This is a genomic window from Streptococcus pacificus, from assembly GCF_016481305.1.
GTDB classification, from domain to species: Bacteria; Bacillota; Bacilli; order Lactobacillales; family Streptococcaceae; genus Streptococcus; species Streptococcus pacificus.
The window spans coordinates 1-115,343 of sequence record NZ_JAENBO010000004.1; the positions used below are offsets into that span (position 1 = coordinate 1).

The 115,343-nt window shown below is 36.4% G+C and carries 123 protein-coding genes, 1 tRNA gene, 1 other RNA gene and 1 riboswitch (1 of these 126 running past the window's edge); of the genes, 101 read left to right on the forward strand and 24 right to left on the reverse strand.

The window, feature by feature from the left end; translation table 11 throughout:
• Window positions 1-17 precede the first annotated feature (17 nt).
• Together JHK62_RS08000 and JHK62_RS05475 are read left to right on the forward strand one after the other, a co-directional pair.
• A complete protein-coding gene (locus JHK62_RS08000; protein WP_425507450.1) occupies window positions 18-170 on the forward strand; it encodes an LPXTG cell wall anchor domain-containing protein in 153 nt (50 codons plus the stop codon).
• 254 nt (window positions 171-424) lie between these two features.
• On the forward strand, window positions 425-1,489 hold the full coding sequence (locus JHK62_RS05475) for an FUSC family protein (protein WP_199575767.1): 1,065 nt from the start codon (window positions 425-427) through the stop codon (window positions 1,487-1,489).
• Window positions 1,490-1,563: 74 nt separating this feature from the next.
• Here the strand turns inward: JHK62_RS05475 and JHK62_RS05480 are convergent, their stop codons facing one another.
• The 6 genes from JHK62_RS05480 to tgt all read right to left on the reverse strand — a co-directional run bounded on the left by JHK62_RS05480 (window position 1,564) and on the right by tgt (window position 5,796).
• Entirely contained in the window at window positions 1,564-2,244 is a 681-nt protein-coding gene (locus JHK62_RS05480; protein ID WP_199575768.1) for a TipC family immunity protein, read from the reverse strand.
• 12 nt (window positions 2,245-2,256) lie between these two features.
• Entirely contained in the window at window positions 2,257-3,138 is an 882-nt protein-coding gene (locus tag JHK62_RS05485; RefSeq protein WP_199575769.1) for a hypothetical protein, read from the reverse strand.
• A 33-nt stretch (window positions 3,139-3,171) separates the two neighbouring features.
• Window positions 3,172-3,852: a T7SS effector LXG polymorphic toxin gene (locus JHK62_RS05490; protein WP_199575770.1), complete on the reverse strand. Its 681-nt coding sequence runs from the start codon at window positions 3,850-3,852 to the stop codon at window positions 3,172-3,174.
• Window positions 3,842-4,201, reverse strand: coding sequence for a hypothetical protein (locus JHK62_RS05495; RefSeq protein ID WP_199575771.1), 360 nt, complete (start codon window positions 4,199-4,201; stop codon window positions 3,842-3,844). The genes JHK62_RS05490 and JHK62_RS05495 overlap by 11 nt, the downstream gene beginning before the upstream one ends.
• On the reverse strand, window positions 4,201-4,476 hold the full coding sequence (locus tag JHK62_RS05500; RefSeq protein ID WP_199575772.1) for a TIGR04197 family type VII secretion effector: 276 nt from the start codon (window positions 4,474-4,476) through the stop codon (window positions 4,201-4,203). The genes JHK62_RS05495 and JHK62_RS05500 overlap by 1 nt, the downstream gene beginning before the upstream one ends.
• Before the next feature lie 177 nt (window positions 4,477-4,653).
• Window positions 4,654-5,796: a tRNA guanosine(34) transglycosylase Tgt gene (gene tgt / locus JHK62_RS05505; RefSeq protein ID WP_199575773.1), complete on the reverse strand. Its 1,143-nt coding sequence runs from the start codon at window positions 5,794-5,796 to the stop codon at window positions 4,654-4,656.
• Window positions 5,797-5,972: 176 nt separating this feature from the next.
• Here tgt and JHK62_RS05510 point away from each other — a divergent pair, with 176 nt between their 5' ends.
• Entirely contained in the window at window positions 5,973-6,728 is a 756-nt protein-coding gene (locus JHK62_RS05510) for a DUF975 family protein (protein ID WP_199575774.1), read from the forward strand.
• A 47-nt stretch (window positions 6,729-6,775) separates the two neighbouring features.
• On the opposite strand, the gene JHK62_RS05515 is transcribed toward JHK62_RS05510, so the two are convergent.
• The gene (locus tag JHK62_RS05515; RefSeq protein ID WP_199575775.1) at window positions 6,776-7,201 is read right to left on the reverse strand and encodes a CoA-binding protein; all 426 of its coding nucleotides are present in this window, start codon (window positions 7,199-7,201) and stop codon (window positions 6,776-6,778) included.
• A gap of 10 nt (window positions 7,202-7,211) precedes the next feature.
• The gene (gene polA, locus JHK62_RS05520; RefSeq protein WP_199575776.1) at window positions 7,212-9,848 is read right to left on the reverse strand and encodes a DNA polymerase I; all 2,637 of its coding nucleotides are present in this window, start codon (window positions 9,846-9,848) and stop codon (window positions 7,212-7,214) included.
• Between the two features lie 138 nt (window positions 9,849-9,986).
• On the opposite strand from polA, the gene JHK62_RS05525 reads away from it, so the two are divergent.
• From JHK62_RS05525 to JHK62_RS05540, 4 genes are all read left to right on the forward strand, one after another.
• Window positions 9,987-10,763, forward strand: coding sequence for an MBL fold metallo-hydrolase (locus tag JHK62_RS05525; RefSeq protein WP_199575777.1), 777 nt, complete (start codon window positions 9,987-9,989; stop codon window positions 10,761-10,763).
• Entirely contained in the window at window positions 10,763-11,260 is a 498-nt protein-coding gene (gene tadA, locus JHK62_RS05530; protein ID WP_199575778.1) for a tRNA adenosine(34) deaminase TadA, read from the forward strand. The genes JHK62_RS05525 and tadA overlap by 1 nt, the downstream gene beginning before the upstream one ends.
• A 25-nt stretch (window positions 11,261-11,285) precedes the next feature.
• Window positions 11,286-11,384, forward strand: an RNA gene (gene ffs, locus JHK62_RS05535) — signal recognition particle sRNA small type.
• A 231-nt stretch (window positions 11,385-11,615) separates the two neighbouring features.
• Complete coding sequence (locus JHK62_RS05540; protein WP_199575779.1) at window positions 11,616-13,598, forward strand: Ig-like domain-containing protein; 1,983 nt, start codon at window positions 11,616-11,618, stop codon at window positions 13,596-13,598.
• An 86-nt stretch (window positions 13,599-13,684) separates the two neighbouring features.
• Here JHK62_RS05540 and JHK62_RS05545 read toward each other — a convergent pair whose 3' ends face one another.
• Entirely contained in the window at window positions 13,685-13,885 is a 201-nt protein-coding gene (locus JHK62_RS05545) for a cold-shock protein (protein ID WP_018370365.1), read from the reverse strand.
• A 304-nt stretch (window positions 13,886-14,189) separates the two neighbouring features.
• Between JHK62_RS05545 and ccdA2 the strand changes: the two genes are divergently transcribed.
• The 8 genes from ccdA2 (at window position 14,190) to JHK62_RS05585 (ending at window position 21,402) form a co-directional block, all read left to right on the forward strand.
• The gene (ccdA2, locus tag JHK62_RS05550; protein WP_199575780.1) at window positions 14,190-14,906 is read left to right on the forward strand and encodes a thiol-disulfide oxidoreductase-associated membrane protein CcdA2; all 717 of its coding nucleotides are present in this window, start codon (window positions 14,190-14,192) and stop codon (window positions 14,904-14,906) included.
• Between the two features lie 13 nt (window positions 14,907-14,919).
• Complete coding sequence (locus JHK62_RS05555; RefSeq protein WP_199575781.1) at window positions 14,920-15,546, forward strand: TlpA disulfide reductase family protein; 627 nt, start codon at window positions 14,920-14,922, stop codon at window positions 15,544-15,546.
• A gap of 24 nt (window positions 15,547-15,570) precedes the next feature.
• Window positions 15,571-16,698 (forward strand): peptide-methionine (R)-S-oxide reductase MsrB, encoded by a 1,128-nt coding sequence (gene msrB, locus JHK62_RS05560; RefSeq protein ID WP_199575782.1) that lies wholly within the window; start codon window positions 15,571-15,573, stop codon window positions 16,696-16,698.
• Window positions 16,699-16,715: 17 nt separating this feature from the next.
• On the forward strand, window positions 16,716-17,447 hold the full coding sequence (locus JHK62_RS05565; RefSeq protein ID WP_199575783.1) for a response regulator: 732 nt from the start codon (window positions 16,716-16,718) through the stop codon (window positions 17,445-17,447).
• Window positions 17,447-19,171, forward strand: a complete 1,725-nt coding sequence (locus tag JHK62_RS05570; protein ID WP_199575784.1) for a cache domain-containing sensor histidine kinase — start codon at window positions 17,447-17,449, stop codon at window positions 19,169-19,171. Before JHK62_RS05565 ends, JHK62_RS05570 begins: the two co-directional genes overlap by 1 nt.
• Before the next feature lie 247 nt (window positions 19,172-19,418).
• Window positions 19,419-19,595: a hypothetical protein gene (locus JHK62_RS05575; RefSeq protein WP_199575785.1), complete on the forward strand. Its 177-nt coding sequence runs from the start codon at window positions 19,419-19,421 to the stop codon at window positions 19,593-19,595.
• Window positions 19,596-19,768: 173 nt separating this feature from the next.
• A complete protein-coding gene (locus JHK62_RS05580; RefSeq protein WP_199575786.1) occupies window positions 19,769-20,521 on the forward strand; it encodes a CYTH domain-containing protein in 753 nt (250 codons plus the stop codon).
• An 8-nt stretch (window positions 20,522-20,529) separates the two neighbouring features.
• Window positions 20,530-21,402, forward strand: coding sequence for a helix-turn-helix domain-containing protein (locus JHK62_RS05585; RefSeq protein ID WP_199575787.1), 873 nt, complete (start codon window positions 20,530-20,532; stop codon window positions 21,400-21,402).
• A 78-nt stretch (window positions 21,403-21,480) separates the two neighbouring features.
• Here the strand turns inward: JHK62_RS05585 and JHK62_RS05590 are convergent, their stop codons facing one another.
• Window positions 21,481-22,095: a TVP38/TMEM64 family protein gene (locus JHK62_RS05590; protein WP_199575788.1), complete on the reverse strand. Its 615-nt coding sequence runs from the start codon at window positions 22,093-22,095 to the stop codon at window positions 21,481-21,483.
• Between the two features lie 283 nt (window positions 22,096-22,378).
• On the opposite strand from JHK62_RS05590, the gene JHK62_RS05595 reads away from it, so the two are divergent.
• The 12 genes from JHK62_RS05595 (at window position 22,379) to JHK62_RS05650 (ending at window position 32,399) form a co-directional block, all read left to right on the forward strand.
• The gene (locus JHK62_RS05595; RefSeq protein ID WP_199575789.1) at window positions 22,379-22,603 is read left to right on the forward strand and encodes a CsbD family protein; all 225 of its coding nucleotides are present in this window, start codon (window positions 22,379-22,381) and stop codon (window positions 22,601-22,603) included.
• Window positions 22,604-22,750: 147 nt separating this feature from the next.
• Window positions 22,751-23,461, forward strand: coding sequence for a histidine phosphatase family protein (locus tag JHK62_RS05600; RefSeq protein WP_199575790.1), 711 nt, complete (start codon window positions 22,751-22,753; stop codon window positions 23,459-23,461).
• Window positions 23,442-24,230 carry a M15 family metallopeptidase gene (locus tag JHK62_RS05605; protein ID WP_199575791.1) on the forward strand — a complete coding sequence of 263 codons (789 nt, stop codon included), beginning with the start codon at window positions 23,442-23,444 and terminating at the stop codon, window positions 24,228-24,230. The genes JHK62_RS05600 and JHK62_RS05605 overlap by 20 nt, the downstream gene beginning before the upstream one ends.
• Window positions 24,230-24,820: a glycoside hydrolase family 73 protein gene (locus JHK62_RS05610; RefSeq protein ID WP_199575792.1), complete on the forward strand. Its 591-nt coding sequence runs from the start codon at window positions 24,230-24,232 to the stop codon at window positions 24,818-24,820. The genes JHK62_RS05605 and JHK62_RS05610 overlap by 1 nt, the downstream gene beginning before the upstream one ends.
• A gap of 170 nt (window positions 24,821-24,990) precedes the next feature.
• Window positions 24,991-26,025: a heat-inducible transcriptional repressor HrcA gene (gene hrcA, locus JHK62_RS05615; RefSeq protein WP_199575793.1), complete on the forward strand. Its 1,035-nt coding sequence runs from the start codon at window positions 24,991-24,993 to the stop codon at window positions 26,023-26,025.
• A gap of 12 nt (window positions 26,026-26,037) precedes the next feature.
• The gene (grpE, locus tag JHK62_RS05620; RefSeq protein WP_199575794.1) at window positions 26,038-26,583 is read left to right on the forward strand and encodes a nucleotide exchange factor GrpE; all 546 of its coding nucleotides are present in this window, start codon (window positions 26,038-26,040) and stop codon (window positions 26,581-26,583) included.
• An 83-nt stretch (window positions 26,584-26,666) separates the two neighbouring features.
• A complete protein-coding gene (gene dnaK / locus JHK62_RS05625) occupies window positions 26,667-28,496 on the forward strand; it encodes a molecular chaperone DnaK (RefSeq protein WP_199575795.1) in 1,830 nt (609 codons plus the stop codon).
• Window positions 28,497-28,561: 65 nt separating this feature from the next.
• Window positions 28,562-29,701 carry a molecular chaperone DnaJ gene (gene dnaJ / locus JHK62_RS05630; RefSeq protein ID WP_199575796.1) on the forward strand — a complete coding sequence of 380 codons (1,140 nt, stop codon included), beginning with the start codon at window positions 28,562-28,564 and terminating at the stop codon, window positions 29,699-29,701.
• 130 nt (window positions 29,702-29,831) lie between these two features.
• Entirely contained in the window at window positions 29,832-30,581 is a 750-nt protein-coding gene (truA, locus tag JHK62_RS05635; RefSeq protein WP_199575797.1) for a tRNA pseudouridine(38-40) synthase TruA, read from the forward strand.
• A complete protein-coding gene (locus JHK62_RS05640; RefSeq protein WP_199575798.1) occupies window positions 30,571-31,338 on the forward strand; it encodes a bifunctional hydroxymethylpyrimidine kinase/phosphomethylpyrimidine kinase in 768 nt (255 codons plus the stop codon). The genes truA and JHK62_RS05640 overlap by 11 nt, the downstream gene beginning before the upstream one ends.
• Window positions 31,325-31,789 (forward strand): ECF transporter S component, encoded by a 465-nt coding sequence (locus JHK62_RS05645; protein WP_199575799.1) that lies wholly within the window; start codon window positions 31,325-31,327, stop codon window positions 31,787-31,789. The genes JHK62_RS05640 and JHK62_RS05645 overlap by 14 nt, the downstream gene beginning before the upstream one ends.
• A gap of 46 nt (window positions 31,790-31,835) precedes the next feature.
• The gene (locus JHK62_RS05650) at window positions 31,836-32,399 is read left to right on the forward strand and encodes a TIGR01440 family protein (RefSeq protein ID WP_199575800.1); all 564 of its coding nucleotides are present in this window, start codon (window positions 31,836-31,838) and stop codon (window positions 32,397-32,399) included.
• A gap of 114 nt (window positions 32,400-32,513) precedes the next feature.
• Here JHK62_RS05650 and JHK62_RS05655 read toward each other — a convergent pair whose 3' ends face one another.
• Complete coding sequence (locus JHK62_RS05655) at window positions 32,514-33,353, reverse strand: mechanosensitive ion channel family protein (RefSeq protein ID WP_199575801.1); 840 nt, start codon at window positions 33,351-33,353, stop codon at window positions 32,514-32,516.
• 212 nt (window positions 33,354-33,565) lie between these two features.
• Between JHK62_RS05655 and tig the strand changes: the two genes are divergently transcribed.
• The 33 genes from tig to JHK62_RS05820 all read left to right on the forward strand — a co-directional run bounded on the left by tig (window position 33,566) and on the right by JHK62_RS05820 (window position 63,032).
• Entirely contained in the window at window positions 33,566-34,849 is a 1,284-nt protein-coding gene (tig, locus tag JHK62_RS05660; protein ID WP_199575802.1) for a trigger factor, read from the forward strand.
• Window positions 34,850-35,047: 198 nt separating this feature from the next.
• Window positions 35,048-35,644 carry a DNA-directed RNA polymerase subunit delta gene (rpoE, locus tag JHK62_RS05665; RefSeq protein WP_199575803.1) on the forward strand — a complete coding sequence of 199 codons (597 nt, stop codon included), beginning with the start codon at window positions 35,048-35,050 and terminating at the stop codon, window positions 35,642-35,644.
• Between the two features lie 133 nt (window positions 35,645-35,777).
• Entirely contained in the window at window positions 35,778-37,382 is a 1,605-nt protein-coding gene (pyrG, locus tag JHK62_RS05670) for a CTP synthase (RefSeq protein ID WP_199575804.1), read from the forward strand.
• A gap of 70 nt (window positions 37,383-37,452) precedes the next feature.
• Complete coding sequence (locus JHK62_RS05675) at window positions 37,453-38,382, forward strand: alpha/beta hydrolase (protein WP_199575805.1); 930 nt, start codon at window positions 37,453-37,455, stop codon at window positions 38,380-38,382.
• Between the two features lie 48 nt (window positions 38,383-38,430).
• Window positions 38,431-38,516, forward strand: a tRNA-Leu gene (locus tag JHK62_RS05680).
• A 147-nt stretch (window positions 38,517-38,663) separates the two neighbouring features.
• The gene (locus JHK62_RS05685; RefSeq protein WP_199575806.1) at window positions 38,664-39,545 is read left to right on the forward strand and encodes a class II fructose-bisphosphate aldolase; all 882 of its coding nucleotides are present in this window, start codon (window positions 38,664-38,666) and stop codon (window positions 39,543-39,545) included.
• A gap of 191 nt (window positions 39,546-39,736) precedes the next feature.
• The gene (gene rpmB / locus JHK62_RS05690; protein WP_018370332.1) at window positions 39,737-39,925 is read left to right on the forward strand and encodes a 50S ribosomal protein L28; all 189 of its coding nucleotides are present in this window, start codon (window positions 39,737-39,739) and stop codon (window positions 39,923-39,925) included.
• Between the two features lie 136 nt (window positions 39,926-40,061).
• Window positions 40,062-40,427 carry an Asp23/Gls24 family envelope stress response protein gene (locus JHK62_RS05695; RefSeq protein WP_199575807.1) on the forward strand — a complete coding sequence of 122 codons (366 nt, stop codon included), beginning with the start codon at window positions 40,062-40,064 and terminating at the stop codon, window positions 40,425-40,427.
• Window positions 40,427-42,088 carry a DAK2 domain-containing protein gene (locus JHK62_RS05700; RefSeq protein ID WP_199575808.1) on the forward strand — a complete coding sequence of 554 codons (1,662 nt, stop codon included), beginning with the start codon at window positions 40,427-40,429 and terminating at the stop codon, window positions 42,086-42,088. The genes JHK62_RS05695 and JHK62_RS05700 overlap by 1 nt, the downstream gene beginning before the upstream one ends.
• Window positions 42,089-42,278: 190 nt before the next feature.
• On the forward strand, window positions 42,279-43,127 hold the full coding sequence (locus JHK62_RS05705; RefSeq protein WP_199575809.1) for an ABC transporter ATP-binding protein: 849 nt from the start codon (window positions 42,279-42,281) through the stop codon (window positions 43,125-43,127).
• Complete coding sequence (locus JHK62_RS05710) at window positions 43,124-43,981, forward strand: ABC transporter permease (RefSeq protein WP_199575810.1); 858 nt, start codon at window positions 43,124-43,126, stop codon at window positions 43,979-43,981. The genes JHK62_RS05705 and JHK62_RS05710 overlap by 4 nt, the downstream gene beginning before the upstream one ends.
• Window positions 43,965-44,414, forward strand: coding sequence for a LytTR family DNA-binding domain-containing protein (locus tag JHK62_RS05715; RefSeq protein WP_199575811.1), 450 nt, complete (start codon window positions 43,965-43,967; stop codon window positions 44,412-44,414). The genes JHK62_RS05710 and JHK62_RS05715 overlap by 17 nt, the downstream gene beginning before the upstream one ends.
• An 11-nt stretch (window positions 44,415-44,425) precedes the next feature.
• Window positions 44,426-44,824, forward strand: coding sequence for a DUF3021 domain-containing protein (locus JHK62_RS05720; protein WP_199575812.1), 399 nt, complete (start codon window positions 44,426-44,428; stop codon window positions 44,822-44,824).
• A gap of 107 nt (window positions 44,825-44,931) precedes the next feature.
• Window positions 44,932-45,066 carry a 50S ribosomal protein L34 gene (gene rpmH / locus JHK62_RS05725; protein WP_018370325.1) on the forward strand — a complete coding sequence of 45 codons (135 nt, stop codon included), beginning with the start codon at window positions 44,932-44,934 and terminating at the stop codon, window positions 45,064-45,066.
• A gap of 206 nt (window positions 45,067-45,272) precedes the next feature.
• A complete protein-coding gene (locus tag JHK62_RS05730; RefSeq protein WP_199575813.1) occupies window positions 45,273-46,046 on the forward strand; it encodes a TatD family hydrolase in 774 nt (257 codons plus the stop codon).
• Window positions 46,018-46,632 (forward strand): ribonuclease M5, encoded by a 615-nt coding sequence (gene rnmV, locus JHK62_RS05735; RefSeq protein ID WP_199575814.1) that lies wholly within the window; start codon window positions 46,018-46,020, stop codon window positions 46,630-46,632. The genes JHK62_RS05730 and rnmV overlap by 29 nt, the downstream gene beginning before the upstream one ends.
• Entirely contained in the window at window positions 46,613-47,485 is an 873-nt protein-coding gene (rsmA, locus tag JHK62_RS05740) for a 16S rRNA (adenine(1518)-N(6)/adenine(1519)-N(6))-dimethyltransferase RsmA (protein ID WP_199575815.1), read from the forward strand. The genes rnmV and rsmA overlap by 20 nt, the downstream gene beginning before the upstream one ends.
• Window positions 47,486-47,676: 191 nt before the next feature.
• Window positions 47,677-48,549, forward strand: a complete 873-nt coding sequence (rsgA, locus tag JHK62_RS05745) for a ribosome small subunit-dependent GTPase A (protein WP_199575816.1) — start codon at window positions 47,677-47,679, stop codon at window positions 48,547-48,549.
• Window positions 48,550-48,556: 7 nt separating this feature from the next.
• Window positions 48,557-49,216, forward strand: coding sequence for a ribulose-phosphate 3-epimerase (gene rpe / locus JHK62_RS05750; protein WP_199575912.1), 660 nt, complete (start codon window positions 48,557-48,559; stop codon window positions 49,214-49,216).
• On the forward strand, window positions 49,209-49,841 hold the full coding sequence (locus tag JHK62_RS05755) for a thiamine diphosphokinase (protein ID WP_199575817.1): 633 nt from the start codon (window positions 49,209-49,211) through the stop codon (window positions 49,839-49,841). Before rpe ends, JHK62_RS05755 begins: the two co-directional genes overlap by 8 nt.
• A gap of 1 nt (window position 49,842) precedes the next feature.
• Entirely contained in the window at window positions 49,843-51,117 is a 1,275-nt protein-coding gene (locus tag JHK62_RS05760; RefSeq protein ID WP_199575818.1) for a DNA recombination protein RmuC, read from the forward strand.
• Window positions 51,107-52,051 (forward strand): 3'-5' exoribonuclease YhaM family protein, encoded by a 945-nt coding sequence (locus JHK62_RS05765; RefSeq protein ID WP_199575819.1) that lies wholly within the window; start codon window positions 51,107-51,109, stop codon window positions 52,049-52,051. Before JHK62_RS05760 ends, JHK62_RS05765 begins: the two co-directional genes overlap by 11 nt.
• A gap of 92 nt (window positions 52,052-52,143) precedes the next feature.
• Window positions 52,144-52,959 (forward strand): pur operon repressor, encoded by an 816-nt coding sequence (purR, locus tag JHK62_RS05770; RefSeq protein ID WP_199575820.1) that lies wholly within the window; start codon window positions 52,144-52,146, stop codon window positions 52,957-52,959.
• A 206-nt stretch (window positions 52,960-53,165) separates the two neighbouring features.
• Window positions 53,166-53,579: a 30S ribosomal protein S12 gene (gene rpsL, locus JHK62_RS05775; RefSeq protein WP_199575821.1), complete on the forward strand. Its 414-nt coding sequence runs from the start codon at window positions 53,166-53,168 to the stop codon at window positions 53,577-53,579.
• A 16-nt stretch (window positions 53,580-53,595) separates the two neighbouring features.
• Window positions 53,596-54,066: a 30S ribosomal protein S7 gene (rpsG, locus tag JHK62_RS05780; protein WP_199567889.1), complete on the forward strand. Its 471-nt coding sequence runs from the start codon at window positions 53,596-53,598 to the stop codon at window positions 54,064-54,066.
• 120 nt (window positions 54,067-54,186) lie between these two features.
• Window positions 54,187-56,268: an elongation factor G gene (fusA, locus tag JHK62_RS05785; RefSeq protein ID WP_199575822.1), complete on the forward strand. Its 2,082-nt coding sequence runs from the start codon at window positions 54,187-54,189 to the stop codon at window positions 56,266-56,268.
• Between the two features lie 174 nt (window positions 56,269-56,442).
• The gene (locus tag JHK62_RS05790; protein WP_199575823.1) at window positions 56,443-57,102 is read left to right on the forward strand and encodes an NAD(P)H-binding protein; all 660 of its coding nucleotides are present in this window, start codon (window positions 56,443-56,445) and stop codon (window positions 57,100-57,102) included.
• Between the two features lie 355 nt (window positions 57,103-57,457).
• A complete protein-coding gene (gap, locus tag JHK62_RS05795; RefSeq protein WP_199575824.1) occupies window positions 57,458-58,471 on the forward strand; it encodes a type I glyceraldehyde-3-phosphate dehydrogenase in 1,014 nt (337 codons plus the stop codon).
• 138 nt (window positions 58,472-58,609) lie between these two features.
• Window positions 58,610-59,806, forward strand: a complete 1,197-nt coding sequence (locus JHK62_RS05800) for a phosphoglycerate kinase (RefSeq protein WP_199575825.1) — start codon at window positions 58,610-58,612, stop codon at window positions 59,804-59,806.
• Between the two features lie 129 nt (window positions 59,807-59,935).
• Window positions 59,936-60,445: an FUSC family protein gene (locus tag JHK62_RS05805; RefSeq protein WP_199575826.1), complete on the forward strand. Its 510-nt coding sequence runs from the start codon at window positions 59,936-59,938 to the stop codon at window positions 60,443-60,445.
• Window positions 60,446-60,538: 93 nt separating this feature from the next.
• On the forward strand, window positions 60,539-60,913 hold the full coding sequence (locus JHK62_RS05810; protein WP_199575827.1) for a MerR family transcriptional regulator: 375 nt from the start codon (window positions 60,539-60,541) through the stop codon (window positions 60,911-60,913).
• 16 nt (window positions 60,914-60,929) lie between these two features.
• A complete protein-coding gene (glnA, locus tag JHK62_RS05815; RefSeq protein WP_199575828.1) occupies window positions 60,930-62,273 on the forward strand; it encodes a type I glutamate--ammonia ligase in 1,344 nt (447 codons plus the stop codon).
• A 183-nt stretch (window positions 62,274-62,456) separates the two neighbouring features.
• On the forward strand, window positions 62,457-63,032 hold the full coding sequence (locus JHK62_RS05820) for a CHAP domain-containing protein (protein ID WP_425507451.1): 576 nt from the start codon (window positions 62,457-62,459) through the stop codon (window positions 63,030-63,032).
• Between the two features lie 103 nt (window positions 63,033-63,135).
• Here the strand turns inward: JHK62_RS05820 and rnjA are convergent, their stop codons facing one another.
• Together rnjA and JHK62_RS05830 are read right to left on the reverse strand one after the other, a co-directional pair.
• Window positions 63,136-64,815 carry a ribonuclease J1 gene (gene rnjA, locus JHK62_RS05825; protein WP_199575830.1) on the reverse strand — a complete coding sequence of 560 codons (1,680 nt, stop codon included), beginning with the start codon at window positions 64,813-64,815 and terminating at the stop codon, window positions 63,136-63,138.
• 3 nt (window positions 64,816-64,818) lie between these two features.
• On the reverse strand, window positions 64,819-65,049 hold the full coding sequence (locus JHK62_RS05830) for a DNA-directed RNA polymerase subunit epsilon (protein WP_199575831.1): 231 nt from the start codon (window positions 65,047-65,049) through the stop codon (window positions 64,819-64,821).
• Between the two features lie 182 nt (window positions 65,050-65,231).
• Here JHK62_RS05830 and tsaB point away from each other — a divergent pair, with 182 nt between their 5' ends.
• The 4 genes from tsaB to JHK62_RS05850 are packed head-to-tail and all read left to right on the forward strand — an operon-like array spanning window position 65,232 to window position 67,818.
• Window positions 65,232-65,921, forward strand: coding sequence for a tRNA (adenosine(37)-N6)-threonylcarbamoyltransferase complex dimerization subunit type 1 TsaB (gene tsaB, locus JHK62_RS05835; RefSeq protein WP_199575832.1), 690 nt, complete (start codon window positions 65,232-65,234; stop codon window positions 65,919-65,921).
• Window position 65,922: 1 nt separating this feature from the next.
• Entirely contained in the window at window positions 65,923-66,348 is a 426-nt protein-coding gene (gene rimI, locus JHK62_RS05840; RefSeq protein ID WP_199575833.1) for a ribosomal protein S18-alanine N-acetyltransferase, read from the forward strand.
• On the forward strand, window positions 66,338-67,348 hold the full coding sequence (gene tsaD / locus JHK62_RS05845; protein ID WP_199575834.1) for a tRNA (adenosine(37)-N6)-threonylcarbamoyltransferase complex transferase subunit TsaD: 1,011 nt from the start codon (window positions 66,338-66,340) through the stop codon (window positions 67,346-67,348). The genes rimI and tsaD overlap by 11 nt, the downstream gene beginning before the upstream one ends.
• A gap of 32 nt (window positions 67,349-67,380) precedes the next feature.
• Window positions 67,381-67,818: a GNAT family N-acetyltransferase gene (locus JHK62_RS05850; RefSeq protein ID WP_199575835.1), complete on the forward strand. Its 438-nt coding sequence runs from the start codon at window positions 67,381-67,383 to the stop codon at window positions 67,816-67,818.
• A 52-nt stretch (window positions 67,819-67,870) separates the two neighbouring features.
• Here JHK62_RS05850 and aao read toward each other — a convergent pair whose 3' ends face one another.
• The gene (gene aao / locus JHK62_RS05855) at window positions 67,871-69,046 is read right to left on the reverse strand and encodes an aminoacetone oxidase (RefSeq protein WP_199575836.1); all 1,176 of its coding nucleotides are present in this window, start codon (window positions 69,044-69,046) and stop codon (window positions 67,871-67,873) included.
• A 204-nt stretch (window positions 69,047-69,250) separates the two neighbouring features.
• Between aao and JHK62_RS05860 the strand changes: the two genes are divergently transcribed.
• Together JHK62_RS05860 and JHK62_RS05865 are read left to right on the forward strand one after the other, a co-directional pair.
• Window positions 69,251-69,784, forward strand: a complete 534-nt coding sequence (locus JHK62_RS05860) for a DUF536 domain-containing protein (RefSeq protein WP_199575837.1) — start codon at window positions 69,251-69,253, stop codon at window positions 69,782-69,784.
• Window positions 69,785-69,830: 46 nt separating this feature from the next.
• Window positions 69,831-70,424: a 3'-5' exonuclease gene (locus JHK62_RS05865; RefSeq protein ID WP_199575838.1), complete on the forward strand. Its 594-nt coding sequence runs from the start codon at window positions 69,831-69,833 to the stop codon at window positions 70,422-70,424.
• Between the two features lie 30 nt (window positions 70,425-70,454).
• Here JHK62_RS05865 and JHK62_RS05870 read toward each other — a convergent pair whose 3' ends face one another.
• A complete protein-coding gene (locus tag JHK62_RS05870) occupies window positions 70,455-70,754 on the reverse strand; it encodes a YbaB/EbfC family nucleoid-associated protein (protein WP_199567907.1) in 300 nt (99 codons plus the stop codon).
• A gap of 355 nt (window positions 70,755-71,109) precedes the next feature.
• Here JHK62_RS05870 and JHK62_RS05875 point away from each other — a divergent pair, with 355 nt between their 5' ends.
• From JHK62_RS05875 to JHK62_RS05935, 13 genes are all read left to right on the forward strand, one after another.
• Window positions 71,110-71,652 (forward strand): ClbS/DfsB family four-helix bundle protein, encoded by a 543-nt coding sequence (locus tag JHK62_RS05875; protein ID WP_199575839.1) that lies wholly within the window; start codon window positions 71,110-71,112, stop codon window positions 71,650-71,652.
• A 300-nt stretch (window positions 71,653-71,952) separates the two neighbouring features.
• A complete protein-coding gene (locus JHK62_RS05880) occupies window positions 71,953-72,276 on the forward strand; it encodes a PadR family transcriptional regulator (protein ID WP_199575840.1) in 324 nt (107 codons plus the stop codon).
• 10 nt (window positions 72,277-72,286) lie between these two features.
• On the forward strand, window positions 72,287-72,961 hold the full coding sequence (locus JHK62_RS05885) for a permease prefix domain 1-containing protein (protein ID WP_199575841.1): 675 nt from the start codon (window positions 72,287-72,289) through the stop codon (window positions 72,959-72,961).
• A complete protein-coding gene (locus JHK62_RS05890) occupies window positions 72,954-73,847 on the forward strand; it encodes a DUF4097 family beta strand repeat-containing protein (RefSeq protein WP_199575842.1) in 894 nt (297 codons plus the stop codon). Before JHK62_RS05885 ends, JHK62_RS05890 begins: the two co-directional genes overlap by 8 nt.
• A gap of 468 nt (window positions 73,848-74,315) precedes the next feature.
• A complete protein-coding gene (locus JHK62_RS05895) occupies window positions 74,316-75,017 on the forward strand; it encodes a lantibiotic protection ABC transporter ATP-binding protein (RefSeq protein ID WP_199575843.1) in 702 nt (233 codons plus the stop codon).
• Window positions 75,018-75,019: 2 nt separating this feature from the next.
• Window positions 75,020-75,763, forward strand: a complete 744-nt coding sequence (locus tag JHK62_RS05900) for a lantibiotic immunity ABC transporter MutE/EpiE family permease subunit (protein ID WP_199575913.1) — start codon at window positions 75,020-75,022, stop codon at window positions 75,761-75,763.
• Window positions 75,760-76,500, forward strand: a complete 741-nt coding sequence (locus tag JHK62_RS05905; protein WP_199575844.1) for a lantibiotic immunity ABC transporter MutG family permease subunit — start codon at window positions 75,760-75,762, stop codon at window positions 76,498-76,500. The genes JHK62_RS05900 and JHK62_RS05905 overlap by 4 nt, the downstream gene beginning before the upstream one ends.
• Window positions 76,501-76,560: 60 nt before the next feature.
• Window positions 76,561-77,220 carry a response regulator transcription factor gene (locus tag JHK62_RS05910; protein WP_199575845.1) on the forward strand — a complete coding sequence of 220 codons (660 nt, stop codon included), beginning with the start codon at window positions 76,561-76,563 and terminating at the stop codon, window positions 77,218-77,220.
• The gene (locus tag JHK62_RS05915; protein ID WP_199575846.1) at window positions 77,211-78,581 is read left to right on the forward strand and encodes a sensor histidine kinase; all 1,371 of its coding nucleotides are present in this window, start codon (window positions 77,211-77,213) and stop codon (window positions 78,579-78,581) included. The genes JHK62_RS05910 and JHK62_RS05915 overlap by 10 nt, the downstream gene beginning before the upstream one ends.
• Before the next feature lie 156 nt (window positions 78,582-78,737).
• Window positions 78,738-79,415 carry a L,D-transpeptidase gene (locus JHK62_RS05920; RefSeq protein ID WP_343044350.1) on the forward strand — a complete coding sequence of 226 codons (678 nt, stop codon included), beginning with the start codon at window positions 78,738-78,740 and terminating at the stop codon, window positions 79,413-79,415.
• 215 nt (window positions 79,416-79,630) lie between these two features.
• The gene (locus JHK62_RS05925; RefSeq protein WP_199575847.1) at window positions 79,631-80,899 is read left to right on the forward strand and encodes an MFS transporter; all 1,269 of its coding nucleotides are present in this window, start codon (window positions 79,631-79,633) and stop codon (window positions 80,897-80,899) included.
• 87 nt (window positions 80,900-80,986) lie between these two features.
• Window positions 80,987-82,948, forward strand: a complete 1,962-nt coding sequence (locus tag JHK62_RS05930; protein ID WP_246447914.1) for an McrB family protein — start codon at window positions 80,987-80,989, stop codon at window positions 82,946-82,948.
• A 3-nt stretch (window positions 82,949-82,951) separates the two neighbouring features.
• Window positions 82,952-84,223: a 5-methylcytosine restriction system specificity protein McrC gene (locus JHK62_RS05935; protein WP_199575848.1), complete on the forward strand. Its 1,272-nt coding sequence runs from the start codon at window positions 82,952-82,954 to the stop codon at window positions 84,221-84,223.
• Window positions 84,224-85,056: 833 nt separating this feature from the next.
• On the opposite strand, the gene JHK62_RS05940 is transcribed toward JHK62_RS05935, so the two are convergent.
• Window positions 85,057-85,446 carry a nuclear transport factor 2 family protein gene (locus JHK62_RS05940; RefSeq protein ID WP_199575849.1) on the reverse strand — a complete coding sequence of 130 codons (390 nt, stop codon included), beginning with the start codon at window positions 85,444-85,446 and terminating at the stop codon, window positions 85,057-85,059.
• A 176-nt stretch (window positions 85,447-85,622) separates the two neighbouring features.
• On the reverse strand, window positions 85,623-86,363 hold the full coding sequence (locus tag JHK62_RS05945) for a FadR/GntR family transcriptional regulator (RefSeq protein ID WP_199575850.1): 741 nt from the start codon (window positions 86,361-86,363) through the stop codon (window positions 85,623-85,625).
• 415 nt (window positions 86,364-86,778) lie between these two features.
• Here JHK62_RS05945 and JHK62_RS05950 point away from each other — a divergent pair, with 415 nt between their 5' ends.
• The 3 genes from JHK62_RS05950 (at window position 86,779) to JHK62_RS05960 (ending at window position 90,578) form a co-directional block, all read left to right on the forward strand.
• The gene (locus JHK62_RS05950; protein ID WP_199575851.1) at window positions 86,779-87,966 is read left to right on the forward strand and encodes a mandelate racemase/muconate lactonizing enzyme family protein; all 1,188 of its coding nucleotides are present in this window, start codon (window positions 86,779-86,781) and stop codon (window positions 87,964-87,966) included.
• Window positions 87,967-88,487: 521 nt separating this feature from the next.
• The gene (locus tag JHK62_RS05955; RefSeq protein ID WP_246447916.1) at window positions 88,488-89,558 is read left to right on the forward strand and encodes a PTS sugar transporter subunit IIC; all 1,071 of its coding nucleotides are present in this window, start codon (window positions 88,488-88,490) and stop codon (window positions 89,556-89,558) included.
• Between the two features lie 12 nt (window positions 89,559-89,570).
• Window positions 89,571-90,578 carry a D-2-hydroxyacid dehydrogenase gene (locus JHK62_RS05960; protein ID WP_199575852.1) on the forward strand — a complete coding sequence of 336 codons (1,008 nt, stop codon included), beginning with the start codon at window positions 89,571-89,573 and terminating at the stop codon, window positions 90,576-90,578.
• 27 nt (window positions 90,579-90,605) lie between these two features.
• Here the strand turns inward: JHK62_RS05960 and JHK62_RS05965 are convergent, their stop codons facing one another.
• From JHK62_RS05965 to JHK62_RS05980, 4 genes are read right to left on the reverse strand one after another with little or no spacing between them, the layout of a single operon-like run.
• A complete protein-coding gene (locus JHK62_RS05965; protein ID WP_199575917.1) occupies window positions 90,606-90,899 on the reverse strand; it encodes a DUF5960 family protein in 294 nt (97 codons plus the stop codon).
• Complete coding sequence (locus JHK62_RS05970) at window positions 90,886-91,254, reverse strand: hypothetical protein (RefSeq protein ID WP_199575853.1); 369 nt, start codon at window positions 91,252-91,254, stop codon at window positions 90,886-90,888. Before JHK62_RS05970 ends, JHK62_RS05965 begins: the two co-directional genes overlap by 14 nt.
• A complete protein-coding gene (locus tag JHK62_RS05975; RefSeq protein ID WP_199575854.1) occupies window positions 91,251-92,666 on the reverse strand; it encodes a Y-family DNA polymerase in 1,416 nt (471 codons plus the stop codon). Before JHK62_RS05975 ends, JHK62_RS05970 begins: the two co-directional genes overlap by 4 nt.
• Window positions 92,667-92,706: 40 nt before the next feature.
• The gene (locus tag JHK62_RS05980; protein ID WP_199575855.1) at window positions 92,707-93,408 is read right to left on the reverse strand and encodes an XRE family transcriptional regulator; all 702 of its coding nucleotides are present in this window, start codon (window positions 93,406-93,408) and stop codon (window positions 92,707-92,709) included.
• A gap of 226 nt (window positions 93,409-93,634) precedes the next feature.
• Here JHK62_RS05980 and JHK62_RS05985 point away from each other — a divergent pair, with 226 nt between their 5' ends.
• The 19 genes from JHK62_RS05985 (at window position 93,635) to JHK62_RS07940 (ending at window position 112,744) form a co-directional block, all read left to right on the forward strand.
• Window positions 93,635-94,288 (forward strand): HAD family hydrolase, encoded by a 654-nt coding sequence (locus JHK62_RS05985; protein WP_199575856.1) that lies wholly within the window; start codon window positions 93,635-93,637, stop codon window positions 94,286-94,288.
• 57 nt (window positions 94,289-94,345) lie between these two features.
• A riboswitch (TPP riboswitch) is annotated at window positions 94,346-94,435 on the forward strand.
• A gap of 160 nt (window positions 94,436-94,595) precedes the next feature.
• A complete protein-coding gene (gene thiW / locus JHK62_RS05990) occupies window positions 94,596-95,150 on the forward strand; it encodes an energy coupling factor transporter S component ThiW (RefSeq protein ID WP_199575857.1) in 555 nt (184 codons plus the stop codon).
• A gap of 13 nt (window positions 95,151-95,163) precedes the next feature.
• Window positions 95,164-95,721 carry an ECF transporter S component gene (locus JHK62_RS05995; RefSeq protein WP_199575858.1) on the forward strand — a complete coding sequence of 186 codons (558 nt, stop codon included), beginning with the start codon at window positions 95,164-95,166 and terminating at the stop codon, window positions 95,719-95,721.
• 3 nt (window positions 95,722-95,724) lie between these two features.
• Window positions 95,725-97,011 (forward strand): ATP-binding cassette domain-containing protein, encoded by a 1,287-nt coding sequence (locus JHK62_RS06000; RefSeq protein WP_199575859.1) that lies wholly within the window; start codon window positions 95,725-95,727, stop codon window positions 97,009-97,011.
• Complete coding sequence (locus JHK62_RS06005) at window positions 96,998-97,666, forward strand: energy-coupling factor transporter transmembrane component T (protein WP_199575860.1); 669 nt, start codon at window positions 96,998-97,000, stop codon at window positions 97,664-97,666. Before JHK62_RS06000 ends, JHK62_RS06005 begins: the two co-directional genes overlap by 14 nt.
• 66 nt (window positions 97,667-97,732) lie before the next feature.
• The gene (tenA, locus tag JHK62_RS06010; protein ID WP_199575861.1) at window positions 97,733-98,413 is read left to right on the forward strand and encodes a thiaminase II; all 681 of its coding nucleotides are present in this window, start codon (window positions 97,733-97,735) and stop codon (window positions 98,411-98,413) included.
• 1 nt (window position 98,414) lies between these two features.
• Window positions 98,415-99,209, forward strand: a complete 795-nt coding sequence (thiD, locus tag JHK62_RS06015; RefSeq protein WP_199575862.1) for a bifunctional hydroxymethylpyrimidine kinase/phosphomethylpyrimidine kinase — start codon at window positions 98,415-98,417, stop codon at window positions 99,207-99,209.
• Between the two features lie 3 nt (window positions 99,210-99,212).
• Window positions 99,213-100,001, forward strand: a complete 789-nt coding sequence (gene thiM, locus JHK62_RS06020) for a hydroxyethylthiazole kinase (RefSeq protein ID WP_199575863.1) — start codon at window positions 99,213-99,215, stop codon at window positions 99,999-100,001.
• Window positions 99,997-100,641: a thiamine phosphate synthase gene (gene thiE / locus JHK62_RS06025; RefSeq protein ID WP_199575918.1), complete on the forward strand. Its 645-nt coding sequence runs from the start codon at window positions 99,997-99,999 to the stop codon at window positions 100,639-100,641. Before thiM ends, thiE begins: the two co-directional genes overlap by 5 nt.
• A gap of 298 nt (window positions 100,642-100,939) precedes the next feature.
• Complete coding sequence (locus JHK62_RS06030) at window positions 100,940-102,376, forward strand: PTS sugar transporter subunit IIC (protein ID WP_199575864.1); 1,437 nt, start codon at window positions 100,940-100,942, stop codon at window positions 102,374-102,376.
• A gap of 75 nt (window positions 102,377-102,451) precedes the next feature.
• Window positions 102,452-102,730, forward strand: a complete 279-nt coding sequence (locus JHK62_RS06035) for a PTS sugar transporter subunit IIB (protein WP_199575865.1) — start codon at window positions 102,452-102,454, stop codon at window positions 102,728-102,730.
• 135 nt (window positions 102,731-102,865) lie between these two features.
• Window positions 102,866-103,351, forward strand: coding sequence for a PTS sugar transporter subunit IIA (locus tag JHK62_RS06040; RefSeq protein WP_199575866.1), 486 nt, complete (start codon window positions 102,866-102,868; stop codon window positions 103,349-103,351).
• Between the two features lie 68 nt (window positions 103,352-103,419).
• Window positions 103,420-104,085, forward strand: a complete 666-nt coding sequence (locus tag JHK62_RS06045) for a 3-keto-L-gulonate-6-phosphate decarboxylase UlaD (protein WP_199575867.1) — start codon at window positions 103,420-103,422, stop codon at window positions 104,083-104,085.
• Between the two features lie 4 nt (window positions 104,086-104,089).
• Window positions 104,090-104,959, forward strand: a complete 870-nt coding sequence (locus tag JHK62_RS06050) for an L-ribulose-5-phosphate 3-epimerase (RefSeq protein WP_199575868.1) — start codon at window positions 104,090-104,092, stop codon at window positions 104,957-104,959.
• Window positions 104,953-105,660 carry an L-ribulose-5-phosphate 4-epimerase gene (locus JHK62_RS06055; protein ID WP_199575869.1) on the forward strand — a complete coding sequence of 236 codons (708 nt, stop codon included), beginning with the start codon at window positions 104,953-104,955 and terminating at the stop codon, window positions 105,658-105,660. Before JHK62_RS06050 ends, JHK62_RS06055 begins: the two co-directional genes overlap by 7 nt.
• A gap of 228 nt (window positions 105,661-105,888) precedes the next feature.
• Window positions 105,889-107,559: a BglG family transcription antiterminator gene (locus tag JHK62_RS06060; protein ID WP_199575870.1), complete on the forward strand. Its 1,671-nt coding sequence runs from the start codon at window positions 105,889-105,891 to the stop codon at window positions 107,557-107,559.
• A gap of 169 nt (window positions 107,560-107,728) precedes the next feature.
• Window positions 107,729-108,820: an L-ascorbate 6-phosphate lactonase gene (ulaG, locus tag JHK62_RS06065; RefSeq protein ID WP_199575871.1), complete on the forward strand. Its 1,092-nt coding sequence runs from the start codon at window positions 107,729-107,731 to the stop codon at window positions 108,818-108,820.
• A gap of 388 nt (window positions 108,821-109,208) precedes the next feature.
• Window positions 109,209-109,892: a hypothetical protein gene (locus JHK62_RS06070; RefSeq protein WP_199575872.1), complete on the forward strand. Its 684-nt coding sequence runs from the start codon at window positions 109,209-109,211 to the stop codon at window positions 109,890-109,892.
• Window positions 109,893-110,026: 134 nt separating this feature from the next.
• Window positions 110,027-112,744, forward strand: coding sequence for a pneumococcal-type histidine triad protein (locus tag JHK62_RS07940; protein WP_199575873.1), 2,718 nt, complete (start codon window positions 110,027-110,029; stop codon window positions 112,742-112,744).
• A 261-nt stretch (window positions 112,745-113,005) separates the two neighbouring features.
• On the opposite strand, the gene JHK62_RS06080 is transcribed toward JHK62_RS07940, so the two are convergent.
• From JHK62_RS06080 to JHK62_RS06090, 3 genes are all read right to left on the reverse strand, one after another.
• Window positions 113,006-113,461, reverse strand: a complete 456-nt coding sequence (locus tag JHK62_RS06080; protein ID WP_199575874.1) for a DIP1984 family protein — start codon at window positions 113,459-113,461, stop codon at window positions 113,006-113,008.
• 61 nt (window positions 113,462-113,522) lie between these two features.
• On the reverse strand, window positions 113,523-114,536 hold the full coding sequence (locus tag JHK62_RS06085; RefSeq protein WP_199575875.1) for an ABC transporter permease: 1,014 nt from the start codon (window positions 114,534-114,536) through the stop codon (window positions 113,523-113,525).
• A 14-nt stretch (window positions 114,537-114,550) separates the two neighbouring features.
• A protein-coding gene (locus tag JHK62_RS06090) for an ABC transporter permease (protein ID WP_199575876.1) crosses the window boundary here: on the reverse strand, window positions 114,551-115,343 show its 3' portion. 428 nt of this gene lie beyond the right edge of the window; 793 of the gene's 1,221 nt are visible here — the last part of the coding sequence; its start codon lies beyond the right edge, outside the window; its stop codon occupies window positions 114,551-114,553.

Here is a 115,343-nt window from a genome sequence, read left to right on the forward strand (position 1 = left end):
TTAAAGGTTATACCACAGTGATTAAGGGTTATGACATTACAAATGTTCATCATCCAGAAAAACCACTTCCAAAAACTGGGGAGTCATCAACTCTACTCTTTAGTTTAGTAGGTTTAGTGGTAACCGGCTTAGCAGGTATCTTTGCTTACAAACGCTACGCTAACAACTAAACATTTTTCTAAATATCAATATTATCAATAATCAAAAAGTTAAGTGATTTGATAGTTGTTTTAATCAGAAAGACTCCTTTACTCTATTTTTAAGTAAAGGAGTCTTTTAAGTAAGAAAATTTCAGACCAGATCGCGACCAAACTAATATCCTTGAAAGTGTTTGGGGTAGTATTTAAAGTGACTTTATGAAACCATCTCTGCTAGTGGAGATGGTTTTTATTGAGCTGTCAAAAATAAGTGTTATAATATAACCATGACAATGTTTAAACAATTTAAATCTCTTTTTGCACTAAAGCCTATGGTTGATAATCCTTACCGTGTTTTAATGATTGGTTTTGCGATTTTTATCGTTTTGATGGTCGGTTATTGGAGAAATGATTTTTTGATTTCTAACTTTGCCTCATTAGGATTATTTACCCTTTTTTACTATCAAAACCTTCCCATGCCCTATTTGCTTAGGAATCTTGGCATTATCGGTGGGTCTTTGTTACTGGTCTTTCTCTTGGGGTTTTTATCATCCTATTCTCCTTGGTTTTCACCACTAGTAGTTGGGGTTATTGCATTTATTAGTCGCTTATTGACTAGATTGTTTAATGTACATAAACCTGGAGGCATCTTTTTTGTTATGGTTGCAGCCATGGGAACGACCATAGCAATTCCTGAGAAAAAATTAGTGGAAGTTATTTTATTTTTCCTTTTGGGGATTGTGATTAGCCTAATAGGTGCTGTTATCATCAAAAAAACAGAGACTCGAGTAGAAGTAGCTGTACCTCACAATACTTTTAAAGAAAGATTTTTTAAAGATCCTTTGGCACTTGTTGATGCTATCTTTTATAGTAGTGCCTTGTTCATGTCCGTTTACTTGAGTCACGGTTTACATCTGGGTAATCCTTATTGGGTGACTCTTGCCTGTGCGGCTATTTTACTGGCTGAAAACTTAGAAGCATTGAAACACCGACATTTACAATACCTAGCAGGTACTTTTGTTGGCCTAGTTGTTGCCAGCTTGTTGTTGGTCTTGCCTTTGTCTCGAGTACTTTTGATTCTTTTGATTACCATCCTTTACGCTTTGGCGCAATACTATGTTCCAAGAAACTACGCGGTTGCTAATATTTTTATCACTCCGATGGTTATCTTGTTGTCTGTTACCAATAATAGTGATTTATCGCTTCACTTGTTTCAATCTCGCTTTATTGGCGTTTTATTAGGTAGTTTTATCGGTTTTGGAACAGCCTGGCTAATGTGGTTGATGCTTAATCATTACCTAGCGGTTACTAAAAATATTAGTGAAGTCAGCGACGAAGAGAATCATCAGTAATAAAAAGTGCCATAAGTGTGGCACTTTTTATTGTTTATTTAAACGTGTCAAAAGATAGGTGAAGAGCTAAACTCCTACCAATTTTCCCACTGGGTAACCACTTTGACATTGCCATAATCACTAGGAGAATACTGACTGTCATAGAGTGTTGTCCAGTCAGTTAAAATCTTGTCATTCATCAACTCATCGTAGATCCTGTCTAGCTCTTTTGCACTAATGTCATGTTCTTTGAGATAGGCTTTAATCGCAGATTCTTCTCTAAGATGAGTATTATCCTGTCCTTGTTCAAGAATGATGATAACATCTTTTTTAAAAATAGTTGTCTTTTTGTTATATTCAGCATAGATAGAAATGATTGTTCCATCAGTCAGTTCTTTTCTAAATGAAAACCCAACGCCTTTATTTGTTTTATCAAAAAAATGAAAATAAATTCTAGCATAAGTGTACTGATGAGGTAAAATTTCTTGATAATAAGTGACATAGGGTTTGGTTTCTCTAGTATCATTCATTTCTACATTTAAAACATTTTTATAGTTAACCGTTACATCATTAAATTGTCCAAAGACATAGCTTCCCTCTTCATAACGCTTCCCAAATAAGTCATAACTGATTTCTCCAGCGCCACCGGTATCATAATACATTTCATCAAAAATATTTTGAATACGATTATTGTAATAATAAAGACCAGTAACGGTTAAAGCAATAGTTGCCAAAAGGCTGATAAGGATAATGACTATGCGATTTGTTTTTGGCAATATTTTTCCCCTTTAATTTTGACTAGCTGCCTCTAATTGTTCGATAAAGAATTTAACACCTGAATCTTTATAGTTAGTAGCAATATAGTCAAGTTTTTTATCCTTAGAAACTATTCCTGGCACCAAACTATTGAAAATGGTGTTTTTCACCTCATCTAAATCTTTATGTTTTAAAAATTCTTTTTCTCTGAAGTAAGCTGAAGGCGAGTGTTGGTTAAGTTCTTGATAATAACTAGTCATAGCTTGTCGGTATGAAATACCATTATTCATCCGTTCAATAATATTAACTGCATCTATATCAGCTTGGTAATCATCAATCCCCATACTTGGTTTAACATCGGCATCATCTGTTGCATCACCTCGCCATCCGGATAACTCTTCAACCGTTTCACGGCCCAAAAGATGTGGTATCCCAAAAATAGTATTTAAATGAGTAGCCATAGTGATAGATTGGTGGGTAAAGTCGGAATGATTGAAAAAGGCTTTCACCCTGTCATCCCAGAACTGGTCGAAGTTCGCATCGCTACCATAGGTATCTTGATACCTTTGTTTATAAATATCATGGTCGGAATCTGAGTCAGAAGATAATCTTTTTTCATCTACTAAGTCATTTTGTAGTCTTAGATTATAACGAAGCTTTTTAGCTTGGTCAGGTGAAAGTCCGAGTTTTTCAAACAAACCAATCGTTGATATGTCATTGTTTCCAGATAGTAACTGTTCTCGACTATAGAAGAACTGATCTAAAGGATCAGCGGTCTCCCTCCATTTCCAGTCGTCATAGGTAGCATTTCCCATTAATCTGAGAAAAATGTAGTCTTTTTTCTCCTGGCTAAAGTTGGGGAATTTTTCAGCGATATTATTTTTAACTGTAACAATTTGTTTTGCCGTTTCCACATCAAATCCATATTGGACTATCAGTTGTTGTAACTAGAATTTATCTTTTTTGGTCATGGCCAATGCTCTAGTCTCAAAACGACTGGTGAGTTCTCTTGCCCAGGTGTTGTCAGTTAATGATTGGAAGTGACTGTTTTTATCGCTTGAGGTACTTAGTGCTTTTAAGCCTTTGGTCATTAGTGTTTCAATGTCAGCCAATTCATCAAATAAACCAGCTGAGTATTGATGATAGGAACGAAGATCGTTTAAAATCGTTTCATAGGTTCTTTTGTTAGCTTGATGTCCACGTAGGAGTTCCAAATTGTTGTAACGCAAGTCTTGTTTAATAGCATTTGGGAGCGTGGCGTTTATCAACAAGGTGTTACTCATTTCAATTTGAGCTATTTGTCTATTTTCTTGTTCAATCGCTCGAAGAAGTTCATCTTCAGTCCAGCTCTTACTGTCAACGCGTTCGATGTACTCATTGGGAAGTTTGAAGATTATTTGAGAGAGTACTTGGGCGTAAAGTTCTCCCCCTTGTGATAGAGGCAATAAGACATTAGCAAAGTAGTTCCTTGCTGCAGTGTAAGCCTCCCCTTTTAAACTTGATGTGTCTTGAACAAATCCTTCAATGGCTTTTTGGATGGCCTGATAGGCAGTCAACTGATTTTGACAGAGGTCATTGACACTGGTTGCCTGCTGGTGGGACTGTTCTAAAAACATGTTAATACTCATGATTGTCCTCTTTTAGTTTATTGGTTTCTTTTAAAGTGAGGTATCGTAATTCTTCTTGCTTTAATTCCAACTGATGACCTAATCGTCTTAGGCGGATGGTCTCGTTAAAAAGTTTGTCCATGGTTTGTCGGCTTTGTTTTCTAAGGAAATGAGCTGTATCTTTTAATTGATGTGCATAACGGCTACGGTAACTGATTTCCCCAACAGCCTGTTCTAATCCATAGGTCATATCGTCATAGGTTTCATAACTAGCAAATATTTTTTTGAGGGACTGTTGGTGGTCATCATTTTCTGCCATCTGAGCAAGAACTTGTTTTTCTTCTTGTTTTAGCTTTTCTAGGTTTTCCATTAGTTTTCTCCAAACCGTCTTGCATTTTTATCGTCGTTTTCTTTAAACTGATTAGCAATAAATTGCAACTGGTCAGTAGCACCAATAATCGCTGACTGCACTTCCTTGGCTAGATTTTGTGCTTTGTCTATGACAACGTGTGCTTTTTCATTTCCCTTGACGGTAGAGAGAGTATCTTTAACAGGTGAACTCGTCGTAGATAATTGAGAAAGAGCATTACCAATCGTATGCTGGTGTTCTTCCACTCTTTCTTGATTACTAATGATTTGCGTCATCTTATATTCTCCAATGGTAATATTATTATTTTTATTATAACATAAGAACTTTTAAATTGTACCTATTAAGCCGATGAGTAATGTTCTTATCGTACCAATAGTAGTGACTCTGGATATTAATATCTATGAAAAAATTATCAACACAAAAGCCCAAATTCTTGGGCTTTTTGCATCTGTTTAAAAATTACGTTTTGATCGATTGTAACCATAGCGTTCGATGAAATCTTCTCTAAATTCTAGAAGGTTGTCATTAACGATGGCCTCTCTGACTTGTTTCATCAAGTTGATGAGGAAGTAGAGGTTATGGTAGCTGGTGAGTCTAATGCCAAAGGTTTCATCTGCTTTTAAGAGATGGCGCAAATAGGCGCGTGTATAGTTTTGACAGGTGTAGCAGTCACAGTTGTGATCAAGTGGAGTAAAATCTTCAGCATACTGCGCATTTTTAATCACGACGCGACCTTCACTCGTCATACAAGTTCCGTTTCTAGCAATACGAGTTGGAAGAACACAGTCAAACATATCAACCCCACGGATAACCCCGTCAATTAAACTATCAGGTGCTCCCACACCCATCAAGTAGCGTGGTTTATTTTCAGGAAGTAGAGGTGTTGTAAAGTCAAGAACGGCATTCATTTCTTCATGTGTTTCCCCAACCGCTAATCCGCCAATTGAGTAGCCTGGGAAATCCATGCTAACCAAATCGCTTGCTGATTGACGGCGAAGATCTTCAAAGCCAGCCCCTTGAACAATTCCAAACAATCCTTGATCATGCGAGCGACGGTGGGCTTTTAGTCCGCGTTCTGCCCAACGACTGGTTCTTTCAATACTCTTTTTAACATAGTCATAGGGTTGATAAAATTGTGGGCACTCATCGAAACTCATCATGATATCGCTCCCTAGATTGTTCTGAATACTAATCGCTTTTTCCGGTGATAAAAACATTTTTGAGCCGTTGAGATGATTTTTAAAGGTAACGCCTTCTTCGGTGATATCGCGACTATCAGCTAAAGAATAAACTTGAAAGCCACCGCTATCGGTTAGAATCGGTTGATCCCAGTTCATGAATTGATGAAGACCTCCTGCTTTAGCAATCAATTCATCACCCGGACGTAACCAAAGATGGTAGGTGTTTGATAAGATGATACCAGATCCCATTTCTTTTAGTTCTTCAGGGGACTGCGTTTTAACAGTGGCCTGTGTCCCAACCGGCATAAACATTGGTGTCGGAAAAGTACCATGTGGGGTGATGATTTCACCAAGTCTTGCTCCCGTGTGTTTTTCCTTTTTAATGAGACGGTATTTGATTGGTTGTGTTGTCATATTTTCTCCTTTGCTTCTAGGAAGAACAGTCCTAGGCAGTTTAACCTATTCATTTTATCAAAATAAGTCAGATTTGTCATTTTTTGTTTGATAACTCCAATCATTAGCGTTGTCCAAAAAAGCATTCTTATGCTAACTGTGTTATAATAAGTTTATCTTTTTGAGAAGGGGTAAAAATGAAACCATCAATCATTAAAAAAGAAGCCAGAACAACTCTCAAACGCTTGTCCGGCAAGTATCAATTTTTCTTACTACCAGTCTTGTTAACCCTATTTTATATGGGTGTTTCTATGTTTGAGCAACTCTCAGTAAGTGTTCAAACGACAACAAGTTGGGGAAAAAATCTATTTACACTAGCTCTTAGCACCCTAGTGACTTTTTTTGTGATTTCTACACTTTTAACCATGCTAGATGTGATTCGTGGGGAACGCCAAAGCGTCCATTTTTCTGATAGTCAACGGGCTTTTGAAACCAAATTATTTATCCCCCTATTTATTCTCATGGTAATGAAAAACCTTCTTTTATTTGTCTGGTTTTTTGCCTTTTCTTTTGGCTATATTATGATTTTAACAAGTGGCATTAATCCAACAGGCATTGGTTTGGCCATTTTATCGCTTGTGATGTTCTTGATTACCCTTTACCGTTATTTCTTTGTTGAACTCTTGTTTTATGAGTATTATCAAAAAAACATAAGGGTTAATCCGCTTGTATTACTCGCCACCAGCCGACAATTTATGAAAGGCTATAAACGCCAACTGTTTTTCCTTCATCTGAGTTTTATCGGTTGGTATGTTTTGGTGGGAGTAACGTTTGGGCTAGCCAGTTTTTATGTGCTTCCTTATCTGATCACTAGTAATGCGATTTTTTATGAGAAAATGTTAAAGGAAAAAAGACAATTACAAAAAATGTCTCTTCCAATTAAATGGATGTAAGAAAAAAGGCTGTAGTCTTCTCACTAAGAGAAAAACTACAGTCTTTTTTACATCTTGAAATATTCAATTTTAATACAACGGTTCATGACGATGTCATCGCGGTGATTGTTTCTTAAAAGTTGTTCTGCCTCTTCGTTTTCAAGACCTAGTTGTGCCCAAAAGATGCGAGCATCAGTAGTGATAAAGTCTTTAGCCACTTCAGGTAAAAACTCACTACGACGAAAGACATTAACGATGTCTATTGAGTCAGGAATGTCTTGTAAGGAAGCATAGGTTAATTCACCTAAGATAGTTTTTCCAGCCTGCCTTGGATTAACTGGAATAATTTTATAGCCAGCTTTTTGCATTATCTCAGAAACGCGATAGGCAGGGCTTTCTTGTCGGTTAGACAAACCAACGACTGCGATAGTTTTACTGTCCTTTAGATAGTTAAAAATGGTTTCTTGATCAGGATTTTGAAAGTGATAAGTCATTATAATCTCCTTATTTGGCTTCATACCACGTTTTTCCAGCATTGTCGTCAACGATAAGCGGTACTTTTAGTGTAAAAGCAGACTCCATCGTCTCTTTGACCAAATGCTTGATGGTCTCTAATTCGTCTTTAGGGACTTCTAAGACAATTTCGTCATGGACTTGTAAGAGCATCTTGGCTTTGAAGTTTCCATTTTCAAGGGCTTTGTCAAGGTTAATCATAGCAACCTTTAAGATATCTGCTGCAGATCCTTGAATGGGTGAATTGATAGCTGTTCGTTCGGCAAAATTTCTAACATTAAAGTTGCGCGAGTGGATATCGGGGAGTTCCCGTCTACGATGAAAGAGTGTTTCAACATAACCCTTGTCACGCGCGTCTTTAACAATATTATCCATGTAGGCTTTAATGCCAGGATAGCGCTCAAAATAGGTATCGATATACTGCTTGGCTGCTTTTCTTGTGATGCCAAGATTGTTTGACAGGCCAAAATCAGAAATTCCATAAACAACGCCGAAGTTAACAGCCTTAGCATTTCTGCGGTCGTTTGCGCTCACCTCTTCTGGTTTTTCAATACCAAAAACCCGCATGGCAGTAGCTGTATGAATATCTGCCCCGTGATTGAAGGCATCAATCAGGTGTTCATCATTAGAAATGTGGGCAAGAACCCTTAGTTCAATTTGTGAGTAGTCAGAACTTAAGAGCACACTGTCTTCTTGATTAGCAGTAAAGGCTTTTCGAATTAATCGTCCTTGTTCTAAACGAACAGGGATGTTTTGAAGGTTGGGATCGACACTTGATAGGCGACCTGTCTGTGTTAGGTCTTGAAGATAGGAAGTGTGAATTTTTCCGTCAGACAAGATATAATCTTGTAAGCCAACAACATAAGTGTTTTGGAGCTTGGTAATCTGACGATAGTCTAAGATTTTAGCAACAATTGGCGCAGTAGGTGCTAATTTTTCCAAGACATCAACGGCAGTAGAATAACCTGTTTTGGTTTTCTTGGTGGCCCAAAGCGGTAATTGCATTCTCTCAAACAAGATATGGCCCAGCTGTTTTGGCGAATTGATATTGAATTCTTCGCCTGCCATTTCATAGATTTCTCGTGTTAGGCGCTGAATGGTCAATTCGTTTTCGACCTGCATTTCTTGCAAGGTTGCTTTGTCAACAGAAATACCTTCGATTTCCATTTTCGCTAGGACATTGGAAAGAGGAATTTCCATCTCAAAGAGTAAGTCGAGTTGTTGGTTTTTTTCCAACGCTTTTGTCATTACCGGTTCTGTTTCCACCAGAGTGCGGATTTTTTTGGCAAGATGGGTAAGGAGTAGTTCTTTCTCTGGGATGGCACGTTTTGCCCCTTTACCATAGACATCATTATCATCAGCTAGTGGTGTTTGACCATAGAGGTGAGCAATGGTTGCTAGCTCATTATCATCAACCGTTGATAAGAGATATTTGGCAAGTCGACTATCAAAGGCACAAGCAGCTAAAGGCACATCAAGATGGTTAAGCAAGACCTTGCTTCGCTTGAAATCATAGGTTTTTATCGGTTGAGACAAGGCTTGTTTAAAAAGATCTGATTGAAGGAGCTTGATATCAGAGCTAGCATAAATTTTATCCTTATTCCCCCAAGCAAAACCAATGATGCTTTCTGTATGGTAGTTAGGACGCAGAAGCTCAAAATAATAAAACTGATCATCCTTAAACATCTCAGGTTGAAGTTCTGTTACTTCTGTGAAGGTCACATCTACTTCTTTTTGACCAGCACCAGATAGGCTAGCTTTTAATTGCTTAAAGCCCATGTCATCATAAAATTGTGAGAGTTTTTCCACCTCAGGACCATGGTAAGCCAAATCATCAAGACCAATCGTGATAGGTGCAGTGGTATCAATGGTTGCCAGTGTTTTTGAAAGAAAGGCTTGCTCTTTATCATGGATAAGATTTTCTTTCATCTTAGAGGCTTTCATACTGTCAATATTAGCATAAATGCCTTCAAGACTGCCATGCTCCAAGAGTAATTTTAGGCCAGTCTTCTCACCGATTTTGGTGACTCCTGGGATATTATCGGATTTATCACCCATGAGAGCTTTCAAATCGATAAATTGTGTTGGAGTAATCCCCATTTTTGTCATCAGGTAGTCTGGTGTGAATTCTTCAAATTCTGAGACCCCTTTTTTAGAAATTTCAACCACGGTATTATCATCAGTTAGTTGAATCAGGTCCTTATCACCACTGACAATCGTGACATCATAAAAAACCTCTCCATTTTCAGCGAGTTTATCGAGAGTTCCAATGATATCGTCTGCTTCGTAGCGATCAAGTTCATAGTACTTGATGCCAAGTGCTGTCAGCATCTCTTTGATGAAGGGGAATTGTTCTCTAAACTCATCCGGTGTTTTTGCACGGCCAGCTTTATAGTCTGAAAACATCTCGGTTCTAAAAGTCGTTTTACCTGCATCAAAAGCCACTAAAACATGAGTAGGATTGACCCTTTTCATCATGTGATCAAGCATCAAATGAAAGCCATAAATAGCATTGGTATGAAGACCATTAGCATTTTTAAAGCGATCAATTTGATTGTACAAGGCAAAAAAAGCACGAAAGGCGATGGATGACCCATCAATTAATAGTAATTTATTCTTATTTTTCATAGGTTTATTATACCACAAGTAGTACTTTTAAAGGGCGCGTGAGATGTCCTTGTAAAGAAAACTCTGTCAAAATTTTTTTGTGAGCTATCAATTGCTGATAAGTTTGATATAATAAAGATATTACAGGAGGGAAATGGTATGAAAGTAACAACTCTAGGCTGTTGGGGAGCCTATCCTTATAAAGATGCTGGTACAACGAGTTATCTCGTCACTGGTTCAGACGGTTTTCAACTCTTGATGGATGTGGGGAGTCGCGCTATCAACGAACTGGAAAAAGAGCTGAGTCCACTAGCAGTGGATGCTGTCATTATTAGCCACTACCATCCAGATCACATCGCCGATTTGGGCGTTTTATTTCACTACCGTCTTCTTTATCCTAAAACACTTTGGGAGCCTAAACTGCTACCTGTTTATGGTCATGATGAGGATAAAAACGCATTTGCAAAACTGAGCCTTCCTAATGTGGCACAAGGTATTGCTTATAATGTTTCTGGTGTTGAGACCATTGGTCCTTTTGAAATCAGTTTTATCAAAACCGTTCATCCGGTGCCTTGTTATGCGATGAGAATTACAGAAAAAGCTACCAATCAAGTTCTTGTTTTCACAGGAGACACTGGCTATTTTGATGATTTAGCAGCTTTCACTAAGGATGCTGATTTGTTTTTAGCAGATGTTTATCTATTTGAGGGCAATGAAAATCATCCAGCCCACTTGACCAGTAAAGAAGCAGGTGAAATTGCTAAAGAAGCAGCAGTGAAGAAACTCGTTTTGACGCACCTGCCACAATTTTCAAAAGACGGAAAACACGATGATGATTATTTGGAAATCTTAAGACAAGAGTCTACTAATTATACAAACGGTATTCCGGTTGAATTGGCCCATCCTCATAAATCTTGGGATTTAGGAGAACTGTAATGTATAGTCAAGCCGAAAAAGAATACTTTATGTCAGAAGCCCTAAAAGAAGCCCATCGCTCGCTTGAAAAAGATGAGATTCCAATCGGTTGCGTCATTGTTAAAGAGGGTCAGATTATAGGACGAGGTCATAACGCCAGAGAAGAACTTAATCAAGCGATTATGCATGCAGAAATCATGGCCATCAATGAAGCCAACCAGTCAGAAGGCGATTGGCGCTTACTGGACACTACTTTATTTGTTACGATTGAACCTTGTGTCATGTGTAGTGGTGCTATTGGCTTAGCAAGAATAACAGCAGTTGTTTATGGTGCTAAAAATAGTAAGTTTGGTGCAGCAGGCAGCCTCTATGATATTTTAAGTGATCAACGTCTTAACCACCGAGTGGCTGTGGAAACAGGAGTCCTTGAAGCTGAATGTGCCCAAATCATGCAAGATTTTTTCCGAAAACGGCGAGAGAAAAATGTGACACTTAAAAATGAGACGACAGAAGACTAGTTGCAGAAATTTTAAATTCTGCTATAATAAACTATGGAGCAACAGTTTTGCGTGAAGTGGGTCAGGGGAGGAATCCAGCAGCCCTAAGCGATGTAAGCTGTGTGCTCTTTTTTTGTTTATTCTAAAAACCCTATGAAATCTTGATTTCATAGGGTTTTTATGTCGATTGTTAAAATTTTGGGGCTTTTTGGGGGGCAGAAAAAGGGCAAAAATAATTAAAAATTGATTTGATTCATTTTATTTGTCAAATCAATGGACTTTAATAATTGGTTGTGTTAGACTAAAAACTACATTTTATATCATAAATTTTATAATTAATTTATTTCAGTGTTACAGTAATAGTAAGGAGAAACCGTTGAATTTATTTAATCAGTTAAAATCTAATATCTCATATATTTTTTGTTCTCATAAACTTAGCATCAAAGGGTTACTAACCGTTTTAGTTGTTTGTGGTTTTCTATTTAATTCGTCTCTTTTTGGCTCACCAACAATTGTTTATGCCACAACCACTTTTAAAGAATTTTCTCTAGAGGAGACAACTTTGTCTATTGGTAAATCAACCACTTTGCATATAACATTTGAGGAACCTGTGTTTTATTTAAGAAAGGATTCTTTTAACACTAAAGGCGTAAGAATTACTGACTTATACTCAACAGACGATGCCAAAACGTGGACAGCAATTATTGTTCCATTATCTAATTATAATGGGTTAGGGAAAATTACTTTAATGTCAGGAGCTTATTATAATGCGTTAGATGGAACACAGGGGAGTGGAAATGTTATTGAAGTTTTTGTTGATACGATAGCACCTCTTTCTCCCACTATCAATTATGAAGATCCAGGAGCTGATGGTGTTTATAATATACCAGAAGTTGGTCCTGATGGTACCATCACAGCAAGGGTTATTGTTCCAACTGATACAGAAGTTGGTGATATTTTAATAATTAATGGTGCGTCTTATACAATTACTCAAGATATTATTGCAAATGGTCAAGAAGTAGAAGTGGCTCCAGACACTACCCTTTCTGCCTACATCATTGATAAAGCAGGTAATAAAGGGCAAGTAGCAGCAGATAGAGCTGCTCCAGAAGACGCCTCACGCCCTGATGCTTCTACCACGCAACTAATGATTAACGATGTTACAATGGATAACATCATCACTAGTCAAGAAGGTCAAACAGATATTGTGATTACTGGTCAAGCCAGTGGCGTCTTTACTGCAGGCGATACCATTTATCTAAGAATAAATGGTGTTGATTACCAAGGTCAAGTGGATGACAAAGGGAACTTTAGTATCACCGTTAAGGGATCTGATTTAGTAGCAGATAGCGATAAAACAATTGATGCTTCTTTGACTGCAACTAATACAGTTGGCAATCAAGGCACAATTGTAGCAACCAAAACCTATACTCTAGCGCCAGTACCAGAAGCACCAACACTTACTCATGAAGATCCAGGTTCTGATGGTGTTTATAGTCAAGATGAAGTAGGCTCAGATGGCACAGTAGCCGTAACCGTTAAAGTACCTAGCGGTACAGCAGTAGGTGATATTTTAACCATTGACGGAAAAGACTATGAGGTAACGCAAGCTATTCTTACTAATGGTCAACTACTTGAAGTTAAACCGGGAGCATCTGTAGAAGCTTTTATCACCAATACCTTTGGGGAAGTAGGACCGATGGCTACAATCATGGTATCAGGCCAATTTAAGATTCCAAGCAAAGCCCCAAGTTATGACTTACCAGTTTCTGACTTTGTGCCAGAAACTAAGGTGCCAGATAAAGCTCCAAGCTATGACTTACCAGTTTCTGACTTTGTACCAGAAACTAAGGTGCCAGACACAGCCCCAAGTTATGACTTACCAGTTTCTGATTTTGTTGCAGAAACTAGGGTACCAGACACAGCTCCAAGTTATAACTTACCGGTTTCTGACTTTGTACCAGAAACTAGGGTACCAGACACAGCTCCAAGTTATGACTTACCGGTTTCTGACTTTGTACCAGAAACCAAGGTGCCAGACACAGCTCCAAGTTATGACTTACCGGTTTCTGACTTTGTTGCAGAAACTAGGGTACCAGACACAGCTCCAAGTTATGACCTACCAGTTTCTGACTTTGTACCAGAGACTAAGATACCAGATACAGCTCCAAGTAATGATTTACCTAAAGTACCTATCAATAATGAAGTATCAAAAAATAGTCAATCAGGAACTTCTAAATCCACTTCAAAGGGTCTCCCTAAAACAGGAGATAATCGACAATTTATCACAATTATTGGTAGTTTCTTGGTTGCTTGGTCCATCTTATTTAATCTATTCTTAAAAAGAAAAAATAATTAAAAGTTAAAAAGCTCTAGCAATTTGCTAGGGCTTTTGTTGTTCAATCAAGCAGGCAACAAAAAAGTCTCCCAAAGGGAGACGATTTTTTAGCTTAATGTAATATTTGCTGCTTGAAGTCCGCGTGCGCCTTCTTCAATATCAAATGTTACTTTTTGGCCTTCATCCATGGTTTTAAAACCATCTGTTTGAATGGCTGAGAAATGTGCGAAAACATCGCCACTTTCTTCAGTGCTGATAAAACCGAAGCCTTTTTCAGCGTTAAACCATTTTACTGTACCTTGTGTCATTAAACATACTTCCTCTCTTATTATTTGTAAACTCTTGAGAAAAAATATGTTACCACAAATATAACTCTTGAAACTCTACTTTCTCATACTAACACGAATGAGGAGCAATGTATACCAAAAAGCTTCAAATATTGAAAATAAACATAAAAATCTCTTAAAAAGCTATAATATTAAGGTTTTTGACAATTCAATTTCTTTTTATTTTTTTCATTATCGTATCAAATTCAAGTTTTTCCATCAGAATCTTCCTATTTTATTCTACAAAAGAAGACTATACTAAAGGTAACGAAAGAAAGGAGACAGTATGGAAACGATTATATTTTTAATTTCGGTTTTCCTAGCCGGAGTATTATCATTTTTCTCACCTTGTATTTTTCCACTACTTCCGGTTTATGTCGGTATTTTATTGGATTCAGATGACGAGAGAACCATCACTATTTTAGGGAGGAAGGTCTATTGGCATGGTCTCATTAAAACCCTCTCGTTTATTGCTGGGCTATCAACTATTTTTCTAATCCTAGGATATGGTGCGGGCTTTTTAGGAGCTGTTTTATATGCCGATTGGTTCCGTTATGTTTTAGGAACTATCGTTATCATTCTTGGTATTCACCAAATGGACATCATTACTATTAAGAAACTACAAATGCAAAAAAGTATTACTTTTAACCCCAATAAAAAAAGGAACGATATTTATGGTGCCTTCTTACTAGGTATTACCTTTAGTTTTGGTTGGACACCTTGTGTTGGACCAGTTCTTAGCTCGGTATTAGCGATTGCTGCTTCTGGTGGAAGTGGTGCGGTTCAAGGTGGCTTTTTGATGCTTGCTTATACTTTGGGGATGGCTTTACCGTTCTTGTTGATGGCACTGGCCTCAACATCTATGCTTAAACATTTTAACCGTCTAAAACCTTATCTAAGCACAATGAAAAAAATTGGCGGTGCCTTGATTATTGTCATGGGCATTCTACTAATGACTGGGCAACTAGGTGCTCTTGCAGCATTCTTTGAATCATCTTTATAAAAGGAGAAAAACAATGAAAAAAATCACATTATTAACAACAGGTCTTGTTTGTTTAGGACTTCTTGGTGCATGTTCAAACACGACTCAAGAAAATATGCCTAAAGAGGCTAAAACAACTAGCAATATGACTAAAAAAGACGATATGAACAAGGATTCAAAAACTGAAATGAAAGACTCAGAAATGCAGGGTTCAGATGATATGGCAACAATGAATGATGGTGAGATGGCTTATGATTTCACTCTAACAGGTGTTGATGGAAAAACTTATCATCTTTCAGATTATAAGGGTAAAAAAGTCTATCTTAAATTCTGGGCCTCATGGTGTTCTATTTGTTTAGCGACTCTAGAAGATACTGTTGAACTCTCTGAGATGGCTGATGACGATTATGTTGTGTTATCAGTTGTAGCCCCAACTCATAATGGTGAGAAAACGCAAAGTGAATTTAAAAAATGGTACCAAGGATTAGGTTATGATCAACTGCCAGTTTTACTGGATAATGATGGCGAGCTACTAAAAGCTTACGGTGTTCGTTCCTATCCAACATCAGCTTTTATTGGAAGTGATGGTGTTTTAGTCAAAACACATATCGGATTTATGGAAAAAAGTGATATTGAAAAAACCTTAAAAGAAATAAAGTAATGGTATAATGATAAGGAGGACAATATGGATAACAAATTTAAAATCATCCTAATGGCTGTGAGTGGTCTCATACTACTAGGTTTAGTGATTTGGTTTTTTGGAAAAAATCAGATGACCTCACAATCCTCAATTGAGAACATTAAAAACACTGTTGTGAATCATTCTAATAATGATGCCACAAAAGAAAAGAAAGGTAAAAAAATGACAGCAACAAATCAAAAAGACATTTATTTAGCAGGTGGTTGTTTCTGGGGTGTCGAAGAGTACTTTTCACGTGTTGACGGGGTGCTCGATGCCACTTCTGGCTATGCCAATGGTAAAAGCGACACCACTCAATATGAATTGGTTTCTCAAACAGGACACGCCGAAACAGTTCACGTGACCTATGATGCCGATACCATTTCTTTAAAAGAAATTCTCCTTCATTATTTTAGAATTATTGACCCAACCAGCCTTAACAAACAAGGTAATGACCGTGGGACACAATACCGTACTGGTGTTTACTATACCGATCCATCAGATGTTCAGGTGATCGATCAAGTCTTTGAACAACAAGGACAAAAATATGACAAGCCGATTGTGGTTGAAAAAGAGCCTTTAAACCATTATGTTTTAGCTGAAGAGTATCACCAAGATTATCTAAAGAAAAATCCAGGTGGTTACTGCCATATCAATGTTAACCAAGCCTCTTATCCTGTCATTGATGATAGTCAATATCAAAAACCTAGTGATGCGGAATTAAAAGAAAAACTCACTCCAGAAGAATATGATGTCACTCAAAAAAATGCGACAGAAAGAGCTTTTTCAAATCGTTACTGGGATAATTTTGAGCCAGGCATTTATGTTGATATTGCTACTGGAGAACCTCTCTTTTCATCTAAAGATAAATTTGAATCAGGTTGTGGTTGGCCAAGCTTTAGCCGTCCAATTAGTCCTGATGTGGTTGACTATGAAAAAGATACCAGCTTTAACATGGAAAGAATTGAAGCACGTAGTCGTGTGGGAGACTCTCATTTAGGCCATGTCTTTACTGATGGTCCAAAAGAAGCAGGTGGTCTCAGATATTGTATCAACAGCTTATCAGTCAAATTTATTCCAAAAGCTGAAATGGAAAGCCAAGGTTATGGTTATCTCCTTGAGTATGTTGATTAATGGATAAGGAGTCAGATGTGTATTCATTATTAATTGTTGAAGATGAACCTCTAGTAAGACGTGGTATTCGTTCTTTAGTTGATTTTGAAAAACTATCTATTACTTGTGTTGATGAGGCAGAAAATGGCCAAGAAGCCTGGCAACTCTTTGAAGAGAAACACTATGATATTATCCTGACAGATATTAATATGCCTGTCATGAACGGGATTCAATTGGCCCAACTCATCAAAGAAAACTCTCCCCAGACTCACATTGTCTTTTTAACAGGTTATGATGATTTTGATTATGCCTTATCTGCCTTAAAACTTGGAGCTGATGATTATCTCTTAAAACCCTTCTCAAAAGAAGATGTGCTTCAGATTCTTCATCAAATCATTCCAAAAATAGAAGAGGCTAAAAAAAAGACGCAACTGGAAAGCCTTATGGAACAATCCCCACAATCAGAAATCGAGCAATTGATTCAAGACCAACTATCTGATGTGAATTTGTCTCTTAAAACCCTTGCCAACCAACTGTCTTTTAGCCCAAATTATCTAAGTGTCTTAATCAAAAAAGACTTGGGGATGAGTTTTCAAGACTATTTGATTCAAGAGCGCCTAAAAAAAGCCAAACGTCTTTTATTAACAACGCATTTAAAAATTTATGAAATTGCTGAACAAGTGGGTTTTGAGGACATGAACTACTTTTCACAACGGTTCAAGCAGGTTGTTGGTGTCACGCCAAGTCAATTTAAAAAAGGAGAACAGTAATGAAACGCTACCCACTATTAGTGCAATTAGTGATTTATGTTTTTATTATTGTTTTTGTCTTGCTTGTCACTGTTGGTGGTCTTTACTACCAAACCAGTTCATCAGCCATTCGTCAAACAACTGAACAAAATACCAGAGATACCCTTAATCAAGGGCAACAATTTATTAGTACCTATCTTCAAAAACTACAACAGACGACTAATAGTTTGGCAACCAATCAAGAGTTAAAAGATTATGCCTTAGAAGCTGATAGTCGCAAGAAAGAAGACCTCAATCAACTCTTTCAAACCATTTTAGAGACGGACAAGGATTTTGTATCAATCATCTTTGTTGGTAAAAATGGCGACACCATTTCGACAAATGAAGATTTGGTGATGGCAACTTCTGATGACATGATGAAAGAATCTTGGTACCAAGAAGCCATTCATCAAAATGGAATGCCAGTCCTTATGCCGTTTAGAAAAATGTCCGATGTTTCAAATGAGGAATGGGTGATTTCAATCACTCAGGAAGTTATTGATGATAAGGGACAAAATCTTGGTGTTCTAAGATTAGATACGGGTTACGAAACTCTAGAGACTTATTTAGACCAATTAAAACTAGGGTCTAGTGGTTTTACTTTTATTGTCAATGACCAAAAAGACTTCATCTACCATCCGCAAAAAAGTGTCTATTCGTCTAAAGAAGAGATGGATGAGATGACACCATTTATCACACAAAAAGATGGGTATACCAAAGATAATCACTATTTTGTCTATCAACTGCCAGTGTCTGATAGTCAGTGGACCCTCATTGGTGTGGCATCGCTTGATTCTTTACAGATGATTCAAAAACAAATTCTCTTATCATTTGTAGGTATTGGTCTATTAACGGTCATTATTAGTGGTTTCGCCATGTGGTTTATCTTAAAATTATGGCTGCAGCCGATTCGTGATTTGCAAGCTATTATTCTAGCCATTGGTCAAGGCAATGCCCATCTAAGAGCGGCTGAAAAAGGTTCTCCTGAGCTAGTGCAGTTATCGCATCAATTTAATAACATGCTAGATAGAATTGATAGTTTGATGATAGCCATTAAGGAAAAAGAACAAGATATTAGACGTTTTGAGTTAGAGGCATTGGCCAGCCAAATTAATCCTCATTTTCTCTATAATACGCTTGATACCATCGTTTGGATGGCAGAGTTTAACGACAGTGAAAAGGTTGTTGAAATCACCAAATCATTAGCCAAGTACTTTAGACTAGCTTTGAATAAAGGCAATGAAAAAATTGCTTTAACAGATGAGTTAGAACATGTCAAGCAATACCTGTTTATCCAAAAACAACGCTATGGTGATAAGTTGTCCTATGAGATTTCTTCAATAGAAGCTTATAGCGACTATCAGCTGCCAAAACTGATTCTACAACCACTCGTTGAAAATGCGATTTATCATGGTATTAAAGAAGTCAATCGTCCAGGACTCATCAAGATTTCGGTGACAGAAACAGAAAATCATCTGGTTGTTAGCATCTATGACAATGGTAAGGGGATGGTGGCAACTGCTCCATCGTCTGAGGGTAGTCAAACCAAACTAAGCCGTGGAGGTGTTGGTTTAAAAAATGTTGATCAGCGCTTAAAATTACAATTTGGCGAAGACTATCATATGGAAATAGATGCAAAAGAAAATCAGTACACTGAGATTAAACTATATTTCCCGAAATCGTATTCAATCACTGTATATTCTTGATTAGCTAAAAAGTAAAGAGGTTAGGTGCTTTTGTAACTATGTTACTAGCCTAGCCTCTTTTAATAATGGTAACAATTATTTTTGTCATATATGAAAAATAGTAAAAATAAAAAGTAATCTTATTCTTTTTGTTTAAGCAAAAACAACTTGTTTTTGATTTGTTTTCGATTCTAAGATACGACATTTTTGTCAAAGATTTTTAAAATACTTTAAAATAGTGTTATAAAAATAAAAAGGAGAAATGAGGATGTCTATCAAAAAAATTGGAAATCAATGGTATGATCACAAAGGAAATGTTATTTCTGAGAGTCGAAAAAATTCAATTCGACAATTTATTTGCTTAAAATTGGAAGATGAATTAGAAAATAAAGGATTTGAGGGAATGATTAAAAAATTTGCTATTAGTTGTCTTAAGAGAGTGTGATAGGAAAATGAAAAGTTAATGTCGGGATGTTTATTTGTTTTGACATTAGCTTTTTTTATTTAAAAAATAATATAGGCTTCTGGTATAATATACTAAAGGGGATATCTATATGATTGAAACTGAAGAATGGAATCTGTGTTTAAAAAAATTAAATTAATTTAGAAGGTAGCATAATGAAAATAGATTCAAATACCTCTTTTATGAGAGAAATTGAACAAAAATATCATATTGTCGATAAAAATTTAATATCTTATTGTATACAAAATTTAATAAGAGAGAATTTTTATCTTGAAAATCATGCTATAGAGACCGACTTTGTTCCGGATTTTTACAATGATTATTGTAAGAGAAAGGGCATAGTAATTAGATATAGGATAATTCAACCAGGTAGTTACTTGCTGACCATTAAAACAAAAAATCAATCTCAAAATAATAATTTAGAAGTACAAGATAATTTGGAACTGGAGTATGATAGTTTCCTTGATACAACTGATAGATTTAAGGAAATTCAAAAATTTTTAAAAGAAGATTTTGATATTGACATTCCAGATATTATTCTAAAAAATAATGATTTACATTCTAATATAATTGACCTTGTTAGTGCTTTATATAAACTAGGATTTGTAAAATGTAGAATGATAACTCAAAAAAATAGGAAGACTTACAAAAGAGATAAGATGTCAGTTTGTATAGATCATTTTCCTCATGAAATTGGTGATTTTGTAGAAATAGAAGCATTAAATATGGATGACTTTATAAAGTTAAAAAACATAGTTTCCTTGCCCAGTCAATTAATAGAAAGAGAGAATTATGGAAATATAATACAAAAAAGACGACTAGAATTAGGTAATAGCAAAAATAGATCAAGGGTTTGTTTATTTGATTCTATAATTGAAAATTTTATTTACGAAAGATTTAGCATATGAATACTAATATGATTGAAACTGAAGAAATGGGAACTCTGTTTAAAAAGATTAGACTTTCAAAAAAATTATCCTTAAAAGATGTCGCTGGAGACTATCTTTCGGTGTCTTTTCTATCTAAGTTTGAGCGGGGAGAATCTGAAATTACTCTTTCAAGATTTTTATTACTACTTGATAATTTAGATGTCAGTATTGAGGAATTTTATGGTATTTTATCAAAAGGACATGCGACCAAAACTGAGAAATTGATAGAGAAAGTCAGTAAAAGTTTCCAAGAAAATAACCTTTTAGCCCTTAAAAAATATTATAAAGAAGAAATTGGTGCTTATAATGAGACTGGGAATAAAACTTATTTGTATAATGCCATAATGATTGAATCATTTATGGTAAGCCTAACAGGTGAGACAATCACAGAAGAGAAAGTAAGTCATATTACTGACTATCTTTTTGGCATTGAACAATGGGGGAAAAGGGAATTGATTATATTTGGGAATAGTATGACTGCCATTTCTACTGAAGCTTTGAATATACTAATTAAAGAGATTGTATATAAAACAGTACTATTTGGTAATGATGAGTCTAACAAGAGAATAAGAATTGGTTTAGTCATAAATGCTATTTCAGTATATTTAGATAGAGAACAATTGGAATTGGCGAAATTGTATTTAGATATTATTTCAGATATGAGTATTCCAGAAACTTTTCTATATGAAAGGTTTGAATATCGCTTTTTATTGGGTTTGTATTGGATAAAGTCAGGAAAAATTGCTATTGGTAAGAAAAAAGTTGAATCAGCCTTGGGATCTATAAGAGCTTTGGGCGTTGAAAATCTACTTATCGCTAGAGAGGATATTTATGAAAATATTTTGGGTTCTTTAAAATAAAAACATAAAATCGTATTCAATCAGTTAATAAAATAAACCTTCTGAATTTCAGAAGGTTTTTTCAATAGTGGCCAATCGTTAGAAAACAACTTTATCAATGAGTTGAATGCCTTCAAAGGCTATATAGGTATAAAGATATAAGGTGGCAGGTTTAGAAAGAAGTGTGATAAAGGTAAATTTTTTCAGTGACATTTTACTAAGTCCTGCAACCATACATAAAAAATCATCAGGAAAACCAGGTAAAATAAAGGCAGTTGCCAAAAAGTAATCAAAATAGTGCCCCTTATCAAGATAGGTAATATATTTATCATAAGTCTCATCAGAAACAAAAGCTTTCACAAAATGCTCCCCATATCGTCTAGCAAGTAAAAAGGCTAAAACAGAGCCAATGAATATGCCAGTGACATTATAAAGGAAACCGTAAAGTGGTCCAAAAAGTGCATGACCAATCACACAGGTTAAACCACCAGGGATAACGGGGTAGATAACTTGGATAATTTGAATGAGAATAAAACCAATTGGTCCCCAAAAGCCAATGTCTTTAAGAAAACGAGTAAAGCTACCATTGACAGAAAACAGATGTGGGTTTGTTTTGATATAAATGGCTAGTAGAACAGATAATCCAATCCCCAATAAGGTCATTATCTGAATAAGTTGTTTATTAGAAATAGTAGGGTAATGTTTAGTATTCATAACATTTCTCTTCTTATTTGTTTTTGTTTTATATTTCTATTGTACTACTAAAATAGAACAATTATATCAGTCTTAAGACCGATTTTTAATCAAATAGATTATTTTTTAAATTGAGAAGTTGCTAATAATAACAGCTTTTTGGCCTATTTTTTGTTAAACTTTTAAGACTAAAAATAAATGCATAATGTTTGAAGAATATCTAGCGCCATGCTAGAATATAGTTAAATAATTATTATTTTTTAAGAGATATGATTATTTAAATAAATTAAAAGAGGTGTTGTCAATGTCTAAAGAAAAATTAGAAGGAACTCTTGAAAAAGCTTCAGGTTCAGTGAAAGAATTTGCTGGAGATGTTACTGGCGATAAAAAAATGAAAGCTGAAGGCACTGTTGAAAAAGTAGCTGGAAAAGCTAAAGAAGTCGCTGCAGATGTTGCTGATAAAGCAAAAGATTTAGCAACAGACGCTAAAGATGCAGTAGAAGGCATGATTGACGGTTTGAAAAAATAAAGTCAACATGATATGAGAAGGGTAGAGGGATGTCTCTCTACCTTTTTTGATATAAAAATCTTATTATCAGTTAGAAAGGTTCTTCTTTTGTGAAAACCCTTTTATTTTTGTTATAATAGAAAAAAACAGATGCATTGAGGGAATAAAATGGAAAAAATTCGTTTATATATTGCTCGTCATGGTAAAACGATGTTTAATACATTAGGAAGAGCACAAGGATGGAGTGACACCCCACTCACAGAAGTCGGGATAGAAGGAATAAGAGAACTTGGGGCTGGTTTAAAAGCTGCAGGTATCCCTTTTAAAGAAGCTTTTTCAAGTGATAGCGGTAGAACCTTAGAAACCATGTCAATTATTTTAGAAGAAACAGGCCAAGAAAAATTACCTTATACTCGTGATAAAAGAATTCGCGAATGGTGTTTTGGAAGCCTGGATGGTGCCTATGATGGTGAGTTATTTCATGGTGTTTTGCCTCGGACAGAAGTCTTTAAAGATGGTCGTTCTTTGAACGATGTTTCCTATGAAGAATTGGCACAAAGTATTGTTGAGGTTGATACGGCTAATTGGGCAGAACCTTGGGAAGTATTGAGTAAACGCATTATCGATGGTTTCACAGCTATCGCCAAAAAGCTAGAAAAACAAGGTGGTGGCAACGCTATTGTTGTTTGTCATGGTTTAACGATTGGGACGCTGATTTGGTTAATTGACCATCACCAAGAAAAAACAGAAATTGATAACGGTAGCATCACTGTCTTAAGTTATGAAAATGGTCAATTTACGATAGAAAAAGTTGCCGATATGAGTTACCGTCATAAAGGAAGGGAGTTGAGAGCAAAAAATGGAAAAGAGACGTCATAGAAGAGCGCAAAAAAAATCACCTCTAGGCTTAATTATTGCCATTGTTGTTGTCATAATCGCCTTTGTTGGCCTTTCTATCGCTTTCTTTTGGTATCAAACACAACCAGTAGACAAAACAGCTCCAAAAGATAAAGTAACCCAACAAGAAACGACCGAGACAAAAACGGACTCGCAAGAAAAATCAACGGAGAATTTACCCAATGTTTCTGCAGATGATTGGGAATTGATACTTGTCAACCGTGATAATATCACTCCAGAATTAAATCCACAATTAGAAGAAGTCGCTGGTATTTTAGTGGATGCACGCATTGCTGAAAATGTTAGAGGGTTTCTAACAGCCGCACAAGCCATTGATCCAAATGAGCATTTGATATCAGGTTATCGTAGTGTCGCTTATCAAGAACAGGTGTTTAATGGCTATGTCGAACAAGAAATGGCAGAACGTGGAATTAGCCGAGAAGAAGCTGAAACTTTTGCCAAGGAATACTCTCAGCCTCCTGGAGCCAGTGAACACCAAACTGGTTTAGCCATTGATATGAGTACAGTGGATTTACTCAATCAAAGTGATCCGGCAGTCGTTGAACAAGTGGTTGCTCTGGCGCCAGAATATGGCTTTGTCCTTCGTTTTAATGAAGAGAAAAAACCGTTCACAGGTATTGGCTATGAAGACTGGCATTTCAGATATGTGGGTGTTGAATCTGCTAAATATATGGTGGAAAACAATCTTAGTTTGGAAGAGTATGTAGAAAGGTTAAGAGGAAATAACTAATGAGGAGAAAACTCTCACGATTTATCATTCTTATCATGATAGTCTTATTTTTTCTTGGTAATTTTTATTTTATTTCTTCTAAGCCTAAAATGATATTTGCTGATAAAGAAACCATGCCCACCGTTGGTCGTGACCAGTTTATCCAGCAAGTAGCTCCAAAAATTCAAGAAGTAGCACAAGCTTATGGACTAAGACCTTCTGTTGTGATCGCACAAGCTCTTATTTCGTCAAAAAATGGGACCAGCTATTTGGCAAGAAATTACCATAATTTATTTGGTTTACTAGCAAAAAAAGGTGATCCGACCATCAAGTTATTCATGAAAGAATATGATGGTATTGAATGGAAGGACACTCAAAAACCTTTTAAAATTTATTCTTTATGGGAAGAATCCCTCTATGATTATATGCTTATCATCCAGGATAATGATTTCTGGGGAGAGGATGTGTATTCAGCTTTAGCTAATGCTAGAGATTATCAAAGCGCAGCAAACTTACTCCAAGATATTGGCTTTAGCAATGATCCAGAATATGCGACAAAAATTATCAACTTGATTGATGAAGAGGATTTAACCAGATATGATCAAGAATAGCCGGTAAACAATCAGATAAAAAAGAAATTAGCACTCTGAACAAAAGAGTGCTAAAATTTTGTGTTTTTTCCTTGACAAGTTTTTAGAATAGCGTATAATGAGAGTATAGATTAGCAGTCTATATGATAGAGTGCTAAAGAAGTTGTTTTTAAAATTAGTAAGGAGGGCTCATGATTACACCGCGTCAAAATGATATTTTAAATCTTATTGTCGAGTTGTTCACACAAACTCATGAGCCAGTTGGTTCCAAGGCCTTGCAAGAAACGATTTCTTCTAGCAGTGCAACCATCAGAAATGATATGGCTAGATTAGAACAACTTGGTTTACTAGAAAAAGCACATACCTCTAGTGGGAGGATGCCAAGTAAGTCAGGTTTTCAATATTTTGTGGAACATTCTCTACGGATTGATAGCCTAGATGAAAAAGATGTCTATCAAGTGGTGAAAGCCTTTGATTTTGAAGCTTTCAAACTAGAAGATATTCTTGAAAGAGCGTCTCAGATACTAGCTGATTTAACAGGCTACACTGGTATTGTTTTGGATGTTGTGCCAACTAGGCAGCATTTAACATCGTTTGATATCGTACAAGTCAGTAGCCATGATGCTCTTGCAATACTGACTCTTGATGATTCAAAGCCAATGACTGTTCAGTTTGCCATCCCTAAGAATTTCTTAGCCAGGGATCTCGATACGGTTAAAATGTTGGTTGAAACACGACTAGTTTCTAAAACAGTCTTAGATATTCATTATAATCTGAGGACAGAAATACCTCAGGTCATTCAGAAATACTTTACCACCACTGACAATGTTCTTGATTTATTTGACTATATTTTTGAACAATTATTTAAGGAATTGATTTTTATCTCTGGTAAGGTTGCTTCATTATCATATGCTGATTTGTCCACCTACCAATACTTGGATAATCCTCAACTAGTTTCCTTAGAAATTAGAAATAGTATGAAAGAAGAAGAGATGTCAAGCATTCGGGTGGCTGAAAGTTCCGAGAAGGCTCTAAGCAATGTTAGCATCATTAGTCAAAAGTTTTTAATCCCTTATCGTGGCTTTGCAACAATGAGTTTAATCGGTCCTATTGATATGGATTATAAAAAGATGCTTAGCATCATCACTATTGTGACAAAAGTCCTGGCTGTCAAGTTAGGTGATTATTACCGCTATCTTAATAGCAACCATTATGAAGTTCATTAAAGGAGGCAAGTAGTGTCAAAAGAAGAAAAAAACAAGCAGTCAGATGAGCTGACAAAAGAGGTTGATAAAGCCAATGAAGAAACAGTAGATCAAGAAACTACTGAAAAAGAGAAACCTGAAAAGAGTGAATTAGAACTAGCTCAGGAGAAGGCAGAAGAGTTTGAGAATAAATATTTAAGAGCTATGGCGGAAACACAAAACATCCAACGCCGTAGTAATGAAGAACGTCAAACCCTGCAACGTTATCGCTCACAAGATTTGGCCAAAAAAATTCTGCCGAGTCTTGATAATCTAGAACGTGCCCTACAAGTTGATGGTCTGACAGAAGATGTCAAAAAAGGCCTTGAAATGGTGCAAGAAAGTCTCTTGCAAGCCCTCAAGGAAGAGGGAATTGAAGTGGTTGAAACAGAAAATTTTGATCACAATCTTCACATGGCTGTACAAACCCTACCAGCAGATGATGATCATCCGGCTGACACTATTGCTGAAGTTTTCCAAAAAGGCTATAAACTTCATGATAGATTACTAAGGCCAGCAATGGTTATTGTCTATAATTAAGGATTAACTACTATTAACAATTACTGTGACCGAAATGTCATAAAACTAGTAAGAAAGAAAATAAAAATAAAGAGGTAACTTAAATGTCTAAAATTATCGGTATTGACTTAGGAACAACCAACTCAGCAGTCGCTCTTCTTGAAGGCTCAGAAAGTAAAATTATTGCTAACCCAGAAGGCAATCGCACAACACCATCAGTAGTCTCATTCAAAAATGGAGAAATCATTGTTGGTGATGCTGCAAAACGTCAAGCAGTAACTAATCCTGATACTATTATTTCTATCAAATCAAAAATGGGAACAAGTGAAAAAGTTTCTGCAAATGGTAAAGAATACACACCACAAGAAATTTCAGCAATGATTCTTCAATACCTTAAAGGGTATGCAGAAGACTATCTTGGTGAAAAAGTGACTAAGGCTGTTATTACAGTTCCTGCTTACTTTAATGATGCGCAACGTCAAGCAACAAAAGATGCTGGTAAAATTGCAGGTCTTGAAGTAGAACGTATTGTCAATGAGCCAACCGCAGCTGCTTTAGCTTACGGTCTTGACAAAACTGACCACGAAGAAAAAGTACTTGTTTTTGACCTTGGTGGTGGAACATTTGACGTTTCTATCCTTGAACTTGGTGACGGGGTATTTGATGTACTTGCAACATCAGGAGACAACAAACTTGGTGGTGACGACTTTGACCAAAAAATTATCGACCATCTTGTGGCAGAATTCAAAAAAGAAAATGGTATTGATTTAGCTAAAGATAAAATGGCTGTTCAACGTTTGAAAGATGCTGCTGAAAAAGCTAAGAAAGACTTGTCAGGAGTAACTTCAACACAAATCAGCTTACCATTTATCACAGCTGGTGACGCAGGTCCTCTTCACTTAGAGATGACTTTAACACGTGCTAAATTTGATGAATTAACATTTGATCTTGTTGAACGCACTAAAGGACCTGTTCGTCAAGCCCTTTCAGATGCTGGACTTTCAGCAAGTGAAATAAACGAAGTAATCTTGGTTGGTGGTTCAACACGTATTCCAGCCGTTGTTGAAGCTGTTCGTAAAGAAACTGGTAAAGAACCAAACAAATCAGTTAACCCTGACGAAGTGGTTGCGATGGGTGCGGCTATCCAAGGTGGTGTGATTACTGGTGATGTCAAAGATGTCGTTCTTCTTGATGTGACACCATTATCACTTGGTATTGAAACAATGGGTGGTGTCTTTACTAAATTAATTGACCGTAATACAACAATCCCAACGTCTAAATCACAAGTCTTCTCAACAGCAGCAGACAATCAACCGGCTGTTGACATCCATGTTCTTCAAGGTGAGCGCCCAATGGCTGCTGATAACAAAACACTTGGTCGTTTCCAATTGACAGATATCCCAGCAGCGCCTCGCGGTATCCCACAAATTGAAGTGACTTTTGATATTGATAAAAACGGTATTGTTTCTGTTAAAGCAAAAGACCTTGGCACTCAAAAAGAACAAACTATTGTTATCCAATCAAATAGTGGTTTAACAGACGAAGAAATCGAAAAAATGATGAAAGATGCAGAAGCTAACGCAGAAGCAGATGCTAAACGTAAAGAAGAAGTCGATCTTAAAAATGATGTGGATCAAACTATCTTTGCAACAGAAAAAACGCTTAAAGAGACTGAAGGAAAAGGATTTGACACAGAGAGAGATGCCGCTCAATCAGCTCTTGATGACTTAAAAGCAGCTCAAGAATCAGGAAATCTTGAAGACATGAAAGCTAAGCTTGAAGCCTTGAATGAAAAAGCACAAGCTCTGGCTGTTAAAATGTATGAACAAGCAGCGGCTGCTCAACAAGCGCAAGCTGGTGCAGAAAACCCAGGCACAACAGAAAAAACTGACTCAGGTGACGATGTGGTTGATGGTGAGTTTACAGAAAAATAATGTCTGATGATAATTTAGACGAGGCAAAGGCTTCGTCTAAATTTTTCAATAGTAAAGGATAGGAAATGAATAATACAGAATATTATGATCGATTAGGTGTCTCAAAAAATGCTTCACAAGATGAAATCAAGAAAGCCTATCGTAAATTATCAAAAAAATATCACCCAGATATTAATAAAGAGCCAGGTGCCGAAGAAAAATATAAGGATGTTCAAGAAGCCTATGAAACGTTAGGTGATGAACAAAAAAGAGCCAACTATGATCAATTTGGCTCTGCTGGTGCCAATGGCGGCTTTGGTAATGGCTTTGGCGGAGGTGGTTTCGGTGGTTTTGATGGCTCTAGCTTTGGTGGCTTTGAAGATATCTTCTCAAGCTTCTTTGGTGGTGGTGCTAGTCGTAACCCTAATGCTCCTCGTCAAGGAGATGATTTACAATACCGTGTTGATTTGAGTTTTGAAGAAGCTGTTTTTGGTGCTGAAAAGGAAGTTCGCTATAATCGAGAAGCAGTCTGTCATACCTGTAGTGGCTCAGGCGCTAAACCAGGAACTAGTCCAGTAACCTGTCACAAATGTCATGGTTCTGGAGTTATCAATGTTGACACGCAAACACCACTTGGGATGATGCGTCGTCAAGTCACTTGTGATGTCTGTCACGGAACAGGAAAAGAAATCAAAGATCCATGTCAAACTTGTCATGGAACAGGACATGAAAAACAAGCCCATAAAGTTTCAGTAAAAGTGCCAGCTGGTGTTGAAACAGGTCAACAAATTCGTCTTCAAGGTCAAGGAGAAGCGGGCTTTAATGGAGGTCCTTATGGTGATCTCTATATTGTGGTTAATGTGAAACCTTCAAAACAGTTTGAACGTGAAGGAGCAACCATCTACTACACTTTAAATATTAGTTTTGTACAAGCAGCCTTGGGTGACACAGTGGAAATTCCGACAGTACACGGTTCTGTAGATATGGCTATTCCAGCCGGTACTCAGACAGGTAAGATTTTCCGACTAAAAGGTAAAGGAGCACCAAGATTAAGAGGAGGTGCTCAAGGCGATCAACATGTCACAATTAATGTTGTCACACCAACCAAGTTAAATGAAGCGCAAAAACAAGCCTTACAAGATTTTGCTAAGGCTAGTGGTCAAGAAGTTCATCCCAAGAAAAAAGGCCTCTTTGATAAGGTCAAAGATGTTTTTGAAGGGGAATAATTATTGAAACAAGTCTAGTTAGTCTAGACTTTTTCAGTACTTTCAACCCTAAATGAATACCTTGGTAGAAAATTAGCTGCTCAGTGAAACATAGTTGCTTATTTATAGGCATCTTGTTATAATCTTAAGCATGACAAGATACAAAGCTATTATTGCCTATGATGGGACCGATTTTTCTGGTTTTCAAAGGCAATCTCACCAAAGAACCATTCAAGAAGAAATTGAAAAAACTCTTTTAAGGTTGAACAGTGGTCAAGAAGTTCTGATTCAAGGAGCTGGGAGAACAGATGCTGGCGTTCATGCTTATGGGCAAGTGATTCATTTTGATCTTCCCGAACGTCGTGATCTTGAAAAACTACGTTTTGCTCTGGACACTCAGACACCTGATGATATTGATGTCAAAAAAATCGAAGTGGTTTCAGATGATTTTCATTGTCGTTATCAAAAACACACTAAAACTTATGAATTTCTAGTTGATATCGGGAGACCCAAAAATCCGATGATGCGTCATTATGCCACACATTTTCCCTACCCAATTGATGTTACTTTAATAGAAGAAGCGATAAAAGATTTGGTAGGAACTCACGATTTTACCGGTTTTACAGCTGCAGGGACCTCAATAGAAAATAAGGTGCGTACTATTACGACTGCCAAGGTGACATACGATAGCAACCGTCAATTCCTTACCTTTGTTTTCACAGGAAATGGTTTTTTATATAAACAAGTAAGAAATATGGTTGGTACTCTCTTGAAGATTGGTAATAAACGAATGCCAACCAATCAGATAAAAACAATCATTGCCTCAAAAGATCGTCACCTAGCAGGACCAACTGCAGCTCCAAACGGTCTTTATTTAAAGGAGATTAGTTATGAAAACTAATTACATGTTAACGATTGCAGGAAGCGATGTTTTGAGTGGGGGTGGCTTGCAAGCCGATTTAGCCACTTTTCATCACTTTCATCTGTTTGGTTTTTTAGCACTAACAAGTATTGCAACTCTATCTAACAACGGGTTTGAAATAACATCGATTGACGAAGTGGTCTTTCAAAAACAATTAGACAGTTTGAAAGCTGTTGACTTTTCAGCCATCAAAATTGGACTTTTACCCAATGAGTCTATTGCTGAGAGAACATTGACATTTTTAAAAGCAAAAAAAGAGATTCCAGTTATCTTAGATCCGGTACTTGTGTTCAAAGAAAACAATGATGAAGAAATATCAACCATGCGAGAGGTGCTATTGTCATTTTTCCCATATACGACAGTGATCACACCCAACTTAAAAGAGGCAGAACTATTGTCTGGTGTTAACATTACCAACCTAACAGACATGAAAAAAGCTGCAAAAATATTGTATGAAGCTGGCGCTAGGATTGTGGTCATAAAAGGAGGTTCTCGTTTAGATAAAACCAGAGCTATCGATCTCTTTTATGATGGTGAACACTATGTGGACCTTCAAAAGCCACTTTTAAGTATGAATAATACTGGTGCAGGATGTACATTTGCTTCTACCTTGTCAAGTTACATAGCTAAGGGAGAATCCCCTCTTTTAGCCACACGACACGCCAAAGAGTTTGTCTATCAAGCAATTGCTAATGCTAATGAATATGGAGTTTTACAACAAGATGAAAAAAACTAATCTCTCACAATTAACGACACTTGCTATCATCACCTCACTTAGCATTATTCTAGGAATTTACATTCAAATTAAAACACCAACAGGCTTTTTAACCCTATTAGATGCTGGTATCTTCTTCACTGCCTTTTATTTTGGTAGTAAAGAAGGAGCTATTGTTGGTGGTCTATCTGGTTTTCTCATTGATCTCCTTTTAGGTTATCCTAACTGGATGGTTATCAGTTTGTTTGCTCATGGTGGGCAAGGGTTCTTTGCCGGATGGACCGGTCAAAAAAGAGGTGTCGGATTAATTTTTGCCACCATTACCATGGTTGGTGGTTATTTTTTAGCCTCTAATGCGATGTATGGCTATGCTGCGGCATCTGCTGATATTTATGGCAATTTATTGCAAAATATGGTTGGTATGGCAGTTGGTTTTAGTGTTAGTCAAGCTCTAAAACGTCTTAAAAAATAAATAAAGGTTAATCAGATAACTAATATCTGAAAGTAAGAGGGTCATAATGAATTTAGAAGAATTAAAAAAAGAGACTCAAAAAATAAGCCTTGATATCATCGAACGAAGCCAGATAAAAAGTGGACAATTATTTGTTTTGGGTCTATCAAGTAGTGAAATTTTAGGAAATCATATTGGAACAGCTTCAAGCCTTGAAATAGGAGAAGTTGTTGTTAAAGAGCTTTTAGATAACTTATCAGACAAAGGCATTTACTTAGCTGTGCAAGGGTGTGAACATATCAATCGTGCCTTGGTTGTGGAACGTGAATATGCTGAAAGACATAATCTTGAAATTGTAAGTGTTTTACCCACTCTTCATGCTGGAGGTAGTGCTCAACTCGCAGCCTTTAAATATATGAAGGATCCAGTTGAGGTGGAGCATGTTGTTGCTTTTGCAGGTCTTGATATAGGAGATACCAGTATTGGCATGCATATTAAACATGTTCAAGTACCTCTTAGACCAGTGATGAGAGAGTTAGGAAAAGCCCATGTAACAGCCCTTTCTAGTCGTCCGAAACTGATTGGTGGACAAAGAGCTCAATATGTTAAAGATCCTATTCGAAAATTTTAAATCAAAAGAAGAGGTTTGGTTGTATACCAAGCCTCTTTTATTTTTATTACTTTGTTTGTTGAAAAAAATGAGTGACGATTGTTGGCGGAATCGACTTTCTGATGAATAGTCACCTTATTGTTTATGTGGTAAAGGTAATTCCCCTTCTTTAAAGACCCCTTCTTTAGTTAAAGCCTTTTGATAGAGAGTGTAAAAAGTATATTCTATCGGTAATTGAAAACCACTTTGGGCAAAAATATCAATTCTAAAAACGAGTTGACCGTTAGATAGAGTTGTGATACCTAGAATCTCGGGCGCTTTAGTGATTTTAGGATAATGCGAAGTTTCTTCCTGGTTTACCTGCTCTATTACCCGTCTCACCTCAGAAATATCTGTGTTTGGATAGATTGGAATATCAATTCTTGCTCGAATAGGAAAACGAGATAAGTTGCTAACAACAGTAATATTACGGTTGGGAATAAAATGCATAGTCCCATCAAAATCCTTGATTTGAGTTGTTCTAATCCCAACTCTTGTGACAATCCCATCAATTGATCCCAAAACGACATTTTCACCAACATCTAATTGACGTTCGCTAAGGATAAATATCCCATTGACAACATCGGTTAAGAAACCTTGTGCCCCAAGACCAATAGCAACTCCGGCAATTCCAGCCCCAGCTAGAAGGCCTGAAACAGGGACACCAAGTGTGATTAAGATAGAGTAGATGAGAAGGAAATAAAGAAGGTAATTTAAAAGATTTTGAAAGAGTTTTAAGAGTGTTTCTCTTCTTTTGTCATCAACCTTTGAGGCCATCAAAACACGATTGATGATATGATGAACTAAAAATTGAAGAACCCATTTACCAATATAAAAACAGATAACGAGAATGATTAAAGAAATGCTTTTAGAAATGATGCTTTCTATCATCTCACTAGTAAAAAATTGTTTCCAGTAACGACTAAATACAGACATAATAACTCCTTTTTCTATAGTTACTAGTGTAACAAATTTTTTTCAAGAAAACACAAAAAGGGTCAAAAAAGTGATGACATTAAGTTCTTTTATATTATTTTATAAGGATTTTAAAAACGGAAAAATCTAATGAATTCATATAAAATAGTTTAAAAAAAGCAATAAATATGGTAAACTAAACTGTAATCATATTATTTAAGGAGAATGACTTCATGTCTACATCGTTTGAAAACAAATCAACAAATCGAGGTGTTATTACATTTACGATTGGTCAAGACAAAATTAAACCTGCTCTTGATAAAACATTTAATCAATTAAAGAAAGATTTAGCTGTTCCTGGATTTCGTAAAGGACACATTCCACGTTCAGTATTTAACCAACGTTTTGGTGAAGAAGCTTTGTATGAAAAATCTTTAAATAGCGTTCTTCCAGAGGCTTATGAAGCTGCTGTTGCTGAACTTGGTTTAGATGTTGTGGCACAACCAAAAATCGATATCGTTTCAATGGAAAAAGGAAAAGATTGGGTCTTAACTGCTGAAGTGGTGACTAAGCCTGAAGTGAAACTTGGAGACTATAAAGATCTTGAAGTTTCAGTAGAAGAAACAAAAGACGTTGCTGACAGCGAAATTGACGACAAAATTGAACGTGAGCGTCAAAATCTTGCCGAATTAATCATTAAAGAAGAAGCTGCAGAAAACGGTGATACTGTTGTTATTGACTTTGTTGGTTCAGTTGATGGCGAAGAATTTGATGGTGGGAAAGGTGAAAACTTCTCATTAGAGCTTGGTAGTGGTCAATTTATCCCAGGATTTGAAGACCAATTAGTTGGTGCAAAAGCAGGCGACAGTGTTACTGTTGAAGTGACTTTCCCAGAAGATTATCAGGCAGCAGATTTAGCTGGCAAAGCTGCTAAATTTGAAACAACTGTGCACGAAGTGAAAACTAAAGAAGTGCCAGAACTTGATGATGAGCTTGCAAAAGACATTGATGAAGAAGTGGAAACACTTGATGACTTAAAAGCAAAATACCGCAAAGAATTAGAAGAAGCTAAAGAAACAGCCTACCAAGATGCTGTTGAAGCAGCAGCGATAGAACTTGCTGTAGAAAATGCTGAAATTGTTGAATTACCTGAAGAAATGGTTCATGATGAAGTTCATAGAGCAATGAACGAATTTATGGGTAATATGCAACGTCAAGGTATTTCTCCAGAAATGTACTATCAATTAACTGGTACTACTGAAGATGATCTTCATAAACAATATGAAGAAGATGCGGAAAAACGCACAAAAACAAATCTTGTAATTGAAGCTATCGCTAAACAAGAAAACTTTGAAACAACTGAAGAAGAAATTGAAAATGAAATTACAACACTAGCATCCGACTACAACATGGATGTTAAACAAGTACGTTCATTACTTTCAGAAGATATGTTAAAACATGATATTATGATGAAAAAAGCTGTAGATCTTATTACAAGCTCTGTTAAAGTGAAATAATATCAAACTTAAAAGTCAGGCTATCAAATGATTAGCCTTGGCTTTTTCATTTGTATGGCACAAAGAAGGTTTTATGTTAGAGTTATCGTCAAGAAAAGTCGAAAGCCCTTTAACAATCTTGTTTTTAGCAAAAAGTTTTGACGAAATATTAAATTTAGCGTAAAATAAAGAATAATGACAAGGATAAGGAGAATAACTTTGGAATTAAAAGTGTTTGCTGGGCAAGAAAAAAGTGAATTATCAATGATTGAGGTGGCACGTGCCATTTTAGAAGACCGTGGTCGAGACAATGAAATGCACTTTAGTGATCTTGTCAACACCATTCAAAACTACTTAGGAAAATCAGATGCTGATATCCGTGAGGGACTACCATACTTTTATGCTGATCTTAACACAGATGGAAGCTTCATCCCTTTAGGAGAAAATAAATGGGGACTTCGCTCTTGGTATGCCGTTGATGAAATAGATGAAGAAATCATCACTCTTGAGGATGAAGAAGATGGTGCTCCAAAACGTAAGAAAAAGAGAGTTAATGCCTTTATGGATGGTGATGATGATGCTATTGATTATAGCGACGATGATCCAGAAGATGAAGATTTTGACACTAATGATGATGATTTAGAGTATGACGATGAAGACCCAGATGATGAAAAATCTGAGGTAGAATCTTACGATTCAGAGTTAAACGAAATCATCCCAGAAGATGAACTTGAAGAAGATGTTGACATCAACGAAGAAGAAGATGACGACGATGATGATGACTATTCAGACGATGACAATTCGGATGATATTTAGTAATTGACGATTGACAAATTTATTAATATAGTTTATATTATTTACTGGGCACCTCTTTTTGAGGTCGACTAAGCTCCCTAAGCAATTAGGGAGCATTTTTTATTTTAAAAGACTATTAATAAAGGAGCAAAAGATGACAAAGTATATTTTTGTGACAGGTGGTGTGGTTAGTTCTATTGGTAAAGGAATTGTGGCAGCTAGCTTAGGAAGACTGCTTAAAAATCGTGGCTTAAAAGTAACGATTCAAAAGTTTGATCCTTATATCAATATTGACCCAGGAACAATGAGTCCTTATCAGCACGGAGAGGTCTATGTGACTGATGATGGGGCTGAAACAGATCTTGATTTGGGTCACTATGAACGTTTTATCGACATCAATCTTAACAAATATTCTAATGTCACCACTGGTAAAATATACAGTGAGGTTCTTAAGAAAGAAAGAAAAGGTGAGTATTTAGGGGCAACTGTCCAAGTCATCCCTCATATTACTGATGCTTTAAAAGAAAAAATTAAAAGAGCGGCATCTACCACAGATTCGGATGTCATTATCACAGAAGTTGGTGGAACCGTAGGTGATATTGAGAGTCTTCCATTTCTAGAAGCCCTTCGCCAAATGAAATCAGATGTCGGTAGTGACAACGTCATGTATATCCATACGACACTTCTGCCTTATCTAAAGGCTGCTGGTGAAATGAAAACCAAGCCAACTCAGCATTCCGTAAAAGAATTACGTGGCTTGGGGATTCAACCTAATATGCTGGTTATTAGAACCGAAAAACCGGTTGAACAAGGTATTAAAAATAAACTAGCTCAATTTTGTGATGTAGCGCCAGAAGCAGTTATTGAATCACGTGATGTTGAGCACCTTTATCAAATTCCATTAAACATGCAAGCTCAAAATATGGATCAGATTGTCTGTGACCATCTTCGTCTTGATGTCCCAGAAGCTGATATGAGTGAATGGACCGCAATGGTTGATAAGGTTATGTCACTTAAAAAGAAAACTAAAATTGCGCTTGTCGGTAAGTATGTCGAATTACCAGATGCTTACTTATCAGTTGTTGAGGCACTCAAACATTCTGGCTATGTCAATGATTCAATGATTGACTTAAAATGGGTAAATTCTAATGATGTGACAAAAGAGACTGTTGATTCATTGCTATCTGAAGCAGATGGGATTATTGTTCCCGGTGGTTTCGGTGAAAGAGGAACAGAAGGAAAAATTGAGGCGATTCGTTATGCGCGTGAAAAAGATGTGCCAATGCTAGGAATTTGTCTTGGTATGCAACTTGCCTGTGTTGAGTTTGCAAGACATGTTTTACACTTAGAAGGTGCCAATTCTTCTGAGCTTAATCCTGAGACTAACTATCCAATCATTGATATCATGCGTGACCAAATTGATATTGAAAATATGGGGGGTACCCTAAGGCTTGGTCTTTACCCATGTAAACTAAAAAGTGGTAGTGTTGCTGCTAAAGCTTATAACGATCAAGAAGTCATTCAAAGACGCCATCGCCATCGCTATGAATTTAATACTAAGTTCCGTGAGCAATTTGAAGAAGCTGGCTTTGTCTTTTCAGGAGTTTCACCTGATAATCGATTGATGGAAGTGGTTGAGCTGCCTGATAAAAAATTCTTTGTTGCAGCGCAATATCACCCAGAACTCCATAGCCGTCCAAATCGACCAGAAGAATTATACACAGCCTTTGTGACAGCTGCAGTAAAAAACAGTCACTAATAGAAAATAAAGAACTTCGAGTGGATTGGAGTTCTTTATCTTTTGGCTAAAATAAGATATAATAGCAATTATGAAAAAGCTAACCTTATCAAAAGTCATCATTATTTTTATAGGACTTATCAGTATGATTTCTATCGGAGCAACCTTCTATTTTTTTAATGAAGCCCAAGTGAGAGCTGAAAAATCGTTTATTAATAATAAACCAACACCAAAAACAGATCCTCTCTATGCCTATGAGAAAGAATTTGCGGCCTTAGAAAAGACAACCCTGGAAATGACAAATGGCGGTCTCAAGCAGGTGGCTTGGTATGTGGAAGCGCCTAAAGAGACAGATAAAACTGTTATTGTTGTTCATGGTTTTTCATCAAGTAAAGAAAGAATGCTGGCTTATGGCTGGTTGTTTCACAAATTAGGCTATAATGTTCTTATGCCTGATAATATTGCTGCTGGAGACAGTGAAGGACGAATCATTGGCTATGGGTGGAATGATCGTTTAAATATTATCAAGTGGTCAGAAATTTTGGCAGAGACGAATCCAAATAGTCAAATTATTCTCTATGGTTTATCTATGGGAGGTGCGACTGTCATGATGGCTAGTGGAGAAGAGGAACTCCCTAAACAAGTCACCGCCATTATTGAAGATGCTGGCTATACAAGTGTCTGGGATGAATTAGTCTATCAAGCAAAGGATATGTATAACCTACCAGCTTTTCCGCTTTTATACCAAGTGTCAGCCATGTCAAAAATTCGTGCCGGTTTTACTTATGGGGAAGCCAGCTCTATCAAACAATTAGAGAAAAATACCAGGCCAATCCTCTTTATCCATGGCTCGGAAGATAAATTTGTTCCTACTGAGATGGTTTATAAGAATTATGAAGCGACTACGGCTCCAAAAGAACTTTATATTGTTGAGGGAGCAGACCACGCCAAAACCTTTTCGACTGACATTAAGGCCTATGAAGAAAAAATTGTTAGCTTTTTAAAGAAATACACTAAATAATATTGACAGAAAATAAAGAAATTGATATAATCTACTATGTTGTCAATCGCGGGGATGGCGGAATTGGCAGACGCGCAGGACTAAGGATCCTGTGACCGCTTTAGGTCGTGAGGGTTCAAGTCCCTCTCTCCGCAAATTTAGAACCAGCTTTGCTGGTTTTTTTATTTTCTCCTTAAGAAAGCGTTTTTTCTGATTTCTAAAGACTGGTATTTTTAGGGAGAATGTGATAAAATGAACGAGTAATAGGAATTATCCTAAAAAATATTGAGGAGGCTATTAAAATGCCAATCGTTTCAGCAGAAAAATTCGTCAAAGCAGCACGTGAAAACGGCTACGCTGTTGGTGGATTTAATACAAATAACCTTGAATGGACACAAGCTATCTTGCGTGCCGCAGAAGCAAAAAAAGCTCCTGTTCTTATTCAAACGTCTATGGGAGCAGCTAAATACATGGGTGGTTACCGTGTTGCTCGTAATCTTATTGCTAACTTAGTTGAAGCAATGAACATTACAGTGCCAGTTGCTATTCACTTAGACCACGGACACTATGAAGATGCCCTAGAAGCTATTGAAGTAGGTTACACATCAATTATGTTTGATGGTTCTCATCTACCAATTGAAGAAAACCTTGAAAAAGCGCGTGAAGTGGTTGCTTTAGCACATTCTAAAGGTATTTCAGTTGAAGCTGAAGTAGGAACTATCGGTGGTGAAGAAGATGGTATCATTGGTAAGGGTGAGCTTGCTCCAGTTGAAGACGCTAAAGAAATGGTTGCAACAGGTGTTGACTTCTTAGCAGCTGGTATTGGGAATATCCATGGTCCTTACCCTGAAAACTGGGAAGGATTAGACCTTGACCACTTGAAGAAATTAACAGAAGCTCTTCCAGGTGTGCCAATCGTTTTACATGGTGGTTCAGGTATTCCTGATGAACAAATTCAAGCAGCTATCAAATTAGGTGTTGCTAAAGTTAACGTTAACACTGAAGGTCAAATTGCCTTTTCAGATGCTACTCGTAAATTTGCAGCAGAATACAATGCTAACGCAGCAGAATATGACAAGAAAAAATTATTCGATCCACGTAAATTCTTAGCACCAGGTATCAAAGCCGTTCAAGATGCTATCGAAGAACGTATCGATGTTTTCGGATCAGAAAATAAAGCCTAGCCATAAGTTATTATGAGAGTCTACCATATAAGGTGGACTCTTTTTTATATGGAGTAGCAAAGTCTTTTGTGGAGAGAGTGAAGGAAAACATTTCAAGAAAATGTCCTTGCTATCTTTTTTAGCTTATGTTATAATACTACGGTATGTGGTGCTAGCACATCCTTATATATACTACGTAGGAGGAAATACAAATGTCTAAAGTATGTTACTTTACAGGTCGTAAGACTGTATCAGGAAATAACCGTTCACACGCGATGAACCAAACAAAACGTACTGTTAAACCAAATCTTCAAAAAGTAACTGTTTTGATTGATGGTAAACCAAAAAAAGTTTGGGTATCAGCTCGTGCACTTAAATCTGGAAAAGTAGAACGTGTTTAATGGAAAGGGCGAAAGCTCTTTTTTTATTACTCAAAAACTAAGCAAGAGAAGTGAGTTAATGAAAAGACAGGGATTTTTTTACAATGTATTGATAATATGATAAAATAAAGTAATAAAAACTTTTGAGGTAGTAAATATGACTGTAAAAATTAATACAAAAGATGGTCAAATTGAATTGTCAGACGATGTCATTGCAACAGTCGTTGGCGGTTCAGCAACAGAAATTTTTGGTGTTGTGGGAATGGCTAGTAAAAGTACACTGAAAGATAACTTCCAAGCGCTTTTACGCAAAGAAAACTACGCCAAAGGTGTTGTTGTGAGATCAACAGAAGAAGGTATTTCTGTTGATGTCTATACCGTTATGAGTTATGGTGTCAAAATTAGCGAAGTGTCAAAAAACATTCAAGAACGTGTTAAGTTTAATCTTGAAAATCAGTTGGGCATTTCAACGGATATGGTTAATGTCTATGTTCAAAATATCAAGGTGGTAGGAGAAGACTAGTGTCAAATATTACAACAAGTTTATTCCAAGGCATGGTACAAGCAGCAAGTACTCGTCTTAACAAACAAGCTGAATACGTCAATTCATTAAACGTTTTTCCGGTGCCAGATGGTGATACTGGGACTAATATGGGCATGACCATGGAAAATGGTGCCAAAGAAGTGGCAGGAAAATCTGCTAAAACCGTTGGTGAAGTGGGAGAAATTCTATCTAAGGGTCTTTTAATGGGAGCTAGGGGAAACTCTGGGGTCATTACATCACAATTGTTTCGTGGTTTTGGCCAAAGCATTAAAGGAAAAGAAGAACTCAGTGGTAAGGATTTAGCACAAGCCTTTCAATCTGGGGTTGAAGTGGCTTATAATGCTGTCATGAAACCTGTTGAGGGAACTATTCTTACGGTTTCTCGAGGGGCTGCAAGAGCTGCTATTAACAAATCTGAAGAAACAGATGATGCAATAGAAGTCATGCGCGCTGCTCTTGACGGGGCAAAAGCAGCCTTAGCTAAAACACCAGACCTACTTCCAGTCCTTAAAGAAGTTGGTGTTGTAGACTCAGGTGGTCAAGGACTCGTCTATATTTATGAGGGATTTTTATCAGCCTTAACTGGTGATTTTATGGTTTCAGAAGAGTTTGAAGCCACTCCTGCTATCATGAGTGAAATGATTAATGCTGAACATCATAAAGCTGTTGTTGGACATGTGGCAACAGAAGACATTACCTATGGCTATTGTACAGAGATTATGGTAGGTCTTAAACAGGGACCAACCTATGTTAAAGAATTTGATTACAATGATTTTCAAAATTATCTCAGCAATCTCGGTGATTCTCTTTTAGTGGTTAATGATGATGAAATTGTAAAAGTTCACGTTCATACAGAAGATCCAGGTCTTGTCATTCAAGAAGGTCTCAAATATGGCGCTTTGATGAAAGTGAAAGTGGACAATATGAGAAATCAACATGATACTCAAGTCCAAAAAGTAAACGATGATGAACCAAAAGAGCGCAAAGAATATGGTATTATTACGGTTGTTGCTGGTGATGGTTTAGCAAGCATCTTTAAATCGCAAGGTGTTGATTATGTCATTTCTGGTGGACAAACAATGAATCCATCAACTGAGGATATCGTTAAAGCAATCGAAGCAGTTAATGCTGATAATATTATTATTTTACCTAACAATAAAAATATCTTTATGGCTGCTCAAACAGCTGCTGAGGTTGTTGATGTACCAACTAAAGTCGTTGAAACAAGAACCATTCCTCAAGGATTTACTAGTCTTTTGGCCTTCAATGATTCCAATTCATTAGAAGAAAATTTCGAAGCTATGACTGAGAGTCTCTCAGATGTGACTAGTGGTAGTGTGACTTTAGCTGTTAGAGATACGACTATTGATGGTTTAGCGATTAAAAAAGACGATATTCTAGGCATGGTCAATGGTAAAATTGTAGTGTCTAATCCTGATATGGAAAGTGCACTTAAAGAAACCTTCGACCAAATGATTACTGAAGACAGTGAAATCATTAGTATTTATGTTGGAGAAGAAGGCACAAAAGAAATGTCAGATCGTATTGTTGCCTACCTAGAAGAAACTTACGATGATTTAGATATCGAGGTTCATCAAGGCGATCAACCTGTTTACCCATACTTGATGAGTGTTGAATAATTAGCAAATGATAAGAAAGAGTCGTTAGAAAATACTAACGGCTTTTTTCTTTTCTAGATTAAGAATAGCAGATAATTTCTCACAACAAATTCTTTTTTTGACCACTTATCAAAAGAAATTAACCGCTTAGCGTGATTCTTGTGTCAAGCTTTTTTTATTTTGCTATGATATGACTGTAAGGAGGGTTATCATGCTGATCAAAACAAAGAATCTTAGTAAATCCTATGGCAGTAAACTGGCACTAAAAAATCTGACCATTGAATTACTTGAAGGAGAATTGGTTGCCTACCTAGGAACAAATGGTGCCGGCAAATCAACAACAATGAAATTATTAACAGGTCTCTTGGAAGCTAGTTCGGGTCAAATTAGCAAAAAATCAGGTTTATCCGTGGGTGTTGTTTTTCAAGAGAGCGTCTTAGACAGTGATTTGACAGTGTCACAAAATTTAAAAAGTCGCTTCGCCTTATATCGACACAAAAATCAACAGTGGTATGAAGAATTACTTGACTTATTGGAAATAAGACCACTTTTAACGAAGCGTTACGGTCTATTATCAGGAGGCCAAAGACGTCGTGTTGATATTGCAAGGGCACTCGTCCACCAACCAGATATTTTATTCTTAGATGAGCCGACAACAGGATTAGATGTGCAAACGAGAACCCTTTTGTGGCAATTTTTAAATCGCTTGAAAGAACAAGGGCTAACCATATTTTTAACCACTCATTATCTAGAAGAAGCCGAGCAAGCAGACAAGGTTTATATTTTGGAAGAAGGAAGACTCCTTGCTCAAGGAAAAGTATCTGAATTGATTACGGCTCATGCTAAAAATCGTCTTATTATCACTTGTAATCCTGGTTTGTCCCATCGTTTTGAAGGTGCCAGACTGATAGATAGTCAAACTCTTGTTTTTGAAGCCATCACAACAAAGGACAGTATTGCTATTTTAAGTCGCTATGCACCTGACATTATTGATTTTAACTATCAAAAAGCCACTTTAAGTGATGCTTTTATGGCACTAACTGGAAAGGAGATCAAATGATATCTATTTTAGTCAAACGTCATATCGTTCTTTATTTTAGTAATAAAATGAGAGTGATTTTTTCAATACTTGGCGCTCTTATTGGTTATGGTTTATATTTCTTATTTTTGCGAGATAATTTATTAGAAGCTTTCACCTCGCTACCTGATGCTAATCAGATTTTAGACTTGTGGATGATGGGTGGGGTTTTAGCCACAGCTGCTATTAGTACAACTTTATCTGCTGTATCGCGCTTTGTCTATGATAGAGAACGTCAAGTGATGGCTGATTTATTGCTAACAGAAGTAGGTTTATGGCGCTTACAATTCTCTTATTTTTTAAGTGCCACTCTAATTGGAGTCTTGATGCAAGTGCTTATTTCTTTTTTGAGCTTAACAACTCTTTATCTCCAGTATCAATTATTGTTGTCTTTACCACAACTGTTAATTCTCTTTTTAGCCATCTGTTTGACCTCTCTAGTTTGTTCGTTAATGGCGATGTTACTACTTTACTTTATTAAAAAGAGTAGTACCTTAGAAGTCTTGGGCAATATTGTTGGCACTCTGGCTGGTTTTTTAACAGGTTCCTACATTAGTATAGGAGTTTTACCACTAGTGGCTCAAAAAGTTTTAACCTACACACCTGCCATTTACCTATCCTCTTTATATCGCCAGATTTTTCTGGATAATCGGTTTGATGGTCTCACACAATCGATGAGAGAATTCTTAGGTATCGGGGTGAATTGGCAGCACTTGACAACGATAAGAGAAGATGCCATAGTATTAGTGATTATTGCTATCCTTATAAGCATCATATTGATTCTCATAAACAAATTTGTAAAAAAAGGGGTGATGGCAGATGGATTGTCGCTTTGAAGAAGACCGTTCAAAAGAACAGTTAGAAATCATTATCAAAAAAGCTAGCTATGACAAAGAAGTGGCTGATTTGCTACATTATTTAGAGCTTTTTTCGGAAATCACACCCAATGTCATTCCGGTTAAAACAGAAGATCGGATTGTTCTCTTAAAAGTGGAAGACTTGATTTTGGTTGATGTCGATGGCACACAACTTATTTTAGAAACAACAACAGAGACCTTACGCACAACAGATCGTCTTTATAAATTTAAAGACCGTCTAAAAAATCCTGATTTTGTGCAAGTGTCTAAGCAAAGTTTAATTAACATCAACCATTTAAATTACTTAGAAGCAAGTTTTTCAGGTAATATGACAGCAAGGCTAGATAAGAATATTAGAACTATTGTTAGTCGTAGGTATTTGAAAGATTTAGAAGCCCGTTTAGGCTTATAAGGAGGAGTATCATGAAAAAATATTGGACACATTACATTTTTGGTATAGGGATTGGTATGATTATCTATATTCTATTTCTTTTGGCTTTTAAATTACCAGCACAGACTGTGCAACAAATCATCACAACTGTTGTTTTAAGTGGTTTTATCGGGTTGGCATCATTAATTTATGAAAATAATCGTTGGTCATTCTTTAGAAAATCATTAATCCATTTGGTGATTGTTTTTCTGATTGTTTTTGCCATGAATTATTTTAATCATTGGGTTGATTTTGGGTCAAATATCGGTGTTTACTTAGGCTTTATTATCCAATTTTTCATCATTTATTTTGCCATTTCATTTATCATGTTTTTAATTTCTAAAAAACAGGTGCAAGAAATCAATGATAGGCTCAAAAAAAAGAAAGGCTAGCTTGACAAGTCCTCTCATTTATTATAGAATGGTTTAGTATGTTTAGTAACTGATCAAAGAAATAGCCGGCTAAACGAATACAAAAATCTAATGAGGAGGTATTCAAAGTGAAACGTACTTTTCAACCAAGTAAAATCCGTCGTCAACGTAAGCATGGCTTCCGTCATCGTATGGCAACAAAAAATGGCCGTCGCGTATTAGCAAGCCGTCGTCGTAAAGGACGCAAAGTATTGTCTGCATAATTAAAGAGATAATAAAACAAAAATCAGCGGGAACTCGAGCCTGTTGATTTTTTTGTTGGTAAAATTAAGATTAAAGTGATAAAACAAAGACATAAAGAAGTATGATATAATAAGTAAAACTATCATTTAAAAAGTAGTAAGAGCAAGAATGGAAAGGAAGCGACAAGTCTTAGCTAGTTTTGACTAGATTAAGGCTTATAGTAGCAGTGATGAAAATTTTTGATACCCATACCCATTTAAATGTTTCTCAGTTTTTCGGACGTGAAGACGAAGAAATTGCAATGGCTAAAGAACTTGGTGTGGTCAAGATGAATATCGTTGGTTTTGACCAAGAAACGATTGAACGAAGTCTTGAACTTTCACAAAAATATCCAAATCTCTATTCAACCATTGGTTGGCACCCAACAGAAGCGGCTACTTATACTGATGAAGTAGAGCGTTTTCTGAAGTCTCATTTGTCAGATGAAAAAGTGGTGGCTGTTGGTGAAATCGGTCTTGATTACCACTGGATGACAGCACCGAAAGAGGTTCAAAAAACGATTTTTAGGCGCCAAATTCAACTGGCGAAAGACCACGAGCTACCTTTTGTGATTCACACAAGAGATGCTCTAGAAGACACCTATCAAGTGTTAAAAGAAGAAGGTGTTGGCCCTTATGGTGGCATTATGCACTCTTATTCTGGATCATTAGAGATGGCTAAAAAATTTATCGAGCTTGGTATGATGATTTCTTTTTCCGGTGTTGTCACTTTTAAAAAAGCACTAGATGTTCAAGAAACAGCTCAAAAGATTCCTTTAGATAAATTGCTAGTCGAAACTGATGCCCCCTATCTAGCGCCGGTTCCTAAAAGAGGGCGTGAAAACAAAACAGCTTACACACGTTATGTGGTTGAGAAAATTGCCGAATTAAGAGGCTTATCAGTAGAAGAAGTGGCTGAGGCTTCTTATCAAAATGCCAAAAGGATTTTTAAACTTGACTGAAAAAATAAAGATACAAGAAGTAATAGTGGTTGAAGGTAAAGATGATACGACCAACCTGAGACGTTTTTATGATGTGGATACCTATGAGACTAAAGGATCCGCATTAACCGAAGACGATATTGAACGCATTGAGCGTTTGCATGACCTAAGAGGAGTCATTGTTTTTACCGACCCAGATTATAGTGGGGAGCAAATTAGAAAAAGGCTTATGGCTGCTATACCAACCCTTAAACATGCCTTTTTAAATCAAAGTGAAGCAAGACCAAAGTCTAAAACCAAAGGGCGTTCGCTTGGTGTGGAGCATGCTAGCTTTGAAGATCTCCAAAAAGCGTTAAAAGGTGTGACGCAGTCATTTGATGATGAGAATCAGTTTAACATTAAAACATCAGACCTTGTTCGTCTTCGATTAATCCTGTCAGAGGATAGTCGTAGACGTAGAGAATTTCTCGGACAAGAGTTACGCATTGGCTATAGTAATGGCAAACAACTATTAAAACGATTAGAACTTTTCGGGATTTTATTAGAAGATGTGGAAGAGTCACTGAAAAAGTATGAGAAAGAAGAAAATGAGAATAGCAGATTATAGTGTTACCAGAGCGATATTGGAAAGACATGGTTTTACCTTTAAGAAGTCTTTTGGGCAAAATTTTTTAACCGATACCAATATTCTTCAAAAAATTGTTGCAACCGCAGAGATTGATGACAATGTTAATGTGATTGAGATTGGTCCAGGGATTGGGGCGCTGACCGAATTTCTAGCAGAGAATGCAGCTGAAGTGATGGCTTTTGAGATTGATGAGCGCTTAATCCCCATTTTATCAGAGACGCTAAGAGATTTTGATAACGTGTCGGTTGTTAATGAGGATATTTTGAAAACAGATTTAGCCACTCAAATCAAACGCTTTAAAAATCCCAACCTTCCCATCAAGGTAGTTGCTAATTTACCCTACTACATCACAACACCAATTCTCATGCATTTAATTGTGAGTAAAATTCCTTTTAGTGAGTTTGTTGTCATGATGCAAAAAGAAGTGGCGGATCGTATTTCTGCTCAACCTAATACCAAGGCCTATGGCAGTTTATCCATTGCTGTCCAATATTATATGACAGCAAAAGTTGCCTTTATCGTTCCAAGAACGGTTTTTGTGCCAGCTCCAAATGTTGACTCAGCCATTTTAAAAATGGTACGAAGAGAAACTCCTCTGGTTTCGGTTTTGGATGAAGACTTCTTTTTTAAGGTGAGTAAAGCTAGCTTTGTTCATCGCAGGAAAACCCTTTGGAATAATTTAACCAATTACTTTGGAAAATCAGAAGAAGTAAAAGCCTCGTTAGAAAAGGCGCTTTTGGCTGCTGAGATTTCTCCTAAGATTAGAGGAGAGGCTTTGAGTATCAGTGATTTTGCCAACCTAGCTGACCGATTAAAACAAGAAGGTTTATAGTTGCTATCTGGATGCTAATAGCCACTTTTGAGGGACGATTACGAATAATTATAAAGAAAAGCATTGAATTATTAGACAGCGGTCTAGAGGCAATGCTTTTTTAGTGTTTTTCAAGGGAATATTCCTTATTGATAATGGCTACAAATTGAGTTTTTTGATATAATGAAGGTATCACTTTTAAAGGAGTTCACTTGGAAGGAAAAATTATAAATTCTCTTGCAGGTTTTTACTATATTGAATCAGATGGTCAAGTGTATCAAACAAGAGCACGAGGAAATTTTCGTAAGAAAGGACAAACGCCCTATGTTGGGGACAGAGTTGTTTTTTCTGCAGCAGAAAATTCAGAAGGCTACATTTTAGAGATACTAGAACGCAAAAATGCCTTAGTGAGACCACCCATTGTCAATATTGATCAAGCTGTTGTCATCATGAGTGCCAAAGAACCAGACTTTAACAACAATCTGTTAGATCGTTTTTTGGTTTTATTAGAACACAAACAGATTAAACCAATCATCTATATCACAAAACTCGATTTGTTATCCGATAGAACTGAAATGGATGACACGCGCCAGCAATACCAAACTATTGGTTATCCTTTTTTATATACATTGGAGGAATTGCTACCGCTACTAAAAGATAAAATCACCGTTTTCATGGGACAAACGGGTGTTGGTAAATCAACACTTCTTAATAAAATGGCCCCTGATTTGGCACTTGAGACAGGTAAGATTTCTGATAGTCTTGGTAGAGGAAAACACACCACAAGATCGGTCAGTTTTTATAACCTTAATGGTGGTAAAATTGCTGATACACCTGGTTTTAGCTCGCTTGATTACGAAATAACAACCAGTGAAGATTTGAATAAAGCTTTCCCAGAAATCTATCAACTCAGTCAAACCTGTAAATTTAGAAGTTGTACCCATACTCATGAACCAAGTTGCTCAGTAAAAGATGCTTTAGTAAGCGGGGAGTTATGGCAAAAACGCTATGACACTTATCTGCAACTACTAAGTGAAATTCAAAATCGTCGCGAAACATACAAAAAAACTATCAAAAGAAAATAGGAGATCCATTGTGAAATATAAAATTGCCCCATCAATCTTATCTGCAGACTACGCTAACTTTGCCTCTGAATTAAAACGAATTGAAGAAACAGATGTGGAGTATGTCCATATTGACATTATGGATGGCCAATTCGTTCCTAATATTACCTTTGGAGCAGGAGTTGTAGCCAGCATGCGCCCTCACAGTAAGCTGTTTTTTGATTGCCATTTGATGATTGTTAACCCTGAACGCTATGTAGAAGATTTTGCACAAGCGGGAGCCGACATGATGACTATCCATGTTGAAAGCACACCACATATTCACGGGGCGTTGCAAAAAATTAAGGCGGCAGGCATGAAAGCAGGAGTCGTGATTAACCCAGGAACCCCTGTTGAAATGATTGAATCTGTTTTAGAGCTGGTTGATCAAGTGCTTATCATGACAGTTAACCCAGGCTTTGGTGGACAAGCCTTTATTCCTGAAATGATGAGTAAGGTGAAAAAAGTTGCAGCTCTTCGAGAAGAAAAAGGCTTAAACTTTGATATTGAAGTAGATGGTGGCATAGATCATGAGACTATCCACTTGGCCAAAGAGGCCGGGGCTAATGTTTTTGTAGCAGGTTCTTATCTCTTTAAAGATGATTTTAAAGCTCGAGTGGCTACCTTACGCGAGGCCTTAAATGACTAAAATTGCTTTATTTACAGGTGGTTTCTTTGACACTTGGGAAGGAAGTTTTGATTATTATATTGGTGTTGATCGAGGGAGCTTAGTTTTACTAGAGCAAAACCTTCCTCTTGATATGGCGGTAGGGGATTTTGATTCAGTCTCTAAAGAGGAATTTGAACGCATTCAACAACAGGCCAAAACCCTTTATCTTGCTAAACCAGAAAAAAATGATACGGATACAGAAATGGCTTTAAAGATAATTTTTAAGCAATATCCTAAAGCACAGGTAACGATTTTTGGTGCTCTTGGTGGCCGCATTGACCATGAGATGAGTAATCTTTTTTTACCAAGTGATCCAGAACTTTATCCTTTAATGAAGCAAATCACAGTGCGTGATGCTCAAAACCATATTCGTTTTTACCCCAAAGGAAAACACAGTATTGAAAAAGTGACTAGTATGACCTATGTTTCTTTTATGACGAATGACAATAGTCCTTTGACGATAAAGGGTGCAAAATACGAATTAACTGAACGGACATTTTTCAAAAAGCAAATATACGCCAGTAACGAATTTATCAACCAGCCAATTACGATTGAAGTCTCATCAGGTTATGCTATTGTGATTCAATCTAAAGACAGGAGTTAACATGCTAATGATTAGTATCGGTTTAATTGTTATTTGTCTTATCGTTATTTTTCTTGCCTATCTTAAAATTAGCCAGTTGGAAAAACAGTTGACAAATACAATGGACCAGCAACTAAACCATTTATCTGAACAGCTTTCTTATCAAATGGAGATGATTAATAAAAATCAATTGATTGACCATCAAGGCCAACTGAATCGATTGCAAACCGATTTGTATCAACAATTAAATGAGATGCGAGATGTCCTTCATCAAAATCTAACAGCCAATCGAGACAGTTCTGACAAACGTTTGGAACAAATCACTTTATCTCTTGGTCAATCAGTAAAAGACATGCAATCATCCAATGAAAAACGCTTGGAAGAAATGCGTCAAACCGTTGAAGAAAAATTAGAGAAAACTCTACACAGTCGTCTCAAAACGTCTTTTGAATCCGTTTCTAGACAATTAGAAAGCGTGAATAAAGGGTTAGGAGAGATGAAGACAGTAGCGCGTGATGTTGGTACTCTCAACAAAGTATTATCAAATACCAAGACAAGAGGAATTCTAGGAGAACTGCAGCTAGGTCAAATTATCGAAGACATTATGACTGAAAGTCAGTATGAAAGAGAATTTTCAACGATTAAGGGATCAAGTGACCGTGTCGAGTACGCTATCAAGCTGCCAGGTAATAACCAAGGAGAATACGTCTATCTTCCTGTAGACTCCAAGTTCCCTCTAGAAGATTACTATCGTCTGGAAGATGCTTACGAGTCTGGAGATAAGGAACTGATTGAACGTTTTCGTAAATCACTATTAGCAAGTATCAAACGCTTTGCTAAGGATATCAAACAAAAGTACCTTAACCCACCTGAGACGACCAATTTTGCCATCATGTTTTTACCAACAGAAGGCCTTTATTCAGAAGTGGTGCGCCATGCCAGTTTCTTTGATAGTTTAAGAAGAGACGAAAATATCGTAGTGGCCGGGCCATCCACTCTATCTGCTATTTTAAATTCACTCTCTGTTGGTTTCAAAACGCTTAACATTCAAAAAAATGCTGATGATATTAGTAAGGTATTGGGAAATGTCAAATCTGAATTTGGTAAATTTGGTGGTCTCTTACAAACAGCTCAAAAACAATTGAACCAAGCCAGCAACAATATTGATAAATTGTTAACCACAAGAAGTCACGCGATTGACCGTGCGCTTAGAAATATTGAACTCTATGAAGATGATTACACACGATCGCTTTTACAAACACCGTTCTTAGAAAACGAGGAAGACAATGAAAATTAATCAGATGAAAAAAGATGAGACGTTTGAAGGCTTTTACTTAATTAAGTCAGCAGAACTTAGGAAAACAAGAGCAGGAAAAGACTTTATCGCCATGACTTTTCAAGACGATACAGGCGAAATTAACGGCAATCTTTGGGATGCACAACCCTATAATGTTGATGAGTTTGTTGCAGGCAAGGTCGTTCATATGACGGGGCGACGTGAGGTTTATAATGGCTCCCCCCAAGTTAATCAAATCACTCTTAGAAATGTGCGTCACGGGGAACCAAACAATCCAAGCGATTTCAAACCAAAATCAGAGGTTAACCTTGAAGATGTTAAAGATTATTTAGAGCAAATGATGTTCAAAATCGAAAATGCGACTTGGCAAAGGATTGTTCGTGCCCTCTATCGCAAATTTGATAAAGAATTCTTCACCTTCCCAGCAGCAAAAACAAATCACCATGCTTTTGAGTCGGGTCTCTCCTATCATACAGCAACAATGGTGCGACTGGCAGATGCGATCGGTGATATTTATCCAGCCCTTAATAAGAGTTTACTCTTTGCAGGCATCATGCTTCACGATTTAGCAAAAGTTATCGAGTTAACAGGCTCAGAAAATACGCAATACACGATTAGAGGTAATCTGATTGGTCATATTGCTCTTATCGACGAAGAAATTACCAAAGTCGTTAGTGAGTTAGGTATTGATGACGGTAAAGAAGAGGTCACTGTTTTAAGACATCTCATCTTAAGTCATCATGGACAACTGGAGTATGGTAGTCCTGTTCGTCCCAAAATAATGGAAGCTGAGATCTTACATTTTATTGATAATATTGATGCTGAAATGATGATGATGACAACAGCTCTAAAAAATGTGGGGCCAGGTGAGATGACCAATAAAATCTTTGCTATGGACAATCGTTCTTTCTACAAACCTCGATTTGAATCATAAATCACGAAAAATGAACCTTTTTTTCGAGAAAAGGTTCGTTTTTTCTTAATCCTATGATATAATATAACAAATAAACACTTGAGGTTGAAAAGATGAAGTTACGTCGTAGTGAACGCATGGTAGTTATTTCTAACTACTTGATTAATAATCCTTATAAGATAACGAGTTTGAGCACTTTTTCTGAGAAATACGAATCTGCCAAGTCATCAATTTCTGAAGATATTGCTATTATTAAAAAAGCCTTTGAAGAAAGTGCTATTGGTAAAATTGATACGATAACCGGCGCTAATGGTGGCGTTATTTTTACTCCAACCATTTCAGAAAAAGAAGCGCGTTTAATCACTGAAGAATTATCGACTAGTCTTTCAAATAGTGATCGTATCCTTCCGGGTGGTTATATTTACTTATCGGATTTACTAAGCACACCTGAAATTCTAAGAAACATTGGACGTATCATTGCTGATGCCTTTAAAGAAGAAAAGATTGATGTGGTAATGACAGTAGCAACCAAAGGTGTTCCTTTGGCAAATGCCGTTGCCAATGTTTTAAATGTGCCTTTTGTCATTGTCAGACGTGATTTAAAGATAACCGAAGGCTCTACTGTTAGTGTCAACTATGCTAGCGGGTCAAGTGACCGTATTGAAAAAATGTTTCTTTCAAAACGGAGTTTAAAGCCAAATAGTAAAGTATTAATCGTTGATGACTTCTTAAAGGGCGGTGGCACTATCTCTGGGATGATTAGTCTCTTAAAAGAATTTGAAAGCACTCTGGTTGGCGTTGGCGTCTTTGCAGATAATAATCAACAAAAGCACTACCAATTTGATTACAAATCTCTCTTACACATTTCTAAAATTGATATTGACAATCAGATAATAGATGTGGAATTGGGTAATCTATTTGATAACTAATAGGATTTCTTTGGGGAATCCTTTTTCTTTATAAAATCATTGACAAATTAGACGTCTCTGTGTTATCATATAAGACGGTACTTTTTACTTTTGGTCTCTCAAAAGTGTACAGAGACGTGCTGACAAATGTTGCAAAAGTACACCAAGATTAGGGATGTCACCAATCGCTTAATCAACCAAAAATAAAAAAATACAGGAGAATGTAGATGCCTACAATTAATCAGTTGGTACGTAAACCACGTAAATCTAAAGTAGAAAAATCTGACTCACCAGCTTTGAACATTGGTTATAACAGTCATAAAAAAGTTCAAACTAAATTGTCTTCACCTCAAAAACGTGGTGTTGCAACTCGTGTTGGAACAATGACACCTAAAAAACCAAACTCAGCCCTTCGTAAATTTGCTCGTGTACGTTTGAGCAATCTTATTGAAGTAACAGCCTATATTCCAGGTATCGGACACAACTTACAAGAACACAGTGTTGTGCTTATTCGTGGTGGACGTGTAAAAGACCTTCCAGGGGTACGTTACCATATCGTTCGTGGTGCACTTGATACTGCAGGTGTTGCTGATCGTAAACAAGGCCGTTCTAAATACGGTACGAAACGTCCAAAAGGCTAAGAAGGGAGAATAAGAAATGAGTCGTAAAAACCAAGCGCCTAAGCGCGAAGTATTACCAGATCCATTGTACCATTCAAAACTTGTAACACGTCTTATCAACCGCGTCATGCTTGATGGGAAACGTGGAACAGCTTCAAATATTGTTTATGGTGCGTTTGATCAAATTAAAGAAGCAACTGGAACAGATGCTAATGAAGTATTTGAAACAGCTATGGAAAACATTATGCCTGTACTTGAAGTACGTGCGCGTCGTGTTGGTGGTTCTAACTACCAAGTACCTGTTGAAGTACGTCCAGAACGTCGTACTACTTTAGGATTACGTTGGTTAGTTAATGCATCACGTTTACGTGGTGAACACACTATGCAAGACCGTCTTGCTAAAGAAATTATGGATGCAGCAAACAACACTGGTGCCTCAGTTAAAAAACGTGAAGACACTCACAAAATGGCTGAAGCAAACCGTGCGTTCGCTCACTTCCGTTGGTAATCTTAGCTGGCATATGACCATATATCCATTATGACAAAAAACGGGTAGGTCCTGCCTATCCGTCTTTTCTAAATAGTGATATAATAAGAATAGAAAAAAATTAAATAGGAGACTAAATTAATGGCTCGCGAATTTTCATTAGAAAAAACACGTAATATCGGTATCATGGCTCACGTTGATGCTGGTAAAACTACAACTACAGAGCGTATCCTTTACTACACTGGTAAAATTCATAAAATCGGTGAAACTCACGAAGGTGCCTCTCAAATGGACTGGATGGAACAAGAGCAAGAACGTGGTATTACAATTACTTCTGCCGCAACAACTGCTCAATGGAAAAACCACCGTGTTAACATTATCGACACCCCAGGGCACGTGGACTTCACCATCGAAGTACAACGTTCTCTTCGTGTTCTTGATGGTGCGGTTACTGTTCTTGACTCACAATCAGGTGTAGAACCTCAAACAGAAACAGTTTGGCGTCAAGCAACTGAATATAAAGTTCCTCGTATTGTATTTGCTAACAAAATGGACAAAGTGGGAGCAGACTTCCTTTACTCAGTAAGTACACTCCATGACCGTTTACAAGCTAACGCTCACCCAATTCAATTACCTATCGGTTCAGAAGATGACTTTGTTGGTATTATCGACCTTGTCACTATGAAAGCTGAAATTTATACTAACGATTTGGGAACAGATATTCGTGAAGAAGAAATTCCAGAAGAATACCTTGAATTAGCTCAAGAATGGCGTGAAAAATTAGTTGAAGCTGTTGCAGAAACTGATGAAGAATTAACAATGAAATACCTTGAAGGTGAAGAAATCACTGAAGCAGAATTAAAAGCTGGTATCCGTAAAGCAACAATTAATGTTGAATTTTACCCAGTACTTTGTGGTTCAGCCTTCAAAAACAAAGGTGTGCAATTGATGCTTGATGCGGTTATTGATTACCTTCCAAGTCCAATTGATATTCCTGCGATTAAAGGGATTGATCCTGATACTGAAGAAGAAATCAGCAGACCAGCTTCTGATGAAGCACCGTTTGCTGCACTTGCCTTTAAGATCATGACAGACCCATTTGTTGGACGTCTATCATTCTTCCGTGTGTACTCAGGTGTCCTTAACAGTGGTTCATATGTTATGAATACAACTAAAGGTAAACGCGAACGTATTGGTCGTATTCTTCAAATGCATGCGAACAGCCGTCAAGAAATTGAAACAGTTTATGCTGGTGATATTGCTGCTGCAGTTGGTCTTAAAGACACAACAACAGGTGATTCATTAACTGATGAAAAATCAAAAGTTATTCTTGAATCTATTGAAGTACCAGAACCAGTTATCCAATTAATGGTTGAGCCAAAATCTAAAGCTGACCAAGATAAGATGGGTATTGCTCTTCAAAAATTAGCAGAAGAAGATCCTACTTTCCGTGTTGAAACAAATGCTGAAACAGGTGAAACAGTTATCTCAGGTATGGGAGAACTTCACTTGGATGTCCTTGTTGACCGTATGCGTCGTGAGTTCAAAGTTGAAGCTAACGTTGGTGCTCCTCAAGTATCATACCGTGAAACTTTCCGTGCTTCAACACAAGCCCGTGGATTCTTCAAACGCCAATCTGGTGGTAAAGGACAATTCGGTGATGTTTGGATTGAATTTACACCAAATGAAGAAGGTAAAGGCTTCGAATTTGAAAATGCTATCGTCGGTGGTGTGGTTCCTCGTGAATTCGTTCCAGCCGTTGAAAAAGGTTTGGTTGAATCTATGGCTAACGGTGTTCTTGCTGGTTATCCGATGGTTGACGTTAAAGCAAAACTTTATGATGGTTCTTACCATGATGTCGACTCATCTGAAACTGCCTTCAAGATTGCAGCATCACTTGCTTTAAGAGAAGCTGCTAAATCAGCTCAACCAGTTATCCTTGAGCCAATGATGTTAGTAACTATCACAGCTCCAGAAGAAAATCTTGGAGATGTTATGGGACACGTAACTGCACGTCGTGGACGTGTTGATGGTATGGAAGCACACGGAACAAGCCAAATTGTTCGTGCCTATGTTCCACTTGCTGAAATGTTTGGATATGCAACTATCCTTCGTTCTGCAACACAAGGACGTGGAACCTTCATGATGGTCTTTGACCACTATGAAGATGTGCCTAAGTCAGTTCAAGAAGAAATTATTAAGAAAAATGGTGGTAATGCGTAATAGCAATCACTAAAAGGCTTACTCTAGTAAGCCTTTTTTGTTGTCTAATGGACAGCTTTCATAAAATACTTAAAACACCAGAATAAGCTTTTTATCTGGGAGCATTTTTTATGACAAGTTCTAAAAAAAGGATTATAATGCGTCTATAATATTAAGTATTAAGGAGATGTTTCTATGACACATAGTTTAATATTTGGAGCAAGTGGTTTTTTAGGCCAATCTGTTGTTAAAGAATTATTAAAAAGCAATGTCCAAGTGTCTGCGGTAACAAGATCTTTTCAACCCAATCAACAAGAACGTTTTAATCCCAAAGTCAACTGGCTAGAAGCAGATTTGTATAATGGTAAAGAGTGGCAACACTTATTAAAAGGTGTTGATAATGTTATTGATTTGGTCGGCATCTATGCTGAAGATCCTGATAAAGGGATAACCTTTGATCGTGTTATTTATCAAGCAGCAAAAGCTATTGCTGATGAAGTCGCTAAAAGTAATGTTTCTCGCTTTATCTATGTTTCAGTTGATTTATCTAATGAAAACAATCCCAAAGGCTATCTAAAAGCTAAAAGAGAGGCAGAAAATTACCTAGGTGGAAAAGCTTTTGACACCACTATCTTTCGTCCAGGATTAATGTATGGACAAGCAAAACCAAGTACAGTGACATTGGCTGAGAAAATCTTAAAAAATCTTGATGATAATAGTCCATCATGGCCAAACAGACCTCTTTCTGTGAAAACAGTCGCTAAAGCAATTGCTCAAGTGGTTAGTGAGGGGAGCAAAAAGCCTATTTATGAGATCGATGATATGGATGCTCTTATAAATAAGAATGATAACTAAGTCTTTTGTCTGTTAAGTTGCCAACAATCCTGTTGTTGAAAATAAAAAACTATTTTCCTAATCATTTTCTTAATTTTTCACTAAATGATGTGAAATATTATTGATAAAAAGATTATCATAGAAAAAAATTTACTTTAAGACAAACTTTAAAATTTTATATCAAAGGCTAATCTAGCCTATTCTTAAGATACATTAAGCTATCAGTTTGGATTTTAATTAGTTGCATTTTCTCTCAATTAGTTATATAATACATAGATGAAAGGTACTTGTGTAAGTATACAAGTTATTCTTTTCACAAATTAGAGAAATTGTTCTCTAAAATAATAATTTGATTTTCATAAGGAGGAAATCTTTAATGGTAGTTAAAGTTGGTATTAACGGATTTGGACGTATCGGACGTCTTGCATTTCGTCGTATTCAAAATGTAGAAGGTATTGAAGTAGCTCGTATTAACGACCTTACTGACCCTAAAATGCTTGCTCATTTATTAAAATATGACACAACTCAAGGTCGTTTCGATGGTGACGTTGAAGTTAAAGAAGATGGCTTTACAGTTAACGGAAAATTTGTGAAAGTTTCTGCTGAAAGCAATCCAGAAAACATTGATTGGGCTAGCGACGGTGTTGAAATCGTTCTTGAAGCAACAGGATTCTTTGCAAGCAAAGCTGGCGCTGAAAAACATTTACATGAAAAAGGTGCTAAAAAAGTTGTTATCACAGCTCCTGGTGGAAACGATGTTAAAACAATCGTATTTAACACAAACCATGACGTTTTAGATGGTAGCGAAACAGTTATTTCTGGTGCTTCATGTACTACAAACTGCTTGGCACCTATGGCAGCAGCTTTGAATAACGCTTTTGGTGTTCAAGTTGGTACTATGACAACAATCCATGCTTACACTGGTGACCAAATGACTCTTGATGGACCACACCGTAAAGGTGACTTCCGTCGTGCACGTGCAGCTGCTGAAAACATTGTTCCTAACTCAACAGGTGCTGCTAAAGCTATTGGTTTAGTTATCCCAGAATTGAATGGTAAACTTCAAGGTCATGCACAACGTGTTCCTGTACCAGTTGGTTCATTAACAGAACTTGTTACTATTTTAGATAAAAAAGTAACTGTTGAAGAAGTTAATGCAGCAATGAAAGCAGTAGCAAACGAAAGCTATGGCTACACTGAAGATGAAATTGTATCATCAGACATCATTGGTATGACTTACGGTTCATTGTTTGATGCGACTCAAACTGAAGTTACTGAGTCTGCTGATGGAAAACAATTAGTTAAAACAGTTTCATGGTATGACAATGAAATGTCTTACACTGCACAACTTGTTCGTACACTTGAGTACTTTGCAAAATTGTCTAAATAAGCTTAAATAAGAGAGATGCGTGAGCATCTCTTTTTTGCTGAAAATAATCAGAAAATCCTTGCTATCATTACTTTTTATATCGTTTTTGATGAATTTGTGATATAATTATCTTATTAAAAAATAAGGAGTCTTAATTAAATGGCTAAACTAACTGTTAAAGACGTTGATTTAAAAGGCAAAAAAGTTCTCGTTCGTGTTGACTTTAATGTGCCTTTAAAAGATGGTGTTATTACTAACGATAACCGTATTTCTGCCGCATTACCTACTATCAAATATATTATTGAAAATGGTGGACGTGCGATTTTATTCTCTCACTTAGGACGTGTAAAAGAAGAAGCAGATAAAGAAGGTAAATCACTTGCACCTGTAGCACTTGATCTTGGAAAGAAATTAGGTCAAGACGTTGTTTTTCCTGGTGTGACACGTGGTGAAAAATTAGAAGCTGCTATCGCTGACTTGAAAGATGGGGATGTTCTTCTTGTTGAAAACACTCGTTTTGAAGATGTTGATGGTAAGAAAGAATCAAAAAATGACCCTGAACTTGGTAAATACTGGGCAAGTTTAGGAGATGGTATTTTTGTTAATGATGCTTTTGGAACAGCTCACCGTGCCCATGCTTCAAATGTTGGTATTTCTGCTAACGTTGACAAAGCTGTTGCTGGCTTCTTGTTAGAAAATGAAATTGCCTATATTAAAGAAGCGGTAGAAACGCCTGAGCGTCCATTTGTAGCGATTCTTGGTGGTTCAAAAGTATCTGATAAGATTGGTGTTATTGAAAATCTACTTGATAAGGCTGACAAGGTGCTTATCGGTGGTGGAATGACTTATACCTTCTACAAAGCACAAGGTATTGAAATTGGTAATTCATTAGTAGAAGAAGATAAATTAGCTGTTGCTAAAGCACTTCTTGAAAAAGCTAATGGTAAATTAATCTTACCAGTTGACTCAAAAGAAGCAAATGCTTTCGCTGATTACACAGAAGTTCGTGATACTGAAGCTGAAGCAGTTTCAGAAGGTTTCCTTGGACTAGACATTGGACCAAAATCAATTGCTAAATTTGATGAAGCTTTGACTGGTGCTAAAACAGTTGTTTGGAATGGACCAATGGGTGTTTTTGAAAATCCTGACTTCCAAGCGGGAACAATCGGAGTAATGGATGCGATTGTAAAACAACCAGGTGTTAAATCAATCATTGGTGGTGGTGATTCTGCTGCAGCTGCTATTAACCTCGGCCGTGCTGACAAATTCTCATGGATTTCAACTGGTGGTGGTGCGTCAATGGAACTTCTTGAAGGAAAAGAATTACCAGGTCTTTCAGCACTTACTGAAAAATAAGAGATAATTTTTGTGAAACAGCAGGCTTTGTGTCTGCTGTTTTTCGTTTTATAAGAAAAGCAATATCTTGACAAACAAATGATATTATCTTAGAATTTAAGTGCTTGCTAAGCAAAAAGGTAGGGGATAATGAAGTATAGATTTAATCGCAAAGAGATGAAAATAGGGATGCGAACGGCAAAGACTGGTTTGTCAGTTTTTACCGTCTTATTACTTTTTCATTTTCTAGGTTGGGAGGGCACACAGATTGCCGCTTTAACAACTGTTTTTAGTTTAAGAGAAGATTTTGATAAAAGTGTATCGTTTGGCTGGTCTCGCGTGATCGGAAACAGTATCGGAGGGTTTTTTGCTCTTGTTTTTTATTTAGTTGATGGCTTTTTTCATAGTTCTTTTTTAGTGACTTTATTTCTTGTTCCCATCCTAACCATGTTAACGATTGTTTTAAATGTGGCTATTGATAATAAGTCCGGTATTATTGGTGCGACAGCAGCACTCTTGATTATCACCTTGTCAATCCCTTCTGGGGATACCATTGTTTATGTTTTTGCAAGGGTTTTTGAAACCTTTGTTGGTGTGTTTATTGCCATTATTATTAATAGTGATGTTGATAAGTTACGCCAGTATTTAACTAGAAAATAGAATGTCAGTCATCTATGTTATATTTTATGACATGAACGGTTGACTTTTTTTTGTTTTACTTATATAATGAACAAGAAGAAGGGGGTAATCGGCATGAAAGAAAAAGAATTAAGACGTTCATTGGCTGTTTTTCCGATGGGCTCTGTTATGAAGTTAACTGATTTAACAGCGCGTCAAATTCGTTATTATGAAGACCAGGGCCTGATTAAGCCAGAAAGATCAACGGGTAATAGAAGGCTTTATTCACTTAATGATATGGATTTGTTGTTAGAAATAAAAGATTTTATTAATGAAGGCAAACTGATTGCTGATATTAAAAAACAATACGAGCATCGTGATGAAAGTCAGTTTACTGAGGATAAACCACTCTCTGATACTGAAGTTCGCCGTATTTTATATGATGAATTTGCTAAACAAAGCGGTTTTTCTACCCCTTCAACTGCTATTAGTGACCTTAACCTCTTATAATTAAAAAGGAGAAATGATGACAATTACAGAAAAAACCATCCGTCGTGAGATTGAAGAAAAAAATGTGACCTTTTTACGTCTCATGTTTACTGATATTTTGGGAACCATGAAAAATGTTGAAATTCCTGCAACAAAAGAACAGTTAGACAAGGTCTTATCTAATAAGGCAATGTTTGATGGCTCTTCCATTGAAGGCTTTGTCCGCATTAATGAATCTGATATGTACCTTTATCCTGATTTATCAACCTGGACAGTTTTTCCTTGGGGAGATGAAAACGGTGCAGTGGGTGGACTCATTTGTGATGTCTATACTGCTGAAGGGCAGCCCTTTGCAGGTGACCCGAGAGGAAATTTAAAACGTAATATTAAACGTATGGAAGAATTGGGCTTTAAGTCCTTTAACCTTGGTCCAGAGCCAGAGTTTTTCCTTTTCAAGATGGATGAGAATGGGAAGCCCACTTTAGAAGTGAATGACCGTGGTGGTTATTTTGATCTTGCCCCTACAGACTTAGCTGATAACACACGTCGTGAAATTGTGCGTGTTCTAACAGAAATGGGCTTTGAAGTGGAGGCGAGTCATCATGAGTGTGCTGTTGGTCAGCATGAAATTGATTTTAAATATGCTGATGCCTTGGCAGCTTGTGATAACATTCAGTTGTTTAAGTTGGTTGTTAAAACGATTGCTAGAAAACACGGTATGTATGCTACATTTATGGCTAAACCTAAGTTTGGAATAGCAGGCTCTGGTATGCACTGCAACATGTCACTCTTTACTGATGAAGGAAATGCCTTCTTTGATGAGAATGATAAAAGAGGCATGCAACTGTCTAAAACAGCCTACCATTTCCTTGGTGGTTTGATGGCACATGCTTATAGCTATACAGCCATTACAAATCCAACGGTTAATTCTTATAAACGTTTGGTGCCAGGCTATGAAGCGCCTGTCTATATCGCTTGGGCAGGTCGTAATCGTTCTCCTTTAATCCGTGTTCCAGCTTCACGAGGGGCAAGCACACGTTTGGAATTACGTTCAGTTGATCCTACTGCAAATCCTTACTTGGCGATGGCTGTTTTATTAGCGTCTGGTCTAGATGGTATTGTTAATAAAATAGAAGCACCAAAACCAATTGAGACCAATATTTATGCCATGACAGCAGAAGAACGTAAAAAAGCAGGCATTGTTGATTTACCTTCTACCCTTCACAATGCTTTAAAAGCCTTGAAAAAATCAACTGTTGTCAAGGAAGCCCTCGGAGATCATATCTATACTAATTTTTATGATGCTAAGCGTATTGAATGGGCCAGCTATGCTTCTTATGTGTCTCAGTGGGAAATTGATAACTATCTTGAATTATATTAAAACCTAGTTAAAAGGCAAGCTTATCAGGCTTGTCTTTTTTTTGTTAATGATTTTCTTTACAACTGTTATCTGACTTTAAACAAATTGACATATTAATAGCTTATGATAAGTATAAAACTGGATTCAAAGGAGAAAAAAGTGAAAAAAGTAAAGCAAACATCAAAATTATGGTTACAACAATTAATGCTAGTTGGTGCAGTGTCAGCAACGACTCTTTTAGCTAACGAGGTAGCTTTGGCAGATGAACATGTGATTCAAAATGGTGATTCTTTCTATAGTATTGCACAGCAATATGGTATGGATATGTATGAATTGGCAGCAATGAATAATCTTGATGTTTCAAGCCTTATTCTCCCTGGTCAAGTATTAACTGTTTCAACTCCAGCACCAGCTCCAGTAGAGGTTTCTCAAGGAACTGAAGGGTATACAGGTAGTTACCCAATTGGTCAATGTACTTGGGGTGTTCAACAATTAGCACCTTGGGTCGGTGAATGGTGGGGCAACGGTGGCGATTGGGCCGGAACTGCTTCTTGGTTAGGCTACCAAATTGGTAAAACACCTATGGTTGGTTCAATCATTTGCTGGACAGATGGTGGCTATGGTCATGTGGCTTATGTCATTGATGTTCAAAGTGAAACAAGTATTCAAGTATTAGAAGCAAACTTTAATGGTCAACAATGGATTGATAACTACAGAGGTTGGTTTAATCCGTATGATGGGGTGACACCAGGTGAAGTGACTTATATCTATCCTTATTAATGGTACTGTAAAAACGCTCATCGCTTGCGATGAACGTTTTTATGATGGATTGGTTAAACAATGTGATAAAAAACGCTAGATATTTTATCTAGCGCTTTTTTTATTATTTATCGGGTGTTAAAATCATCGGAATGATGATTGGTTCACGTTCTGTTTTTTCGTATAGGAAAGGACGAAGAGCATTTACGATAGAACCATTTAAGGACTGGATGCTAGCATCCTTGTTTTTGAGTGCAATCCTAATAGTATTAAAGAGAAGGCGTTGGGTTTCTCTGATTAAGTCACCTGACTCTCTCATATAGATAAAGCCACGACTAAGGATATCTGGTCCAGCTAAAATCATTTGAGAATCAAAATCGACTGTAGCAACTGCAAGCACCACACCGTCTTCTGATAAATCACGACGATCTTTTAAAACAGCAGCACCGATATCGCCAATACCTTTACCATCAACATAGATGTCTTGGGCATTGAATTTGCCAGCCATACGAGCTGAATCTCTGGTTACCGCCAATACATCACCATTTTCCATGATAAAGATATTTTCTTTTGGGATACCAGTATCATTAGCAAGTCCAGCATGAACTTTTTGCATACGGTATTCACCGTGGACAGGCATAAAGAATTTTGGCTTAATCAGACTAAGCATGAGTTTTTGCTCTTGTTGACCACCATGTCCTGAAGTATGGACGGTATTGACTTTGCTATGGATAACTTCTACGCCAGCTTCTTGGATGGTGTTGATTAGTTTATTAACACTGGTTGTGTTTCCAGGAATTGGGCTAGATGAGAAGATAACAGTGTCTCCTTGTTGGAGGGAAACTTGTCTGTGTGTTCCGTTAGCGATGCGAGATAGAGCAGCCATTGATTCTCCTTGACTTCCCGTACAAAGAATCATGATATCACTAGCATTGTAGTTTTTAATGTCTTTTGGTTCAATAAAGGTTCCCTTAGGCACTTTAATATAACCAAGTTCAGTCCCGTTGACCATGGCTTTTTCCATTGAACGTCCAAAAACAACAATCTTACGACCTGTTTTAACGGCCGCTTGTGCTGCTTGTTGCAGACGGAAAATGTTTGAGGCAAAAGAGGCAAAGATAATCCGTCCATGAATGCCTTCGATGATTTTTGTGATGGATTGTCCAACGACTTTTTCAGAATTGGTAAAGGTTGGAATCTCAGCGTTGGTTGAATCTGACAAGAGAAGCAACACGCCTTCTTCTCCTAAAGCAGCCATTTTGTGAAGATCAGCAGGCTTACCAACGGGTGTAAAGTCAAACTTGAAGTCTCCAGTGGCTACAATTTTTCCTTCAGGTGTATGGATAACAATACCAAGAGGTTCTGGAATCGAATGGGTGGTATCAAAGAAGGTCACGCTTAAATTTTTAAAAGTTAATTTAGTTTTGTCATTGATTTCAAATAATTTAGCATCACGAAGCAGACCATGTTCTTCTAATTTACCACGGATAAGCGCTAAGGCAAGTGGAGAAGCATAAATAGGGATATTCACTTGTTTGAATAAGAAGGGAATCCCACCAATATGGTCCTCATGGCCATGAGTGATAACGAGTGCTTTCACTCGGTCAATATTTTCGACGATGTAAGAGTAGTCTGGAATAACATAGTCGATACCAAGCAGGTCATCTTCTGGGAACTTGATTCCGGCATCAACAATGATGATTTCGTCTTGGTATTCAATACCATAGGTATTTTTACCAATTTCTCCAAGCCCACCAATAGCATAGACGCCTACTTCATTAGGTTTTAAATTGATTTTTGACATATTTTATAACTCCGTTAATTCAAAAGCACCAGTCTCTTTTTCATAAGCAAGATGCTTTTCTGAGAGTGCTTCAATATATTCTACATTAAAATTTGTTTTTTCTTCCACGAGTTGACGAGCAATGATTCGTCCTTGTAATTCACTGTCAGCAGTGATATCTAAATAGAGTGATTTGGTTTGTTCGCGACGTGGGTTATTGTCTTTATTGTCTTGATAAAAAACTTTATAAATCATAATTTTTTCCTTTTCTAAGTAACGATGGCTTTTTAACTACAAAAAAACGCGCCAAATTGTTGACAAATTTGACAAAAAAACTATTTCATTTTCATTGTGTAGTATATTTTATCCTGATTCGTTGCATTTGAAGTCATTATATCATACAATATTAGATATAATCAAGTAAGGGAATTTAAATAATGAAAGTTTTAGCGTTTGATACATCAAACAAGGCCATGTCGATTGCTTTATTAGAAGACGAGACACTATTGGCTGAAATGACTTTAAATATCAAGAAAAATCATAGTATTAGTCTGATGCCATCAATTGATTTTTTGATGGCACAAGTAGGTTTAACGCCAAAAGACTTAGAGAGAATTGTTGTTGCTAAGGGACCTGGTTCATATACGGGTTTAAGGGTGGCTGTTGCAACAGCTAAAACGCTAGCTTACACTTTAAAAATTGATGTCGTTGGCGTCTCTAGTTTAGCTGCAATCGCCTTAAATGCTAAACAAAATGGTCTTGTGGTACCAATTATTGATGCTAGACGACAAAATGTCTATGCCGGTTTCTATCGTCACGGGCAATCTGTTAAATCAGATCAGCACATGAGTTTTAGTGATGTTTTAGCGAGTCTTACCGATGAAGACGATGTTAGTATTGTCGGTGAAGTTGATGCTTTTTATGAAACAATCAAAGAAAGCCTACCAAAAGCCAAGATTTTGGCGGTTTTACCAAGTGCTTATGAGATTGGTAAGTTAGGGTTGACGCTTCCAGCAGAGACTGTTGACTTTTTTGTGCCTGAGTATTTAAAACGCGTTGAAGCAGAAGAAAATTGGTTGAAAACTCACGAACTAACCAATGAAGACGATTTTATTAAGCGAGTTTAAGATGTTATCAAAAATGGAAAAAGTAGAGATGATTCACACCATTTTAGAGGATGTCTACACTAGTTCTCCTTGGAGTAAACAACAGATTCAAGCAGACCTTGAAAAAGAAAGTACAGACTACTTTTTTGTCTATCACGAAAAAGAAGCAGTTGGCTTTTTAGCGATTGAATACCTTTATGGTGAGTTAGAAATCACTAATATTGCCGTCAAAAGTGCCTTTCAAAACAAGGGTTTTGGCAAGGCCTTATTACAACAGTTGGTTGATAAGCCAGAAGTTGTTTTTTTAGAAGTTAGGGCCTCTAATATAAAAGGGCAAACTTTCTATCAAAATAATGGGTTTAAACCAGTTGGAAAAAGACCAAACTATTATCACAATCCAACAGAGGATGCTGTGATTATGAAGCGAGAAGAAAACAATGAAAGATAGATATATTTTAGCAATTGAGTCCTCTTGTGATGAGACAAGTGTGGCTGTATTAAAAAATGAAGCAGAACTTTTATCAAACGTTATAGCTAGTCAAGTAGAGAGTCATAAACGTTTTGGTGGTGTGGTTCCTGAGGTGGCCAGCCGTCACCATGTGGAAGTCATCACTGTTTGTATCGAAGAAGCCCTAAAAGAAGCGGGCGTTGAGACAAGTGAGTTAGATGCCGTAGCGGTCACTTATGGACCAGGACTTGTTGGTGCCCTTTTAGTGGGTATGGCTGCCGCCAAGGCTTTTGCATGGGCCAACAATCTGCCTTTGATTCCTGTCAATCATATGGCAGGGCATTTGATGGCAGCTAGAGACGAAGGGGAGTTGACTTATCCTTTACTAGCTTTACTGGTCTCTGGTGGACATACAGAATTGGTTTATGTTCCTAAACCAGGAGAATATCACATTGTTGGTGAGACACGTGACGATGCTGTCGGTGAAGCCTATGACAAGGTAGGGCGCGTGATGGGTCTTTCCTACCCAGCGGGTCGTGAAATTGATGAGTTGGCCCATAAAGGTCAAGACAGATATGATTTTCCTCGTGCCATGATTAAGGAAGATCATTTGGAATTCTCTTTTTCAGGCTTGAAATCAGCTTTTATCAACCTTCATCATAATGCTGAACAAAAAGGTGAAGAACTGGTTTTAGAAGACTTGTGTGCCTCTTTTCAGGCAGCCGTTTTAGATGTCTTACTAGCAAAAACCAAGAAAGCCCTCAAGCAATACCCAGTCAAAACACTAGTTGTTGCTGGTGGGGTTGCTGCTAACAAAGGATTAAGAGAGCGCTTGGCCAAAGAAATCACAGAAGTGCCTGTTGTCATTCCCAAACTACGTCTTTGTGGTGACAATGCTGGTATGATTGCTTTTGCGGCGGCGGTTGAATATGAACAAGGTCATTTTGCAACGCTTGACTTAAATGCCAAACCAAGCCTAGCTTTTGATACCTTATCCTAATCCTTTTTAAAAAGAGTTGTGAGGATGAATAAATGATTAGAACAGCACAAACATCAGATGCACAAGCCCTCAGAGATATCTGTGATATTAGTCTAGGGTATAGTGTTTCAACGGAGTTGGTTCGAGAACAAATCGCTCGCTTAACCAAAGATCCTAATCAGTATTTGGTGGTTTTTGAGGAGGAGACTAGTCAAACGGTGACTGGTTTTCTTCATGCGAGTCGCTATGAAAGTATTTACAGTGAAGCAGGTTTTAATATTATGGGGCTTGCTGTCCATCCTGACTATCAACATCGAGGAATGGGAAAAAGACTCTTACTTGCACTGGAGGATGAAGCAAAGAAAAGACATTATTCCTACATTCGCTTTAATTCAGCGGACCACAGAAGAGCGGCGCATGCCTTTTATGAGCGGTGTGGTTATGTGTCTGATAAGATACAAAAACGCTTTTTAAAACAATTTGAAGATTAAAAAGGACGGGTAGTCATACCTGTCCTTTCTTGTTTATTTTTAGCTTATTTCTTTAATCGTAGTGCGGCATACCCGCCACCCAACCAGTACAAAGAGCAGAAGTGATGTTGAAACCACCCGTGTGGGCATTGATGTCTAGGACTTCACCGGCAAAATGAAGACCAGAAACTTTTTTACTCTCCAAAGTTTTCGGATTGATTTCTTTGAGATCAACGCCACCTTTTGTGACAAAGGATTTAGGCAGTGACATTTTGCCTGTGACCACGATAGGGTAGTTTTTAAGGGCATCTAATAGTTTTTCCTCTTCTTTGAGCGTTAGCTGTTTGACTTTTTCTGGATAGTTGCTTGCTAAAAAGTCAGCAAGGCGTTCTGGGAAAAATTGCTTTAAGGCATTTTTCAAAGACTTTTCTCGGTTTTCTTTTAAGTAAGTAAGCAAATCCTCCTTTGACTCTTGAGGGAGAAAGTCGATAAAAATTGTTTCCCCACCACGAACAAAACTAGAAATTCTGAGCGCTGCTGGGCCAGATAACCCAAAATGTGTAAAAAGGAGATCATGAGTGATGATATGTTTTTGAAAAGTGATGGTGATATCATCAAGAGAAATGCCTTGGAGGGCCTTATGTGGAAAATCAGTCAAAAGCGGGCTTTCTGCTGGTTCAAGGTCGGTCACGGCAAGCTTAAAGTGTCTGGCAATTTCGTAGCCAAAACCAGTTGACCCTGTTGAGGGATAAGTTTTACCACCTGTCGTCACAACAAGTTTATCACAAGTAAACTCTTCGTCGTGAGATTTGATGTGAAAGCGTTGGTCACTTTTTTTAACAGAGACCACTTCAAACCCCGTTTTAATCTGACCTCCAAGTTCAGTAATCTTATTTTCCAGACAAGAGATGATGGTTTTAGATTTATCAGTCGTTGGAAAGACACGACCATGGTCTTCGACTTTTAGGGCAACACCATTATCTGTGAAAAACTGGATGATGTCATGATTGTCAAATTGGGAAAACACACTGTAGAGGAAACGACCGTTACCAGGGATACCTTCTAGTAAGTCTTCTAGGGTGCCGTTATTGGTGACATTGCATCTGCCACCACCTGTTCCAGCTAGTTTTTTACCTAGACGTCGATTTTTTTCTAAAAGGAGAGTGGTTTGGCCATAAAAACTTGAGGAAATGGCAGCCATCATTCCTGCAGGGCCACCGCCAATAATAATCGTATTGTAATGTTTCATACTGTCATTATAACATAGCTTTTTTAAAAGCCCAGCAACCAAAAAAATATTTTTTTCTAGCAGAGAATAGTCCAGCGTCAAATAGCTGATAAGTCCTTGTTTTTAAGGATAAAAACAAGTCTCTTAAGGGCTTTCTAAAATTGACATTATTGTAAGGTTATGATACTATTTCTATAAGTATAATGTCAGGATAAAGAGGGAATTATGGCGATTGAAAAGACAGTCAGCGAATTAGCTGAAATTTTGGGAGTTAGCCGTCAGGCAGTTAATAACCGTGTCAAAACACTTTCTGAGGAAGATGTCGATAAAAATGATAAAGGGGTTACTGTCGTTACTCGCAGCGGTCTTATTAAATTAGAGGAAATTTATAAAAAAACGATTTTTGAAGATGAGCCGATTAGTGAGGAAGCAAAACAGCGTGAGCTTCTTGAGATTTTAGTGGATGAAAAAAACACTGAAATTACACGTCTTTATGAGCAAATCAAAGCCAAAGATATTCAAATTGCTGAAAAAGATAAACAATTGAGTGTTAAGGATGTTCAAATTGCTGAAAAGGATAAACAGCTTGATCAACAACAACAATTGACCCTGACTGCCATGAAAGAAAAGGAAACACTTCTCTTAGAGTTGGAAGAAGCTAAGAATGAGGTGGAAGAAACAAAACACAAGGCTGAGCGCACACAGGCGCAACAAGTTGCTAGAAAAAAAGGGTTTTTTGCCCGTTTATTTGGAAAATAAAGTCTCTGCTCTGATGGGAGGCTTTTTCTTTAGATGAGGTCATGTTATGGAACACTTAGACACCTATATCGCTTTTGACTTGGAATTTAATACGGTTGATCATGTCAGTCATATCATCCAGGTATCAGCGGTGAAATATCACAAGCACCAAGAAGTTGCGACGTTTGATACCTATGTTTATACAGAGGTACCCCTACAAAGTTTTATCAATGGGTTGACTGGGATTACAGCAGACAAGATTAAAAAGGCACCAGCTATTGAGACAGTGATGGCAGATTTTAAGGCATTTGTTGCCTCAACGCCTTTGATTGGCTACAATGCTAAAAAAAGTGACCTACCTCTTTTGTTGGCACATGAGTTGGACCTTAGAGAACAGTACTTGGTTGATGTCTATGAAGAAGCAAAGATGAGACGTAGTAAGGACTTAAATGGTATCAGTAATCTCCAGCTTCACACTGTCGCCCAGTTTTTAGAGATTAGTGGGAAAAGCCATAATAGCCTTGAAGATGCGAGAATGACAGCCCTTGTCTATGAAAAGTTTTGCGAATTTGATGACAATATTGCCCTTTTAGACCAGCAAGAAGAAGTGACAAACAATCCCTTTGCCAATTTTAACTTATCAGATATCTTATCTGAATAAAAAAACCGAACGCTCTGTTCGGCTTTTTTGTTAGAAGGGTAATTTACCAGCAAAGGCACCCATGGTTTTTTGTGTTTCGTCTTCGATTTGTTTCAAGGCATCATTGACTGCTTGAATGGTCATGTCTTGAAGCGTTTCGACATCCTCTGGGTCAACAACATCACTCTTAAAATCGATTGACACGAGTTGTTTATCACCAGTAAAGGTTGCAACCACTAGGTCTTGCGCTGACTTGCCGGTAAAAGTAGCAGCTGCTAATTCAGCCTGTTTCTTTTCCATTTGCTTTTGTAATTTTTGTGCCTGTCTCATAACGTTCTGCATATTCATCATGATGTTTAGTGTCTCCTTTGTTTATCCTTAAAATCATATTTAGACTGTTCTTTATAAACGGTCTTTTTAGCTAATGCTTATTATACCATGTTTGAGAGAGAAGACAAAATGGATACCATTCATAAATTATTATTAAAATGCTGTTTGGCGTGATACAATAATGATAGTAAGAAATAGTTTAAAAATAGAAGAAATTTAGAAAGTCTATCAATTTTTAAAACTGGTAAAGTGAATCGAGGTGAAATAAAAAAGTATACAATATTGTTTCAAATTTTCATAGTAACTTCAACTGATAGCAAGGATTAAAACATTTAAAAATAATAGTGAAATATAGCGTGGAGTAGGAGGGAATACTATGCCAAGACCAAGAACAAAAGAAGATTTAATGATTGCTGCGAAAGAAAACTATGAGAAGTTAAACGTATTGATTACTAAGCTGTCTGAAGAAGAATTAAGTACACCTTTTGACTTTTCAAGTGATGAAAAAAAGAAAGAGGCACATTGGAAAAGAGACAAAAATCTAAGAGATATTTTAATCCATTTATATGAATGGCATCAACTTCTTTTAAATTGGGTAGATACAAATTTAAAAGGTGTGCCAAAACCTTTTATCCCAGCGCCATATAATTGGAAAACTTATGGAGATATGAATGTTGAGTTTTGGAAAAAACATCAAAATACTTCTCTTGAAGATGCAAAAGAAATGTTTCATAAATCTCATAAAGACATTTTAGAATTAGCTGGAAGATTTACAAATGAAGAATTGTTTTCAAAAGATGTCTATAAGTGGGTAGGAGGAAGTGTACTTGGTTCGTATTTTGTAAGCACTACTTCAAGCCATTATGATTGGGCGATGAAGAAATTAAAAGCACACCAAAAAAATTGTAAGAAAAAATAAGTAGATATAGAGATGAGAATGTGCATTTTAGTTTTGGAGAAAAGCTTTCTGTAGGAGTAATCTTAGCGAATCAGAGTGTTGATATTCATTCAAAGAATTAAAACTGGTAAAAATAATTAAGAATAGTCACATTAAAATTAAAAAAGCTCTCAGATTTTCTGAGCGCTTTTTGTGTGTAGAAAAATACTGTTCGTGCCTATTTTTTGTCTTATTGTGTTAAATTCTAGCTTATATTATTTTCTAATATACATTGACAGGTGAGGTATATATGATTATAATATAGGTGAGGGAGGTGAGTGGATGCTTATCATTTCAGATGTTATCCGTGGGTATACAGATACAATCCTATTGGCACAGTTGAAAAAAGGAGATAGCTATGGGTATGAAATAAATAAAACCATTCAAGAAATTAGCAAAGGAGAATTTGAACTCAAAGAAGCCACTCTTTACACAGCGTTTCGAAGATTGGAGAAAGACGGCTATATTACGTCGTATTGGGGAGATGAAAATACAGGAGCGAGGCGAAGGTATTACACTATCACGCAAAAAGGCATCACCTTGTATGAAGAAAATTTAAGGGATTGGACCACTATAAAAAACATGATTGGAGAGTTATTGAGATAAGGAGGGGAACATGAATAACAAAATAAAAAATTATGTAGAGGGTTTATTTGTGGATATTCCTAGGAGTAAAAAAGCCAATGAGTTAAAAGAGGAATTGTTATCCAATATGTCAGATAGATTTGATGACTATGTGAAAGAGGGCAAGTCAGAAAATGAAGCGTACAGTTTGGTAATAGCAAGTCTAGGAGATATAGATGAACTTTTGTCAGAAATCACACCTACAGAAGAATTTTTCAAAGAGGCAAGGTATTTCAGAGATAGAAATGCTAAGTATAGTGCCATAGGTGTCTCCTTATACATTGTAGGACTAACTTTTTTAATAGGTTTTGGAGGACTTGGATATTATTTGGGAGATGCTGGTTTTTATGCTATTGTTGGCGTGCTGGTGATGCTTTTTATTACCGCTATAGCGACAGCTCTGCTAGTGTATAGTAGTAAATCTACCCCTTTGGAATACAAAGATTATAATGAGAAGAAAAATAGAGAATATCATTATTTCAATGAGAAGCAAAAAAGAGCTTTGAAATTGACAAAGAGTATCTATTGGCCTTTGGTAATATGTCTCTATTTTTTCGTGAGTTTCACCACAAGGGCATGGCATATAACTTGGATGATTGGGATTTTGGCCGGTGTATTTGAAGCTATTATAAAAACAATTATTGAAGTGAGGTTTGAAGATGAGTAGAAAAGGATTGTTACTATTTCGCTTGATTGCTCAAATGTTATTGTTTTTAGTATTGTTAGGCGTTTTTTTAGGATTGATGGGACATTCCAGAGAACTTCCTTTTTTTAGAAACCAACCATCTTTTAGTAGTATGTATGACACTAACAGAGAAAAGTTTTTTGAAGAAATAGAAAGTAGTCATACAAGGGATAGGACTTTTTCCGGAGTACAAAAGGTAGATATATCTTTAGAAGATGCGGATCTTGTCATCGTAGAGGGTCAAGGTAAGGAGGTTGTAGTAAGAGAGTATTCCAATTTTCCACATACAAGCAAAAAAGAGGAAATGACATTTTTTCAAAAAGAGGGCACATTATATATTCAACAACAAAAAGAAAAAAAATTATTTTTTATCTCTAAAGAGGAACACGGGGTCGTTGTAGAAGTTCCTAAAGAGCTTATATTGGATTATAATTTGTCTGTGGTTAGTTCGAATATCCAACATGATGTGAGGAGTAGAAGCCTAGAAATGGAAGTGGTTTCTGGAGACGCTACTATTTATCAAGGAGGAGAAAGGTTATATATGCAGACAGTAAGTGGAGATATGCATGTATATCAGGACTTTGATAGAATAGAAGGAGAAAGCGTGAGTGGCAATTTTGCTCTTGTAGCAGGAACAAATAATAAAGATATCTCTGTGGAAACCAAAAGTGCAGATGTTAAAATACAACTAGGTAAAGAGGTTGACTATGTTGTAGACTATGCTACAGTAAGTGGAGAGGCAAAAGATACTTATACAGGAAAAACCTACTCTAAGTCAGGCAAGATAACAAAAGGGGAGCCGACTTTAAAGATAGAGTGTAGCACCATTAGTGGGGATTTGAAACTGGAAAATTGGATAGAAGAATAGACTATTGAGAATCATGGCTAGATAAAAAATTGTTTAGCTCAGGAGCAAGGTTTCTTCAAAGGATTGTTTTCATAGATTATCTAACTCAAAATTAAAAAACGCTCAGATTTTCTGAGCGTTTTTGCGTAAAAAAATACTGTTAGCATCAATTTTTTGTCTTATTGTGATAAATTTTAGCTTGTTTTAGCCAATTTTTTGAAATAAAAAAGGCTTTGAATCACTATTTTTTATAAAAAGCTTTAAAGAATCGTGGAATCGGTTTTTGCATAGTTATTTTTAGCTAATCAAAAGCCAATTATTTGTAAGAAAGATAATTTTTTATTTTAAAATGCTGATAGTGATAAAGCAACGTCTGATAGGAACTATTTACATCATTTTATCATCAACGGCTTAAACTTTATCTTTCTTTATAGAATCTTTAAACTTATTTTCTATACTACTAATAAGTAAGAAAAGGAGAATTGGCAAATGAGTAAATATATCTTAGAGACAAAAAAATTAACCAAGATTTTTGGGAAACAAAAAGCTGTTAATAATGTGTCATTAAAAATTGAAGATCATTCCGTTTATGGTTTACTTGGGCCTAATGGTGCTGGGAAATCTACTACTTTGAAGATGTTTACAGGTATGTTGCATAAATCATCAGGTGATATCACATTTAAAGGTCATCCATGGAGTCGGGATGATTTATCAGATATTGGTGCATTAATTGAGACGCCTCCTCTATATGAAAACTTAAGTGCTAGAGAAAATCTTAAAGTGAGAACACTACTACTTGGTTTACCCGATTCAAGAATTGATGAGGTCTTAGAAATCGTTGATTTAAAAAATACGGGGAAAAAGAAGAGTAGTCAGTTTTCTTTGGGAATGAAACAAAGACTGGGAATTGCAATTGCTCTATTAAACAATCCTCAACTGTTGATATTGGATGAACCAACAAATGGATTGGATCCACTAGGGATTCAGGAATTAAGGGACCTCATTAGGAGTTTCCCAGAAAAAGGCATTACCGTTATTTTATCTAGTCATATTCTGGCAGAAGTGGAACAAATTGCTGATCATATTGGCATCATTACTGATGGGGAGTTAAAATATCAAAATATCATTGATCCTAACGAAAATTTAGAAGACCTCTTTATGACTGTTGTTAAAAATGAAAAGGAGGGATAATGATGACCAATTATATTCTTGCAGAACATTTAAAACATAAGCATAGTTTTTTAAAAAAATTATTAATCATTGCTCCGATTATTGCTATCGTATCTGCTTTTTTACTAATGCCCTTATATTTTACAGCCAATGCTTATAACTGGTGGTATGTTATCTTGATGCCAGCTACGTTTGCTTTGATACCTGCCATGATACATCGAAAAGAAGAGAGGAAACTTAATTACAGAGCAGTCTTTTCTCTTAATCTTGACTTGAAAAAAGTATGGCTATCTAAAATAGTAACGGCTTTAGTTTATATGAGTATTGCAGCGATGGTACATCTGCTTGGTGTCTTTGGATTTCAATTTTTAATTGAGAATCAGATGATTCCAATTTATGGCTTTGATACTTTATTAATAGCTAGCATGCTTTTGATTATCACGAACATTTGGCAAGCACCTTTTTGTTTATTCTTGGCAAAAAAAATAGGTTTTGTTGCTAGTATTACAATAAATGCCATTTTAGGATTAGTATTAGGTATTTTGTTTTCTGACTCATCACTGTGGCTGTTTTGCCCTTACTCTTGGGGAATAAGATTAATGGTGCCTGTGATGCATATTTTACCAAATGGTGTTCCAGCAGAATTATCAAATCCTATGATTTCAACTACTTCCTCAATCATCCCTTGTGTCTTATCTCTAGGTCTTTTTCTACTTTTGACAGTCATTACAGCAAATTGGTTTTCAAAATTAGAGGTGAAATCATGAGAAACATTTTGAAATCAGAGTTCTATAAAATTAAGCACACATGGCTACCATGGATTCATATCATCTTACCGTGTGTATATGCCATTACTTTTTATGGAGCTGCTAAAATAACCGGATTAAAGAACCTTGGTGATATTTCCATCATCCAAAACTACTTAGTACTTCTAGGGGGAATATTACCAATTGTTTGTGGAATATTAACCTCAAAAGTTGTAGATATGGAAGTCAATGCAGGGCATTTTCAAGTGCTTTTATCAACGACAACGTCTAGATATAAGGCGTATAGTGGTAAGTTATTCGCCTTACTCATCGGATTTTTATTGTCCACAAGTCTTGCGATTATCATTTTTGGTTTACTATTTGGTCATCAAAAGCCGATTGAGCTGTTAATTGAGTTGCTTTTACTATTTGTTGGTTCGTTATCAATTTATATGATTCACCTATGGCTGTCCATTATACTGGGCGGCGGGGCATCAATTGGTTTGGGTTTTGTTGGAACCTTGATTGCTTTATTGTCAATGACAAATTTAGGTGAAAAGATCTGGTATTTTCTACCTCCAACTTGGCCATCAAGATTGTCTGCCTCTTATATCGTAGGAAGCAATCTCGTTGATAAATCCTATTTATATCATGAAATAATGATGTGGAGTTATGTAGCAATCCCAACGACTATCATTATTTTTACAGCGTCTTTAGTTTGGTTTAGTAGATGGGATGGTAAATCATTGAGTGATTAATACGTTATAAAATAAAATGTGATATAATGAAACGTTAAATATAAACTTGGAGGTGGGTATATGACAACTATTCTTGCCATTGATGATGAACAAGATATGTTAGTTCTCATAAAAAATATTCTTAAGAAGAAAGACTATAGTGTTGATATTTATCAAAACCCATCAGAATTAGATGAAAACAAGTTGGGAAAATATGATTTGATTTTACTGGATGTTATGATGCCAGGGATTGATGGGATTAGTTTTTGTAAACAAATTCGTAGAAAAGTAGATTCTCCCATTCTTTTTTTGACAGCAAAGACAATGGAGTCAGATATTGTTGAGGGTCTTTTGAGTGGTGGTGATGATTACATCACTAAGCCTTTTGGTGTTCAAGAATTATTAGCCAGAGTAGAGGCACATTTAAGAAGAGAAAAACGAGAAAAACATTCGAGCTTACATCTTGGCAATATTCGTTTTGATTTGGCTGCAAGTGAAGTGTATGTCAAAGAAGAAAAAATTCATCTGACAAAGTCTGAGTACCAGATTTCTGAATTACTCGCTAAAAGAAAAGGTCAGGTTTTTTCAAGAGAACAAATCTATGAATTCATCTTTGGGTTTGATGGCGTTGGGGATGCTTCGACTATTTCAGAGCACGTCAAAAATATTAGAGCAAAGTTTCAAAAGTTTGGTGAAGCTCCAATTGCTACGGTTTGGGGGATTGGTTATAAATGGGATTAATGAGTAAAGGACGCTCTCTTAAGGTAGTCTTCTTTAGTTATTTATTAAGTATAGGAGTTGGATTAATGGTTGCTGTTGGATTAGCACTATTATCTTTTATCACCTTATATAATATAGGTTTGATTGTTCCAGCTAACTATACAGAAAATTTGATATTAGAGAAAAGAGACACTATTTCTAACGCAACAACATTTGATGCGTCATTAATTCCAGAGGATGCAAGCTATATCTTTTTAACGCCGGATGATAAACTTAAGGCGTCAAATATGACTGATTCGCTTGCGAAAAAAGCACAACTTTTTCACAATCAAGAAGTGGTGGCTACTCCTTCAGAATCTTTTATAGAAATTAAAAGAGCAGATGGATATGTCATTATTAATTATTCCCTTGAGGCACACTATACCAATGCTTGGATGGAAAAGTATTTTCCTAAAATAAATGTTTTGTTTGCTAGTTTAATGATTTTCTTTTGTTTTATCAGTACTTTGATAATCACTTTTATTTGGGCAAAACGAATCACAAAACAATTAGGACCTATACTTGACGCATCAGAAAAAATTGCTAATCAGAAATTAGATTTTGAAATTGGTAAGTCAACGATAAAAGAGTTTAATGCTGTTTTAAATAGTCTTGATAAGATGAAAATAGCTTTGAATGATTCATTAAGGGAAAATTGGCAGCAGGAAGAAAATAAAAGAAATCAAATCTCTGCATTAACACATGATCTAAAAACCCCAGTAGCCATTGTTCAAGGAAATGCAGAACTATTGAAAGAGACAACACTTACAAAGGAGCAAGAAATCTATCTTGATTTTATAGTGAAAAACGCTAACCGTATATCAGATTATTCAAAAACATTAATGGTTATGAACGGGTCAAATCAGCTAAGCGATTTAAATGTGAAAAAAGTTCAAAGCTCAGTCATTGTAGAAAAAGCAAGAGAACTTGCTAAAGAGATAGTATCTGTTGATAAACATGAGTTATCTGAAGTCATTGATTTTGAAGATAAGGCGTTGATGATTGATATGAGATTATTTGAAAGAGCCCTTCAAAACGTGCTTAGTAATGCTGTCCAGTACGCCCCAAAACAATCTTTGATCGAACTGAGAATACTAATGACTGATAACAAATTGTTACTGTCAGTATTAAATCAAGGAAAAGGTTTTTCTAACGAAGGGTTAGCACATGGCTTAGAACAATTTTATCGTGAGGACAAAAGTCGACATTCATCGACAAATTATGGCTTAGGCCTATATATATCATCGCAAATCATGACACTGCACAAAGGAGAACTATTATTACAAAACAAGCCAGATAAAAAAGGAGCAATAGTAACATTAGCATTTCCTTTAATAGAATGATGAGATTTGTAAGAAGCATTATGAGATTAGATATTATTACCCCTCCCAATCTTTCATTTATCGTTGCGATTATTTTTCTTTTGTTTTATACTAGGGATGAATATGTGAAAAGATTAGCAAATCAATTATTAATGGATGATAGAAAGGGTGAGAAGGATGCGTCAAAAGCGGTCTCCTATAATATTAATCATTATTGTAGCAATAGTTCTTTTGGTAGGAGGGTATGCTACTTATCAAGTCTTGGGGAAAACAAGTGCTGACAAAAAAGCTGAGAAACCAGCTGTTACTGCTGTGAATAAGCAATTGTCTAAGGGCAAAGAAATGAGTAGTACAACTACTTCATCCACTAGCGTGGAAACGACTCAGGAAGCATCACCTCAGACAAATCAGGTGGCTGACGTTGATGAGACGTCTAAGCAGGAAGACCCCTTTTATCCTGACCTTGCTCAGTACAATGACTTATCGATTGAGGTTTCTATTGCAGAACAAAAAATGTCTATTTTGTCTGGTAGCCAGGTGATTTTTTCAACGACGGTTTCAACCGGTGCACCGGATAGTCCAACACCGACTGGTCAATTTATCATTGAGCCGGAAAGAGGCGATTTCTTCTTTAATGAAGCTTCTGGTGAAGGTGCCTACTACTGGGTCTCTTTCAAGGATCACGGGATTTACCTATTTCATAGTTTACCTACTGATCGTTATGGCAATGAAATTCCTGAAGAAGCAGCAAGGCTTGGCAGGCCAAGTTCTCATGGTTGTATAAGGATGCCAAGAGAAACAGCTAAATGGTTTTATGAAAATATCCCGGGTGCTATTCCTGTACAAATTAATTAAGAAAAAAAGAAGATCAATCTGGTCTTCTTTTTTAGGTTTGGCTTATTAATAAAAAAACATTTCTAAGCAGGTATTAAAACAATAGTGACAGTGCTATAATATAATCAATGACTAACAGTCTTTTAAAAATAAGTACTCAGATGACTGGGGATTTAATTAATGGGGTTATGATGGAACCCTTATCACTAATATAATACTAAAAATAAGAAGATCACATGAAAAAAATTTTTAAAAATCGATTATATCTAACACTCTTAGTCTCGGATTTGATTTCTAATTTTGGGGACACGTTATTTTATCTGGCTTTAATGACCTATGTTGTCGCTTTAAAAGACAGTCAGCTTGCTGTATCAATCATCAATGTTTCAGAAGCATTGCCTATTTTGTTTACCGTTTTATTTGGTTTTCTGGCAGATCGCACGATTAATAAAGTCGGAACCATTATCAAAACATTATGGCTAAGAGCGCTCTTATATCTATTTGTAGCAGTAGCGATGAGCTTTAATCCTTCCCTCCTTATTGTTTTATTGGCAAGTGTCATTAATCTGATTTCTGATACTTTAGGTCAATTTGAAAATGGGCTTTTCTACCCGATATCCAATCGCATAGTGGCACCGTCAGATAGAGAAGAGGTCATGGCGTTTAGACAGACAATCACTTCAGCCATGGGTATTGTCTATCAGTCTGTTGCTGTTATTTTGATTGCTATCTTCAGTTATTTTAATCTCGCACTAATCAATGCGATGACTTTTCTTTGTAGTCTAGGTATTTTTCTATTAGTAAGAAAGAGGATAAATAGGGTTTACAGGATTAAAGAAAAACCTATTACTAATGAGAAATTAGGACTTAAAACGTTGTTCTCAGCTGTTGGTTCCGATTTAAAAGCTTCCCTAAAACAGTTGTTTAGTATTAGTAGCATGAAGAGTGTTTTATTTGTGATTCCCTTTTTAAATGGTGGGTTAGCGATCATCACCCCCTTGGTTGTGATTAGCCTTTCTAGCACACCTTCTTTAACAATTATTAATACGGCGACGACAATATCACTTTTAGGAATCAGTACTATCTGTGGAAGTATTTTTGGTGGCTTTTTAATCTTAACCACTAAAACATTTAAAGCGTTTACCATCAGAACCCTATTAAAACTGAATCTTTTAGCGGTCTTGGCTCTCTTTTTGGCCTTTTATCTTCAAAATATCTACTTAGTGATTGTTTGTGTCTTTCTTGCGAGTGTCTTTGTCGGCACATTAAATCCGAAAGTAGGAACCATTATTTTTAATAGTATTGACGAGACAAAATTAGCAACGGTATTTGGTGGTATGGTAACATACTTTCAACTGGGGGAAATTATTTCTAAACTGATTTTTTCAGGTTTAGTGATTGCTTTATCATCCAGAGATATTAGTATTATCTATGGTATGATGACTACTCTAGCCATCATTTACCTGTTGCGCTCAGATAAATCTGATAGAAGGAGTGTTGAATAAGGGGAAATAGGTTTATTTGTCTTAAAAAATAAAAATGCATTATGATATAATATGATTTGATAATATTAGTTAAAAGAGGTGTTGTTATTGGAAAAAGGTAAAGTAAGTTTAGATCATTTTTATGATTGGTATAGTGATAATAAAGAAGAATTACTTGAATCTGCTGAAAAAATAAATAGAAGAAATCATAAATTAAAACAAGAGTTTCTTAAAGAATGGCCACTTGAGAGATTATCAACTATGACGATTGATGAGTATGTTATCGGTAAAGGTTCTGGTAATAAATCTCTATGTTATGAAATTGAACAAGGGAAATATTCTGAATTATACCTAAGCATTAAAGGTGGTTCGTCAGGTAAATTTGGAATCTATTATAGTAAAAAATATAATGGCTATTGTGATCAGGGTAATAATCTAATTTCGAGTGAAGAATTAGAAGAAAAATTTTTAAAACTTAAAATGGATTTAGTGGCTATTATCAAAGCTGGTATTAATCATGATTATGATAATCAAGTGTTTAGCTATCAAAATTCTTTTTATAGTCGTCCATCAATAACAATAAAATTATTATGTATTTATTCTCCATCTTCTGATTTTTTTGGAGTAAATATAAGTACAGATCAATCGCGATTTTGGGGGAAATTAATACCACTCGATAAAAAACATGGTGGTGTCTATAAACAAAATTACGAGCTAACCGCTGCTATTTCAAAGAAATTCCCTGAATTGGATGGTAATTATTTAAGTAGTATTTTATGGGAATATCATCATCATATGATTGATTCAAAAAAAGAAAAAAATAATGTTATAGAAGCACTTGTTGAAGAGAACAATGAAAAGACTAATACTTATTATCTAAATGAGTTCTCTAATCTTCTAATAAAAGCAAAGAATATTATTTTTCGTGGGGCACCAGGGACAGGAAAAACCTACCTAGCCAATGAAATTGCTGCTGATATCGTGTCAAAAGGTCGGACGAAAACCATCTCTGATTTAGACGATGATGAGAAAAAAAGAATTGGTTTTGTTCAATTTCATCCTAGTTATGATTATACGGATTTTGTTGAAGGTTTACGCCCCATAACAACAGAGGATGGTATTGTCAGTTTTCAATTAAAACCTGGTAGTTTTATGTCATTCATCAATCAAGCCAAGACTAAAAAATCTATCGATGGTGTGGATAATTTTGATGAGGCATGGGAAACGTTTTTTGATTCTGTTACTGAAGCAAGAATTGAGGGACAAGGATATAATAAACTACTGAGTCTCACTGGAAAACCAATCAAAAATCTTCTCACCTATGAAAGGGGAGGAGTGCAAGGTGTTTATCCAGAGGGAACCACTATGTATTGGAATTATGATCAGCTATATAATATCTACCGTGGTCTTCCTGGGGTTCCAAAAGGAGGATTAGACAATTACCGTAAGGCTATTATTAATCATCTTAAATCTGATTACGGTTTAAAAGATTATCAAGAAAACTCTCAAGTAAAAGAGAAAACAGAAGATTATGTCTTTATCATTGACGAAATTAACCGTGGTGAAATTTCTAAAATTTTTGGAGAGCTCTTCTTTTCTTTAGACCCTGATTATAGAGGTAATAAAGAAGGTGTTTATACACAATATGCCAACTTACATACAAATCCTGAAGAAAAATTCTATATTCCAGATAATGTTTATATTATTGGCACAATGAATGATATTGATCGCTCCGTTGATACTTTTGACTTTGCCATGCGTCGTCGGTTCACTTTTTTAGAAATAACAGCTGAAGCCTCTGCAGAGAAAATGAATTTGCCTAAAGATGTTAAAGAACAGATGGCTAGATTAAATACTGCCATTATAACTATTGGTGGACTCACAGAAGATTACCAAATTGGAGCAAGTTATTTTAAGGATATAAGTACTCCTGAAGTCGATGACAAAATGGCGCCATTGTGGCACACTAAGCTTTATCCACTGCTAAAAGATTATTTCAGAGGAGAACATAAAGCTAGTGATAAATTAGAAAAGATTAAAAAGGAATACTTTGCTATTGAGGAGGATTGATTGATGACTTCTCATATTTTGACAGACAATTCAAATGTTAGTCGATTAGCTAATCATCCGATAGTTAAGAACCTAGTTAATAAGGATTTATCTCTTCTTTCTAAAGAAAATTTTCTTATTTTTCCACAACAATTATCAGAATCTTATGATTTAGACAACGATAATGTTATTTTCCATCAAAAAAATGATGCTATCTGGACAGGCAATGTTGTTGGTATTATTGGTGATGGGACAAGTGATATTCGTATTAATTCAAGATTTACTAAAGAGGGACAACAAGATTTTTTTCTAAGGTACATGATGCAACAAGTCCTTCATTATAATGTTGTCGACAGTAAAAATATCACTTCTCAAGAAATATCTTATTATGATTTACTTCTGTTTTTATTTCCTTACTATCTAAATGAAGCACTCAGAAAAGGGACGTACAAAGAATATGTGAAGAAAAGCTATAATGATTCAAATGTTAAAGGGCCAATAGAGATAGCTTCCCATATTAGGAAAAATCTACCATTTGTTGGGAAAATTGCTTATACTACTAGGGAATTTAATTATGATAATCAAATGACAGAGTTGATTCGTCATACCATTGAAAAGATTCAACAAGAAAAAGAATTTTTACTGACTGATAATGAAAATACTAAAGAAAATGTTAGAACGATTAAAAGCATGACAGCTTCTTATAATCGTTTGGATAGAGAAATTATTATCCAAAAAAATATTTTAAACCCAGTCAAATCAGGTTATTTTGAAGAATATGCACTATTACAGCGTCTATGTCTTAAAATTCTTACAGAAGAAAAGACAGGATTTGGTGATGATGAAAATCAAATACATGGTATCATCATTGATGTGGCATGGTTATGGGAAGAGTATATTTGGAAAATAACACAATGGCATCATTATGGTCGAAAAGCTGAATTGGATACGTTGGGATTATTTAGTCAACCGATCAACGATAATCAACAACATCGTTATCCTGATTTTGCCTTTAGAGGTATTCCCATAGACACTAAATATAAACGAAATATTGATAAACGTAATGACTATAATCAAATAATAACCTATCTTCATATTATGGCATCTCAAAAGGGAGGATTTCTTCAACCGACTGATGTCGAAAATGATAAGGGTCTTACTGTTTTAGGAGAACTTTTTGGGGGAGGAGAGCTTTTTTCTTATAAATTTTTTATCCCTCAGGAATATAGCAATTACGAAGATTTTGTTTTACAGATACGAAATTCTGAGAAAGCTTTGAAAGTATTATCACTTTAAAAATCTGCTCTTCTTATTCTGTTTTGAGAGACTATTTTAAACATATTACTTTTGATGTAAAGAAGATAAAAATAATCTTATTAGAGAGTAATGAGGTTCAGATTGAAGATTATGAGCAACAAATTGAGTGGTCAAATAGTATTGCTTTAGTTACTTAAAAAGATAATTAACTTTTATTAGAATTAAAATCTAAAAAATGGTGGCGATTTTTGGAAATGAGGTAGATTTTATGTTTCAGAAATTTATTACTTGGATAATTAGTTTTATGCTAGTTTATATTGCTTATGCAACAATTCTATATCAACTGGTATTCAGAATGGTTAATGAAGATTTAAGAAGTTGGTTAACAGCTTTTGTTGCTGGTTTCTTTTCGTTTATAACTTTATGGTATTATGAAAGAAGAAACAAATAATAGCTATGTTTATCCGTAGCGGTTTTGGAGCAATAGAACAATATCTCGACAACGATTTGAGATTAATCAATCATTGCCACAACTTAAATAAAAGTGGGGGGTATTTAGATGATTAAAACAATATTATCTGCTTTTTGGATGCAAATTCCTATGCTGATTATGATATATGCTTTTTATAGGGTTTTGCAGTCTTTCAAACAAAAAAAGCAAACTAAAAATATTAAAATGAGAATATTTTTGCTTAAAGTTTGGCTACTCCTCAGCTCAATTTATACGATTTGGCATTTTATCACAGATATATTTTAGTAATGCCTTTAAATTTTGAACTAAAAAAGAAAACAAACTAATTATTCTGCTCAGTAAGAAAAAAACTAGCCCTATCACTCTGTGATAGGGCTAGTTTTTTAATGGCTAGGCAACATCAATACATAGTGTTGCCGTTCAAGCTTTCTTCGGGGATTTCCTGGATAGCATCCCAGTGTTCAACGATTTTACCATTGTTATCAAAACGGAAAAAATCCATGGTGACAAATTCGTGGGTTTCCTCTTTCGTGTAGTGCCATACTTGATGTGTGTGAAGAGAGACAAGATCGCCTTCAGCAATCGCACGAACAAAGGAAATACTTTTGTTAGGGTAATCGTCATTCATTTTTTCAAAGTAGGTGATAAAGGCCTCTTTACCATCCCCAACTAATGGATTATGTTGTTTGTAATCATCTCCGACATATTTTGCAACGGCTTCTCTTGGATTACCTTCATAAGCTGTTTGATAAAAGGCAATGGCGTTTTGTTTATTAGTTTCCAAAGTCATTATCGGTTCCCTTTCTGTTGATTAATTTTAATCATTGGCATATTATTTTAACATTTTTGCTACCGTCTTGATACTATTTAAAACTAGTTTTTTAAATATAAAAACCACTTTCAATTAACAGATGGCATCTCTTAATGAAGCGTGGCTCATTTTAGCATATTTTATTAGTGTGTTATCTAAGGGATTAAAATTTCATGGTTAATAATATTCTTAAATAGTTTTTCAGCTTTTTCAATATCTCGTTCTTTGATTGCTTCATAAATAGCATAATGGCCAGAAAAAACATCGTGCAATTCTGTCGTTAAATCGAATTTGATTGAAGTCTCAATTCTAGATTTGATAATACTTTTCAAAAATAATTTAATTGGTTCTTGAACAGTCAAATAAGCTGTCTTGTAGAGGGAGTTTTTAGACAGTTCACAAATAGCCAGATGAAAACTATAGTCACATTCAACAAGTTTATCTAGATTTTCTTCACTTATCATTGATTTACCTTTTATGAACTTATTTGCTAACTCACAGTACTTTTCACTTATTTTTTTGAGAACTATTAATTCTTCATCTGTTGCTAATTTGATAGTGAGTTTGATTGATTCTAGCTCTATCAATTTTCGAAAATCTGCAACGTTTTCTAGCATATCAGGCTGCATGATTTTACTTGACACAGATTTGAGATAAGTTTTTAAATCAAATTTCTTAACGTATGTTCCATAACCAGCTTTCGTTTCAACCAAACCAAGTGCATTTAGTCTTTGAATAGCAGAACGAATCGTTAGTCGACTAACCCCATATATCTTTGTAAGTTCATTTTCTGAAGGTAATTTTTCGCCATCAGCATAATCACCGTTTTCTATTTTATTTTTTATGATTTCACTTATTTGTTCAGAAAGATTTGACCTATTCAAGGGGTTTGGCATATTATTAAGTCCTTTCACTATAAAATTGTTTATATTGGTATTACTGACTATAAATTGATAGGTGTTACTAATCAATAGTATCATAATTTAACTGATAATACAAAGGGACTTTAAGAAAATAATGAAATTAAAATTGTGTTAATAATTGACAATGTAAGCGCTTTATATTACAATATACTTATATACTTGTTATACAAGTTGGTAATGAACAAAGTTTAGTATAGTTTCAATGATTGTTAATATTACTACTGATAGTTTAAGAATAGCGACTTTAGTTATTATTTCACTCGCAATCATTCAAGAAAGGGGGAGTTTTAGTTCTGATTGTTAAGTGAGCTGATAAGCTATTATGTTGTCATTCCATCACTCAGTAGATTAATAAAATTATTTCTTATTGAAGAAAGGAGTCAATCTAATGAAGATTACAAGTGTAGATGTTATTAAAACAAATGCTGGTACCGCTCCGGTTGAGGGAACTCATTGGAATCCAATATGTGTCAGAGTTAATACTGATGAAGGTATTTCTGGATTTGGTGAAGCTGGAGTAGCTTATACATCAGGTGGCGATGCTGCTTTTGGGATGATTAAAGATTTTGCTAAACTTGTTATTGGAATGGACCCTATGCAAAATGAAGCGATTTGGAATAAAATGCATAGAGATACTTTCTGGGGAAGCGGAGGAGGAACCATTGTATTTTCTGCTATGGCTGCCATTGATATTGCTTTATGGGATATTAAAGGAAAAGCTTTGGGTGTTCCTGTCTATCAATTATTAGGTGGTAAAACTAATGATCATTTACGCACCTATGCTAGTCAAATCCAATTCGACTGGGATATTAAGGCAACACCAATGATAACACCAGAAGATTATGCGAGAGCTACCAAGAAAGCAATGGCAGAAGGCTACACTGCTATTAAAGTTGACCCTCTTGGCTTCGATGAAGAAGGTAATTGGGACTTTATGGCTAATTATGGTTTATTAGAACATCATCAAATTAAAAAAGCAGTAGACAGAGTTGCAGCTATTCGTGAAGCTGGTGGCGATGATTTAGATATTATTGTCGAACTTCATTCCTTAACGGATACAAACACTGCTATTCAATTAGGAAGAGAATTAGAAAAATTCAAGATTTTCTATTATGAAGAACCAACTCAACCACTTAATCCACGTTTGTATAAAGAAATTAGCCGTAAAGTAAATATTCCTTTGGCAACAGGTGAGCGTTCATACAGTAGATGGGGCTATAGACAATTCTTTGAAGATAGAACTGTCTCTATTATCCAACCAGATATTTGTAACACAGGGGGCTTAACAGAAGCGAAGAAAATTTGTGACATGGCGTTGACATATGATGTCGGTGTGCAAATTCATGTTTGTGGTGGCCCAATTTCTACTGCAGCAGCGCTACAATTGGAAGCAGCTATTCCTAACTTTGTTATCCACGAACATCATCAAACTGCCCTTATGCAAGGTAATATTGATTTATGTAAATATAACTACCAACCTAAAAATGGTTTCTTTGAAGTACCAGAAAGACCAGGTATTGGCCAAGAATTAACTGATGAAACTATAGCGAATGCAGAAGTATTCACTGTGAAATAATTAATAGAATAAGTGCTTACTACTATTTTCTAAGAAGCAATAGAGTTGCATTTGTCATTGATTGGTATTTTAACTCTACAATTTCTGTAGTGAATAGTTCCACTTCAGATATTGTAGAGTTTTTTACCAAAATTGGTGCAAGGTAAAATCGTATCATCAATGATGTTAGTGGCTTTAATGATCATTATTATAAAAATGTGACTAAACAGTATAATAATCAGGCTTTTAAGCTATCGTGTTTTTCTTTCTTGGTTACGTCCCTACTAAAACTAATCAGTTTTTAATCGTTATATTGAGGCTTTTTATTGAACAAATAGCCCAATTCCTTTTGTGTGTCCATATCTAGTCATTGTTTCAAAACAATATTGTGTTGTTAAAGAAATAATACTTAATCTAGATGTGGTAGTAAAAGATGGAAAATCCATTTGAAACGATATGAGTGTTTCAATGATTTTAGTCCAATAGATCATAAGAGAATAATGAGTGATAGATCAAAGAGATTAAATTGTTAGGAGACCATTATGATTAAAAAACTTTTTAATATGTCGGTTGGTGAGTTTTCCAACAAATTACTTAATGCTGTTGCAATAGGGATAGTCGTTGGACTTATTCCCAATGCTATTTTAGGTGAAGTCTTTAAAGCTTTACAACCTGTTCATCCTATTTTTTCGACTTTTTTAGCACTTGTAGGTGCAGCTCAGTCAAGCATTCCGGTAATCATTGGTTGTTTAATCGGTGTACAGTTTATGTTCAATGCCATAGAAATAGCATCACTAGGGGCTACATTACTTATTAGTTCAGGAGTTGTTAATTTTATTACTGTAGATGGTTTACCAGCTATGCAGTTACGTGGAATAGGTGACTTAGTTAATATTATTTTAGTGTCAATCATTGCTACAATACTTATAAAATTGCTACAAGGACGATTAGGATCGCTATCGATGATATTAGTTCCTTTGATAGTTGTTACGTCAGTAGGGATTTTTGGTTATATGATTTTACCATATATCAGTCAAATCTCTTTATTTATTGGAAATGTGATTCAACGATTTACGACCTTACAACCATTATTGATGAGTATTTTACTGTCTGTTTCTTTTGCTATTATTATTATCTCACCCATATCAACAGTTGCAATAGCCATTGCAGTGGGTCTATCAGGTCTTGCATCGGGAGCTGCAAATATTGGCATTGCTACATGCTGTATGACCTTATTAGTTGGTTCTATTCGAGCAAAAAACAAATTAGGGGTTACAGTTGCTATTTTTCTAGGGTCAATGAAATTATTTATCCCTAACTGGCTTAAATATCCGATTATAAATGTGCCTATCATATTGAATGGTATTGTTGGTGGTATTGTTGCTTATTTCTTTAATATCCAAGGGACACCGCAATCAGCAGGATTTGGCTTTTCAGGGATGGTAGGGCCCATTAATGCCTACCAATTTATGACACAAGCGCCTTTAATGAGACTACTGATTATATTAGTATCTTATTTTGTCATTATATCAATAAGTGCCATTATTATTGATTTTCTATTAACCAAAACTTTGAAATTATATCAACACCATGTTTTTGAATTTAATTCATAAAAGGAGAACTAGATGAAATTTATTTTATTTAATGCTAGAGAAGATGAAAAAGCGGCGATTGCTTCTTATCAAAAAGAACACCCAGAAATCACATTGGATATCTACTCAGAGGATCTCACAGAAGAAACCATGGCTTATATGAAGAAGGGCTATGAAGCAATTATTGTAACTCAAGTTGTTGAGATTCCTGAAGCAGCGTATCGTTTGATGAAAGAAGTTGGGATCAAAGTCTTTGCAGCACGTTCAGCAGGTTTTGATATGTATAATTTGCAGTTATTAAAAGAACTAGGCATTCGTTTTACAAGAGTACCTGTCTATTCACCATTTGCTATTTCAGAATTTGCTTTTACGAATGCAATGTATTTATCAAGAGACGTTGATCTTATCCAAAATAATGTTGAGACAGGTGATTTCAGATTGAAAGAATCCATCACTAGTACAGAAATTAGGAAAAAAACTGTAGGTATTATTGGAACAGGGAATATTGGCCGTCAAACAGCTCAACTATTTAAAAACTCAGGCGCTAATGTTATTGGCTATGATATTTATCCAAGTAAAGTCGCAGAAGACTTTTTGACTTATGTGTCAAGTGTTGAAGAGTTAGTTGAACAATCTGACATCATTTCACTTCATGTTCCAGCAACCAAAGAGAATTATCATCTGTTTAATAAAGAATTATTCGAACATGCTAAAAAGAATCTTATTTTGGTGAACACAGCTAGAGGAAGTTTAGTGGATACAACCGCACTATTGGATGCTCTAGATAATCAGCAAATAAGAGCAGCAGTGATTGATACCTATGAGTTTGAAGGGCCTTATATTAATAAAAAAGTAGACCTTGAAGAAATCACTGATGAGGTATTCTTGAGATTATTAAAACATGATCGGGTTCTTTATTCTCCTCACGTTGCTTTCCATACTCATACAGCATTGGAAAATCTTGTCCATATAGCGATTGATGGTGCTAGACGAATTTTACTTGGAGAAGAAGTTGAAGAAGAGCTAAAATTAGATGAATAGACATTTTTAAAACCATGACAGTCTTTGTTATTTAAGACTAGTCATGGTTTTTTGATAGGTATATTTTCTAATCAGTGTATTATCAGGTGGAGTCTCGATGCTAAAGAAGAAATAGTGGTCGAGGCCGTCTTTGGCGTTTTCTTTGTTGAGTTTAAAGTAGGGTTTTTGGGCGTTTGCCATGCTTCGCATCAGATCGTCCGTGAGAAAAGTGAGTGGGATATCTAGTGCAGAATACTTGTAGAAATCTTTTTCAAACTGTTTGTAATGCTTGCTGAAATAATCCATTTGTAAGGCATTTTTTTCATAATCAAATAGACTCATCATCCTCCTCCTTAGCCTGTTTTATTGTTAAGATATTGTCTAAGTCTAGTTTGAGATAGGCTGTATTGGTTTTAAAGGTTAGTTGGTTTTTGTCAATGTCTGAGACACTGCCGTAATAGTCATCTATTGTTTTCTGATTTTTGACACTAATTTTGATGGCTGTTTGGTTGGCATAGACTTGCTCAAGAAGTCTTATTTTTTCTGTTAGTGGCATTTCTGAAAAGAAGGTGATATGGGTGAAGGCATCTGATAGGGCGGTGGTGTGTTCAGAGAGGAAAAATCCTAGCCATTTTGCCATTTTTCTATCTTGATACTCTCTTGCCGACTGAAAAGGCAGATAGGAACGGTCAATCATTTGAGTCCCTCCAATCCTCCAGCAGAATGTCCTCCAATTAAGCGACTGCGAGCAATATTACGGGAATTTTCTAAGAGAACAGTCCCTTTTTGCAGGGCTAAAAAACCAAATTGATCGCGAATGGTGTCGATAGTGCTTTGCAGTTTTTCTTCTTTTTCAAGGCTTGCAAGATCATCAAAGAGAGAGATCAAGGCATAACTTTCATCAACTAATCCGGCATACCTGACACCAATCTGACGAACGGCACCGGACGTATATTTTTGTCGAAAGAGTGCAATAACTGTCCGTTGTAATACTTGTGTTTGATTGGTTGGCTCTATCTTGGTATGTTTGTGAATCCCTTTTTTCATCTCTGTTTTTGAATAGGTGACATCGATAGCGACCCTAGTTGTTTTTTTATGCGCTCTTCTTAGCCGGATAGCGACTTGTTCTGCCATTTCATTAAGGACGAGCTCGATGTCTCGCTGGTTGGTGTAGTCTTTGGGGAGAATTTGCGAATTTCCCAGTCCTTTTGCTTTTACGTGATAGGGAGTGTGGACGTTACTTTCATCAACGCCATTCGCATGAAACCATAACTGAACGCCGATAATACCAAATTCTTTTTTGAGCTGATCGGGATTGGCGTTAGCCAGTTCTCTGACTGATAGGATACCCAATTTTTCAAGGCGCGTGGCTGTTCGTTGTCCAATTCCCCAGAAATCAGTGAGTTGAGGAATTCCCCAGACCTTGGTTTCGACATCCTGATAGGACCAGTTAGCTCGCATGGTGCTTGTTTTCTTGGCTTCGTTATCAAGCGCTAGTTTGGCAAGAAGTGGATTGGCATTACTCATACCGACAGTTGAAAAAATACCCGTTTCCTTCCAGATATCATGTTGGATTTTGGCAGAGAGGCTATCAAGTTTTTCCTTTTTTGAGAGTGTTTTATCGGGGATAAAATAGTCAAGAGATGAGGTGAGATCAATCAATTCTTCATCGATAGAATAAGGAAGAATATCCTTTGGGCTGGTATAATTTTGAAAGATTTGCTGGATTTTGCTATTGACTTTGATGTAGCTATCCATCCTAGGTGGAACGATGAGTGTTCGTTTGGCCCAGTTTTCGACATAGGCAATTTCTTGCGGTGTTGGGTTAAGTCCTTTTTGTTTTGCCCGATAATAATTGAACCGTCTGGTTTTAAGATGAAAGGGTAAATTGTGGGAACGACCAACATTATGCTGTCCAAATATTTTTTTAAAAGTGGGTGAAGCTGCCAAAATAAGACCATCAGCATTATCGGCACGACTCATCACACATAGTGAGGTGGTTAGCGGGTTTAACCCACGCGCCACACACTCAACGGATGCGTAGAAGGATTTCATATCGACAAAAGCAATATCAGACTGAGGTTCTCTAGCATAATCAATATAACCCATAGTGTTTCTCCATGTGTGTTACTCTTTTTTGCAAGGCCCCTTAATGATCATAGGCACCTTTAACGACTGGCATAAAGTGACTGACGACAAGGCCCACAATCTTAGGCGCATCTTCATAAGGGATTAGCTGGTCGGGGTAGTCTTTGTTGAGAGAGACCATGCGAAACCCCTCTTTTTCACGATAGAGTTTTTTGATGTAGAGGGTATCATTCCAAGAGAGGGCGTAAACAGCACCATCATAGTCAAAACCATTGGCCTTAATGAGTGCGACTTCGCCATTTTGATAGATAGGCTCCATCGAAGCCCCTTTGATCCAAGCGGCAATATCATAGCCGTGCTGTTCGACATCCGAATAGACGGTCTCTGTCTCGTATTCATCAAAAAGGGATTCTCCCAACCCAGCTGAAAGAGCAACATCTGAGAGTACTGTGACAGCAAACAGTGGTCTGATTTTTTGGTTTTGTTGGGTGACGAGCAAATCAGAAACGTACTCCTTAGCATTTTGTTGGTTTGATGGGGAGAGTCTGAGATAGTCTCTGACAATCTGATATTCCGATTCAAAATAAGTGTCTTCTACCTCAAGGATAAGTGCTAGAGTAGCCAAGTGCTTTTGGTTAGGTATAGTTTTACCACTTTCCCAGTGATGATAGGCCACTCGACTGATTTCCAATTGCTTTGCCATCTGGGCTTGAGAAAAGCCTTTTTCAATTCTTTTTTCCTTTAAACGTTCTTTTGAAAACATAAAACACCTCTTGTTAATTTATAACTTAACAAAATTATATCACTTTTAAGAGAATTTGCAAGCTGGAAAATGATATTGGATAAAAGAGAGGTGATAATATCAAAAAAACACGAGTTTACTTCTAAAATAATTCTAGTTTTTATCTAGTGTTTTTCAAGCAGTCATAGTAAGCATCATTGAGTCTTTTATTTTCTTGTGATATGATGGTGTCAAAGGAGTTGATATCATGGCAAATGTTATTTTTCTAGATTTAGATGGCGTTGTTTTTGATTCTTATCATATCTGGGATCAAGTGGTTGAAACCTTGCTGGCTCAAAATGGCCTTCGCTTAACACCTATTATTCGTCAACGATTGTGGCAGAGTACAATGACTCAAGCAGAACAGTATTTATTGTCTCTCTTAGGCAAAGAGTGGACTTTAGAGGATTTGAGACGAGAAAAAGATAGATTGCTTGTTAGGGCTTATGAAAAAGTGACCTTATTTGAAAATGTCACCCCAACGCTTGAAACACTAGTGAAAGAGGGTTACCGTCTTATTGCTGTGACTAGTAATGAAAGACATTTAGCTTTAAAAGGACTGGAGAGCAATTCCCTTTTACCATATTTTAAGGCCGTCTATAGCATTTTTGATTTTAACTTTCATGATAAAACAAGTGATTTCTTGCAAAGAGTGGTGCGAGAAGCTGGTGTAGTAGAAGATCATCTTGTCATGGTTGAGGATTCTTGGAAAAATTTGCAACAAGCTAAAAATCTTGGCATCACGACGATTTATTTTGAAAATCCTGTCTATCCTCTAGAAGATCAAAAAGCCTTTATTGATTTTCGTTTTTCTCAATTTAGTGACTTGCCAAAACTAATGAGTGTTATTTTTACTCATTAATTTCACAAACTCTTGAGAATTTTTTAAAAATGTGTTATTATCAAGTTATAAAATTAAATAGGACATTTGGGGTGCTTAACAGCTGAGATTATACCCATTGAACCTGATACAGTTAGTACTGTCGCAGGGAAATGTGTGCCGTCATGAGTGTTTTTTGTGACGGGAAAGTACTTTTTTTCTTTGTGAAATATAAAGCGCTTTCATTATCTAATGATTATCCAACCCCGTTTGCTTGCAAATGGGGTTTTTATGATTCAATAGAAATATTTTAGCTGGTTATCATTTCAAGTCTGTGAAAGGAGAAGTGATGGTTAATCATAAAACGACAAAACTATCAGTGCTAGCGATTATGATTGCACTTGATGTGTTTTTAAGCCCGATTTTTCGGATTGAAGGGATGGCTTTTATGTCCAGCGTGGTTAATGTGATAGCGGGTGTTTTGATGGGTCCTGTCTATGCTTTAATCATGGCTTTGATGACTGCTGTCATTAGAATTTTAACCCAATCTGGGGTTGCTGCTGTTGCTCCTTTGGCCATTTTAGGTGCAGGGCCAGGTGCTTTTTTAGCAGGGGTTTGCTATCGTCTTTGGAAAAAAGACTGGGCCTCATGGTTGGGTGAATTTATAGGAACTGGTTTAATAGGTTCTATCTTATCAGCACCTGTCATGGTGTGGTATTGGACCTTTAGTGCTCAAGGAGATAGCGAACTTTTAGCCAAGGCCTCAGCAGCCCAGTCTCTCTTCTTGTTTACCCCAAGATTTGTTGGCGCAACTATTATCGGTGGCATCATTGGGATGCTCTTAGTGAAAGGTTTGAAGCGAGTGCCTTTATTTACACGTCTACAAACCCTATTTATGTCTTAAGGAGAAGAATCAAATGAAAAAAATAACATTGAAAGATGTTTTACTAATTGCTTTATTATCTGTGGTACTTGGTATTATCTATTTGGGAGCTGGCTATGTCTCTGGTGCCATGGTACCTTTTATTGGACCTGTTGCTCATGAAATCATTTATGGGATTTGGTTCGTTGCAGCGCCTATGGCTATCTATATTTTAAGAAAACCAGGTACAGCTATCATCACAGAACTTTTAGCTGCCTTGGTTGAAGTTTTGACCGGATCTGTGTTTGGTCCTAGTGTCTTGATTATCGGAACGCTTCAAGGACTTGGTTCAGAGCTTGGTTTCACTGTCTTTGGTTATAAAAATTATAAATGGCCAGCCTTTGTATTATCAGCTATTTTGACATCATTATTCAGTTATGCTTGGTCTTACTATGCTAATAGTTATGGTGCTTTTGGTTTAACTTATAATTTAGTGATGATTAGTGTAAGAACCTTATCTTCTATCGTCTTTTTCCTTATCACCAAGGGCATTTGTGACCAACTCCAACAAAGTGGTGTTCTTAATTCCTATGCCATCAGTAAGAAGGGTTAAGCTATGCTATTGGTAGAGAATTTAAGCTATGCTTATCAAGATCATCCTCCTCTTTTTGAGCAGTTGACTATTTCAATGACACAAGGTGAAAAAATTCTTATCGGTGGCTATTCTGGTTGTGGTAAAAGTAGTCTTGCGTTTTTGTTGGCAGGATTAAAAAACCCTACAACTGGGACTGTCTTATTAGATGATGTTGCGATTTCTCCCAAAGATGTTGGTTTTATTTTCCAAAATCCTGATTTGCAGTTTTGTATGGACACAGTTGCTTTGGAATTGCTCTTTGTGCTAGAAAATTTGCAAGAAAATCCTGAGACTATGGCTGATAAGGTTACTCAAGTCTTGCAAAAAGTTGGTTTAGCTAATTATCACCATCGTCAGATTAATACTCTTTCTCAAGGAGAAAAACAACGCCTATCTTTGGCAGCTATTTTTTTAAAAAAACCTAAGGTCATGATTTTAGATGAGGCTTTTGCCAATCTTGATCAAAAAAGTGCCTTAAAACTGCTAGATGATGTCTTGGTTTATCAAGAACAAACCAATGCGATTTTGATTGTTATAGATCATTTGATTGATTATTATAAAGGCAAAATGGACACTTATTACTGGTTTGAAAAAGGATTGTCAGCGGTTGACTATGATGTTTTAAAGCATCATTTCCCACCTCTAATATTGAAAGATAAAAAGATTTCTTTAGGGGAAACTTTGCTAGAAACCAAGCAGTTTCAAGTGCAACTGACAAAGGATAAGACGATTTCCTATCCAGATATCAGCTTAAAAAGAGGCGAAAGGCTTTGTCTAGATGGGCCAAGTGGTATTGGGAAATCCAGTTTTTTCTTAGGTCTTTTAGGTATCTATAAGAACAAAGGAGCTATCAAAGGCATTAAAAAGGATATGTCTGCCATTACTTTCTTGTTTCAAAACCCATTGGAGCAATTCATTTTTGCCAATGTCTATGAAGAGATTTTTCAGACTTGTCGCGATGAGAAAAAAACACAAAGTATTTTGGAAACACTGCAATTATGGGAGAAAAGGAATTTATCACCTTTTCAGTTGAGTCAAGGACAACAACGGCGTTTAGCTGTTGGTATTATTCTGGCTAGTCAGGCCTCTCTTGTTTTGATTGATGAGCCAACCTATGGTCAAGATGCTTATCATGCACAAGCAATCATGGATTTGATTTTAACCTATTGTCAAGAAAATCACTGTGGTTTAATTTTCACGAGCCATGATCAAGTTTTAAAAGAGACTCTAGCAACACGTTTTGTGGAGGTGACTAATGCTGAAGCTTAAAAATTATCACCCAGCCATGACCTTTGTTAGTTTATTAATTCTAACCTTTGCTTTTAGTCTTAGCTTTAATCTTTGGTTGACTTTAGTGTTACTGGCTTTCATCTGGTTGGCAGAACTCTTTTATGGTGGCGTCAAGCGTCCCTTCCTTTGGGTCAATGGTCTTGGTTGTTTGATGGGGATTTCTCTTTTCATTGGGACCTTTATTTGGGGTAAAAACCCTCATGATTTTGTCTTGTCGTTAACGGTTGCTTGTCGTCCGCTTGTCTTTATGAATGTTGGCTTGCTCTTTCATCTATCCCATTCTAATTATGATTTTATTGAATCACTACACCAAAGTTTTGCCCTTCCTAGCCAGTTTGCCTATGGCCTATTTGCAGTCTTCAACCTCTTACCACTTATTAGATTACAGTATCAGAGAAATCGTCTAGCCTTTAAACTAAGAGGACAGCGAGTTGGACCGTTATCGGTGAAGTTGATCTTATCTTTACTGTTTAAAACAATCTACTGGGTGGATCATTTAGAGATGGCCATGATTTCAAAGGGCTTTGATTCAGAAAGTCAGAGGACACATGCTCACCGTTATCCGATTTTGATGAAGGATTATTTCTTACTAGCTGTAGCGATTGTTTCAGCAATTATTATCTTAATCGTTTAAAAGGATGACAAAAAACAGTATTAATCACTTATTGTGAATTTTAAATTAAGAAAAAAGGAGTTTCTCATGTTAAAAGAACAAATGATTGCTAAGGGAGAAAAATACATTGACCTTATCTATAATGACCCCTTCATTCAAGGCCTTATTAGTGGTCAACTAGATCCTAAAGCAGTTTGTCATTATTTGCAAGCTGACTACGCTTATCTTAATAAATTTGCTGACATTTATGCCTTATGCCTTGCTAAATCTGATAATGTTACAGATAAACGTTTCTTTATTAATCAACTTTCCATGATTTTAAGCGATGAATTAGAAGGAAAAGAAGGACCGCATCAAGTGTTAGCAGCCTATACTGGAAAGCCATATAGTAGTATTGTTGCCGATAGCAAATGGTATCCGTCTGCGGACCACTACATTAAGCATATGCACTACAACATTCATGAACATGGGATTGCAGGGGCTTTGTCAGCGATGGGGCCGTGTCCGTGGATTTACCACGAAGTGGCTAAAAAAATTAATGCAGAAAATGATTTGGCGGACAATCATCCCTTTAAAAAATGGATTGATTTCTACGCGGAGGATTCAACCGAGGAATTAATGGACAATTTTTTCAGAATGATTGACTACTATTCACAAAACATTTCTCAAGAAGACAAGACTATTTTTGTCGATAATTTTGTTAAATCTTGCCAACATGAAAGACGTTTCTTTCAAATGGCAGTCACACAAGAAGATTGGGAGGACTAAAATGGCTAAATTAGATACCGTTTTAACAATTGCTGGTACCGATCCTAGTGGCGGTGCAGGCATTATGGCTGACTTGAAGAGTTTTCAAGCCAGAGAAACGTATGGGATGGCTGTGGTGACTAGTGTAGTTGCCCAAAATACTCAAGGTGTTAGAGCAGTGCAACACATCACCCCTGATATGGTGGATCAACAACTCGCCTGTGTCTTTGACGATATTCCACCACAAGCGATTAAAACAGGCATGCTTGCTCAAGTTGAGATAATAAACATTGTTGCTTCGTATTTAAAAGACTACCCTAATCCTTATGTTCTAGATCCAGTCATGGTGGCAACAAGTGGGGATCATTTGATTGAAGAAGAGGCTGTTGAAGCCTTAAAGAGTCAATTATTACCTTTAGCAACACTGATTACCCCTAATTTACCTGAAGCAGAAGTTTTAGTTGGGCACTCGTTACCTAATGAAGCAAGTATCATCCAAGCGGGTTATGAGATTCAAGACAAGTATCATGTCAAAAATGTCATTATTAAAGGTGGGCATGCGACAGGTCTCGCTAAAGATTATCTCTTTTTAGAAAATGAGGGCTTAATGACGCTCAGTAGCGAACGAATTGATACTGTTCATACTCATGGAACAGGTTGTACATTTGCGGCTGTTGCTGCAGCTGAACTTGCCAAAGGCAAAACGGTTGTTGAGGCTGTTAAGACAGCTAAAGCATTTATCACTTCAGCAATTGAAAATGCACCAAAATTAGGTAAGGGCCATGGTCCTGTCAATCATTTGAGCTATAGAGGATAGAACATGTATTTAGAAGAATTGAAAAAAAAGAATCCCCTTGTTATTTGTATCACCAATAATGTGGTTAAGAATTTCACAGCAAATGGGCTTTTAGCTCTAGGGGCTTCCCCTGCTATGAGTGAATATGAGGAGGATTTGGAAGATTTGTTAAAAAATGCCAGTGCTCTTTTAGTGAATATTGGAACATTAAATCCAGAAAAATGGCAAGCTTATCAAAAGGCTATTACTATCGCTTCAGCCAATCAAGTGCCAGTGGTTTTAGACCCTGTAGGAGCTGGTGCCAGTCGTTATCGATTGAAAGTATCTCTTGATTTACTAGAGCATTATCCAATCACTCTCTTACGAGGGAATGCCAGTGAAATCGCTGCTTTAATTGGCGAGAAGCAAGCATCAAAAGGAGTAGATAGTGGCTATGTGGAAGATATTGGTGGCTTGGCACGAAAAGCCAGTGTGCATTTTGGCATTCCTGTTATAGTGACAGGTCCAGTTGATGCTATTGCTTCAAATAATCAAGTACGACTCATTCAAAATGGGAGTCCTTTGATGCCTTTTGTGACAGGAACGGGTTGTCTACTGGGCGCTGTATTAGCTGCTTTTATCGGTCTTTCAGAAGAAAAGGATTATCTGGATTGTTTGTCTGAGGCCATGTTAGTTTATAATATTGCTGGAGAATTGGCACAGGAACAAACTAGTACAACTGGTCCAGGAAGTTTTAAAGTTGCTTTTATAGATAGTCTTTATCAGATAGAGACTGAGCAAATAAAAGAAAGGCAAAGGATTACGAATGATTAAAGATAATTTAAAGCTTTACTTTGTCTGTGGGACAGCCGATTGTCCACAAAATAATCTTCTTTCCGTTGTTGAAGAAGCACTAAAAGGAGGAATTACTCTCTTTCAATTTCGTGAAAAGGGTCCCAATGCTTTGGTTGAAGAAGATAAGAAAAAAATGGCACAACAACTACAAAGTCTTTGCCATCGTTACCAAGTCCCTTTCATTATTGACGATGATATTGATTTGGTAGAAGAAATTGATGCCGATGGTCTTCATATCGGTCAAGGAGATATTGCTGTCAAAGAAGCAAGAAAACGTCTTCCCAACAAAATCATTGGATTATCGGTTAGTACCATGGCCGAATATCAACAATCAGCGATTGAACTTGTTGATTATATTGGCGTTGGACCTTTTCAAGCAACACAATCTAAGGCAGATGCCAAACCACCGATTGGCAATAGCACAACTAAGGCTATCAGAAAAATCAATCCAGATCTTCCTATTGTAGCCATTGGTGGCATTAATCAATCTGTCATTGTTTCTATCATCGCAGCAAAAGCAGATGGTGTTGCCATTATCTCAGCTATTTCTAAAAGTCCAAATGTCTATCAAACGACAAAACAGTTGAGACAGACACTCGATCTGGCACTTACTAAATAGCAGTCTCTTTCTTTAAAGTTAGTGTCAGTCGTGTTTAAAAGGATTTTTAGGAAAATAAAAAAATACTCATCTTTTAAAAAAGATGGGTATTTTTATTAAGTTTTTTGATAAAAAAAGCTAATTATTTATTTCTAGTTTTTTAAATGCTCTTAGAGATTTTAGCTTGTTTGCTCCTTACATGTGCTATTAGGTCTAATTTTGAACATAGAAATGTACAATACTTGGTCTTTATAAAAGCGCTTACAAAAATTATAATAAAACTAGAAAGAAAATAAAACTTTGAAAAGAGGTAGTTTCTATGGATATATTTCTAGCTCCCCTAAATTGGTTCTCGCAAAACATTTTGCAGAACCCAGCTTTCTTTGTAGGTCTCTTAGTTTTAATCGGGTACCTACTACTCAAAAAACCTTTACATGAGGTTTTTGCAGGATTTGTCAAAGCAACCGTTGGCTACCTCATCTTAAATGTGGGTGCAGGAGGACTGGTTGTTACTTTCCGACCGATTTTAGTGGCCCTCGCTCAAAAATTCGACTTAAATGCGGCAGTTATTGATCCTTACTTTGGTTTGGCTGCTGCTAATGCTAAACTTGAAACGATGGGCTTCATCAGTGTTGCCACCACAGCTCTTTTAATCGGCTTTGGTGTCAATATTTTACTGGTTGCTCTTCGTAAAATTACAAAAATTAGGACCTTATTTATTACAGGTCATATCATGGTACAACAAGCAGCAACAATTTCAGTATTCGTTCTTCTTTTAATCCCGCAATTGCAAAATTCTTGGGGAATGTGGGCGGTTGGTATTATCTGTGGTCTTTACTGGGCAGTTAGCTCTAACATGACTGTAGAAGCGACACAACGCTTGACTGGTGGTGCAGGGTTTGCTATCGGTCACCAACAACAATTTGCCATTTGGTTTGTTGATAAGGTTGCGCCTTTCTTTGGTAAGAAAGAAGAAAATCTTGACAACTTAAAATTACCGTCATTCTTAAGTATTTTCCATGATACTGTCGTTGCCTCAGCAACACTAATGCTTGTCTTCTTCGGTGCTATCCTAACTGTTCTTGGTCCAGAAATTATGTCAAATACTGAACTCATTACAACAGGAGCCTACAGTCCAGATAAGCAAGCCTTCTTTATGTATGTTCTTCAAACATCACTCACCTTCTCTGTTTACCTATTCATCTTGATGCAAGGTGTTCGGATGTTCGTTTCTGAGTTAACAAATGCCTTCCAAGGGATTTCTAATAAACTGCTTCCAGGATCATTCCCAGCGGTTGACGTTGCCGCTTCCTATGGTTTTGGTTCAGCAAATGCCGTTCTTTCAGGCTTCACCTTTGGTTTAATCGGTCAATTAGTCACTATTGCTCTTCTTGTTATCTTCAAGAGTCCAATTCTTATCATCACTGGTTTTGTCCCAGTATTCTTTGATAATGCTGCCTTGGCTGTTTATGCTGATAAACGAGGCGGTTGGAAAGCTGCTGCTATCCTATCATTTTGCTCTGGTATTCTTCAAGTGGCACTTGGTGCAGTAGCAGTTGGTTTACTTCAATTATCAGGTGGTTATCATGGTAATATTGACCTTGTTATTCCTTGGTTACCATTTGGTTATCTCTTTAAATATCTTGGTATTATTGGTTTCGTTCTTGTTTGTCTCTTCTTGTTAGTGATTCCACAATTACAATATAGAAAAGCAAAAGATAAAGAAGCCTACTACAAAGGTGAGGTTCAAGAATAACGATAAATATTATCAATGACTTTGTCCTATTGCAAGGAGCAATGATGGACTAGATAAAAACTAGGAGGAAAAACAATGCTTAAAATATTGACAGCGTGTGGCAATGGTATGGGATCATCCATGGTAATCAAAATGAAAGTTGAAAATGCCCTTCGTCAACTGGGAATTACAGATTTTCAATCGGCTTCTTGTTCAGTTGGTGAAGCAAAAAGCATGGCAGCTAATTATGATATTGTCATTGCTTCTAATCATCTCATTCATGAATTAGATGGTCGTACAAAAGGACATCTCGTAGGTTTAGATAATCTAATGGATGACAATGAAATCAAAGAAAAATTACAAGCTGTATTGTAAGTAAGTCATTATTTGGATAATAGAGAAAGGTATTGTTAATTGATTTGCAATACTTTCTCTTTATGCCAAGCGCAAGTTTATCTGATACTTAGTGATAATAGTTGCTTTTTATGACTGAGATAGAAAGGAGAGAGTATGAATTTAAAACAAGCTTTTATTGACAATCAATCGATTAGGTTGGGGCTTAGTGCAGATACATGGCAAGAAGCCGTTAAATTATCTGTTCAACCCTTAATTGAAAGTGGTGCTGTGAAAGAAGAATATTATCAAGCAATTATCGACTCTACTGAAGAGTATGGTCCTTATTATGTCTTGATGCCTGGAATGGCCATGCCTCATGCTCGCCCAGAAGCAGGTGTATTAAGAGATGCCTTTTCTTTAATCACATTACAAGAACCAGTTGTTTTCTCTGATGGAAAATCTGTTCAAGTGCTTATTGCTTTAGCAGCAACCAGCTCAGACATTCATACCTCAGTAGCGATTCCTCAAATTATCGCTTTAATGGAACTAGACAATGCTATTGAGCGTTTAGTAGCTTGTCAAAGTGCTGAGGAAGTACTTGCTATGGTAGAAGAATCTAAAAATAGTCCTTATTTAGAAGGATTGGATTTAAACAGTTAATCATAATAGCAGAAGTAAGGCAATGATTTCTAAAGATGAGAAAGACTGCCTAATAAGAAAGGAAAACTATGAAAAATCATATTCCAAATTTACAAGTCGCTCTAGATCATTCAGACCTTCAAGGAGCCATTAAAGCAGCCGTTTCGGTTGGACAAGAAGTTGATATCATTGAAGCAGGTACCGTTTGTCTGCTTCAAGTTGGTAGTGAATTAGTAGAGGTACTACATAATCTTTTCCCAGATAAAATTATTGTGGCTGACACTAAGTGTGCTGATGCTGGAGGAACTGTTGCTAAAAATAATGCCTTAAGAGGAGCAGACTGGCTGACCTGTATTTGTTGTGCCACTGTTCCAACAATGAAAGCAGCACTTAAAGCCATTAAAGAAGTTAAAGGTGAGCGTGGCGAAATTCAAATTGAACTTTATGGGAACTGGACTTTTGAAGAAGCTCAAAGCTGGTTAGATGCAGGCATCTCACAAGCCATTTATCATCAATCAAGGGATGCTCTTTTGGCTGGTCAGACATGGGGTGAAAAAGATTTAAGTAAAATTAAAAAATTAGTTGACATGGGCTTTCGTGTTTCTGTGACGGGTGGTTTAAATGTTGAGACACTCAAACTATTTGAAGGCATTGATGTTTATACTTTTATAGCTGGTCGTGGAATCACTGAAGCCAAAAACCCAGCAGAAGCAGCGCGTGCTTTTAAAGATGAAATCAAACGAATTTGGGGGTGATGATATGGTTCGTCCCATTGGTATTTATGAAAAAGCGACACCAAAGCAGTTGAATTGGTTAGAGCGTTTGTATTTTGCCAAAGAACTCGGTTTTGATTTTGTTGAAATGTCTATTGATGAGTCAGATGCGAGATTAGAACGGCTTGATTGGACAAAAGAAGAGCGTTTAACCATCGTTAAGAACATTTTTGAAACAGGTGTTCGTATACCAACCATTTGTTTTTCTGGGCATCGTCGTTACCCACTTGGGTCAAACGATCCTGAGATAGAAGCAAAATCACTAGAATTGATGAAAAAATGTATCGTCTTAGCACAAGATTTGGGTGTTAGAACGATTCAATTAGCAGGCTATGATGTCTATTATGAAGAAAAATCATCAGAGACTCGTGCACGATTTATGAAGAATCTCCGTCAGGCTTGTGATTGGGCAGAAGAAGCACAAGTCATTTTGGCCATTGAAATCATGGATGACCCTTTTATCAATTCGATTGAAAAATATTTGGCGGTGGCAAAGGAAATTAATTCGCCTTATCTGTTTGTCTATCCTGATACAGGCAATGTCTCAGCCTGGCATAATGATTTGTGGAGTGAGTTTTACTTAGGTCATCATGCCATAGCTGCTATTCATTTGAAAGATACTTATCCAGTCACAGAAAAATCAAAAGGACAATTTCGCGATGTACCGTTTGGTCAAGGGTGTGTAGACTGGGAAGCTCTATTTGATGTGCTTAAAAGAACAAACTATAACGGACCATTTCTTATTGAAATGTGGTCTGAAAATTGTGAAACAGTGGAGGAGACAAAAGCTGCAATCAAAGAAGCACAAGCGTTTCTTTATCCATTGATTGAGAAAGCAGGGTTGAAAACATGGTAAAAGATTTAAACGATATCAAACAAAGAGTTTGTGACGCCAATAAGTCACTTCCGACTCACGGTTTGGTCAAATTCACTTGGGGAAATGTTTCAGAAGTTTCTCGTGAACTTGGTTGTATTGTCATTAAGCCATCAGGTGTTGATTATGACAAACTAAGACCAGAAGATATGGTTGTAACAGACTTAGACGGGAATATCATTGAAGGAGACTTGAATCCCTCATCTGATCTGCCAACTCACGTTGCTTTATACAAAGCTTGGCCAGAAATTGGAGGAATTGTCCATACCCATTCAACAGAAGCTGTTGGTTGGGCTCAAGCTGGAAGGGATATTCCCATTTATGGTACCACTCATGCGGATTGTTTCTTTGGTCCAATTCCTTGTGCTCGCTCATTGACTGAGCAAGAGGTTAATAGCGCTTATGAAAAAGAAACTGGCACGGTTATCTTGGAAGAATTTACCAACCGCAAGCTTGATCCTTTAGCTGTTCCAGGAATTGTTGTTCGTAATCACGGGCCATTTAGCTGGGGCAAGACACCAGAACAAGCTGTTTATAACTCAGCTGTCTTAGAAGAAGTGGCTAAAATGAGCCGTCTGACAGAACAAATCAATCCAAGGGTTCAACCGCTTCCAAAATACGTTATGGATAAACATTATTATAGAAAACATGGTGCTAATGCTTACTATGGTCAAAAATCATAAAGCAAAAAGAAGATAAAAGTAGTCTAGAAGACAAAAACTAATGCGACTGATTCAAAAGTAGTGCTTTTGGCACTGCTTTTTTGGTCAGAAAAATGATAGAAAGGCCGTAAAGTTATAAAACCTACGAAAACATATCAGTTATTGATATTTTAAACATTTTATTTATTAAGAAATATAGAATTATGATAAAATGTAATTAGGATGGACCATGAAAGTGAGGACCTAGAGATGATGTTGTTGGATAAAAAAAGCTATGACCTACTTTCTTATTTGATAAAATTAGATGAGGCGGAGACGGTGATGACCATTTCTCGTGCTTTGGGACAATCTAGACGCAAGATTTATTATCATTTAGAAAAGATAAATGATGCACTTCCTCAACATGTTGAACGAATAGAGTCTTATCCACGAGTAGGTATCTTACTAACTACCGAGCAAAAAGAAGCTTGTCGTAAACTCTTAGGTGAAGTGAGCGATTATCATTATGTCATGAAAAGTGATGAGCGCATCAAGCTATCTGCAGTTTATATTGCAATCTCTCCTGAACGTGTGATTATCGATAAATTGATGCAGATTAATGATGTCTCTCGTAATACTGTTTTGAATGATTTAAATGAGTTAAGAGAAAGATTAGCCCAAAAAGAATACAGTATCAAATTGCATGCTAGTAAGTCACGAGGCTATTATTTTGAATGCCACCCACTATCTTTGATTCAATTTCTGTACAAAGTTTTAGATGGTATTTATCATGGTGAGAATACTAGCTTTATCGATTATTTTGATCACAGATTAGAAGAAACGTTAGGCTTAACCACATACTTTTCAAAAGAAGTGCATGATTATATTGAACAATTTCTTATCTCCTCTCAAACTAGTCTGGGGAAGACCATTAATGGTCAAGATAGTCAGTTTATGGTTAAGATTTTACCCTTTATTCTACTAAGTTATCGCAATATGCAGTTTAGCAAACAAATTAAAAATGGTTTAGACCAAGATTTTGATTTAATTTGGGAGCGAAAAGAATACGTCATTGCAAAAGAGTTTGCACAACAATTGCGAGAGCAATTTGATATTCATCTAGATCATATTGAAACAGGTCTTGTGGCCATGCTGATGCTTTCATTTCGCAAGGACAAAGATAGTCACGTTGAAAGTCGTGACTATGAGGAAATGCGTGAGACACTAAAAACCTTCATCGAAGAGATTGAAGACTGTTGTCAAATCGAGTTTCTTCATAAAGATGATCTGCTTAAACAGTTGATTATTCATTGTAAGGCACTCATTTATCGAAAAACCTATGGTATTTTTGCAGCAAACTCTTTGACCACTCATATCAAGGAAAAATACCATGACTTATTTACGATAACTAAAGCCCATATTCATATCTTAGAAGACAAGTGGCGTCTCACCTTTAATGATGATGAGATTGCCTATATTACCATTCATTTGGGTGGCGCTTTTCAAAATAGTAAGCAAGAAATTCCTAAAACAGAAGTCATTCTGGTTTCTGATGATGGTATTGGTTTACAAAAATTACTCCTTAGCCAGTTTCAACGTTACCTACCAAATTGTAACGTCCAAGCCATTTTTACAACGGAGCAGTTTCAAAGTGTCAGCGATTTAATTCCCAAGGATACGCTTGTTGTGTCAACAAGTAGCTGTCTAGAAATTGTTTTACCCTTCTTAGTTGTTAATCCTATCTTAAGTGATGACGATATTATTCGTTTGATTCATTTCACAAAACAAGGTGATTTGTCCGATCAATTTTACCTTTCAGAAGAATTAAATAAGTCGATTTCACAATTTGTCAAAGAAGATATTGATCGTCAGGCACTAAAACATCAAATTGAAAAATTAATTCGTCAAGAATTAATGAAGGATATTTCTCCTAGAACCTAGTTTAGATTGTCACCTCAGCTACTTAAACAGTGAAAAGATGAGCTGAGGTATTTTTGTGTCTAAAACTGCCCATTTTTGAACACTCTAATGTGTGAGACTTGGTCTTTTTTTTAGTGATTATAAGGATTATACTAAGAGTGTAGAAAAAATAAACTGGAGGAAAAAATCAATGCCTAAAGTACAAGATATAACACGTGAATCATGGATTTTAAATACCTTTCCTGAATGGGGCTCATGGCTAAATGAAGAAATTGAGGAAGAAGTTGTGCCTGAAGGCAATTTCTCCATGTGGTGGCTAGGAAACTGTGGTGTCTGGATTAAAACACCGGGTGGGGCCAATGTTGTCATGGACCTTTACTCTAGTCGTGGGAAATCAACCAAAAAAGTAAAAGATATGGTTCCAGGACATCAAATGGCCAACATGGCTGGTGTTCGTAAATTACAACCAAACTTGAGAGCACAACCAGTTGTTCTTGACCCATTTTTAATTAATGAGTTGGATTATTACTTAGTATCTCACTTCCATAGTGATCATATCTGTATCAATACTGCGGCAGCTATTTTAAATAATCCAAAACTTGATCATGTTAAATTTATTGGACCATACGAAGTCGGTGAAACATGGAAGAGATGGGGTGTTCCAGAAGAACGCATGATTATTGTCAAACCTGGTGATTCATTAGAATTTAAAGACATGAAAATCACTGCTTTGGAATCGTTTGACCGGACTTGTATCGTAACATTACCTGTAAAAGGGGCAGACGCTCAAAATGGTAGTTTAAAAGGTTTGCCAGTAACTGATGAAGAAATGAATAGTAAGGCAGTTAATTATGTCTTTGAAATGCCTGGTGGTACTGTTTACCATGGCTTTGACTCACATTTTTCAAACTATACTGCTAAACACGGTAGAGATTTCAATATCGATGTGACGATCAATAACTATGGTGAAAATCCAATTGGTATTCAAGATAAAATGACTTCTATTGACTTACTTCGCATGGCAGAAAACCTTCGTTGTAAAGTCGTTATTCCTGTCCACCATGATATTTGGACCAATTTCCAAGCCTCAACGGATGAAATCCTCGCTCTTTGGAACATGCGTAAAGAACGTCTTCAATATGGTTTCCATCCATTTATCTGGCAGGTTGGTGGTAAATACACTTACCCTCAAGACAAAGACCGTTTGGAATATCATCACCCACGTGGTTTTGATGATTGCTTCTTAGAAGATTCTAATATTCAATTTAAGGCACTCCTATAATAACTTAAAAATTTGCCAACAGTTTAATCATACTCCTAAAATCTCCTTAAATTGGAAAAATTATAAAAATGCCCATCCTTTGAAAAGGATGGGCATTTTTATTAAACCTTTTTTTGATGACAAGGGAGTCATCAGGTAAACATCATGAGACAAAACGTTAGTTTCTCATTGCTTGTTATTAAAATATGTTATAATAATAGAAAAGTTTTGAAGGTGTTTCATGGATGACTTGTTATTAATAAAACCTAGCCTTGCCTACGAAGAACTAATGACTTATCGTAAGGACTTTGGTGAGAAACATATATGATGAGAATATAAAACACTATTGGATTGATTTAGAGAAATTAGCCTAGTTTAATTGGCAGAAGAGGATAGAAAGCGAGGTCGAATGAAAAAGAAAAAAGAAATGACCGCAGTTGAAACACAAACTCTTTCAAGTAGAGATCAAAGGAAAAAGAATAAGGAATTAACGCCATTTGAAACACTGACGTTTTTAAGTATGGGTTCATTTCTTGTTTATGTGTTGCTTGTTCCAATAATTCTCCAACTCTTTATTAGTGTCGATAATTATGTGAAAAATTCTGAGTCTGTCACCTTAACATCTTATCATCTCGTCAAATCGGACGATTTTCTTGCTATTGGTTTTTCTAGAGAAAGTGAGCTGATTGTTAGCCAGCAAACCTATTATGATGTGCTTTACTATCACAAAAAAAGAAATGACCTTGCTTGGATTGATTTGTCTGGTGATTTGGATGATAAGTCCTTGCTGGTAAAAATTAACCCAGAAGAATTTAAAAAGCATCAAGGGACTGAGAGTGACCCGATTCCTGTTTTTAATGTTGCCATAGAAGAAGAACAATTCGAATGGGATGATAAGAGCTATCGACATAATATCAAAGAGCATATTATTTATGAAGACATTTTGCATGCAGCGTCTTATAATACATTTCTTATTTACTGGATGTGTATCAGCGTGGTTCTTGGCATAGTAGCATTCTTTCTTCATATGAATAGAGAAAATAAGCGACGTAATGCCGAAAAAGAAACAAAACGAAGTAGGCATTTACTATAACAAAATAAGACTCGTATCACTTGATTTTTCAAGTGATATTTTTTGCCCCAAAATGCTTTTAAAGTGTTGCCCAAGATAAAAAATCATGATATACTTAACCGGTGAAATATTTACTGGTTAAGAAAGGAACTAAGATGAAACGTCGTAACTATATTTTTGGTATGATGGGGATTTTATTATCTTGTCAACTGATTTTATCTGCTTGTCAGAGCCAAGAGGCTAAAAAAGAAACGACAGCTAAAACACATCAAGAGACAAAAAAAGGTAAGAAAACGAAAAAATCAACTAAGAGTAGTGCTACTAAGAAAAAAGATGCCGCAAAAGAGAAAGGTGTCTCAGGGGTTGACTATCCAACAGACGATGGCTTTTTATTTTCAAGTGAATCACAAATTCAAAGTAAAACAGCAGATGGTCTTATTTTAAAACATGGTGATCACAGTCACTTTATCTTCTATTCAGAATTAAAAGGAACCAAGTGGGCTTACTTGATTCCAGGAGAATATGTTGACACAGCTAAAACTAACGGTGCTGTTTCTTCAACTAATCAAGTGACAGGTCATTACCAACTTGATGATGGTTATGTATTTAACCCAAGAGATATTGTTGCAGAAGATGCTAATGGTTATACTGTTCGACATGGTGATCACTATCATTATATCTATAAGTCACAACTCTCTAGCAATGAGCAAGCAAAAACAAGTCAACTAATCAGAACGCAGCCATTACCGATAGCTCCGCCAACCATTCAAACACAAAACGGTATTCCTGGAATTGATTACCCAACTAGTGATGGTTTCTTGTTTACTGGTCAAAACATTACTAGTAGTACAGCTACAGGTATTTTAGTGGGGCATAATGGTCATTTACATTCGATTAGTTTTAATGATTTGAAAAACAGTCGTTGGGCTTATCTTGTTGAACAGTATCAAAAACCTCAAGTAAAACAACCAGCCCCTTCTAAAGAAAAGCAAGCACAAACACCAAAAGTGCCAGCACCTTCTAAAGAAGAACAAACACCAAAACAACCAGTACCTTCTAATGAAGATCAAACGCCAGAACAATCAGCGCCTTCTAAAGAAGACCAAACATCAAAACAAGAGGAAAAACCCACCTACCAAAAGGAAATTAGCTATTTAGCAGCTGGTTTGGGAATTGATCCTTCCTTGATTAAAATGATTGAAACAAATGAAGGGGAGATTGGTTTTGAGTACCCACACGAAGATCATAGTCATGTGATTATGTTAAAAGACATAGACACAACTAAACCTTTTAAAACACCTGAGGAAGCCATTGAGGAGACAATTGAGCAGACGATTGATGGTGAGACACTTGAGGAACGAAAAGAAAGACTCATTAAAGAGTTTATGGAGCACTATCAAGTTAAGCGTGAAGATATCACAATCAATGGTAATTACATGTCTATCAGACATGGTGATCACGCACACATCTATAAAATTGATCCTAGCCTTCCAGATGATCCTGAACGTGATGAGAAAACAGAAAGCACCAATCTAGACATTGAAACAAATAATGTTTACGGTCCATTTTATCCTGGAGCAAAACAAGGTAGAATGACAAAAAGAGGTGTCAAAGATTACTTTAAAGTAGATGGCATCAAAGACATTAAGAATTTCATTTTAGTTGAATTTAGTAGTGAAAATGAATTTGGTGATTTAAAAGGCAATGATGGTCTTGTTCATCGTATCTACTACCTTGTTCGTAAAGATTTAGATTGGTCAGAATTAGGATTTTCAATGCCAGAAACCTTGGTAAAAGACAATAGTATTTTTAAAGGTTGGCGTGAAGAAATGCCTAAATCAGGTAAAATGGATAGAGAAAGTGTTCATTTTATCGCCTCATTTGATAAGATCAGAAAAGCACCGACAAAAGATGTCTACGGACCATTTGATGACACAACAGATGTGGATTTATCAGAATTCACAGCCATCAGATACACTACTATCACTAATGGTCAATTAGAACTTGATGGTAAGGTTCAAGGTGGGTTCATCTATCTGGTCAATCGTAAACTCACTTGGGCTGAGGCTAAAGAACACGGCATGAAAGTGCCAACTCCAGTCCCTAATACTGGTTTTGAATTTATCGAATGGCGTAATGTGTCAGTTGAAGAGATAGATGATAATGCACCGGTAAGTGCTGCTATCAACCTTGCTGCTTTTGGAACAACTAGTCTAAAAATTGGGCCTTACTTAGCTCAAAATCCTGATAATCCAACTGATAAAAATGATCCACAAAGACACCCTAACTATTACTGGCATGACCCAGAAAAATATGTTGCTGTTGCTTTCCAAGCCGATGAAAATGGCGAACTAATCAGTCCGGTTGGTCGTGGAAGAGCTGTTGTTTATCTTGTAAGAAAGGGAACATCACTCAGTCAAGCAGGTATTTTCCCTCCAGCTACTCAAGCTAAAGAAGGTTATGTTGCAGGCGATATGTCGCATATCATTGAACAGTTTAATAAACCTGTTGAAGAGGACACAACATACACTATTTCCTTCACCAAACGTGAAGAATTGCCAAAAGATAACGATTTAGCTGATCCATTTGGGCCAGATTATGATCCATTTGCGCCAGGATTTGACGAGACAGATGATCCGTTTGGACCAGATTTTGATCCATTCCCACCAGGATTTGATGAGGTAGACGATCCATTTGGGCCAGATTTTGATCCATTCCCACCAACAAGTGAGGAAGAGACAGCTGAGCCATCGTCACCTAAAGAGGAGACAACACCAAATGTTAATGATTTAGATGATTTATTGGCTTCTAATGTTGATGAAACCTCTAATCCAACCCCTATTAGTGATGAATTGGCTAACTTTGAGTATTAATCGTTATTCTAAGACGACTAAAAAGCTTCTATCTTTTGATAGAAGCTTTTTGTGATGGTTTGTACAGTCTTTTAATTCCCCATTCCCACCCTCGCAACGGATATAAATTAGTATAGTGGTTGTAACAATTAGTTGTGATTTGTTCAGTGGTAACAGTTCTGGGCATGATTTGTAAGGAGTGGATTCGAACCACGGACCTTGCCCCAAAGTCTGCCTAAACAAAGTTATACTCACCTTTATATCAGAAGCTACCAACTCGTATTAGAGAAGATCAATCTGCCAATTCATTGCCTGAATAGCAGTGTCTAATTCTCGATAGGCTTTAGAGAGCTTGTCAATTTCTTTTTGTATTTTTTTGACATCAACAGTGCTAATGTATTTGATTTCACTTCTTGAATACCTAGCTTGTTTTTGACTGGCGGCCTCAGCAATGTCACTAAGCATATTTCTCTTAGCTAAGAGAGCATCTCTTTCAACGAGAGCATCAGCCAAGTGTTTTTTTTCATCTAACATGGTTTGGCTATTTGTTTTATTAATTGCCTTAATAATCTTGGTCAAGTCGTTTTGTAGGGTAGAAAACTCTTTGAGTAAGGTATTTGGGTCCTCGCTAGGGGTGTCTCCTTCTTGTATCAAAACATTTTGTTGCAATCTACTTTTAATCTGTTCTATTCTTTTTTGTAAATCTGATCTAAGAATCAATGCTTCAGCCAATTTCATTCTTTGATTATCCTCCTAATAAGTCAACTTATTAGTGACATTATAACATATTCCTAAAAGATTAGGCCTTACGAAGCTTTTTCTTAATGATTGGTATAGAAATAAAATAACTCGTAATCGAGATGGCAAAAACAATTAACATATAAAAGAACATTTCATTCCAAATAGCTTCTTTTGATAAAATAAGGTCATTAGCCTTATAAACCCAGTAAAAAGGATTCCAGTACATGGTCCATTGCCAGTTGTCAGCCAAGAGCTCATAACAAGCCACAGCAGCTACAATTGGTAGCATCATCAGTTTCAAGCTACTAGCTACTTCGATAATATCTGTGGAATTAGTCCCTTGTAAAAACCCAACTAAAGCGCTAAGGATAAAACTCATAAAACCAATACTAAGGAGCATAAACCAGTTGATATCAGCATAACCAAGGATAAGGAGTGAGATGATAATCCCAAACAAGGCAGAACAGCCACCAAAGAGACTTTTGCCAAGGATAAAAGCTCCTTGGGATACGGGAGAAACCGTCATGGCACTAATGGTGTTATCTGATTTTTCCTCAACAAGTCCTAGGGCAATCATCATACCAGATGACATAATCACTAGAAGAATGAGCATATTAGTCAGTTTTGTTTTTAGTGGATTAACACTCGTCTTAAATGTAACAATGTCAGCACTACTTGTTTCAGGATTTGCGCCTTCTTTGAATTTTTGGTTTAGAAATTGAGCCAGAAGAATCGTTTGTGAGGATTCGTTACCTTCTACAATCATCTCATAATCATTGTTTTTTGAGATGAGACCAATGCTATCATCTGTTTTTAAAAGACGGTTCTCTAATGCTTCTTTATTATCAAAAAGTTCAACTTGTGTGTACTTTTTCATGTAATCAATATATGTTTTGGATTCAGTTCTTAACAGGGCTGTTTTGATTGAAAAACTATTCTCACTCAGTTGAGGAAGTAATAATAAGATGCCAACAGCCAGTATTATCGGAACAACCATCATATAAGAAAGAATGGCATCACGTCTAGCAATTTTTGCATCTTTTAAGAAAATCGTTACTATTTTGCGTAACATACGATGTCTCCTTTCTAAACAGTCAATGTCTTTTTAAATCTGATGTCTGAAAGGATGAGTAGCACCATTCCAGAAAGGATTGAAAGACCAATTGATAATGTGGTAAAACTGGTATCTGCTGTACCGGATAAAATAGCTTTAAAATCTTGTAAAAGGAAATGAGTAGGAAGTATTCTTATCCAAGTAGGGTTAAATGTGGTGATGTAATAAGATAAAATCGGTAGCATGAGAATTAACATGATGAGATAAAGCACTGAAAAAGCTTTGTTCAATTGATTGAAAAAACTAGCCACTAATAAACCTAAGCTACAAAAAGCAAAAGCACTTGCGATGAGTAAAGGATAAAAGAGAAGATAGTCTGGCCTTGCTTTCATTATCGGAATTACAATAATACTTGTTGAGATGAGGGTACTTGTCATTGCGACCATAATTTTTGTGAAAAGATAGGTTTTCATTGAACCAGGCGATACCGCAAAAGCCTTGATAGCACCTTGTTCTTTATCTAAAAAAATATAAGAAACCATGACGAAAAATCCCATTAGTGACCCTAAAATGGTCACAAGTGGAGGCATCATCAGTTCTCTTTGATTGAGTGTGTTTTCTGTTTTCAAACGTTTCATCTTGTTAGTTGCTTGAGACGATGGTATAACTTGACTTTCACCTGAGTGTAGTAGATAGAGTAAGTCTTTTAATTGTGTGGGTTCATAGCCTTGAAGGAAATATTTAAATTGTGGCTTTCCTGAACCATCTAGTGATAGGATTAAGCCCATATTGCCTTTTTCTTGTATTAAACGGATGAAATCATCT

Bases quoted from the DNA above. Each gene is read 5' to 3' on its own strand.
- JHK62_RS05965 (WP_199575917.1), bottom strand. From the start codon at position 90,899: ATGAGTCTATTTGATTATGAAAAAAATGCCTTACAAATGGATTATTTC.
- JHK62_RS06000 (WP_199575859.1), top strand. From the start codon at position 95,725: ATGCTATTGGTAGAGAATTTAAGCTATGCTTATCAAGATCATCCTCCT.
- JHK62_RS05820 (WP_425507451.1), top strand. From the start codon at position 62,457: ATGCTAGTTGGTGCAGTGTCAGCAACGACTCTTTTAGCTAACGAGGTA.
- gap (WP_199575824.1), top strand. From the start codon at position 57,458: ATGGTAGTTAAAGTTGGTATTAACGGATTTGGACGTATCGGACGTCTT.
- JHK62_RS05760 (WP_199575818.1), top strand. From the start codon at position 49,843: ATGCTAATGATTAGTATCGGTTTAATTGTTATTTGTCTTATCGTTATT.
- dnaJ (WP_199575796.1), top strand. From the start codon at position 28,562: ATGAATAATACAGAATATTATGATCGATTAGGTGTCTCAAAAAATGCT.
- JHK62_RS05985 (WP_199575856.1), top strand. From the start codon at position 93,635: ATGGCAAATGTTATTTTTCTAGATTTAGATGGCGTTGTTTTTGATTCT.
- JHK62_RS05590 (WP_199575788.1), bottom strand. From the start codon at position 22,095: ATGAATACTAAACATTACCCTACTATTTCTAATAAACAACTTATTCAG.
- ccdA2 (WP_199575780.1), top strand. From the start codon at position 14,190: ATGGAAACGATTATATTTTTAATTTCGGTTTTCCTAGCCGGAGTATTA.
- JHK62_RS05895 (WP_199575843.1), top strand. From the start codon at position 74,316: ATGAGTAAATATATCTTAGAGACAAAAAAATTAACCAAGATTTTTGGG.
- JHK62_RS05860 (WP_199575837.1), top strand. From the start codon at position 69,251: ATGGCGATTGAAAAGACAGTCAGCGAATTAGCTGAAATTTTGGGAGTT.
- JHK62_RS05950 (WP_199575851.1), top strand. From the start codon at position 86,779: ATGAAGATTACAAGTGTAGATGTTATTAAAACAAATGCTGGTACCGCT.
- JHK62_RS05510 (WP_199575774.1), top strand. From the start codon at position 5,973: ATGAAACCATCAATCATTAAAAAAGAAGCCAGAACAACTCTCAAACGC.
- tenA (WP_199575861.1), top strand. From the start codon at position 97,733: ATGTTAAAAGAACAAATGATTGCTAAGGGAGAAAAATACATTGACCTT.
- JHK62_RS05810 (WP_199575827.1), top strand. From the start codon at position 60,539: ATGAAAGAAAAAGAATTAAGACGTTCATTGGCTGTTTTTCCGATGGGC.
- JHK62_RS05580 (WP_199575786.1), top strand. From the start codon at position 19,769: ATGAAAATAGATTCAAATACCTCTTTTATGAGAGAAATTGAACAAAAA.
- rpmB (WP_018370332.1), top strand. From the start codon at position 39,737: ATGTCTAAAGTATGTTACTTTACAGGTCGTAAGACTGTATCAGGAAAT.
- JHK62_RS05575 (WP_199575785.1), top strand. From the start codon at position 19,419: ATGTCTATCAAAAAAATTGGAAATCAATGGTATGATCACAAAGGAAAT.
- ulaG (WP_199575871.1), top strand. From the start codon at position 107,729: ATGCCTAAAGTACAAGATATAACACGTGAATCATGGATTTTAAATACC.
- JHK62_RS05605 (WP_199575791.1), top strand. From the start codon at position 23,442: ATGGAAAAGAGACGTCATAGAAGAGCGCAAAAAAAATCACCTCTAGGC.
- dnaK (WP_199575795.1), top strand. From the start codon at position 26,667: ATGTCTAAAATTATCGGTATTGACTTAGGAACAACCAACTCAGCAGTC.
- JHK62_RS05675 (WP_199575805.1), top strand. From the start codon at position 37,453: ATGAAAAAGCTAACCTTATCAAAAGTCATCATTATTTTTATAGGACTT.
- JHK62_RS05925 (WP_199575847.1), top strand. From the start codon at position 79,631: ATGAAAAAAATTTTTAAAAATCGATTATATCTAACACTCTTAGTCTCG.
- rsmA (WP_199575815.1), top strand. From the start codon at position 46,613: ATGAGAATAGCAGATTATAGTGTTACCAGAGCGATATTGGAAAGACAT.
- JHK62_RS06060 (WP_199575870.1), top strand. From the start codon at position 105,889: ATGATGTTGTTGGATAAAAAAAGCTATGACCTACTTTCTTATTTGATA.
- rnjA (WP_199575830.1), bottom strand. From the start codon at position 64,815: ATGTCAAAAATCAATTTAAAACCTAATGAAGTAGGCGTCTATGCTATT.
- JHK62_RS06050 (WP_199575868.1), top strand. From the start codon at position 104,090: ATGGTTCGTCCCATTGGTATTTATGAAAAAGCGACACCAAAGCAGTTG.
- JHK62_RS05555 (WP_199575781.1), top strand. From the start codon at position 14,920: ATGAAAAAAATCACATTATTAACAACAGGTCTTGTTTGTTTAGGACTT.
- JHK62_RS05955 (WP_246447916.1), top strand. From the start codon at position 88,488: ATGATTAAAAAACTTTTTAATATGTCGGTTGGTGAGTTTTCCAACAAA.
- JHK62_RS05695 (WP_199575807.1), top strand. From the start codon at position 40,062: ATGACTGTAAAAATTAATACAAAAGATGGTCAAATTGAATTGTCAGAC.
- JHK62_RS05790 (WP_199575823.1), top strand. From the start codon at position 56,443: ATGACACATAGTTTAATATTTGGAGCAAGTGGTTTTTTAGGCCAATCT.
- JHK62_RS05720 (WP_199575812.1), top strand. From the start codon at position 44,426: ATGAAAAAATATTGGACACATTACATTTTTGGTATAGGGATTGGTATG.
- msrB (WP_199575782.1), top strand. From the start codon at position 15,571: ATGGATAACAAATTTAAAATCATCCTAATGGCTGTGAGTGGTCTCATA.
- JHK62_RS05850 (WP_199575835.1), top strand. From the start codon at position 67,381: ATGATTAGAACAGCACAAACATCAGATGCACAAGCCCTCAGAGATATC.
- rpsG (WP_199567889.1), top strand. From the start codon at position 53,596: ATGAGTCGTAAAAACCAAGCGCCTAAGCGCGAAGTATTACCAGATCCA.
- JHK62_RS05525 (WP_199575777.1), top strand. From the start codon at position 9,987: ATGAAAGTAACAACTCTAGGCTGTTGGGGAGCCTATCCTTATAAAGAT.
- purR (WP_199575820.1), top strand. From the start codon at position 52,144: ATGAAGTTACGTCGTAGTGAACGCATGGTAGTTATTTCTAACTACTTG.
- JHK62_RS05880 (WP_199575840.1), top strand. From the start codon at position 71,953: ATGCTTATCATTTCAGATGTTATCCGTGGGTATACAGATACAATCCTA.
- JHK62_RS06070 (WP_199575872.1), top strand. From the start codon at position 109,209: ATGAAAAAGAAAAAAGAAATGACCGCAGTTGAAACACAAACTCTTTCA.
- glnA (WP_199575828.1), top strand. From the start codon at position 60,930: ATGACAATTACAGAAAAAACCATCCGTCGTGAGATTGAAGAAAAAAAT.
- JHK62_RS05940 (WP_199575849.1), bottom strand. From the start codon at position 85,446: ATGACTTTGGAAACTAATAAACAAAACGCCATTGCCTTTTATCAAACA.
- JHK62_RS05755 (WP_199575817.1), top strand. From the start codon at position 49,209: ATGACTAAAATTGCTTTATTTACAGGTGGTTTCTTTGACACTTGGGAA.
- JHK62_RS06080 (WP_199575874.1), bottom strand. From the start codon at position 113,461: ATGAAATTGGCTGAAGCATTGATTCTTAGATCAGATTTACAAAAAAGA.
- JHK62_RS05640 (WP_199575798.1), top strand. From the start codon at position 30,571: ATGAAAACTAATTACATGTTAACGATTGCAGGAAGCGATGTTTTGAGT.
- JHK62_RS05500 (WP_199575772.1), bottom strand. From the start codon at position 4,476: ATGACGCAAATCATTAGTAATCAAGAAAGAGTGGAAGAACACCAGCAT.
- JHK62_RS05710 (WP_199575810.1), top strand. From the start codon at position 43,124: ATGATATCTATTTTAGTCAAACGTCATATCGTTCTTTATTTTAGTAAT.
- polA (WP_199575776.1), bottom strand. From the start codon at position 9,848: ATGAAAAATAAGAATAAATTACTATTAATTGATGGGTCATCCATCGCC.
- JHK62_RS05645 (WP_199575799.1), top strand. From the start codon at position 31,325: ATGAAAAAAACTAATCTCTCACAATTAACGACACTTGCTATCATCACC.
- tsaD (WP_199575834.1), top strand. From the start codon at position 66,338: ATGAAAGATAGATATATTTTAGCAATTGAGTCCTCTTGTGATGAGACA.
- JHK62_RS05600 (WP_199575790.1), top strand. From the start codon at position 22,751: ATGGAAAAAATTCGTTTATATATTGCTCGTCATGGTAAAACGATGTTT.
- JHK62_RS05685 (WP_199575806.1), top strand. From the start codon at position 38,664: ATGCCAATCGTTTCAGCAGAAAAATTCGTCAAAGCAGCACGTGAAAAC.
- thiD (WP_199575862.1), top strand. From the start codon at position 98,415: ATGGCTAAATTAGATACCGTTTTAACAATTGCTGGTACCGATCCTAGT.
- JHK62_RS06005 (WP_199575860.1), top strand. From the start codon at position 96,998: ATGCTGAAGCTTAAAAATTATCACCCAGCCATGACCTTTGTTAGTTTA.
- JHK62_RS05830 (WP_199575831.1), bottom strand. From the start codon at position 65,049: ATGATTTATAAAGTTTTTTATCAAGACAATAAAGACAATAACCCACGT.
- JHK62_RS05475 (WP_199575767.1), top strand. From the start codon at position 425: ATGACAATGTTTAAACAATTTAAATCTCTTTTTGCACTAAAGCCTATG.
- JHK62_RS07940 (WP_199575873.1), top strand. From the start codon at position 110,027: ATGAAACGTCGTAACTATATTTTTGGTATGATGGGGATTTTATTATCT.
- JHK62_RS05905 (WP_199575844.1), top strand. From the start codon at position 75,760: ATGAGAAACATTTTGAAATCAGAGTTCTATAAAATTAAGCACACATGG.
- JHK62_RS05910 (WP_199575845.1), top strand. From the start codon at position 76,561: ATGACAACTATTCTTGCCATTGATGATGAACAAGATATGTTAGTTCTC.
- aao (WP_199575836.1), bottom strand. From the start codon at position 69,046: ATGAAACATTACAATACGATTATTATTGGCGGTGGCCCTGCAGGAATG.
- JHK62_RS06085 (WP_199575875.1), bottom strand. From the start codon at position 114,536: ATGTTACGCAAAATAGTAACGATTTTCTTAAAAGATGCAAAAATTGCT.
- JHK62_RS06040 (WP_199575866.1), top strand. From the start codon at position 102,866: ATGAATTTAAAACAAGCTTTTATTGACAATCAATCGATTAGGTTGGGG.
- pyrG (WP_199575804.1), top strand. From the start codon at position 35,778: ATGACAAAGTATATTTTTGTGACAGGTGGTGTGGTTAGTTCTATTGGT.
- JHK62_RS05975 (WP_199575854.1), bottom strand. From the start codon at position 92,666: ATGGGTTATATTGATTATGCTAGAGAACCTCAGTCTGATATTGCTTTT.
- tsaB (WP_199575832.1), top strand. From the start codon at position 65,232: ATGAAAGTTTTAGCGTTTGATACATCAAACAAGGCCATGTCGATTGCT.
- JHK62_RS06055 (WP_199575869.1), top strand. From the start codon at position 104,953: ATGGTAAAAGATTTAAACGATATCAAACAAAGAGTTTGTGACGCCAAT.
- JHK62_RS05875 (WP_199575839.1), top strand. From the start codon at position 71,110: ATGCCAAGACCAAGAACAAAAGAAGATTTAATGATTGCTGCGAAAGAA.
- JHK62_RS05885 (WP_199575841.1), top strand. From the start codon at position 72,287: ATGAATAACAAAATAAAAAATTATGTAGAGGGTTTATTTGTGGATATT.
- JHK62_RS05805 (WP_199575826.1), top strand. From the start codon at position 59,936: ATGAAGTATAGATTTAATCGCAAAGAGATGAAAATAGGGATGCGAACG.
- JHK62_RS05890 (WP_199575842.1), top strand. From the start codon at position 72,954: ATGAGTAGAAAAGGATTGTTACTATTTCGCTTGATTGCTCAAATGTTA.
- rpsL (WP_199575821.1), top strand. From the start codon at position 53,166: ATGCCTACAATTAATCAGTTGGTACGTAAACCACGTAAATCTAAAGTA.
- JHK62_RS05715 (WP_199575811.1), top strand. From the start codon at position 43,965: ATGGATTGTCGCTTTGAAGAAGACCGTTCAAAAGAACAGTTAGAAATC.
- JHK62_RS05980 (WP_199575855.1), bottom strand. From the start codon at position 93,408: ATGTTTTCAAAAGAACGTTTAAAGGAAAAAAGAATTGAAAAAGGCTTT.
- rnmV (WP_199575814.1), top strand. From the start codon at position 46,018: ATGCCAAAAGGATTTTTAAACTTGACTGAAAAAATAAAGATACAAGAA.
- JHK62_RS05765 (WP_199575819.1), top strand. From the start codon at position 51,107: ATGAAAATTAATCAGATGAAAAAAGATGAGACGTTTGAAGGCTTTTAC.
- thiM (WP_199575863.1), top strand. From the start codon at position 99,213: ATGTATTTAGAAGAATTGAAAAAAAAGAATCCCCTTGTTATTTGTATC.
- JHK62_RS05585 (WP_199575787.1), top strand. From the start codon at position 20,530: ATGATTGAAACTGAAGAAATGGGAACTCTGTTTAAAAAGATTAGACTT.
- JHK62_RS05800 (WP_199575825.1), top strand. From the start codon at position 58,610: ATGGCTAAACTAACTGTTAAAGACGTTGATTTAAAAGGCAAAAAAGTT.
- JHK62_RS05935 (WP_199575848.1), top strand. From the start codon at position 82,952: ATGACTTCTCATATTTTGACAGACAATTCAAATGTTAGTCGATTAGCT.
- JHK62_RS05865 (WP_199575838.1), top strand. From the start codon at position 69,831: ATGGAACACTTAGACACCTATATCGCTTTTGACTTGGAATTTAATACG.
- JHK62_RS05900 (WP_199575913.1), top strand. From the start codon at position 75,020: ATGACCAATTATATTCTTGCAGAACATTTAAAACATAAGCATAGTTTT.
- JHK62_RS05655 (WP_199575801.1), bottom strand. From the start codon at position 33,353: ATGTCTGTATTTAGTCGTTACTGGAAACAATTTTTTACTAGTGAGATG.
- JHK62_RS05595 (WP_199575789.1), top strand. From the start codon at position 22,379: ATGTCTAAAGAAAAATTAGAAGGAACTCTTGAAAAAGCTTCAGGTTCA.
- JHK62_RS05515 (WP_199575775.1), bottom strand. From the start codon at position 7,201: ATGACTTATCACTTTCAAAATCCTGATCAAGAAACCATTTTTAACTAT.
- JHK62_RS06030 (WP_199575864.1), top strand. From the start codon at position 100,940: ATGGATATATTTCTAGCTCCCCTAAATTGGTTCTCGCAAAACATTTTG.
- JHK62_RS05545 (WP_018370365.1), bottom strand. From the start codon at position 13,885: ATGACACAAGGTACAGTAAAATGGTTTAACGCTGAAAAAGGCTTCGGT.
- JHK62_RS05570 (WP_199575784.1), top strand. From the start codon at position 17,447: ATGAAACGCTACCCACTATTAGTGCAATTAGTGATTTATGTTTTTATT.
- tgt (WP_199575773.1), bottom strand. From the start codon at position 5,796: ATGACAACACAACCAATCAAATACCGTCTCATTAAAAAGGAAAAACAC.
- JHK62_RS05495 (WP_199575771.1), bottom strand. From the start codon at position 4,201: ATGGAAAACCTAGAAAAGCTAAAACAAGAAGAAAAACAAGTTCTTGCT.
- thiW (WP_199575857.1), top strand. From the start codon at position 94,596: ATGGTTAATCATAAAACGACAAAACTATCAGTGCTAGCGATTATGATT.
- JHK62_RS05610 (WP_199575792.1), top strand. From the start codon at position 24,230: ATGAGGAGAAAACTCTCACGATTTATCATTCTTATCATGATAGTCTTA.
- JHK62_RS05650 (WP_199575800.1), top strand. From the start codon at position 31,836: ATGAATTTAGAAGAATTAAAAAAAGAGACTCAAAAAATAAGCCTTGAT.
- hrcA (WP_199575793.1), top strand. From the start codon at position 24,991: ATGATTACACCGCGTCAAAATGATATTTTAAATCTTATTGTCGAGTTG.
- JHK62_RS05705 (WP_199575809.1), top strand. From the start codon at position 42,279: ATGCTGATCAAAACAAAGAATCTTAGTAAATCCTATGGCAGTAAACTG.
- rimI (WP_199575833.1), top strand. From the start codon at position 65,923: ATGTTATCAAAAATGGAAAAAGTAGAGATGATTCACACCATTTTAGAG.
- JHK62_RS06045 (WP_199575867.1), top strand. From the start codon at position 103,420: ATGAAAAATCATATTCCAAATTTACAAGTCGCTCTAGATCATTCAGAC.
- JHK62_RS05920 (WP_343044350.1), top strand. From the start codon at position 78,738: ATGCGTCAAAAGCGGTCTCCTATAATATTAATCATTATTGTAGCAATA.
- truA (WP_199575797.1), top strand. From the start codon at position 29,832: ATGACAAGATACAAAGCTATTATTGCCTATGATGGGACCGATTTTTCT.
- JHK62_RS05490 (WP_199575770.1), bottom strand. From the start codon at position 3,852: ATGAGTATTAACATGTTTTTAGAACAGTCCCACCAGCAGGCAACCAGT.
- JHK62_RS05945 (WP_199575850.1), bottom strand. From the start codon at position 86,363: ATGCCAAACCCCTTGAATAGGTCAAATCTTTCTGAACAAATAAGTGAA.
- JHK62_RS06035 (WP_199575865.1), top strand. From the start codon at position 102,452: ATGCTTAAAATATTGACAGCGTGTGGCAATGGTATGGGATCATCCATG.
- JHK62_RS05970 (WP_199575853.1), bottom strand. From the start codon at position 91,254: ATGATTGACCGTTCCTATCTGCCTTTTCAGTCGGCAAGAGAGTATCAA.
- JHK62_RS05915 (WP_199575846.1), top strand. From the start codon at position 77,211: ATGGGATTAATGAGTAAAGGACGCTCTCTTAAGGTAGTCTTCTTTAGT.
- tig (WP_199575802.1), top strand. From the start codon at position 33,566: ATGTCTACATCGTTTGAAAACAAATCAACAAATCGAGGTGTTATTACA.
- JHK62_RS05870 (WP_199567907.1), bottom strand. From the start codon at position 70,754: ATGATGAATATGCAGAACGTTATGAGACAGGCACAAAAATTACAAAAG.
- JHK62_RS05960 (WP_199575852.1), top strand. From the start codon at position 89,571: ATGAAATTTATTTTATTTAATGCTAGAGAAGATGAAAAAGCGGCGATT.
- fusA (WP_199575822.1), top strand. From the start codon at position 54,187: ATGGCTCGCGAATTTTCATTAGAAAAAACACGTAATATCGGTATCATG.
- JHK62_RS05995 (WP_199575858.1), top strand. From the start codon at position 95,164: ATGAAAAAAATAACATTGAAAGATGTTTTACTAATTGCTTTATTATCT.
- tadA (WP_199575778.1), top strand. From the start codon at position 10,763: ATGTATAGTCAAGCCGAAAAAGAATACTTTATGTCAGAAGCCCTAAAA.